Annotated in this window: 104 protein-coding genes (1 of these 104 running past the window's edge); 53 read left to right on the top strand and 51 right to left on the bottom strand. The window is 62.8% G+C overall.

Features of this window, described 5'->3' with window-relative positions:
• Both ASG57_RS11960 and ASG57_RS11955 read right to left on the bottom strand, forming a co-directional pair.
• Positions 1 to 315 carry the 5' portion of a hypothetical protein gene (locus ASG57_RS11960; RefSeq protein ID WP_057196348.1) on the bottom strand. Its footprint begins 234 nt before the window's first position, so the window shows 315 of its 549 coding nt (coding positions 1–315); the start codon lies at positions 313 to 315; its stop codon lies beyond the left edge, outside the window.
• A 61-nt stretch (positions 316 to 376) separates the two neighbouring features.
• Positions 377 to 1,801: a short-chain fatty acyl-CoA regulator family protein gene (locus ASG57_RS11955; RefSeq protein ID WP_057196347.1), complete on the bottom strand. Its 1,425-nt coding sequence runs from the start codon at positions 1,799 to 1,801 to the stop codon at positions 377 to 379.
• A gap of 145 nt (positions 1,802 to 1,946) precedes the next feature.
• Between ASG57_RS11955 and ASG57_RS11950 the strand changes: the two genes are divergently transcribed.
• From ASG57_RS11950 to ASG57_RS11925, 6 genes are read left to right on the top strand one after another with little or no spacing between them, the layout of a single operon-like run.
• Entirely contained in the window at positions 1,947 to 2,375 is a 429-nt protein-coding gene (locus ASG57_RS11950) for an acyl-CoA thioesterase (RefSeq protein WP_057196346.1), read from the top strand.
• On the top strand, positions 2,372 to 3,928 hold the full coding sequence (locus ASG57_RS11945) for an MmgE/PrpD family protein (protein WP_057196345.1): 1,557 nt from the start codon (positions 2,372 to 2,374) through the stop codon (positions 3,926 to 3,928). Before ASG57_RS11950 ends, ASG57_RS11945 begins: the two co-directional genes overlap by 4 nt.
• A gap of 10 nt (positions 3,929 to 3,938) precedes the next feature.
• On the top strand, positions 3,939 to 5,120 hold the full coding sequence (prpC, locus tag ASG57_RS11940; RefSeq protein WP_057196344.1) for a bifunctional 2-methylcitrate synthase/citrate synthase: 1,182 nt from the start codon (positions 3,939 to 3,941) through the stop codon (positions 5,118 to 5,120).
• Positions 5,121 to 5,131: 11 nt separating this feature from the next.
• Positions 5,132 to 6,043: a methylisocitrate lyase gene (gene prpB / locus ASG57_RS11935; protein ID WP_057196343.1), complete on the top strand. Its 912-nt coding sequence runs from the start codon at positions 5,132 to 5,134 to the stop codon at positions 6,041 to 6,043.
• On the top strand, positions 6,033 to 7,097 hold the full coding sequence (locus ASG57_RS11930; protein ID WP_057196342.1) for a Rieske 2Fe-2S domain-containing protein: 1,065 nt from the start codon (positions 6,033 to 6,035) through the stop codon (positions 7,095 to 7,097). The genes prpB and ASG57_RS11930 overlap by 11 nt, the downstream gene beginning before the upstream one ends.
• A gap of 28 nt (positions 7,098 to 7,125) precedes the next feature.
• Entirely contained in the window at positions 7,126 to 7,788 is a 663-nt protein-coding gene (locus ASG57_RS11925) for an epoxyqueuosine reductase QueH (RefSeq protein ID WP_057196341.1), read from the top strand.
• A 40-nt stretch (positions 7,789 to 7,828) separates the two neighbouring features.
• Here ASG57_RS11925 and ASG57_RS11920 read toward each other — a convergent pair whose 3' ends face one another.
• On the bottom strand, positions 7,829 to 8,719 hold the full coding sequence (locus ASG57_RS11920; protein ID WP_057196340.1) for a LysR family transcriptional regulator: 891 nt from the start codon (positions 8,717 to 8,719) through the stop codon (positions 7,829 to 7,831).
• A 139-nt stretch (positions 8,720 to 8,858) separates the two neighbouring features.
• On the opposite strand from ASG57_RS11920, the gene metE reads away from it, so the two are divergent.
• From metE to ASG57_RS11880, 9 genes are all read left to right on the top strand, one after another.
• Entirely contained in the window at positions 8,859 to 11,192 is a 2,334-nt protein-coding gene (gene metE / locus ASG57_RS11915; protein ID WP_057196339.1) for a 5-methyltetrahydropteroyltriglutamate--homocysteine S-methyltransferase, read from the top strand.
• 401 nt (positions 11,193 to 11,593) lie between these two features.
• Positions 11,594 to 11,821, top strand: coding sequence for a tyrosine-type recombinase/integrase (locus tag ASG57_RS39960; protein WP_082528927.1), 228 nt, complete (start codon positions 11,594 to 11,596; stop codon positions 11,819 to 11,821).
• A 159-nt stretch (positions 11,822 to 11,980) separates the two neighbouring features.
• Positions 11,981 to 12,352, top strand: a complete 372-nt coding sequence (locus tag ASG57_RS11910; protein WP_057196338.1) for an ArsR/SmtB family transcription factor — start codon at positions 11,981 to 11,983, stop codon at positions 12,350 to 12,352.
• On the top strand, positions 12,345 to 12,872 hold the full coding sequence (locus tag ASG57_RS11905; protein WP_057196337.1) for an arsenate reductase ArsC: 528 nt from the start codon (positions 12,345 to 12,347) through the stop codon (positions 12,870 to 12,872). Before ASG57_RS11910 ends, ASG57_RS11905 begins: the two co-directional genes overlap by 8 nt.
• An 8-nt stretch (positions 12,873 to 12,880) precedes the next feature.
• Entirely contained in the window at positions 12,881 to 13,306 is a 426-nt protein-coding gene (gene arsC / locus ASG57_RS11900) for an arsenate reductase (glutaredoxin) (RefSeq protein ID WP_057196336.1), read from the top strand.
• 9 nt (positions 13,307 to 13,315) lie between these two features.
• Entirely contained in the window at positions 13,316 to 14,380 is a 1,065-nt protein-coding gene (arsB, locus tag ASG57_RS11895) for an ACR3 family arsenite efflux transporter (RefSeq protein WP_057196335.1), read from the top strand.
• Positions 14,381 to 14,439: 59 nt separating this feature from the next.
• A complete protein-coding gene (locus ASG57_RS11890) occupies positions 14,440 to 14,760 on the top strand; it encodes an ArsR/SmtB family transcription factor (protein ID WP_057196334.1) in 321 nt (106 codons plus the stop codon).
• A gap of 48 nt (positions 14,761 to 14,808) precedes the next feature.
• Positions 14,809 to 16,203, top strand: a complete 1,395-nt coding sequence (locus ASG57_RS11885) for an NAD(P)-binding protein (RefSeq protein WP_057196333.1) — start codon at positions 14,809 to 14,811, stop codon at positions 16,201 to 16,203.
• 17 nt (positions 16,204 to 16,220) lie between these two features.
• Entirely contained in the window at positions 16,221 to 17,447 is a 1,227-nt protein-coding gene (locus ASG57_RS11880) for an MFS transporter (protein ID WP_230646658.1), read from the top strand.
• An 84-nt stretch (positions 17,448 to 17,531) separates the two neighbouring features.
• Here the strand turns inward: ASG57_RS11880 and ASG57_RS11875 are convergent, their stop codons facing one another.
• Positions 17,532 to 19,664, bottom strand: coding sequence for a heavy metal translocating P-type ATPase (locus ASG57_RS11875; RefSeq protein WP_057196332.1), 2,133 nt, complete (start codon positions 19,662 to 19,664; stop codon positions 17,532 to 17,534).
• 66 nt (positions 19,665 to 19,730) lie between these two features.
• On the opposite strand from ASG57_RS11875, the gene ASG57_RS11870 reads away from it, so the two are divergent.
• Positions 19,731 to 20,135, top strand: a complete 405-nt coding sequence (locus ASG57_RS11870; RefSeq protein ID WP_057196331.1) for a MerR family transcriptional regulator — start codon at positions 19,731 to 19,733, stop codon at positions 20,133 to 20,135.
• A 93-nt stretch (positions 20,136 to 20,228) separates the two neighbouring features.
• Here ASG57_RS11870 and ASG57_RS11865 read toward each other — a convergent pair whose 3' ends face one another.
• From ASG57_RS11865 to ASG57_RS11855, 3 genes are read right to left on the bottom strand one after another with little or no spacing between them, the layout of a single operon-like run.
• Positions 20,229 to 23,534, bottom strand: coding sequence for an error-prone DNA polymerase (locus ASG57_RS11865; protein WP_057196330.1), 3,306 nt, complete (start codon positions 23,532 to 23,534; stop codon positions 20,229 to 20,231).
• Positions 23,531 to 25,054 carry a Y-family DNA polymerase gene (locus ASG57_RS11860; RefSeq protein ID WP_057196329.1) on the bottom strand — a complete coding sequence of 508 codons (1,524 nt, stop codon included), beginning with the start codon at positions 25,052 to 25,054 and terminating at the stop codon, positions 23,531 to 23,533. The genes ASG57_RS11865 and ASG57_RS11860 overlap by 4 nt, the downstream gene beginning before the upstream one ends.
• On the bottom strand, positions 24,969 to 25,730 hold the full coding sequence (locus ASG57_RS11855; protein WP_057196328.1) for an ImuA family protein: 762 nt from the start codon (positions 25,728 to 25,730) through the stop codon (positions 24,969 to 24,971). Before ASG57_RS11855 ends, ASG57_RS11860 begins: the two co-directional genes overlap by 86 nt.
• A gap of 229 nt (positions 25,731 to 25,959) precedes the next feature.
• Between ASG57_RS11855 and ASG57_RS11850 the strand changes: the two genes are divergently transcribed.
• The 6 genes from ASG57_RS11850 (at position 25,960) to ASG57_RS11825 (ending at position 29,915) form a co-directional block, all read left to right on the top strand.
• Positions 25,960 to 26,700 carry a DUF6088 family protein gene (locus tag ASG57_RS11850; RefSeq protein WP_057196327.1) on the top strand — a complete coding sequence of 247 codons (741 nt, stop codon included), beginning with the start codon at positions 25,960 to 25,962 and terminating at the stop codon, positions 26,698 to 26,700.
• Positions 26,681 to 27,793 (top strand): nucleotidyl transferase AbiEii/AbiGii toxin family protein, encoded by a 1,113-nt coding sequence (locus tag ASG57_RS11845; RefSeq protein WP_057196326.1) that lies wholly within the window; start codon positions 26,681 to 26,683, stop codon positions 27,791 to 27,793. Before ASG57_RS11850 ends, ASG57_RS11845 begins: the two co-directional genes overlap by 20 nt.
• A complete protein-coding gene (locus ASG57_RS11840; RefSeq protein WP_057196325.1) occupies positions 27,790 to 28,014 on the top strand; it encodes a hypothetical protein in 225 nt (74 codons plus the stop codon). The genes ASG57_RS11845 and ASG57_RS11840 overlap by 4 nt, the downstream gene beginning before the upstream one ends.
• Entirely contained in the window at positions 28,007 to 29,092 is a 1,086-nt protein-coding gene (locus ASG57_RS11835; protein WP_057196324.1) for a hypothetical protein, read from the top strand. Before ASG57_RS11840 ends, ASG57_RS11835 begins: the two co-directional genes overlap by 8 nt.
• Positions 29,093 to 29,110: 18 nt before the next feature.
• Positions 29,111 to 29,398: a TehB family protein gene (locus ASG57_RS11830; protein WP_057196323.1), complete on the top strand. Its 288-nt coding sequence runs from the start codon at positions 29,111 to 29,113 to the stop codon at positions 29,396 to 29,398.
• Positions 29,399 to 29,462: 64 nt separating this feature from the next.
• Entirely contained in the window at positions 29,463 to 29,915 is a 453-nt protein-coding gene (locus tag ASG57_RS11825) for a hypothetical protein (RefSeq protein ID WP_057196322.1), read from the top strand.
• A gap of 3 nt (positions 29,916 to 29,918) precedes the next feature.
• Here the strand turns inward: ASG57_RS11825 and ASG57_RS11820 are convergent, their stop codons facing one another.
• The 7 genes from ASG57_RS11820 to ASG57_RS11790 all read right to left on the bottom strand — a co-directional run bounded on the left by ASG57_RS11820 (position 29,919) and on the right by ASG57_RS11790 (position 35,511).
• Positions 29,919 to 30,404: an RES domain-containing protein gene (locus ASG57_RS11820; RefSeq protein WP_156402643.1), complete on the bottom strand. Its 486-nt coding sequence runs from the start codon at positions 30,402 to 30,404 to the stop codon at positions 29,919 to 29,921.
• Entirely contained in the window at positions 30,358 to 31,845 is a 1,488-nt protein-coding gene (locus ASG57_RS11815; RefSeq protein ID WP_057196320.1) for a replicative DNA helicase, read from the bottom strand. Before ASG57_RS11815 ends, ASG57_RS11820 begins: the two co-directional genes overlap by 47 nt.
• 113 nt (positions 31,846 to 31,958) lie before the next feature.
• Positions 31,959 to 32,297 (bottom strand): ATP dependent DNA ligase, encoded by a 339-nt coding sequence (locus ASG57_RS11810; RefSeq protein ID WP_082528940.1) that lies wholly within the window; start codon positions 32,295 to 32,297, stop codon positions 31,959 to 31,961.
• Positions 32,185 to 33,015, bottom strand: a complete 831-nt coding sequence (gene ligD / locus ASG57_RS11805; RefSeq protein WP_057196318.1) for a non-homologous end-joining DNA ligase — start codon at positions 33,013 to 33,015, stop codon at positions 32,185 to 32,187. Before ligD ends, ASG57_RS11810 begins: the two co-directional genes overlap by 113 nt.
• Positions 33,016 to 33,039: 24 nt before the next feature.
• Positions 33,040 to 33,858 carry a hypothetical protein gene (locus tag ASG57_RS11800; RefSeq protein WP_057196317.1) on the bottom strand — a complete coding sequence of 273 codons (819 nt, stop codon included), beginning with the start codon at positions 33,856 to 33,858 and terminating at the stop codon, positions 33,040 to 33,042.
• A 13-nt stretch (positions 33,859 to 33,871) separates the two neighbouring features.
• On the bottom strand, positions 33,872 to 34,564 hold the full coding sequence (gene scpB, locus ASG57_RS11795) for an SMC-Scp complex subunit ScpB (RefSeq protein WP_057196316.1): 693 nt from the start codon (positions 34,562 to 34,564) through the stop codon (positions 33,872 to 33,874).
• 2 nt (positions 34,565 to 34,566) lie between these two features.
• Entirely contained in the window at positions 34,567 to 35,511 is a 945-nt protein-coding gene (locus ASG57_RS11790) for a DUF1403 family protein (protein ID WP_057196315.1), read from the bottom strand.
• Positions 35,512 to 35,633: 122 nt separating this feature from the next.
• Here ASG57_RS11790 and ASG57_RS11785 point away from each other — a divergent pair, with 122 nt between their 5' ends.
• Together ASG57_RS11785 and ASG57_RS11780 are read left to right on the top strand one after the other, a co-directional pair.
• Complete coding sequence (locus ASG57_RS11785) at positions 35,634 to 36,773, top strand: tyrosine-type recombinase/integrase (protein WP_057196314.1); 1,140 nt, start codon at positions 35,634 to 35,636, stop codon at positions 36,771 to 36,773.
• Positions 36,774 to 36,853: 80 nt separating this feature from the next.
• Entirely contained in the window at positions 36,854 to 37,693 is an 840-nt protein-coding gene (locus ASG57_RS11780; RefSeq protein ID WP_082528939.1) for a protein-L-isoaspartate O-methyltransferase family protein, read from the top strand.
• A gap of 83 nt (positions 37,694 to 37,776) precedes the next feature.
• Here ASG57_RS11780 and repC read toward each other — a convergent pair whose 3' ends face one another.
• The 3 genes from repC to repA form a co-directional block, all read right to left on the bottom strand.
• Positions 37,777 to 39,270 carry a plasmid replication protein RepC gene (repC, locus tag ASG57_RS11775; RefSeq protein ID WP_057196312.1) on the bottom strand — a complete coding sequence of 498 codons (1,494 nt, stop codon included), beginning with the start codon at positions 39,268 to 39,270 and terminating at the stop codon, positions 37,777 to 37,779.
• 329 nt (positions 39,271 to 39,599) lie between these two features.
• The gene (gene repB, locus ASG57_RS11770; RefSeq protein ID WP_057196311.1) at positions 39,600 to 40,625 is read right to left on the bottom strand and encodes a plasmid partitioning protein RepB; all 1,026 of its coding nucleotides are present in this window, start codon (positions 40,623 to 40,625) and stop codon (positions 39,600 to 39,602) included.
• Positions 40,626 to 40,992: 367 nt separating this feature from the next.
• The gene (repA, locus tag ASG57_RS11765; RefSeq protein WP_057196412.1) at positions 40,993 to 42,219 is read right to left on the bottom strand and encodes a plasmid partitioning protein RepA; all 1,227 of its coding nucleotides are present in this window, start codon (positions 42,217 to 42,219) and stop codon (positions 40,993 to 40,995) included.
• A gap of 385 nt (positions 42,220 to 42,604) precedes the next feature.
• Here repA and traI point away from each other — a divergent pair, with 385 nt between their 5' ends.
• Genes traI through trbI form a run of 12 tightly spaced genes read left to right on the top strand, consistent with a single transcriptional unit; the run spans position 42,605 to position 52,730 of the window.
• Positions 42,605 to 43,231 carry an acyl-homoserine-lactone synthase gene (gene traI, locus ASG57_RS11760; protein ID WP_057196411.1) on the top strand — a complete coding sequence of 209 codons (627 nt, stop codon included), beginning with the start codon at positions 42,605 to 42,607 and terminating at the stop codon, positions 43,229 to 43,231.
• 13 nt (positions 43,232 to 43,244) lie between these two features.
• Positions 43,245 to 44,207: a P-type conjugative transfer ATPase TrbB gene (trbB, locus tag ASG57_RS11755; RefSeq protein ID WP_057196310.1), complete on the top strand. Its 963-nt coding sequence runs from the start codon at positions 43,245 to 43,247 to the stop codon at positions 44,205 to 44,207.
• On the top strand, positions 44,197 to 44,556 hold the full coding sequence (locus ASG57_RS11750; RefSeq protein ID WP_057196309.1) for a TrbC/VirB2 family protein: 360 nt from the start codon (positions 44,197 to 44,199) through the stop codon (positions 44,554 to 44,556). Before trbB ends, ASG57_RS11750 begins: the two co-directional genes overlap by 11 nt.
• Complete coding sequence (locus tag ASG57_RS11745; RefSeq protein ID WP_057196308.1) at positions 44,549 to 44,848, top strand: conjugal transfer protein TrbD; 300 nt, start codon at positions 44,549 to 44,551, stop codon at positions 44,846 to 44,848. The genes ASG57_RS11750 and ASG57_RS11745 overlap by 8 nt, the downstream gene beginning before the upstream one ends.
• A gap of 8 nt (positions 44,849 to 44,856) precedes the next feature.
• Complete coding sequence (locus ASG57_RS11740; protein WP_057196307.1) at positions 44,857 to 47,295, top strand: conjugal transfer protein TrbE; 2,439 nt, start codon at positions 44,857 to 44,859, stop codon at positions 47,293 to 47,295.
• Positions 47,270 to 48,073 (top strand): P-type conjugative transfer protein TrbJ, encoded by an 804-nt coding sequence (trbJ, locus tag ASG57_RS11735; protein WP_057196306.1) that lies wholly within the window; start codon positions 47,270 to 47,272, stop codon positions 48,071 to 48,073. Before ASG57_RS11740 ends, trbJ begins: the two co-directional genes overlap by 26 nt.
• A complete protein-coding gene (locus ASG57_RS37670) occupies positions 48,070 to 48,240 on the top strand; it encodes a DUF2749 domain-containing protein (protein ID WP_156402642.1) in 171 nt (56 codons plus the stop codon). Before trbJ ends, ASG57_RS37670 begins: the two co-directional genes overlap by 4 nt.
• 9 nt (positions 48,241 to 48,249) lie before the next feature.
• Positions 48,250 to 49,440, top strand: a complete 1,191-nt coding sequence (gene trbL, locus ASG57_RS11730; RefSeq protein WP_057196305.1) for a P-type conjugative transfer protein TrbL — start codon at positions 48,250 to 48,252, stop codon at positions 49,438 to 49,440.
• 18 nt (positions 49,441 to 49,458) lie between these two features.
• Complete coding sequence (trbF, locus tag ASG57_RS11725; protein WP_057196304.1) at positions 49,459 to 50,121, top strand: conjugal transfer protein TrbF; 663 nt, start codon at positions 49,459 to 49,461, stop codon at positions 50,119 to 50,121.
• 22 nt (positions 50,122 to 50,143) lie between these two features.
• The gene (gene trbG, locus ASG57_RS11720) at positions 50,144 to 50,980 is read left to right on the top strand and encodes a P-type conjugative transfer protein TrbG (protein ID WP_082528924.1); all 837 of its coding nucleotides are present in this window, start codon (positions 50,144 to 50,146) and stop codon (positions 50,978 to 50,980) included.
• A 1-nt stretch (position 50,981) separates the two neighbouring features.
• Positions 50,982 to 51,419, top strand: a complete 438-nt coding sequence (trbH, locus tag ASG57_RS11715; protein WP_057196303.1) for a conjugal transfer protein TrbH — start codon at positions 50,982 to 50,984, stop codon at positions 51,417 to 51,419.
• Positions 51,420 to 51,431: 12 nt separating this feature from the next.
• Complete coding sequence (gene trbI, locus ASG57_RS11710; RefSeq protein ID WP_057196302.1) at positions 51,432 to 52,730, top strand: IncP-type conjugal transfer protein TrbI; 1,299 nt, start codon at positions 51,432 to 51,434, stop codon at positions 52,728 to 52,730.
• Between the two features lie 123 nt (positions 52,731 to 52,853).
• On the opposite strand, the gene ASG57_RS11705 is transcribed toward trbI, so the two are convergent.
• Positions 52,854 to 54,167, bottom strand: a complete 1,314-nt coding sequence (locus tag ASG57_RS11705; protein WP_057196301.1) for an NRAMP family divalent metal transporter — start codon at positions 54,165 to 54,167, stop codon at positions 52,854 to 52,856.
• A gap of 299 nt (positions 54,168 to 54,466) precedes the next feature.
• On the bottom strand, positions 54,467 to 54,658 hold the full coding sequence (locus ASG57_RS37665) for a hypothetical protein (RefSeq protein ID WP_057196300.1): 192 nt from the start codon (positions 54,656 to 54,658) through the stop codon (positions 54,467 to 54,469).
• 136 nt (positions 54,659 to 54,794) lie between these two features.
• On the opposite strand from ASG57_RS37665, the gene ASG57_RS11690 reads away from it, so the two are divergent.
• Entirely contained in the window at positions 54,795 to 55,205 is a 411-nt protein-coding gene (locus ASG57_RS11690) for a MerR family transcriptional regulator (RefSeq protein WP_057196299.1), read from the top strand.
• 144 nt (positions 55,206 to 55,349) lie between these two features.
• Here the strand turns inward: ASG57_RS11690 and ASG57_RS36605 are convergent, their stop codons facing one another.
• The 13 genes from ASG57_RS36605 to ASG57_RS39955 all read right to left on the bottom strand — a co-directional run bounded on the left by ASG57_RS36605 (position 55,350) and on the right by ASG57_RS39955 (position 73,121).
• Complete coding sequence (locus tag ASG57_RS36605) at positions 55,350 to 55,586, bottom strand: PilZ domain-containing protein (RefSeq protein WP_082364133.1); 237 nt, start codon at positions 55,584 to 55,586, stop codon at positions 55,350 to 55,352.
• A 295-nt stretch (positions 55,587 to 55,881) separates the two neighbouring features.
• Positions 55,882 to 57,873: a carbohydrate porin gene (locus tag ASG57_RS11685; RefSeq protein ID WP_057196298.1), complete on the bottom strand. Its 1,992-nt coding sequence runs from the start codon at positions 57,871 to 57,873 to the stop codon at positions 55,882 to 55,884.
• 160 nt (positions 57,874 to 58,033) lie between these two features.
• Positions 58,034 to 59,650: a T6SS phospholipase effector Tle1-like catalytic domain-containing protein gene (locus ASG57_RS11680; protein WP_057196297.1), complete on the bottom strand. Its 1,617-nt coding sequence runs from the start codon at positions 59,648 to 59,650 to the stop codon at positions 58,034 to 58,036.
• Positions 59,651 to 59,794: 144 nt separating this feature from the next.
• Positions 59,795 to 61,021, bottom strand: a complete 1,227-nt coding sequence (locus ASG57_RS11675; RefSeq protein WP_230646654.1) for a tetratricopeptide repeat protein — start codon at positions 61,019 to 61,021, stop codon at positions 59,795 to 59,797.
• A gap of 691 nt (positions 61,022 to 61,712) precedes the next feature.
• Positions 61,713 to 62,648, bottom strand: a complete 936-nt coding sequence (locus ASG57_RS11665; protein WP_057196294.1) for an NAD(P)/FAD-dependent oxidoreductase — start codon at positions 62,646 to 62,648, stop codon at positions 61,713 to 61,715.
• Between the two features lie 52 nt (positions 62,649 to 62,700).
• Positions 62,701 to 63,567: an MBL fold metallo-hydrolase gene (locus ASG57_RS11660; protein ID WP_054164243.1), complete on the bottom strand. Its 867-nt coding sequence runs from the start codon at positions 63,565 to 63,567 to the stop codon at positions 62,701 to 62,703.
• 1,275 nt (positions 63,568 to 64,842) lie between these two features.
• Entirely contained in the window at positions 64,843 to 66,372 is a 1,530-nt protein-coding gene (locus ASG57_RS11655; protein ID WP_057196293.1) for a thymidine phosphorylase family protein, read from the bottom strand.
• Positions 66,369 to 67,727, bottom strand: a complete 1,359-nt coding sequence (locus tag ASG57_RS11650; protein WP_057196292.1) for an MBL fold metallo-hydrolase RNA specificity domain-containing protein — start codon at positions 67,725 to 67,727, stop codon at positions 66,369 to 66,371. Before ASG57_RS11650 ends, ASG57_RS11655 begins: the two co-directional genes overlap by 4 nt.
• 9 nt (positions 67,728 to 67,736) lie before the next feature.
• On the bottom strand, positions 67,737 to 70,106 hold the full coding sequence (locus ASG57_RS11645; protein WP_082528922.1) for a phosphoketolase family protein: 2,370 nt from the start codon (positions 70,104 to 70,106) through the stop codon (positions 67,737 to 67,739).
• 45 nt (positions 70,107 to 70,151) lie between these two features.
• On the bottom strand, positions 70,152 to 71,183 hold the full coding sequence (locus tag ASG57_RS11640; RefSeq protein ID WP_057196291.1) for a ribose-phosphate pyrophosphokinase: 1,032 nt from the start codon (positions 71,181 to 71,183) through the stop codon (positions 70,152 to 70,154).
• 147 nt (positions 71,184 to 71,330) lie between these two features.
• Positions 71,331 to 71,780 (bottom strand): hypothetical protein, encoded by a 450-nt coding sequence (locus tag ASG57_RS39095; protein ID WP_230646655.1) that lies wholly within the window; start codon positions 71,778 to 71,780, stop codon positions 71,331 to 71,333.
• 40 nt (positions 71,781 to 71,820) lie between these two features.
• Positions 71,821 to 72,738 (bottom strand): cation diffusion facilitator family transporter, encoded by a 918-nt coding sequence (locus ASG57_RS11630; RefSeq protein WP_057196290.1) that lies wholly within the window; start codon positions 72,736 to 72,738, stop codon positions 71,821 to 71,823.
• Positions 72,739 to 72,941: 203 nt separating this feature from the next.
• Complete coding sequence (locus tag ASG57_RS39955; RefSeq protein ID WP_373301726.1) at positions 72,942 to 73,121, bottom strand: zinc-ribbon domain-containing protein; 180 nt, start codon at positions 73,119 to 73,121, stop codon at positions 72,942 to 72,944.
• Between the two features lie 517 nt (positions 73,122 to 73,638).
• Here ASG57_RS39955 and ASG57_RS11625 point away from each other — a divergent pair.
• Positions 73,639 to 74,100, top strand: a complete 462-nt coding sequence (locus ASG57_RS11625; RefSeq protein ID WP_054164268.1) for an MgtC/SapB family protein — start codon at positions 73,639 to 73,641, stop codon at positions 74,098 to 74,100.
• Between the two features lie 117 nt (positions 74,101 to 74,217).
• On the opposite strand, the gene ASG57_RS11620 is transcribed toward ASG57_RS11625, so the two are convergent.
• The 3 genes from ASG57_RS11620 to ASG57_RS11605 form a co-directional block, all read right to left on the bottom strand.
• The gene (locus ASG57_RS11620) at positions 74,218 to 74,676 is read right to left on the bottom strand and encodes a ferritin-like domain-containing protein (RefSeq protein ID WP_057196289.1); all 459 of its coding nucleotides are present in this window, start codon (positions 74,674 to 74,676) and stop codon (positions 74,218 to 74,220) included.
• Positions 74,677 to 75,727: 1,051 nt separating this feature from the next.
• Complete coding sequence (locus tag ASG57_RS39950; RefSeq protein WP_418899834.1) at positions 75,728 to 76,051, bottom strand: ClpX C4-type zinc finger protein; 324 nt, start codon at positions 76,049 to 76,051, stop codon at positions 75,728 to 75,730.
• A gap of 164 nt (positions 76,052 to 76,215) precedes the next feature.
• On the bottom strand, positions 76,216 to 78,768 hold the full coding sequence (locus tag ASG57_RS11605) for a heavy metal translocating P-type ATPase (protein ID WP_057196286.1): 2,553 nt from the start codon (positions 78,766 to 78,768) through the stop codon (positions 76,216 to 76,218).
• 395 nt (positions 78,769 to 79,163) lie between these two features.
• Here ASG57_RS11605 and ASG57_RS11600 point away from each other — a divergent pair, with 395 nt between their 5' ends.
• Both ASG57_RS11600 and ASG57_RS11595 read left to right on the top strand, forming a co-directional pair.
• Complete coding sequence (locus ASG57_RS11600; protein ID WP_057196285.1) at positions 79,164 to 80,015, top strand: universal stress protein; 852 nt, start codon at positions 79,164 to 79,166, stop codon at positions 80,013 to 80,015.
• A gap of 61 nt (positions 80,016 to 80,076) precedes the next feature.
• Positions 80,077 to 80,544 carry a hypothetical protein gene (locus tag ASG57_RS11595; RefSeq protein WP_230646656.1) on the top strand — a complete coding sequence of 156 codons (468 nt, stop codon included), beginning with the start codon at positions 80,077 to 80,079 and terminating at the stop codon, positions 80,542 to 80,544.
• Positions 80,545 to 80,614: 70 nt separating this feature from the next.
• Here ASG57_RS11595 and ASG57_RS11590 read toward each other — a convergent pair whose 3' ends face one another.
• From ASG57_RS11590 to ASG57_RS11565, 6 genes are read right to left on the bottom strand one after another with little or no spacing between them, the layout of a single operon-like run.
• A complete protein-coding gene (locus ASG57_RS11590; RefSeq protein WP_057196284.1) occupies positions 80,615 to 81,739 on the bottom strand; it encodes an ABC transporter permease in 1,125 nt (374 codons plus the stop codon).
• Between the two features lie 3 nt (positions 81,740 to 81,742).
• On the bottom strand, positions 81,743 to 84,517 hold the full coding sequence (gene rbbA, locus ASG57_RS11585) for a ribosome-associated ATPase/putative transporter RbbA (protein WP_057196283.1): 2,775 nt from the start codon (positions 84,515 to 84,517) through the stop codon (positions 81,743 to 81,745).
• On the bottom strand, positions 84,514 to 85,581 hold the full coding sequence (locus ASG57_RS11580; RefSeq protein WP_057196406.1) for an HlyD family secretion protein: 1,068 nt from the start codon (positions 85,579 to 85,581) through the stop codon (positions 84,514 to 84,516). The genes rbbA and ASG57_RS11580 overlap by 4 nt, the downstream gene beginning before the upstream one ends.
• A gap of 46 nt (positions 85,582 to 85,627) precedes the next feature.
• Positions 85,628 to 86,818 carry an acetate/propionate family kinase gene (locus ASG57_RS11575; protein WP_057196282.1) on the bottom strand — a complete coding sequence of 397 codons (1,191 nt, stop codon included), beginning with the start codon at positions 86,816 to 86,818 and terminating at the stop codon, positions 85,628 to 85,630.
• Positions 86,815 to 88,233 carry a bifunctional enoyl-CoA hydratase/phosphate acetyltransferase gene (locus tag ASG57_RS11570; protein WP_057196281.1) on the bottom strand — a complete coding sequence of 473 codons (1,419 nt, stop codon included), beginning with the start codon at positions 88,231 to 88,233 and terminating at the stop codon, positions 86,815 to 86,817. The genes ASG57_RS11575 and ASG57_RS11570 overlap by 4 nt, the downstream gene beginning before the upstream one ends.
• A gap of 3 nt (positions 88,234 to 88,236) precedes the next feature.
• Positions 88,237 to 89,994, bottom strand: coding sequence for a PHA/PHB synthase family protein (locus ASG57_RS11565; protein WP_200948551.1), 1,758 nt, complete (start codon positions 89,992 to 89,994; stop codon positions 88,237 to 88,239).
• Between the two features lie 330 nt (positions 89,995 to 90,324).
• Between ASG57_RS11565 and ASG57_RS11560 the strand changes: the two genes are divergently transcribed.
• Positions 90,325 to 90,648: a hypothetical protein gene (locus ASG57_RS11560; RefSeq protein ID WP_057196280.1), complete on the top strand. Its 324-nt coding sequence runs from the start codon at positions 90,325 to 90,327 to the stop codon at positions 90,646 to 90,648.
• 862 nt (positions 90,649 to 91,510) lie between these two features.
• Here ASG57_RS11560 and ASG57_RS11550 read toward each other — a convergent pair.
• Positions 91,511 to 92,713 carry an APC family permease gene (locus ASG57_RS11550; protein WP_162250050.1) on the bottom strand — a complete coding sequence of 401 codons (1,203 nt, stop codon included), beginning with the start codon at positions 92,711 to 92,713 and terminating at the stop codon, positions 91,511 to 91,513.
• A gap of 227 nt (positions 92,714 to 92,940) precedes the next feature.
• Positions 92,941 to 93,744, bottom strand: coding sequence for a universal stress protein (locus tag ASG57_RS11545; protein ID WP_057196277.1), 804 nt, complete (start codon positions 93,742 to 93,744; stop codon positions 92,941 to 92,943).
• A gap of 1,890 nt (positions 93,745 to 95,634) precedes the next feature.
• Here ASG57_RS11545 and ihpA point away from each other — a divergent pair.
• The 5 genes from ihpA (at position 95,635) to ASG57_RS11515 (ending at position 102,449) form a co-directional block, all read left to right on the top strand.
• On the top strand, positions 95,635 to 96,906 hold the full coding sequence (gene ihpA, locus ASG57_RS11535; RefSeq protein ID WP_057196275.1) for a divalent metal ion exporter subunit IhpA: 1,272 nt from the start codon (positions 95,635 to 95,637) through the stop codon (positions 96,904 to 96,906).
• The gene (gene ihpB / locus ASG57_RS11530) at positions 96,903 to 97,877 is read left to right on the top strand and encodes a divalent metal ion exporter adaptor subunit IhpB (protein ID WP_057196274.1); all 975 of its coding nucleotides are present in this window, start codon (positions 96,903 to 96,905) and stop codon (positions 97,875 to 97,877) included. Before ihpA ends, ihpB begins: the two co-directional genes overlap by 4 nt.
• Positions 97,870 to 98,229 carry a P-II family nitrogen regulator gene (locus ASG57_RS11525; RefSeq protein ID WP_057196273.1) on the top strand — a complete coding sequence of 120 codons (360 nt, stop codon included), beginning with the start codon at positions 97,870 to 97,872 and terminating at the stop codon, positions 98,227 to 98,229. The genes ihpB and ASG57_RS11525 overlap by 8 nt, the downstream gene beginning before the upstream one ends.
• Positions 98,226 to 101,447: an efflux RND transporter permease subunit gene (locus ASG57_RS11520; RefSeq protein WP_057196272.1), complete on the top strand. Its 3,222-nt coding sequence runs from the start codon at positions 98,226 to 98,228 to the stop codon at positions 101,445 to 101,447. Before ASG57_RS11525 ends, ASG57_RS11520 begins: the two co-directional genes overlap by 4 nt.
• 288 nt (positions 101,448 to 101,735) lie before the next feature.
• The gene (locus ASG57_RS11515) at positions 101,736 to 102,449 is read left to right on the top strand and encodes an autoinducer binding domain-containing protein (protein WP_057196271.1); all 714 of its coding nucleotides are present in this window, start codon (positions 101,736 to 101,738) and stop codon (positions 102,447 to 102,449) included.
• A gap of 19 nt (positions 102,450 to 102,468) precedes the next feature.
• Here ASG57_RS11515 and ASG57_RS11510 read toward each other — a convergent pair whose 3' ends face one another.
• The 5 genes from ASG57_RS11510 to traA form a co-directional block, all read right to left on the bottom strand.
• Complete coding sequence (locus ASG57_RS11510) at positions 102,469 to 102,783, bottom strand: transcriptional repressor TraM (protein WP_162250049.1); 315 nt, start codon at positions 102,781 to 102,783, stop codon at positions 102,469 to 102,471.
• 494 nt (positions 102,784 to 103,277) lie between these two features.
• Entirely contained in the window at positions 103,278 to 103,901 is a 624-nt protein-coding gene (locus ASG57_RS11505) for a TraH family protein (RefSeq protein ID WP_057196269.1), read from the bottom strand.
• A gap of 10 nt (positions 103,902 to 103,911) precedes the next feature.
• Complete coding sequence (locus ASG57_RS11500; protein WP_057196268.1) at positions 103,912 to 105,048, bottom strand: conjugal transfer protein TraB; 1,137 nt, start codon at positions 105,046 to 105,048, stop codon at positions 103,912 to 103,914.
• Positions 105,049 to 105,067: 19 nt separating this feature from the next.
• A complete protein-coding gene (traF, locus tag ASG57_RS11495; protein ID WP_057196267.1) occupies positions 105,068 to 105,598 on the bottom strand; it encodes a conjugative transfer signal peptidase TraF in 531 nt (176 codons plus the stop codon).
• Positions 105,595 to 108,918 (bottom strand): Ti-type conjugative transfer relaxase TraA, encoded by a 3,324-nt coding sequence (gene traA, locus ASG57_RS11490; protein ID WP_057196266.1) that lies wholly within the window; start codon positions 108,916 to 108,918, stop codon positions 105,595 to 105,597. The genes traF and traA overlap by 4 nt, the downstream gene beginning before the upstream one ends.
• A gap of 250 nt (positions 108,919 to 109,168) precedes the next feature.
• Between traA and traC the strand changes: the two genes are divergently transcribed.
• The 5 genes from traC to ASG57_RS11465 all read left to right on the top strand — a co-directional run bounded on the left by traC (position 109,169) and on the right by ASG57_RS11465 (position 112,671).
• A complete protein-coding gene (traC, locus tag ASG57_RS11485) occupies positions 109,169 to 109,438 on the top strand; it encodes a conjugal transfer protein TraC (protein ID WP_057196265.1) in 270 nt (89 codons plus the stop codon).
• 4 nt (positions 109,439 to 109,442) lie between these two features.
• The gene (gene traD / locus ASG57_RS11480) at positions 109,443 to 109,658 is read left to right on the top strand and encodes a conjugal transfer protein TraD (RefSeq protein WP_057196264.1); all 216 of its coding nucleotides are present in this window, start codon (positions 109,443 to 109,445) and stop codon (positions 109,656 to 109,658) included.
• Positions 109,645 to 111,573, top strand: coding sequence for a Ti-type conjugative transfer system protein TraG (gene traG / locus ASG57_RS11475; protein WP_057196263.1), 1,929 nt, complete (start codon positions 109,645 to 109,647; stop codon positions 111,571 to 111,573). The genes traD and traG overlap by 14 nt, the downstream gene beginning before the upstream one ends.
• Positions 111,574 to 111,672: 99 nt before the next feature.
• Complete coding sequence (locus ASG57_RS11470; protein WP_418899831.1) at positions 111,673 to 112,155, top strand: thermonuclease family protein; 483 nt, start codon at positions 111,673 to 111,675, stop codon at positions 112,153 to 112,155.
• Between the two features lie 105 nt (positions 112,156 to 112,260).
• The gene (locus ASG57_RS11465; RefSeq protein ID WP_057196262.1) at positions 112,261 to 112,671 is read left to right on the top strand and encodes a hypothetical protein; all 411 of its coding nucleotides are present in this window, start codon (positions 112,261 to 112,263) and stop codon (positions 112,669 to 112,671) included.
• A 386-nt stretch (positions 112,672 to 113,057) separates the two neighbouring features.
• Here the strand turns inward: ASG57_RS11465 and ASG57_RS11460 are convergent, their stop codons facing one another.
• Complete coding sequence (locus ASG57_RS11460; protein WP_057196261.1) at positions 113,058 to 113,621, bottom strand: hypothetical protein; 564 nt, start codon at positions 113,619 to 113,621, stop codon at positions 113,058 to 113,060.
• A 434-nt stretch (positions 113,622 to 114,055) separates the two neighbouring features.
• On the opposite strand from ASG57_RS11460, the gene ASG57_RS11455 reads away from it, so the two are divergent.
• Positions 114,056 to 114,301, top strand: coding sequence for a WGR domain-containing protein (locus ASG57_RS11455; RefSeq protein ID WP_054164260.1), 246 nt, complete (start codon positions 114,056 to 114,058; stop codon positions 114,299 to 114,301).
• A 146-nt stretch (positions 114,302 to 114,447) separates the two neighbouring features.
• Positions 114,448 to 114,636: a hypothetical protein gene (locus ASG57_RS11450; protein WP_054164261.1), complete on the top strand. Its 189-nt coding sequence runs from the start codon at positions 114,448 to 114,450 to the stop codon at positions 114,634 to 114,636.
• On the opposite strand, the gene ASG57_RS11445 is transcribed toward ASG57_RS11450, so the two are convergent.
• A complete protein-coding gene (locus tag ASG57_RS11445; RefSeq protein WP_057196260.1) occupies positions 114,637 to 114,906 on the bottom strand; it encodes a DUF4326 domain-containing protein in 270 nt (89 codons plus the stop codon).
• Between the two features lie 66 nt (positions 114,907 to 114,972).
• Complete coding sequence (locus tag ASG57_RS11440) at positions 114,973 to 115,245, bottom strand: DUF736 domain-containing protein (protein WP_057196259.1); 273 nt, start codon at positions 115,243 to 115,245, stop codon at positions 114,973 to 114,975.
• Between the last annotated feature and the right edge of the window lie 98 nt (positions 115,246 to 115,343).

Below are 115,343 nucleotides of genomic sequence, written 5' to 3'. Positions count from 1 at the left end.
GATCTCCAGAATCTCCTCAACGACCTTTGGATAAAGACGCTCCTGCCGGAAGGCATCCAGTGCTTCATCGATGGCGGACAGAAGATCAACGAGATCGATAGTGGCCTGCGGCGGGATCGTGGTCCGGATGCCTTCTTCCTTCGCCGATACCTTGAGCCGGTGCCGTCGCAGCAGGCCCGCAACCCGGCGGCGGGCTTCCCGCGCGCGGCGCGCGGAGCCAAGCGTCAATTCGCGCGGCGGCGTGAAGCTCAATACAATTCCGGCCGCGCCATCATCGATGGTGACATAGCGGCTATGCAGGGCGGCGACGCTCACGCGGTTCTTCCAGCAGCTTCATTCATGAGGGCGCGCACTCTCCCGCCGGGCGTCATCCGGGTCAACTCGCGGCGTAGGGTGCAAAGGCGCTGCGGTTTTCATCGGCGTGAAGGTGGCGGCCCACCGGCGGAAAGGCGCGCTGTGGGCAATTGGTCCTTTCGCAAATCCGGCAACCCGCGCCGATAGGCGTCGCGGCCATGGGGTTGGTGAGATCGAGGCCGTCCGAATAGACGAGACGGCCCGCATGCTGGAGATCGCAGCCGAGCGCAATGGCGAAGGTCTTGCGCGGCGCATGATACCCGCCCTGGCCGTGCGAGACGGCGCGCGCCACCCAGAGATAGGTGCGCTCGTCTGGCATGCGGGCGAGCTGCGTCAGGATGCGGTCCGGCTGCGCGAAGGCTTCATAGACGTTCCAGAGCGGGCAGGTGCCGCCGATGCGCGAGAAGTGAAAATCGGTCGCCGACTGGCGCTTGGAGATGTTGCCCGCGCGATCGACGCGGATGAAGAAAAACGGGACGCCGCGTGCGCCGGGCCGCTGAAGCGTGCTGAGCCGGTGGCACGCCGTCTCGAACCCGACACCGAAAGTCTGGCCGAGAAGATCGATGTCGTAGCGGCATGCTTCCGCCATGTCGCGGAAGGCCGAGTACGGCAACAGCAGCGCCCCCGCGAAATAATTGGCAAGGCCGATGCGCGCGAGGCGGCGGGATTCATCATCGGCAAAAGACCCCGCGGCCACGATGGCATTGATGGTTTCGCTCTGTTCGAGGAAGGCTAGCTGCGTTGCCATCTGGAAGGCTTGCTGGCCGGAGCGCAGGCGCCGTGAAAGACGCAACACGCCCGCGCTTTGATCGAACCTTCGCTGTGCGTCCTGCGATCCATCTTCGGAGGCCGCGACCAGCACACGGACGCCATGGCGCGTGGATAGCCGCGCCATCAACGCGGCGGCCATGTTGCCGGGCGGAAGATTTTCTTCGCGCGCGATGCGCTCGGCTTCTTCATCCAGCTCGGCGATGTAATTGTGTCGCGCATAGAAGAAGTCGCGCACTTCCTCGAACGGCGTCGATACCGCCGAGACGGCACGGTCCTGCCGGTCATCGCCGAGCCGGACCGCGAGCGCCGCCGATTGTTCGATCGCGCGGCGATAACGCCGATGGAGCGACACGAAGGCGCGGCCCACGGCTGGCATGTTGGAAGCAAGCGCCCGCAATTCGGCGGTGACGATCGCTTCGCCGATGACCGGATCGGACAGCGCCTCCTTGAGATCGCCGATCAGCCGCGCCTCGTCGTCTTCCGAGAAGAGCTGCACGTCGATGCCGAATGCGGCATTGAGCTTCAGCAGCACCGGCACCGTAAGGGGCCGCTGGTTGTTCTCGATCTGGTTCAGATAGCTCAGCGACAGGCCGATGGCGGAGGCCAGCGCCTGCTGCGTCATCCCCCGTTCCTCGCGCAGGCGCTTCAGCCGCACGCCCATGAAGGCTTTCTTCATCGGAGCTCCATACCTTCGCAGACTTTGCAAATCTGTCGGAACTGCTTCGCAAAACTCCGCAACTTCAGCCCTTTACGCTGTGTCCGCCTTGCAAATATTGCGAAGGACGGTCGCGAACGCAAGCGGCCAGCGGGAGCACATCAGCATGACGGCCCTCGCGCCGGACACACCTCCGACCAGCGAAACGCGCTTCGTCGAGATGATCTTCCCCGAACAGGCGAACCATTACGGCACGCTGTTCGGCGGAAACGCCCTCAGCCTCATGGGCAAGGCGGCCTTTGTCGCGGCGACGCGCCGCGCGCGGGTGCCCGTCGTCATGGCGCGCTCCGAGAAAGTCGAATTCCACGTTCCGGTGCGCGTCGGCGAGCTCATCGAACTGACCGCGCGCGTCACGCGTGTCGGGCGTTCGTCCATGACCGTCGCGGTCGATGCCATCTCGGAAGAACTCACTACAGGCAAGCGGCGCCTTGCGCTCCGCGGCTCGTTCGAAATGGTCGCGGTGAACGGCACGGGCAATCCCGTGCCCGTCTTGCCGTGGCCGTCCATTCCCACCCCGGAGGAAATCCCGTCGTGAAGCTGCATTCCGTCCGCACGCATAAATCCGCCGACAACCTGCCGCGGGCAGCGCAACTCGCCTGGAAGATCGCCGAGGTCGCGGCCGATCCTGTTCCCGTCAGCCCGGCTGTGATCGAGATGATCGGCAACCGCCTTATCGACAATGCGGCGGTGGCGGCGGCATCCCTGTCGCGGCGGCCGGTGGCAAGCGCACGCGCGCAGGCGAACGCGCATCCGTTCAAACCGGGCGCCACGGTATTCGGCCTGTCACAGCACCGGCGGCTTTCGCCGGAATGGGCGGCCTGGGCCAACGGCGTTGCCGTGCGCGAGCTTGATTTTCACGACACGTATCTCGCGGCGGATTATTCGCATCCCGGCGACAACATCCCGCCCGTGCTGGCGGTTGCGCAGCATTGCGGCCTTGATGGCGCGGCGCTTCTGCGCGGCCTTGCGACCGGCTATGAAATCCAGGTCGATCTCGTGACGGGCATCTGCCTCCACGAACATAAGATCGATCATATCGCGCATCTCGGGCCTTCGGCGGCCGCGGGCATCGGAACGCTTCTGAACTTGCCAACCGAGACGATCTATCAGGCCGTGCAGCAGGCGCTGCATGTCACGACGACGACGCGCCAGTCGCGCAAGGGCCAAATCTCAAGCTGGAAAGCCTATGCGCCCGCCTTTGCAGGCAAGATGGCAATCGAGGCAGTCGATCGCGTCATGCGCGGCGAAGGCGCGCCGTCGCCCGCCTGGGAAGGTGAAGACGGATTCATCGCCTATCTGCTTGGCGGTCCCAAGGTGGAATATCAGGTGCCGCTGCCGGAGAAGGGCGAGCCCAAGCGCGCGATCCTCGACACCTACACCAAGGAGCATTCGGCCGAATACCAGAGCCAGGCGCTGATCGACCTCGCGCGGCGGATGGGGCCCAAGGTCGGCGACCTATCCAGGGTGAAAAGCATCGTCATCCACACAAGCCATCACACCCATTATGTGATCGGCACCGGGGCGAACGATCCGCAGAAGATGGACCCTAAGGCGAGCCGCGAAACGCTCGATCATTCCATCATGTACATCTTCGCCGTCGCGCTCGAGGATGGCGGCTGGCATCACGAGCGCTCGTATGCTTCGGAGCGCGCACAGCGCCCCGGCACCGTCGCGCTCTGGCACAAGGTTTCGACCGTCGAAGATCCCGAATGGACACGGCGCTATCACAGCCACGATCCCAAGGAGAAGGCGTTCGGCGGCAAGGTGGTCGTCACGCTCAACGACGGTTCGGTCATCACCGACGAGATCGCGGTGGCCGATGCGCATCCGCTCGGCGCGCGTCCCTTTGGCCGCGAACAATACATCGCCAAATTCCGCACGCTCGCGGAAGGCATCGTCACGCCGCACGAACAGGATCGTTTCCTTGGCCTGATCGAGCGGCTGCCGAAACTGAAAGCTGACGATCTTGCGGGGCTGACCTTCACGGTCGAGCCGTCGCTGCTTGGCTCGACCAAGGCGACGGGGATTTTCGACTGGCGCGATGAGCACGGCGGCGCAACGCGCGGCCTTTCGGTCGTCGGCGAATAAGGGGGGTACCATGGCTGAACAACTGACCCGCACCAACGCGCCGCCCAAGAAGTCGGTGGCGCTCTCCGGCATCGTCGCCGGGAACACCGCGCTTTGCACGGTTGGCCGTACCGGCAACGACCTGCACTACCGCGGCTATGACATTCTCGATGTTGCCGAGACCTGCACTTTCGAAGAAATCGCGCATCTCCTCGTGCATGGCACGCTGCCGACGGCGGCTGAACTCAGCGCCTATAAGGCAAAGCTCAAGAGCCTGCGCGGCTTGCCGGCTGCCGTGCGCGCCACCTTGGAAGCCCTGCCTGCGGCGGCGCATCCGATGGATGTCATGCGTTCCGGTGTATCCACGCTCGGCTGCGTGTTGCCGGAAGCGCATGACCACAACCATGCCGGCGCGCGCGATATCGCCGATCGCCTGATGGCTTCGCTCGGTTCGATGCTGCTTTACTGGCATCACTTCGCCCATAACGGCCGCCGCATCGAGGTCGAGACTGACGATGACAGCATCGGCGGGCATTTCCTGCATCTCCTTCACGGCACCGCGCCGAGCGAGCCGCATGTGCGGGCGATGCATACCTCGCTCAATCTCTATGCCGAGCATGAGTTCAACGCCTCGACCTTCACCGCGCGCTGCATCGCAGGCACCGGCGCCGATATTTATTCGGCCATCGCGGGCGCGATTGGCGCGCTGCGCGGCCCCAAGCATGGCGGCGCGAATGAGGTCGCCTTCGAGGTGCAGAAGCGATACGCGGGTGCCGATGAAGCCGAAGCCGATATCCGCCGCCGCGTCGCGGCCAAAGAGATCGTGATCGGCTTCGGACATCCCGTTTATACCGTCGCCGATCCGCGCAACCGCATCATCAAGGAGGTCGCACGAAATCTTTCGGTGGAAGTCGGCAGCATGAAGATGTTCGAGATCGCGGACCGGATCGAGGCGGTGATGGCCGAAAGCAAGAAGATGTTCGCCAATCTCGACTGGTTCAGCGCCGTGTCCTACCACATGCTGGGCGTACCGACGGCGATGTTCACGCCGCTGTTCGTCATCGCCCGCACCTCGGGCTGGAGCGCGCATGTGATCGAGCAGCGCCAGGACAACAAGATCATCCGCCCGACCGCCAACTATGTCGGCCCGGAGAACCTTGAGTTCGTGCCGATCGAGAAACGCGGCGTGGCGCCCTCCAAGCGCGCCGCCTGAAAGGAACCGTAATGCCGTATCTCATCGCCGCCGATCTGCCGGCGGAGGCTGCCGGGCAGCGCTTTCGCACCCGCATGGAGCGCGCAGGTATTCTTCAGATACCCGGCACGCATAACGGCATGGCCGCGCTTCAAGCGAAAGCGGCGGGTTTCGAAGCGCTCTATCTTTCAGGCGCGGCGATGACCGCCTCGATGGGCCTGCCGGACCTTGGCATCATCACCGTCGATGAGGTTGCTTTCTTCATCCGGCAGGTCGCACGCGCAAGCGGCCTTCCGGTGCTGGTCGATGGCGACACCGGCTATGGCGAGGCGCTCAACGTCATGCACATGGTCCGCACGTTTGAAGATGCGGGCGCGGCGGCCGTCCATATCGAGGACCAGCTCCTGCCGAAGAAATGCGGCCATCTCAACGACAAGAAGCTCGCCGATACCCATGACATGGCGGCCAAGGTCGCGGCGGCGGCAAAAGCACGGCGGCATCTTTATCTGATCGCCCGAACCGACGCGGCGGCAAGCGAGGGCGTGGACGGCGCGGTTGCGCGCGCGAAGCTCTACATGGAAGCGGGAGCCGATGCGATCTTCCCGGAAGCGCTCACGACGGCCGAGATGTTCAAGGAGTTTGCTGCGCGGATGCCAGGCGTGCCGCTGCTTGCCAACATGACTGAGTTCGGCAAGACGCCGTTCTTCACCGCGAGCGAATTTGAATCCATGGGCTACCGCATGGTGATCTGGCCGGTGTCATCCTTGCGCGTGGCCAACAAGGCGCAACAGAAGCTTTACGCCACGCTGCGCCGGGACGGCAGCGCCAAGACGATGCTCGGCGATATGCAAACCCGCGCCGAGCTTTATGAATTCATTGGCCTGAAAGATTTCGAAGCGCTCGACGCTTCGATCGTGCAAACCATCGTTCCGGATGCTGCGTAATACAGGACAAGAGCCAGCGCCCGATGCGCCGGGCGATCTTCGCGCCATCGGGGCGCATCCCGATCATTGGTATCCCGTCGCATGGTCGCGCGAGGTCAAACCGGGCAAGACCTTCGCTACCAGCTTCGCAGGCGAGCCGATCGTGCTGGTGCGCCCGTCTGCGGGGTCCGTCTTTGCGCTCGAAGACCGTTGCGCCCATCGCCAGGTGCCACTGTCCAAGGGCGTCGTCAACGATTGCACCGTGCGCTGCTGCTATCACGGCTGGAGCTACGATGCGTCCGGCCGATGCGTCGACGTGCCCTATCTCGGCAAGGACAAGCTGCCCAATGGCGTACGGTCTTATCCATGTCATGAGGGCAACGGACTGATTTTTGTGTGGCCGGGCGCGGGATCTCCGAAAGCTCCGCCCGGCACGATCGGCGCCTCCGCGGACCGCGCATATAAGACCCGGCGCTTTGGCAAGATTGTACGTTGTCACTACAGCTTCATGCACGAAAATCTGATGGACATGAACCATCAGTTCCTGCACCGAAGGACGACGGGCAAGGTCGCGCCGCGCTATCGCGGACGGCGCGCGGGCCCCGACTGGTTCGAGGTCGATTTCAGCTTCCGCCGCCCGGATGAGAAGCCGCCGCTTGGCGAGACAGTCATCGTCGGCAGCTTCCGCAGCGCCTCGGCCGACTCCCGCGACCTGATGACGGTCCGGACTGAATATCCTTATCAAACGCTCCGTTTCTGGACGGCAGGCGACAAACCCGTGCTGCATGTCTGGCTCGGCTACACGCCGGTTGACGCCGCGCAACGGTCGAACCGCACATTCATCCTCTTGTCGGTGCGCCGGCCCAAAATACCCGGCCTTCTCGATGTCGCGTGGCCGGTGCTGGCGTGGTTCACCAACCGGGTCTTCGCGGAGGACTGCGCGATCGTCGAGATGGAACAGGCCGCCTATGACAGCCAGGGCGGCGACTGGAATCAGGAGGTGTTTCCGCCTATACGCGAGCTGCGAAAGCTGCTCGCTGCCAATGGACGGCCGCCAGCCCATGAAACGAGCTGATGCCGCCTCGGCTTAGGACGCTTTGGATATGACCGAACGATCGAAACTCCAGCCGCCGGGCGGCCACCGCCGCGTCCTCCTTCATTCCTGCTGCGCGCCGTGTTCCGGCGAAGTGATGGAGGCGATGCTCGCTTCCGCGATCGATTACACGATCTTCTTCTACAACCCGAACATCCATCCGCAGAAAGAGTATCTTCTCCGCAAGGATGAGAACGTGCGCTTCGCCGAAAAGCACGGTGTCGCCTTCATTGACGCCGATTATGATAAGGACAACTGGTTCGCGCGCGCCAAGGGAATGGAGTGGGAGCCCGAGCGCGGGGCGCGCTGTACGATGTGCTTCGATATGCGTTTCGAGCGAACCGCGCTCTACGCCCATGAGAACGGTTTCCCGGTGATGACATCCTCGCTCGGCATCTCGCGCTGGAAAAACATGGCGCAGATCAACGATTGCGGCCAGCGCGCGGCGGGGCGCTACGAGGATTTGAGCTATTGGGATTTCAACTGGCGCAAGGGCGGCGGCGCGCAGCGCATGATCGAAATCAGCAAGCGCGAGGAATTCTATCAGCAGGAGTACTGCGGCTGCGTCTATTCGCTGCGCGACACCAACCAGCACCGGCGCGAACAGGGGCGCCCGCCGATTGAAATCGGCACGCAGTACTACGGTCGCTCAAACGATACAGTCGAATCCTGAAAACCAGACTACTGCGACGTACTGCTTGATCGTCTGCAGTTCAGACCCGCGCCGTTGATTTGGCAATGTCGAGAAAGCCTTGAATGTAGTCGACAGTCTCATCGCCACTGCGCATTCCGATGTGGATGCTTTTGGCTATGCCGCTCTCTCCAAACCGAAGCGCATGCAGCCTCTCGCCGGCTGGCAATTCATGCAGCAGCCAATCAGGGATCGCGCTCACGCCGCGTCCGGTCGCAACCATCTGGAGCATGAGGTCCGAGGTTTCGACCGTTCGATGCCGTTGCGGTAAACAGCCTGCCGGAACCAGGAAACGGGTGAAGACGTCGAGGCGCTCCGGCGCCACCGGATAAGTTATCAGCGTCTCGGAGCTGAGATCAGAGGGTGTTGCCACGGATTTCGCGGCCAGCGGATGATCTGCAGCGACGGCGAGGACGATCTCGTAATCGAAAACCGGCACGTAATTCAGATTGGGTCGCTCAATGGGATCGGGCGTGATCAACAAATCGATTTCGTGGCCCAGTAACGCTGCAATTCCGCCAAAGCGAAACGCCGTCGTCACATCAAGATCCACGCGCGTCCAGCGTCGCAAATAGGGATCGACGACGCGCGTCAACCACTGCTGACACGGATGACATTCCATCCCGACGCGCAGCGCTCCGCGATGACCTTGCGCGAACTCCTGTAAGACGCGCTCAGCATGATCTATCTGCGGCAACACGCGGCCCGCGAGCGCCAGGATATAGCCGCCGGCCTGGGTCAAACGGATTCCGCGCCCCTCCTTCTCCCACAGCGCGACGCCGAAGCGCTCTTCAAAGCGCCGGATGGCATGGCTCACCGCCGATTGGCTGAGACACAGCTTTTCAGCAGCGGCCGTGAGACTGCCGCACCGATCGACCTCACGGACGATGGCCAAATGCTGAAGGTCCAACATTCCATGACGTTATGTCATTGATCTGTGAAAACAAGACATTTTTTGTCATAGGAAAAGACCGCTATGGGTCGTTGCCCAATTTGCCCACGCCGCGCTCCCAACTTTTTCAGCCCGCGCCGGCGCAGCACGGAGAACGACAATGGTGCGGATCGCGAATCTCGGATTTCCCAGAATCGGAGCCCGGCGAGAGCTCAAGAAAGCCACGGAAAATTATTGGAAAGGCGAATGGTCGGCCGAGCAGTTGCTGGCAGCAGGTCGCGAACTGCGCGAGCGCCATTGGGCATTGCAGAAGGAGGCCGGACTCGACGTCATTCCGTCCAACGACTTCTCATTTTACGATCATGTCCTCGACATCAGCGTGATGGTCGGCGCTATCCCGAGCATCTACGGTTGGAAAGGCGGTCCGGTGCCGCTGGACACCTATTTTGCGATGGCGCGCGGCTCGCAAGGCGAGCAGCACGATGAAGCCTGTGCGCATGGCCATCACGGCGAGGGGCACGCGCACGGCGCGCCCGCGCAGGAGATGACCAAGTGGTTCGACACGAACTACCACTACATGGTGCCGGAATTCAGCAAGGACCAGCGCTTCGAATTGTCCTCGCTGAAGGCCGTTGATGAATACCGTGAAGCCAAGGCCCTCGGCTACCAGACCCGTCCCGTGCTGCTCGGCCCCGTCACCTATCTGAAGCTGGGCAAAAGCAAGGACGCGGGTTTCGATGCCCTGTCACTGCTGCCGGGCTTGCTTCCGGTCTATATCGATATGCTGCGCCGTCTTGCGGCGAACGGCGCCGAATGGGTGCAACTCGATGAGCCATGCCTCGTTCTCGATCTCGACGACGCCACCCGCGCTGCCCTGCGTGCAGCCTATGGCCAGATCGCGCACGCGCTGCCGAATCTCAAGATCATGCTCACGACGTATTTCGGAGGGCTCGGCGACAATCTTGACACCGCGCTGTCGCTTCCGGTGGCAGGGTTTCACCTCGATCTCATCCGGGCCCCGGAGCAGCTTGAGGCCATCGCTGCGAAGGCGCCGGAAGGTCTTGTCCTCTCGCTCGGCGTCATCGACGGCCGCAATATCTGGCGCGCCAACCTTCCGGCGCTGCTCGACCGGTTGGAGCCCGTGGTGGCCAAGCGCGGCACGGATCATGTGCAGATCGCGCCATCCTGCTCGCTTCTCCATGTGCCGATCGACGTTTCGCTCGAAACCGATCTCGATGAAGAAGTAAAGAGCTGGCTCGCGTTCTCGGTCCAGAAAATGGCTGAGCTGGCGACACTCGGTGCAGCGCTGGCCAAGGGCCGTGCGTCGGTTAGCGCAGCGCTCGATGCTTCGGCCAAGGCCGCGGCAGCGCGCAAGGCTTCGGCGAAGGTGCATGATCCCAAGGTCGCAGCGCGAATGGCCGCGATCACGCCCGCCATGGCGAAGCGCAAAAGCGGCTTTACCGATCGGGCCAAGGTGCAGCGCGAGCGCTTCGAGCTTCCGGCTTTTCCGACGACGACGATAGGTTCGTTCCCGCAGACCGCCGAAGTCCGCAAGGCGCGCGCGGCGCATGCCAAGGGCGCGATGAGCGATGCGGAATACGAAAAGTTCCTGCGCGAGGAAACCACGTGCGTCATCCGCTGGCAGGAAGAGATCGGCCTCGACGTGCTGGTGCATGGCGAGTTCGAGCGCAACGACATGGTGCAGTATTTTGGCGAGCAGCTTTCCGGCTTCGCTTTCACCAAGCATGCGTGGGTGCAGAGCTACGGGTCGCGCTGCGTCCGCCCGCCGATCCTGTTCGGCGACGTCTCACGACCGAAGCCCATGACCGTCGCTTGGTGGAAATACGCGCAGTCCGAGACGAAGAAGCCGATGAAGGGCATGCTCACCGGTCCGGTGACCATCCTCAACTGGTCCTTCGTGCGCGATGACGTGCCGCGCAGTCTTGCCTGCCGACAGATCGCGCTTGCGATCCGCGATGAGGTCGCGGATCTCGAAAGCGCGGGCGCGGCCATGATCCAGATCGACGAAGCGGCCTTGCGCGAGGGCCTGCCGCTGCGCCGTTCGGAATGGAAAAGCTATCTTGAATGGGCGGTCGAGAGCTTCCGCTTGTGCTCGACGGGCGTCGCGGACGCCACGCAGATTCACACGCATATGTGCTACTCTGAATTCAACGATATCATCGATGCAATCGCGGCAATGGACGCCGATGTCATCTCGATCGAGACGTCGCGCTCCAAGATGGAATTGCTCGATGCGTTCCGGAACTACAAATATCCGAACGAAATCGGGCCCGGCGTGTATGATATCCACTCGCCACGGGTGCCGGAAGTCGAGGAGATGACGAACCTCATGAAGCTCGCGCGGCAGCGACTTGCTGATAGCCAGCTCTGGATCAATCCCGATTGCGGCCTCAAAACCCGCAAATGGGAAGAGGTGCGCCCGGCGTTGGTGAACATGGTCGATGCGGCGCGGCAGATTCGACTCTCGCACTAGTCAGGATCATGCCAGTTTGCATGCCGCGCGCATCGGATCTCATTCAGCCCGTCGACGCTGTTGAGCACCGCTTGCCACTCCCGCAAAGTAATAGATGTATCGGAGATGCTGGGCCTGATCGGCTGAATGCGTTCAGATCCAGCTCTCCGCAAGATTGTCTATTGCTTTTGTTGTCGCGTTCTCACACGAGCCCCACATCGCGTTCGCCGCAGTGGCTCCGATAGCGAGCTCCTCGTCGGCCAGTTGTTCAGGCTGTCTGGCGCAGGAACGAAAGCCATCGCGTTCATCGCGGCGATACGCAATTCGCTCTTCGTTCTACCGCTCGGCCTTGCCGTTCCGATGCTTCCCGTGATTGTCGTCACGCAGGCTCTCGTCGAACTGCTCAGCGATGCGAGAGAACGGTGTGGCTCGTTACGCACGAAGCGGGTTTCACCTCTGTCCTGAGGCATACCGCTGCGATGGAGCTACTGCACGCTGGCGTCGATACGCCCGTGATCTCGCTGCGGCTTGGTCACGAATCGACCCGGTCAATGCAACGATACCTACATGCCCATCTCGCGCTCAGGGAAGCCGTTGGCGCGCGTGGATCCCATGGACGGTCAGTGGGCAGGCCGCCTCAAGGCGGATGACAAATTGCTCGCCTTCGTGAATGACCTCTGACGCCTGCTTGGTGCTGCGGCCGGGCCGATTGAATGATCTGGCTCGGCGCACCTCGACCCGACGGCGAACATACGGAAGACCTTCCCATCGGGCTGGACTCCCGCTAATATGTCGATTAGTCTCGACACATGGAATCAGAGCAAGCCATCCTCGCCTTTGCGGCGCTCGCCCAGCCGACCCGCCTCAACGTCTTCCGGCTCCTCATGGAGCACGAACCTGACGGACTGCCTGCCGGGGAGATCGCCCGGCATATGGCCGCGCCGCACAACACCATGTCCACGCATCTGGCGATCCTCACCCGCGCCGGATTGATCGAGGCCGAACGCCAAAGCCGCTCGATCATCTACCGCGCGAAGCTCGATGCCGTGCGTACGCTTACCGGGTTTCTGGTCAAGGATTGCTGCGGCGGCCGTCCGGAGATCTGTGCTCCGCTGATCGCAGACCTCGCTCCCTGCTGTCCGCCAAATAAGAGTGCTGCCAAGGAGACCGTCTGTGACTAACCGAATCTATAATGTGCTCTTCCTCTGTACCGGCAATTCCGCCCGTTCGATCCTGGCCGAGAGCGTGCTTACCAAGGACGGCAGCGGGCGCTTCCGCGCATTCTCCGCCGGCAGCCAGCCAAAGGGCGTCGTCAATGCCTTCGCGCTGAAGGTGCTGCGCAGCTTCGACTATCCGGCCGAGGGTTTCCGGTCGAAGAGCTGGGAAGAGTTCGCCAGGCCCGATGCGCCGGTGATGGATTTCGTGTTCACCGTCTGCGACAACGCCGCCGGCGAATCCTGTCCGGTCTGGCCGGGCCAGCCCATGACGGCGCATTGGGGAATCGAGGACCCCGCCGCGGTCGAGGGACCGGACATCCAGAAGGAGGCCGCTTTCGTAGCCGCCTTCCGCTATCTCAAAAACCGGATTTCCGTCTTTGCGGCGCTGCCGATCGCCAGCCTCGACCGCATGACGCTCGGCTCCAAGCTCGTCGAGATCGGCCAGTTGCAGGGCGCGACCAAGCCACGTCCGAGCGCGGCATGAGGGCGGTCATGGACGTCATCATCTATCACAACCCCGATTGCGGCACGTCGCGCAACACGCTGGCGATGATCCGCAATGCCGGCATCGAGCCGCATGTCATCGAGTATTTGAAGACGCCGCCCACACGGGCGCTGCTCAAGCAGCTCATCGCGCGCATGGACATCTCCGTCCGCGCCCTGTTGCGCGAGAAGGGCACGCCCTATGCGGAGTTGGACCTTGGCAATGCAAAGCTGACCGACGATCAGCTTCTCGACGCCATGATGGCGCATTCCATCCTCATCAACCGCCCGATCGTCGTGAGCCCGCAGGGCGTGAAGCTCTGCCGGCCTTCCGAAGAAGTGCTCGCGCTCATACCGCCGCAGCAAGGTGAGTTCATCAAGGAAGACGGCGAGCGCGTGGTGGACGAACACGGCCGTCGCGTGGCGACGGCGTGAGGAACGAGCATGTCCACCTTTGAACGTTACCTCACCCTGTGGGTCGCGCTGTGCATCGTGGCCGGCATTGCGCTCGGCCACTTTATGCCGGGCGTGTTCCACGCCATCGGCGCTGCCGAGATTGCCAAGGTCAACCTGCCGGTTGCGGCGCTGATCTGGCTGATGATCGTGCCGATGCTGGTGAAGATCGACTTCGCCGCACTCGGTCAGGTCAGGGAACACTGGCGCGGCATCAGCGTGACGCTGTTCGTCAACTGGGCCGTGAAGCCGTTCTCGATGGCGGCGCTCGGTTGGCTGTTCATCGGCTATCTGTTCCGGCCCTACCTGCCGGCCGACCAGATCGACAGCTATATCGCCGGTCTCATCATCCTCGCAGCCGCACCCTGCACCGCGATGGTGTTCGTCTGGTCGAATCTCACCAAGGGGGAGCCGCATTTCACGTTGAGCCAGGTCGCGCTCAATGACACGATCATGGTGTTCGCCTTCGCGCCGATCGTCGGCTTGCTGCTCGGCCTCTCGTCCATCATCGTGCCGTGGGATACGCTGGTTCTCTCCGTCGCGCTCTACATCGTCGTGCCGGTGATCGCCGCGCAACTGCTGCGGCGCCGATTGCTTGCGACAGGCGGCGAGCCGGCCTTGAAGCGGTTTCTGGACCGGCTCCAGCCGCTGTCACTGGTCGCACTTCTCGCCACCCTCGTTCTTCTGTTCGGCTTTCAGGGCGAACAGATTCTGGCGCAGCCGCTCATCATCGCGCTGCTGGCGGTGCCGATCCTGATCCAGGTCTATTTCAACTCCGGGCTCGCTTACCTGCTCAACCGCATCTCGGGTGAGCAACATTGCGTTGCCGGCCCATCTGCCTTGATCGGAGCCTCCAACTTCTTCGAGTTGGCGGTCGCCGCCGCCATCAGCCTGTTCGGCTTTCAATCGGGCGCCGCGCTCGCCACCGTCGTCGGGGTGCTGATCGAGGTGCCGGTGATGCTCTCCGTCGTCTGGATCGTGAACCGCTCCAAGGGCTGGTATGAGGGCGGACGCGCTGGCGAGCGGATCGCGGAAGAGACTGGTCCAGGGCACTAATTCGACTATCATGGAAATAACTGTTGACCTCGCAAGGATAGGCGGGTTAGCTTATTTCCATGAATCTCGAAAGAGCAGCAAAACAGCTCGAAGCGATCGGCAACCCGACCCGTCTTCGAGTCTATCGAGCCCTCGTCCGGGCCGGGAATAACGGGCTGCCGGTCGGTCGCCTGCAAACGAAGCTCGGCATTCCGGCATCGACGCTCTCCCATCACTTGCAGCGGCTGGTCGCGACGGGACTTGTGACGCAGGAACGTCAGGCCACCACGTTGATCTGCCGCGCCAGCTACCCGGCGATGAACGGCCTCATCGGCTTCCTCGCCGACGAATGCTGCGCCGATGCCGGCTGCGTTGCGAGCGAGGAGGAAGCGGTCGTCTGACGGCCTCTCGTTTTGTGCATTATTTCGGTAATCCCGGAAGGATAGAATATGCAGCATCCCTCCCAAGCGACGCTTCCCGTGGCCGTCATCGGCGGCGGTCCCGTCGGTCTTGCCGCCGCGGCCCATCTGGTCGAGCGAGGCGTGCCGGTGAGGCTCTACGAAGCCGGCGCCACCGTCGGCGCCAATATTCGCGACTGGGAACATGTCCGCGTGTTCACGCCGTGGCGCTATTGTGTGGATGCGGCATCTGTCGCTCTCCTGGAACGCCAGGGGTGGAAGCAGCCCTCCGCCGATGCGTTTCCGACCGGCGGCGAGATCGTGCGCGACTATCTCGAACCGCTTGCGGCAACACCCGCGCTTGCCGACATCATCGAGACCGGCGCGCGCGTTGTCGCAATCTCGCGGCTCGGCATTGATAAGGTCGTCAGCCACAGCCGCGAAGAGCGGCCTTTCGTGCTGGCGGTAGAGACGGCAGCCGGCATGCGGCGCGATCTTGCCCGCGCGGTGATCGACGCCTCCGGCACATGGGCAACTCCGAACCCGCTCGGCGCAAGCGGCGTGCCCGCCGACGGCGAGGCCACGTTTGCGGATCGCATTGCCTATGGCATCCCCGACGTGCTCGGCCGGGACCGGCGCCTCTATGCCGGGCAGACGACATTGGTGGTCGGGGCCGGTCATTCTGCGGCCAACGCGCTGCTCGATCTCGCGCGGTTGTCGGACGCTGACCCGGCTACGACGGCAATCTGGTCGACACGCAGCACCAACCTCGCGCGCATCTATGGCGGCGGCGATGCTGACCAGTTGCCGGCGCGCGGCGAGCTTGGGGCGCAGACACGGGCATTGGTGGAGAACGGCCGCGTGTCGCTCTTTGCGGGTTTCACGATCATCCGCATCCGCGAGGCAGACGGCCGGATCATGATCGACGGCGAGACGGCGGCGGGTCCGCGCAGCATCGGCCCGGTCAATCGGATCATTGCTGCGACAGGCCAGCGTCCAGACCTCTCGCTGACGCGCGAACTGCGGCTCGATCTCGATCCATTGCTCGAAAGCACCAAGGCGCTCGGCCCGCTGATCGACCCGAATGAGCATTCCTGCGGATCGGTCCCGCCGCACGGGCATCGCGAACTCGCCCATGTCGAGCGAGGCTTCTACACCGTCGGCATCAAGAGCTACGGCCGCGCGCCGACCTTCCTGCTGCTGACGGGCTACGAGCAGGTGCGCTCCGTCGCCGCCGCGCTCGCCGGCGACATGGCGGCCGCCGACAATGTCCAACTCGTGCTTCCCGAGACGGGCGTTTGCAACACGTCCTTCTCCGTGGAGGGCAGCGCGGCGGCCGCATGCTGCGGCGGGCCCGCACCGGACAGGGCCGACGCCTGTTGCGTTGCCGACGCCGTGGCGAAGGACGAGGGCAAGAAGGGATGCGGCTGCGGCGTTGCCGCGTAAGCGTCCCTGTGGCGGAGGTGCTTACCTCGACCTATCGGCCGCCAAGGCTTCTTGTGGTCATTCCCGTCCTCGGTGTGACACAGATTCTGGCGTGGGGCTCTTCCTACTATCTGCTGGCGGTGCTGGCGCAGCCGATCGCGGCCGATACCGGCTGGTCGCTGGCATGGATCGTCGGCGGGCTCTCTCTCGGCCTCCTGGTCGCCGGGATCGTGTCGCCGCGCGTCGGGGACAGTATCCAGCGGCTTGGCGGGCGCGCTGTACTTGCGACCAGCGCTGTGTTTCTCGCGCTGGGACTGACGGGTCTCGCGCTCTCGCCCAATCTGCCGGCCTACATCTTCTCGTGGCTCCTGCTCGGCATCGGAATGGGCGCCGGCCTCTACGACGCCGCGTTCGCGACCTTGGGCCGCCTGTATGGAGAGCGGGCGCGAACGGCGATCACAACGCTGACCCTGTTTGGCGGCTTTGCCAGCACTGTTTGCTGGCCGCTGTCAGCCCTGTTCGTATCGCAGTTCGGCTGGCGCAATGCCTGCCTGATCTATGCGGGCATCCATCTCGCCGTGCTCCTGCCGCTCTATATCTTTGCAATGCCGAGGGAGCCGAAGCGCGAGTTGATCCGGAGCGCAAAGGTTGGCGACCATGATGGCGATGCTGTTGCTCACCCGCGGCCGGCGGGGTCGACGTCCCTGTTCGTCCTGATTACGCTCACCATCACCATCAGCTCGATGATCTCCGCATTGCTCTCCGTGCATTTGCTGATGATCCTTCAGGCCCGTGACATCGCTCTTGCGGCGGCCGTCGCGCTCGGTGCGATCGTCGGGCCCTCGCAGGTCGGGGCGCGCGCGATCGAGATGACGATCAGCCGGTTTCATCATCCGATCTGGACCAAGTTCGCATCGACGGTGTTCGTGGCGGCCGGCATTGGGCTTCTCTGGGTGGGCATTCCAGTCGTTGCGGCCGCACTCATCTTCTATGGTACGGGCATCGGCATCGAGTCGATCGCGCGAGGCACGCTGCCGCTCGCCGTCTTCGGAGGAGACCGTTACGCTTCGATCATGGGCCGCATCGCAATGCCGAGCCTCATCATGCAGGCCGCATCTCCTTCTTTGGGCGCAGTGCTGATCGACAGCTTTGGAGCAGACGCAACCCTCGCTATCCTCTTCACCATCGCGCTTGCCAACGTCGCGCTTGTTGCTTCGCTCTACGCGCGCCTCAGCCACGACCGGTACGGGAGCAAGGACCTGTAAGAAGCATTATGCTGGTCGCTACAGACGCATCGCAATTAAGATGGGAATGGCAAGCGCCGCCGGCGTCGTTTCTCTGACGACGCTTCATTGCTTCGAAGAGCCATAGGCCAGGAGCCGCAGCGCGTTGGCGGTGACGAGAACGGTCGCGCCGGTGTCGGCCAGAATCGCCATCCAAAGCGTCGTCACGCCGAACAGCGTGGTGACGAGGAACACGGCCTTCAGGCCGAGTGCGATGGTTATGTTTTGCCGGATGTTGCCGAGCGTCGCCTGAGAGAGCGCGACGAGGCCGGCGACACCCTCTACGCGGTCCCTGAGCAGGGCCGCATCGGCGGTTTCCAGCGCCACATCGGTGCCCCCGCCCATCGACACGCCGACAGAGGCCGCCGCGAGTGCTGGGGCGTCGTTGATCCCGTCACCGACCATCGCGACAGGTCCGGATTCCTTCAGTCGGCCGATCTCGGCGAGCTTGGCATCGGGAAGAAGCTCGCCCTTGGCTTCGAGGCCGAGGCTTGATGCAATAGCGCTTGCGGTGCGCTGATTGTCGCCCGACAGCATCAGCACCCTGACGCCGCGTTCCTTCAGTCGCCGAATGCCTTCAGCGGCATCGTCGCGCGGTTCGTCGCGCAGCGCGATCAGTCCTTCGATGGCCTTGCCTGTCATCAGCACGACAACCGTCTTGCCCTTGGCTTCAAGCGCAAGGATGCGGTCGCGCACATCGGCCGGTATTTCGGTTCCTTCGGCGGCATGGCGCGGCGAGCCGACCGAGGCAAAGCCGGACTTGAGCCGCGCCGTTACCGCCTTGCCGGGCACGGCAATGCCGCCGCCGAAGACCTGCGGAAGCTCCAGCGCGCGCTCCTGCGCGGCTTCGACAATCGCGATACCGAGCGGATGGCTGACATTGCGCTCGACGGCCGCTGCCCTGGCGAGTACGTCGTCCTCCGACCCGGACAGCGCGATCACGTCCGTCACCTTGGGATGGCCGCGCGTCAGCGTGCCGGTCTTGTCGAAGGCGACGGTCACGACCTTGCCGAGCGTCTCAAGCGCCGCGCCGCCCTTAATGAGCAGACCCTGACGCGCGCCTGCGGCAAGGCCGGATGCGATCGCCGCGGGCGTGGAGATGACCAGCGCGCAGGGACAGGCGATCAGCAGCGTGGCGAGACCGCGATAGATCCATGTCATCCAGTCGGCGCCGAAGGCCAGCGGCGGAACGACGATGATGAGCGCCGCTACGATCATCGCGCCCGGCGTGTAGTATTTCGAGAAGCGGTCGATCATGCGCGCGGTTGGCGCCTTCGATTCCTGCGCCTCCTCGACCATGTGGATGATGCGCGCGATCGTGTTGTCGGCCGCGACACGGGTGATCCTGACCCGCAGCTCGCCATTGGCGTTGATCGAGCCGGCAAAGACCTTGGCGCCCGGCTCCTTCAGGATCGGCACGGATTCGCCCGTCACCGGGGCTTCGTTGACCTCCGACGAGCCGTCCTCGACCACGCCGTCGGATGGTACCCGGTCGCCCGGCCGCACCACGACGCGATCGTCGATCGCAAGCGCCTCCACGGGCACGCTTTCGGTCTGGCCCAACGGGTCGAGCCGGAACGCGGTGCGGGGAACAAGGTCGATCAGCGCCTCGATGCCGGCGCGCGCCCGCCCGGCCGCGACCGTCTCCAGAAGCTCGCCGACGGCGAACAGGAAGATGACCACCGCGGCCTCTTCGGTCTCACCGATCGCGACGGCACCGAGCGCTGCGACCGTCATCAGCGTCTCGATGGAAAAAGGCGAGCCTTCCAACGCCCCGGCAACCGCACGGCGGGCAAAGGGCACGACGCTGACCAGCGCCGCGCCCGCGTAGAGCCATGTATCCCACGCGGGCAGGAAGAAGCTCGCGACGAAGGCGGTGGCGAACAGCGCGCCGGTCATGAACACCAGCCGCGCCTTCATTCCCCGCCACCAAGGGTCCCTTGCGCGCTTTGTCGGCAGAGCGGTTTGGGTTCCCGGCGCCGAGCCGGCCGGCTGGTAGCCCAGCGTCCTGATCTTCTCCTCGATCGTGCGTTGAGAAGTTCTGTCCTGATCGACGTTCAGCGCCAGCGTTCCGGCCGCGTAGCTGACATTGATGTCGCTGACGCCGGGCAGCCGCTCCATCGCGGCCTCGATTTTCAGCGCGCAGGCTGCGCAGTCCATGCCTTCGATCTGCAGCTTGAGCGGGCTCGCGGCAGCCATCGTGTCACCTCGACTCTGATGAAGTGACGCCTTACCTATTCCCTGTAGTCACTACAGGCTCAAGCGATGGACGAGAAAATTCTGACGATCGGACAATTGGCTCGCGAAACCGGCACCAAGGTTGAGACAGTTCGATTTTACGAGAAATCCGGACTGTTGCCCGCTCCGGCTCGGACCAGCGGGAACTACCGCTCCTACGACAGGGGGCATTTTAACCGGCTGAGTTTCATTCGCAGGGCGCGCGATCTCGGCTTCTCGCTGGATCAGATTCGCGCACTGCTCACGCTGTCGGATGATCGCAACCAGTCCTGTGTGGCGATCGACGCGATCGCCAAGGAACATCGCGCCGAAGTCGTGCGCAAGATCGCCGACTTGCGTTCGCTTAAGAAGGAACTCGATCGAATGATTGATCAGTGCGGCTGCGGGGTCGTCGCCGATTGCCGCATCATTGAATCGCTTTCCCCTCGCTAGGTCCTTTGTGACCAGGTGAAGTGGATGGGATTTTCTCCCATGCCTGTTGCTGCAGGAAAGGACGAAACACTATGCCGAGCCGAAGAGTCCGATCTATCGAAAGTCTCGCGGTTTGGGGAGCTTCATCGGCATAGTGTCGGACTCGGGATAAGATCCCTTATGCCGAGATCGGCATAAAGGATCCACGATGTTCTTCGGCCGTGGGCCCTTCGGCACGCTGCGAGGATCGGGCGTCGGGCTGCCGTGGTGGAGCTCATCGCCGCGGCCATGCGGGAGCGGGAAGGCGTCGTCGCGCTCGCCAACGCTGGCCAGTTCGCCGGACAGATCGGACAGATGACGCGCGACGAGATGCACCACCTCCCCTTCCCGCTGAATCCGCCCACGGACCGAAAGCAAGCCGGCCGAAAGCACGACGCGCCGGTATTGCTCGAAGACCTGGGGCCAGATGACGAGATTGGCGATACCGCTCTCATCCTCGATCGTGATGAACATCACGCCTTTGGCCGATCCGGGCATCTGCCTCACCAGAACGAGGCCGGCGGCTTCGAGCCAGCGGCCGTCGCGCGCCGCCATCGCCTCGGTGCAGGTGACGATCCGCCGGCGCGCGAGGTCAGCGCGCAGGAACGACAGCGGATGCGCGCGCAGCGTCAGGCCGACATGGCCATAGTCCTCGACCACCTCGCCGCCGGCTTTCATGGGGCGCAGCGCGACGGCCGGCTCGTGGATCTCCGGCACGGTCCTCGCTTCGCGCGAAGCGGCGGCCGCGAAGAGCGGCAGCGGTTCGTCGCGCAGCGCCTTGATCGCCCACATCGCATCGCGCCGTGGAAGACCGAAAGCCGGACGAAACGCATCGGCGTCGGCAAGGTGAACGAGCGCGGCGGCCGGCACGGCGGCGCGGCGCCATAGATCGTCGACCGACGAGAACGGCCGATCGCCGCGGGCGGCGATGATCTGCGCGGCGTCGCCATTGGCCAGGCTGCGCACCATGCGCATGCCGAGTCTGACTGCGAAGCGGTCCTCATCCTCGGTCGGCTCCAGGGTGCAATCCCATCGGGATCGGTTGACGTCGACGGGGCGCACCTCGACGCCGTGATCGCGCGCATCGCGAACGATTTGCGCCGGCGCATAGAATCCCATCGGCTGGGCATTGAGCAGGGCCGCGCAGAAGACATCCGCGTGATGGCATTTCATCCAGGAAGAGGCATAGGCCAGCAACGCGAACGAAGCGGCATGGCTTTCAGGAAAGCCATAGCTGCCGAAGCCCTTGAGCTGCGAGAACGTCTTCTCGGCAAAGTCGCGGGCGTAGCCGTTGTCGATCATACCGTTGACGAGCTTGTCCTTGAAAGCCGAGACGCCGCCCGTGTGTTTGAACGTCGCCATGCTCCGGCGGAGCTGGTCGGCCTCGCCGGGCGAGAAGCCGGCCGCCGTGATCGCAATGCGCATCGCCTGTTCCTGAAACAGCGGCACGCCGAGCGTCTTACCCAGCACTGCCTCGAGCTCGGGCGTCGGATAGACGACGTCCTCCTTGCCCTCGCGTCGGCGCAAATACGGATGCACCATGTCGCCCTGGATCGGTCCTGGCCGCACGATCGCGACTTCGATGACGAGGTCGTAAAAGGTGCGCGGCTTGAGCCGCGGCAACATGCTCATCTGCGCCCGGCTCTCGATCTGGAACACGCCGAGCGTGTCGGCGCGCCGGATCATCGCGTAGGTGCGCGGGTCCTCGGCGGGAATGGTCGCGAGATCGAGCGCGACGCCTTTGTGCTCCGACAAGAGATCGAAGGCGCGTTTCATGCAGGACAACATGCCGAGCGCGAGACAATCCATCTTCATCATGCGCAAGGCGTCGACATCGTCTTTGTCCCACTCAACGACTTGCCGTCCAGCCATCGCCGCGGGCTCGATCGGCACGAGATCGTCGAGCCTCTCGCGCGTCAGAACGAAACCGCCAGGATGCTGGCTGAGATGGCGCGGCGTGCCGATCAGCGCGCGCGCCAGCTCGAGCGCGAGGCGCAGGCGCCGGTCGCCGAGATTCATGTTGAGGTCGGCGGCGTGCTTGTCCTCGATGCCGGTCCGTGACCAGCCCCAGACTTGGCCGGACAGCATCTTGATTGTGTCTTCGGTCAGGCCCAGCGCCTTGCCGACATCCCGCAGCGCCCCTTTCGACCTGTAGCGGATCACAGTCGAACACAGAGCCGCCCGGTCGCGGCCATAGGTCTCATAGACCCACTGGATAACCTCCTCCCTCCGCTCATGCTCGAAATCGACGTCGATGTCGGGAGGCTCCTTGCGTTCGACGCTGACGAAGCGCTCGAACAGCAGGTCGTTGCGATCCGGGTCGATGGATGTGATGCCGAGCACGTAGCAGACGGCGGAATTGGTGGCCGAACCGCGCCCCTGACATAAGATTCCCTTCGATCGTGCGAAGCGGACGATCGCGTTGACGGTGAGAAAATACGGGGCGTAATCGAGCGTGCGGATCAGCGCGAGCTCATGCGCGAGGATCTTGCGCACCCTGTCGGGCACGCCCTCAGGATAGCGCTCCGCGGCGCTTTCCCATGTGAACTTCACCAGCGCCTCCTGCGGCGTGAGGTCCGGCTTGCTGCGCTCTTCCGGATATTGGTACTCGAGCTCCGAGAGCAAGAAGGTGCAGCGCTTTGCGATCCCGACTGTGCGCGCAAGCGCTTCCGGGTAGCGCGCAAACAGGCGGTGCATCTCTTCGGGTGGTTTGAGAAAACGATCCGCGTGCCGCTCACGCCTGAAGCCGAGGGCGTCGATCGTCACGTTGTGGCGGATGGCGGTGACGACATCCTGCATGACGCGACGCCGAGGTTCGTGAAACAGCACGTCATTGGTCACGACGGTCTCGACGCGCAGCGACGCCGCGAGGTTCGCCAGCTCGTGCAGCCTGAGCTGGTCGTTCGGCCTGCGGCGCAGCGTCAATGCGAGGTAGCCGCGATCGCCGAACGCCTCGCGCAGGCGGCGCAGCCGTTCGGCGCAGGGCGCGTCGGCGTCATCCGGGAGAAGGATGGCGATCAGGCCCTCGCCATAGGCGACGACATCGCGCCACTCGAGATGGCACTTCGCCTTGCCGGCGCGGCGCTTGCCTTCCGACAGCAGGCGGCACAGCCGCGCATAGGCGGCGCGATCGGTCGGATAGGCCAGCAACGAGAAGCCGTCAGCGAGGTCGAGGCGGCAGCCAACGACGAGGCGCACGCCCGTCACCTTGGCGGCTTCATGCGCCCGGACGATGCCGGCCAGGGAATTGCGGTCGACAATGCCGAGCGCCTCGATGCCGAGCATGGCCGCCTGCGCGAACAGTTCTTCGGCGCTGCTCGCTCCCCGCAGAAACGAGAAGTGCGACGTCGCCTGCAGCTCGACATAGCGCGGGCCGCTCATGCGAAGATTCCGTGCAAGTACCAGCGCTGTGAGCCGGTCTCGCCGTGCTCGCCGTCGCCGGCGCGGAAAATCCAGAACCGCTCGCCTCCGTCGTCTTCGACGCGGAAGTAGTCGCGCACGGCGTCGAGTTCGGCGTCACTGCGCCACCATTCCTCGAAAATCCGCTCGGGCCCGTCGGCGCGCCGCACGCGCCGGCGCACACCCCGCCAGACGAATGTCACGGGCGGATGATCGGGCAACAGCGCCACGGTCTCGATCGGCTCGGGCGATGCGAGGAGCCTCACCGGCCGCGGCCACGATCCCGACCAAGAGGCACCGGCGTCGGGCGATGCCGGCGCCGCGCGCGCGACCGATCGTTCCGGCACGTCGCTCTGAACCGGCACGATGCGATAGAGTCGTTCGCCGCCGATGCGATTGGACAGGGTGTCGATCAGGTCGCTGATGTCCGCCTCCGGCGGGGAGGCGAGATCGGAGATGATCTGCTTCGCGTCCAAGGGCTCGGCGATCGTCGCGGCAAGCCGCATGAGCTCGATGCCGAAGCCGGGATCAATGGTCTCGATCTTTTCGGCGAGGAGCCGCGTCAGCCGCTTGGCGTCGCGCACGGGCAAGGCCGTCCCGACGCGGACCGCCACCATTCGCGCATCGACACGGTGACAGAGAAGGTCGAGGCCCCGCGCGCCCTGCCCGCGCGCCTCGAGCAGGATGCAAAGCTCGCTCACCAGCTTGGCGATGTAGCGGGCGATCGTCTCGGCCGCCGAGATCGGTTCCGCGAACTGCCGCCGCACCTCGGCGATCTCGGCGGGACGGATCGGGTCGATCGGCTCGCTGACACGGCACATCGCCTGGTCGAGGCGGCGGCCGATGTCAGAGCCGAAGCGCAGCGCGAGCGGCGCCCGCGGGGTGCGCTCGAGATCGCCGATCCGGTCGAGGCCGAGCCGGCGCAGGCTGTCGACGGTCGTGGACTGCAGCCGCAAGGCGGCAATCGGCAGGGACATGATCGCCGCGGCGCTCTCGCCGGCGGGAACGACAAGCGTCGGCCGCGCGGCGAAGCGCGCGAGCGCATGCGCCGCGCCCCAGGTGTCGGCCATCGCCGCGCGTGGGGACAGGCCGGCGGCTTTCAGGCGCGCCACCATGTCGGCGAGCATGGCGGTCTCGCCGCCGTGAAGATGGGTGGCGCCGGCCGCCTCGATGACGAGGCCGTCGGGCGGGTCAGCCGCGACAATCGGCGAATAGCGGCGCAGCGCCCAGAGCGCGAGCCGTTCGAGCGCGGCGAAGTCCGCGTCCGGCTCGGCGTCGCGCATGACGAGATCCCTCACCAGCGCCTGCGCCTTGCTGGCGGCCATGCCGACGCGCAGGCCGGCGCGCTGCGCGGCCGCATCGGCGGCCAGGATCTCACGTCGGCGGCCCTCGCGGCCGACAAGAACGATCGGCGTCTCAGGCGGAGGCGCGGCGTCGCCCAACATCCTTCGCACCCTGTCCGTCGGCCAGGCTGGAAGGAAGAGCGAGACGACCCTGGTCATCACACGCCTCCACAACGAAATCCGCACATTCTCCGGCGCGCGATCGGATGAGCTCGAGAAGCCAGCGCGGCCGCCCGACGCCGGGGACCGGCAGCGGCGCCGACGGCAGAGCCGACACGCGCCATCGCGTCGTTGCCGCCGTCGGCATCCCGAAATCTGCCGCCTCGGTCTGACGTCGCCACCGCCGGATCGCGAGGCCGAGCGTGCCGGAGGCCTCGGCCGCGAGCTGGAGCCGGCGCGAGGCGGTCATGGAGAGACGCGACACTTCGGCGACGACGGCGCCCAATCCGGGATGCCGCAACCCCTCCTCGAAATAGGCGAGCAGGGATTTCTCGTCGCCGCACTCGACATAGACGACGCGGCCAGGCGCGAGACCGGCCTGGGCGAGCGCCGGCGCGAACAGGTCGGGCCGGGTCACGCACCACAGCACCTTGCCGCCGCTGCGCGCCGCAATGCCGGCGGCGAACAGGGCGGCGGCCGCGCCGTCCACGGCGCCGTTGCCGCCGCCGGCGACCTCATGCAGTGCGCCGCGCAGCAACCCTCCTTCCGGAAGAACCCGGTCGATCGCCGGCACGCCGAAGGGCAGGACCGCGCGCTGATGCGCGGTCCTGCCCTCAAGCCGGGCGATGCGTGCCCGGAGCTCGGACACGACTGATCGGGGGGCGGACGTACTCATGTCCTTTGCAACGCTCTCCGCATTGGGTATGTTCTATGTTTGTTCTCGTCACCCTGGAGAGTCAATCGGACTCATTAGATTCGGCCTGCGGAGGGGTCATCCGGAGGAAGAAAGAGGGCGAGACGGGTTCCACTGACCAAAGTTTGAGTAGAAATTTTGGTCAGTGCGCGTATCAGATTGCTACTGACCAATTTTTATATATAATCTTTGGCCAGAAACGAGCGGCTCCATGCCAGACCCGACGTCGGACACCCTCGACCGCATCCATGCCCGGATCGCCCAGGCGGCGCCGGCCGGGGTGTGGTCGCGCGCCGATTTCCTCGACATCGGGACGCCGAACGCCGTCGAGAAGGCGCTGCAGCGGCTGACCCTGCGCGGCGACATCCGCCGGCCCTATCGCGGCCTCTACGACAAGCCCGGCGTCAGCAAGCTGACCGGCAAGATGGTGTTTCCGCCGCGGGCCTCGTTCATCGACGCGATCGTCCGGCGCGACAAGCTGCGCGTCCTCGTCGACGGCATGACCGCCGCGAACGATCTCGGCCTGACGACGGCCGTCCCGGCGCGCTCGACGATCTACGCCGACACCTATCCCCGGACGATCGAGATCGAGGCGAGCGTCGGCGATCCGAAGGCGACCAGGCCGGTCATCTACAAGCTCGACTTCAAACGCGTCGCGGCGAAGACGGCGTTCTGGGCCGGGCGGCCGGCCATGCGCGTCGTCCAGGCGCTGACATGGTTTCGGGATGAGAAGGCGAGCCTCGACGCCGCCGTAAACGGCATCGTTCGCCATCTCGCGCGCGATCCGAACCGCGACAAGGTCGCGGACGATCTGCGCGAGAACATCCACGCGGTCCCGGCCTGGATGTATCCGCTGATCGAGACAATCACGCGCCGGCTTGCTGAAGATCACAGCGAGAATGCGCCGGACATCGACCGCGCGAAGGACGATCATGCAGAAGACGTTCATTGAAGTCCTGCGATCGAGCGTCGACGACCGCCGCGCTCTCTTCGAGACGGTCGCCGCGCATCTCGAAACGCAGGCGCAGAACGTCGAGAAGGACCTCTATGTCTGCTGGGTGCTCGACTTCCTGTTCAACCGGCGCGGAGACGATCCGATCGGTCTCTACTTCAAGGGCGGTACGAGCCTCAGCAAGGCATATGGACTGATCCGCAGGTTCTCAGAAGACATCGACATCGGCATCTACAAGGCCGATCTGCACGTCCCGCTCGAAGCCGACATCGCCGCCCTGCCCTCCATCAACCAGCAGCAGCGCGCGCTCGCCGAGAAGGTCGACGAGGCGGCGCGTCAATACATCTCCGGTCCGCTGAAGGAGCGGCTCGCGAAGGAGATCGCGGCCGTCGAGGAAGCGATCGAGCAGCCGGGACATTTCACGCTCGGCTTCGGTTTCGACAATTATCGCAACAAGGACGCGCTCGACATTCTGGTTGTCAGCTACAAGAGCGTCTTCGATTCCGCGCAGAACTATGTGCAGGCCGCGGTCCGCATCGAGGGCGGCGCGCGCCCCGATCCGGAGCCGGCAGAGCCACGCGAGATCGTCCCCTACATCGCCGACGAAATGCCGGAAGGCATGGACCTCACGGTACGCAACGTGATGACGGTCAAACCCGAGCGCACCTTCTGGGAGAAGGTGCTGATCCTGCATGCAATGACGGAGATGACGGAGAAGCGGCGTGAGGAGGCCAATCCCGAACGGCCCGTGCCTGATCTCAATCGGTACTCACGTCATTACTACGACGTCCATCAGATCTGGTCGCATCCGGACTATGGTGTCGCGACCGCGTCTCTACGCGATCTCGCCGAAGCCTGCCGACAGCACAAGGAACTTATGTTTCGCGCGCCGGATCACCGATACGACCGCGCCGTGCCGGGCAGCTATCGCCTCGTCCCGACGCCAGGCATGCGAGCCAAGCTCGCGGCCGATTATCAGCGTATGACGGAGATGATCTTCGGCACGCCGCCGGCCTTCGCCGACGTGATCGCCAGCATCGAAGCGCTCGAACATCATCTCAACCCGGCGGATGCCGGGCCGAGTGAGGCATGACGAACGCGCCGACCGGCTTCGGCGGCCTTGAGACCGTGCATCGGCTTGCCGGCGCCGGCGTTCGGATCGGTAAGCGCCTCGCCGTCATCGACTTCGGCCGCATCAAGCTGCGCGGCGCCCTCGCATGGTGGATCTGGGGCCTGGCCCACATCCACTTCCTGATCGGCGGAGCCGGGCAAGGACCCGGCGGGGCCAAAATGATAAGGTGGCCACATGGCTGAGATTTCGGAGTACGGACCTGCCAGGCTGCCTGATCGCGCTTCTGTCGAGGCGATTCTGGCGCGTCTTCCGGCGGGCGCCGACGAGACCGCTTTGGCGCGGGCATTGAGCGAGGCCTTCCCAGGGTTTTTGTTCTTGGCCGCGAGCGTTGACGACCCGTATTGGCGGGACACGCGCTCGGTGCTGGCCGCCGACGGAACACATATCGCTGAGTATGGGCCCTGGATGGAAGCCGAGCTTGCGAAGGACAATGGAGACATCGCAACGGTCTGGCGACGGTTGCAGGACACTGATCTCCAGATCTCGGAATGGCACGGCAACAGCGTTTACGCCTTCGCGCCGACAGGATCGGGCGCGGCTGACTATGTGCAGGTTGCGCTCGGTCGTGAGACCGAATGGTGTGCGGGTCCAATCGTCAACCCATCACGCCGGCCTTGGGGCAAAGAGGAACTGCTCGATCCGTCATGGATCACTCACGACGAAATGTCAGACGACAAGGTGCTTGCTGGTCCGCTTTACAGGCTGAATCGCGCCAGCAGCGTCGTGTATGTCCGTACTTTTCTCGCGCGCTGCGCGCGTCTCGAACGCGACAAGCGGGAGGCGCGACGGCCGGAATTAGAGCGGAGCGCGTGGGTCAGCTCCGACGGCACGCGGACGCCGTTTCTCGACTTGCAGCCCAACTACTTCGATTTCACGCCGCGAGAGGTCCGCTTCTTTCAGGACTGGGAGCAGTCGAGCGCGCGGGCGAGCCGCGTTTACGAGCATTGGGCGCTCGACATCAGGGATTACGAACACAAGGGTGAACGCGAGGTCGCGTTCATCCCCCGTCCACTGCGTCTGCCGGACGAGCGCCTGGAGGCGGGCGATTCATCCGTCCACATGCTCATGGATCGCATCGAGGCGATCGACCGGGAGATGGGCCTGCCGTTCGCGTGGTTTTTCCTGATGACGCATGGCAACAAAGTCTCTCCCGAAGTCGGCGAGACGATCGCGCAAGGCCTACGCGAGGCGCGCGTGCGCCTGCCGGATCATGATGCGAAGGTGCTGCTGCGTTGGGCCGACGAGCGATATGGCTTCTAGCGTCGGGATCATGCTGCCATGAATGACCTTCCTGCAGACGTCGAAGCCTATAGCCGCTCTCCGGAGTTCGATCAGGACACCCTGCCGGCGGCGCTTCGGAAACAACACAGCACGAAGGCGGGGACATGGGCATTAATCCACGTTCTCGAAGGCAAGCTGACCTATCGGATTTACGAGCCGCCGAGCGAGACAGTGCTCGAGCCGGGAAAGCCCGGCGTCGTCCGGCCGGAGCAATTGCACGACGTTGCGCCAGCGAGCACGCCGATGCGCATGTATGTCGAGTTCTACGCCGCGAGAAAAGGCTGATCGACGCCTGCGATGCCAAGCTCGCATGCTACGATTCATCTGATTCGGCTTTTGGGCCTTAGCTATGGCGAGCGACCTCACGTTCTTCCAGACCGTGATCAACGACATCGTCTTTCGAGGCGAACTGGGGAGCGCCGGCCCGCTTATCAGCGCCCGGCCGATCGGGAAGCCGCAACGTCATACGGCGCTCCTCGGCTCGTCGGCCATTTTCTATCAACAAAGGCGAGCTAACGCCGAATCCGAAGGCTGGTGGATTTGCGACGGTGCACCCCCATCAGAACGCATACTTCTCGCGGGCTTTTCACGAGGCGATTTGCAGCGGCTTTCTCGCCGCTTTGGTCTCCCGGTGCGGCCAGATGAGCCGCCGCCATTCCCGCACTTTCTGAAATCTGCGTCTTTCAGCGGGTTGAAGTCCTGGGTTACGTCGCATCCAAAGAAGGCGGCGAACTGGGGACACTGCTTCAGCGAGTTGGATTGGTATGCAGAGGTGCTTCGTCAAACGCGCCGCGCTGCATGATCGTCAGTCGCGATCGTCATCCTCCAGCACCTCAATATGCAACGCGCGCGGATCGGTTGGCAGTGACGCTAAGCGGATGGGCGCTGTGACCGGAGCGTTGACTACGAGCTTCTCCGCAACAGCGCGATCGTAGACGGCAACGCATTCGCGATTGGTAATTCGCGACATATACACGATGCCGCCCGCTGACGTCTGATCGTAAAGCTGCTGACTTAACGTGCGGCCGGCTTGATGGGCGCGGCCGCGGACGGCGTCAGTCGGCGCGCCTAAGAGGCTTGCGCCCTCGTGCCGTAGGTCGATCAACGAGAGAGGGCCGGGGTTGTTCACGGCAAAGACCGAGTAGCCGCGAAGCTCGTGCGCAAACAATTCTCGCCGCGCCCTGCCCTGGAAACGATCGCGCACAATCCGCTCGGCGATAGCGGTGCGGACGGCGTCGTGGCGCTTAGGACCCCTGAAATGGAACTCTGTTCGCGTGAACAAGATCAGCAAATCGGGTGAATTCACCCTGAAACGACAGATTCACGGTGCCCGTCGAGCCATGCCGCTGCTTTCCGATAATGATCTCAGCCTTTCCACGCGATACCTCAAGGTCCCCCTGCCATTTCAGATGAGCCTCGGTACCGGGCGTCGGCTCGCGATTCTTGAGGTAGTATTCTTCACGAAAGACAAACAGCACAACGTCGGCATCTTGCTCTATCGAACCGGATTCGCGCAGGTCGGACAGTTGCGGTCGTTTTTCCTCCCGGTTCTCGACGTTTCGCGACAGTTGCGACAAGGCGACGATGGGGACGTTAAGCTCCTTGGCGAGCGCCTTCAGGCCGGTTGTGATCTCCGCCACCTCCTGCACGCGGTTTTGCGCAGCGCGTTTCGTCGTACCTTGCATGAGTTGGATATAATCGACGACGATCAGATCGAGGTCACGCTGTCGCTTGAGACGTCGCGCGCGAGCAGCCACTTGACCGATTGTGAGAGCGCCAGTCTGGTCGATAAAGAGTGGTATCCGTCGAATCTCCTGCCGTCGCTGAAGCAATGCATCGAAGTCGTTCTCCGATATCTCGCCGCGTCGGATGCTGGAAGACGAGATCTCCGACTGCTCCGCGATGATGCGCGTCGCTAGCTGCTCCGATGACATTTCCAGCGAGAAGAAAGCGACAATGCCGCCGGAACGGGCTTGCACAGAACCGGCGCTGATGTCGGACGGCTCATATGCTCGGGCGACGTTGTAGGCGATGTTCGTCGCGAGCGACGTCTTGCCCATGCCGGGCCGACCAGCAATGATGATGAGGTCCGATGGTTGGAGCCCTCCCATTTTTGCATCGAGGTCTTTGAGACCTGTCGGCAGGCCGGAGAGTTTTCCGTCACATTGGTAGGCGAGCGCGGCTTTGTCGATCGCTTGTGTCAGAGCCTCGTCGAACGTTTCGAACCCGCTGCCGAACCGGCCTGTTTCCGCGACCTCGTACAGTCGCTGCTCCGCATGCTCGATCTGCTCGCGTGGTTCGGAGTCAACGGCTGAATTGAACGCCGCGTCGCGCATATCGTCCGCGATGTTGATCAACTCGCGGCGGATCGCCAAATCGTAGATGGTGCGACCATAATCTGCTGCATTGATGACGGTCGTGGCTTCGGCCGCCAGACGCGCAAGATACTGCGAGAGCGACAAGCCGCCGATATCCAGGTCGGAAGGAAGAAAGCTCTTAACTGTGATAGGGCTCGCGATTTTGTTCGCTTCAACCAAGCCAGCCATCACATCGAAGATCGCACGATGCAGCGGCTCAAAGAAGTGATCGGATTTCAAGAAGTCCGACACGCGATAGAACGCATCGTTGTTGATGAAAACCGCGCCAAGCAGCGCTTGCTCGGCTTCGATGTTGTGCGGCATCGCCGGGAGCGACGTCCGGATCGCTTCAAGCCTCGTCGCTGCTTCTGCCATCGTTCACCTTGTCCCGAGCGTTCCGCTCTCTGGGATGTCTCATCCGAGAATCGGTGTCGTCCGGAAGATTAGCGTTTTCGCCCACAGGGCAGCCAGCCGGGGCGTGACTAGGGCTACGAGAAATCAGCTCTTGCAGAATGGCGCGAATCGCGCGTGCTGATCAGGGTGTGAGGCGCTGCCCGTTTGACTTGCCGCGCCGGCTTGTCTTCTCGCTCGCCCTGGTAGGAAACCTGGCGCAACAGGCCATCTTCCGTCCATGTGAGATACGTCACCTCGACCACGAGTTCCGGCTTGACCCAATGGACGCGGGAGAGCTCCAGCGGCGTGCCGAAGCGGCTCTCACGCGGCGGAGGAACATCGAGCGGCATGCGCGCTCTTTTTAGAGGCGCGAGCCGCCGAGCCAATCGTTTGAGCTCGGCGACCGTGATCCCCGTGCCGGCCCCGGCCGGCATATCGCAGGCTTCCATTCTCGGTGTAGTAGCCGAGAAGAAGTGAGCCAATGTGCGGCCGGCTTCCTGTTGGATCGGTCCATCCGACGACGACGAATTCTTTGCGGTTGAGACATTTCGACTTGACCCAGAGACCGCGATCGCCCGGCGCATGTGCTCGGTCGACGCGCTTGGATACGACGCCCTCGAGCGTCATCCGGCAGGCGTGTTCGTAAAATTCGGGGCCGCCTCCAACGATGTGGTCGCTGAACAGAAGTCCTGGCCGTTGCGTCGCGAGGAGAGTTTGCAGGCGCGTCTTGCGCTCGATGAGCGGCCGGCGCGCTATGCTTTCGCCGTTCAGAAACAGAAGATCGAACGCGAAGTAGACGAGCTCACCCGTTCGGCCCTCGTCCATCGCGGCCTGCAGCCGGCTGAAGGATGTCACGCCATCCGACCGGACCGCGCAGAGCTCCCCGTCAAGATAAGCGTTTTGCAGAGGCAGCGCGCGAAGCGCCGAGATTGTCGTCCGGTAGCGATGGCTCCAGTCGAGTCCCGTCCGGGTCAGAAGCCGGATATCAGCGCCGTCGATGCGTGCATGCATGCGGTATCCGTCCAACTTGATCTCGTGAAGCCACGCCGAGCCGTCGGGTGCATGCTCGACGAGGCGCGTGAGCTGCGGCTTGATCCAGTTGGGCGGCCGGCCGATAGCGGGATCGTCGGTCTTATTCGCTTTAGGCGACATTCCACCTCCCCTGCCCCGGCCGGCTCACCGGGGATCGCCAACCTCGGCCCAGTAGAGGCGGTCCTGCTCCGCCTTCAACTCTTCGAGTGTCACAGGGATCGGATCGAGATCGACATTGTACATCGGCAACGGCCAATGCCGGTACAACGCGTCGACATGATTCTGTGTGGCAGATTCGTTTGGCAGACCCTCCGCAATCAACCGCGCCAAGAGTTCCTGCGTCAGGCGCTCCGCATCCTGCAACGTCTCCGTCTCCTGAAACTCAAGCTGCCCCCAGACCTCAGACGCGGCCTTAAGCCCCGCGAGCGCGAACATGCCGCATACCGCCATCGCGTCGATAACCCGCACGACAGCGGGCATGTGCGCTGGGAAGCCGGTTGGCTGGACGACGGGCGCATTCCAGACCGGCGTGCCATCCTCGTAGGCCTCGACGTCGGCGTAGAGTTTGCTCTCGCGTCGATAGAGGGTGGAGTTCGGCACGATGAATTCGCCCATGTTGCCCTCGAGATCATGGACTTTGCGCAACGGCTCGACCGATTTCCGAAGATCCGCGACATTGGAGAACCACCACTCCGCGAGCTGGGCGACGATCAGCCGCTCGTGGTGGCCGTAGAACCAGCGGAGCAATTTGTTGAGCTTGCCGGCGATCCGCTTCTCGGGACAGCGCACGGCATCGAGCAGGATGAGTATCTTCGCCGCTTCTTCTTTGGCGAATCCCTCAAGCACCTCCGCCTCCCGCGGTTTCTCTCGCAGCTCCGCGGAGGCCGACCAGAACCCCATCGAGCTGGCGTGGATGATCGGAAGCCCTTCGGCGATGAACGAAAGCCGATCAGCCGCCGACATCTGGCAAATGCGGCTAGCCTGTCTCTGTCCTACCTGCAGCTTCTTCGTCATCGTCCCGATCTTCGTCATCTTCCGGAAGGGGGTCCGGGAACTCCCCGGCGAGGAGCTTCTCCTTGCTGAGGAGGCCGGCGTCCTCGAGCATTTCCATGTCGGGCAAATCGCGCAACGTGTTGAATCCGAAGTGCGACAGGAAGCCGTTGGTGGTGACATAGGTGTAGGGCGCGCCGGGCTGGGGCGCGCGCGGGCCGGAGGCGATGAATCCGAGACCGCGCAGGTGGCCGATCAGGTCGCGGCTGACCTCCTTTCCGAAGAACTGGCCGAGCTCGCCGCGGGTGATCGGCTGGTAATAGGCGATGCACATCAGGATCAGGCTCTCGGCTTGCGAGAGCGGGCGGACCTGGTCGCCCAGCCCGGTCGCGGTCCGGATCGCCGTGGCGAACACCTTGCGGGTGCGGTGCTGCCAGCCGCCGGCGACGGCGACGAGCTCATAGGGACGCCCGCGCAACTCATCGCGGATGTCGTCGATGATCAGGTCGATGTTGCATTCGCGACCGACGACGCGAGAGAGAGCCTCGCGCGTCACCGGCTCGGGCGACGCGAAGATCACGGCCTCGACCCGACCCATCCATTCGCGCCAGCGCATCTCCGCCGGCAGGTCGGCCAGCTCAGTGTCGAGACCTTCCTTGGCTCGTGCGCGCCGGCCCATCGTCAGAGCCCGTAGAGTCGGAAGGTCGGACGACCGGTGAGCTCGCGCACCGCGCCGAGCGAGACCAGGCGCTCGAACAGGCGTCGGCTGGAGCGGTCGCTCGCCGATTTGCCCTGCTCGGCGGGCTGGGCATCCTCGCTCATCAGTACGGAGACGGTGAGGTCGGCGTCCCGGCCGCGCAGCGTCGGCGCGACCGCGAGCAGATGTGCCGCCCGGCGGGCGAGATCGTTGTAGAGGTCGATCGCCGTGACGGCCGCCGTCGCATAGGCCGTGCAGAGCGCGCTCATGAACACGGTCTCGCCCTCGAGATGCTGCGGCGCCTTGCGCAGCGCACCGCGTGACAGATGCGCCGCGAGCAGCGGCACCGGCGCCGGCCAGCGGAGCTGGTGGGCGAGGACCGCGTCGGCGAGCCACAGCGGCAGCAGCCCCTCGTCCGGAAGGACACGTCCGCTCGCCGCGATGATCTCCGCCGCGGCGAGCACCGGCATGGCGTGCGCCCGCTTGGTGTGGCGGCCGGCGAGCTCGACGATCTCGATCGGCAGCGAGTTGAGGGCATGGCCGAGCGAGGGCGCCACGGCCCAGATCCACTCCTTCTCGTCACTCGTCGCCCGTTCGCCGAGCCGGCGCCAGGCGTCGAGAATGCGGCCGCCCGGACCCGGGTCGTCGCCCGGCTTGCGCAAGTACCAGTGGTCGCGCAGCGTCGCCTCGTCCTCGGTGCGCCCGCCCTGGCGCGCGAGCGCCGCCGCACAGGAGAGCGCGAGGCGCTGCCGCCACAAGAGGCCCAGCTTGTGCTCATCGCGGGCGATCGGATGCAGCGCCGCCAGCGCTGCGCCGGCGTAAAACACGGCTTCCGTGACGGTGTCGGGCGGAGCACGCCGCCGCAGCCAGGATGGCGCCGGCGCGAACGTCGGCGGGGGCTCGGGGAGGATTCGCGCGCGTGGGGCCATGTCGGAGCATGATACAGCGCGGCGCTTATGGCAACGGATTTCGTATCAAACCGCCGCGCATGTCGACAAATAACTACGTCCGATAATCTTGCATTATCGGACGTTTCCTACATTATAGCGAAATGAGCCCTGACGCCCCGCGCGACCCCGCATTCGACACCCAGGACGGCCCTGCGCCGCCGGAGAGCCCGGCGGCGGATGTCGGTTCGTCGACCGGAGAGACGCCGGCCGAGGCGCCGGGCGGCCTCCCCTCCCCTGTTCCGGGCGCCACCACGGGCCTGCCGCGGCATCTCGAGCCGCTCGCCGACCGGGCGCGCGACTACATCAAGGCGTCCAGCGCCGAGAACACCCGCCGCGCCTATGGGGCGGACTGGCGGCATTACACGGCCTGGTGCCGGCGGCAGGCCCTCGACCCCCTCCCCCCGGACGTCCAGACCCTCGGGCTCTACATCACCGCCTGCGCCGCCGGGAAGGCCGGGCCGAAGCCTGACGCGGTCTTGACGATCGAGCGGCGGCTGTCGGCGCTGAGCTGGCACTTCCGCCAGCGCGGCCTCGCCTTCGACCGCCAGGACCGCCATGTCGCGACCGTTCTGGCGGGCATCCGCCGCACCCACGGCCGCCCGCCCGTCAAGAAGGAGGCCGTCCTGCCAGAGGACGTGATCGCCATGCTCGAGACGTTCGATCGCGGCAGCCTGCGCGGCCTGCGCGACCGCGCCATGCTGCTGGTCGGCTTCGCCGGCGGACTGCGCCGCTCCGAGGTGGTCGGCCTCGATGTCGGGCCGGAGCAGACCGAAGACGGCAGCGGCTGGATCGAGATCCTCAAGGACGGCATGGTCGTCACCCTGCGCGGCAAGACCGGCTGGCGCGAGGTCGAGATCGGCCGCGGCTCCTCCGACGCCACCTGCCCCGTCGTCGCCCTGCAGACCTGGCTGAAGCTGGCCCGGATCGGTCACGGACCGTTGTTCCGCCGGGTCCGCGAGGGCGGAAAAGACGTCGGGCCGGACCGGCTGACCGACAAGCAGGTGGCGCGGCTGGTCAAGGCCGCCGCCCTCGCCGCCGGCGTGCGCGCCGATCTGCCCGAAGGCGACCGGAAGGGGAAGTTCGCGGGTCATTCCCTGCGCGCCGGCCTCGCCTCCTCTGCCGAGGTCGACGAACGCTACGTCCAGAAGCAGCTCGGCCACGCCACGGCGGAGCAGACCCGCGGCTATCAGCGTCGCCGCGACCGATTCCGGGTCAATCTGACGAAGGCTGCCGGCCTGTGACATTTCTCCCCTCCCCGCCCTTGGACCAAAACTTCTCCGCCGACGAACTGGCGATCGTGCGCCGCGCCTATGCCCGCCAGATGCTGGCGCTGCTCGGCGTCGAGGATGGTCGCATCGAGGCAGCGTTCGCCGCCGTCCCACGCGAAAGATTCCTCGGCGACCCGCCCTGGACGATCCTTTCGCCATTTGGCGGGTATCGATCGCTTGCCTCGGCCGATCCGGTCGTCACCTATCAGGATATCCTGTTCGCACTCGACCCGGCACGCGGCGTGAACAACGGCAGCCCGTCGTTGCATGCCAAGCTGTTTCAGGCTCTGGCTGTCAAAGCAGGCGACCGCATCGTCCATGTCGGCGCCGGCACCGGCTACTACAGCGCGATTTTGAGCGAGCTCGTTGGTCCGACAGGTCAGGTCACGGCGATCGAGTTCGATGCGACGCTGGCCGATCAGGCGGCTCGCGCCCTTGCGGATCGTCCGAACGTCACGGTGATTTGCGGCGACGGCGCGGCTTGGCCTCAGGCGCCCGCGAACGGCGTCTACGTCAATTTTGGCGTGATCCGCCCGGCCGATCGCTGGATCGAAAATCTCGCGCCAGGGGGACGACTGGTGTTCTGGCTCGGAGGTCCTGGCCCTCAACGAGAGGGCATGGGAGGCCGCCACAGCAACGGTGGCGCGGCATTGGCTGTCGAGCGACAGCCAAAAGGGTATGCGGTTCACCCCGTCAGTACGGCGCATTTTGTCTGTGCCGAAGGCGATCTCGCCGTCGGCGACGAAGCCGAAGCGGAGGCCCTGGCCAAGGCGTTTTCCGATGGCGGTCTCGACAAGGTGCGAAGCCTGATCTGGAAACGCCCTGCCGTGCCCGATCGATGCTGGTTCGCCGGTGCCGACTGGGCGCTCAGCACCGACGAAATCGCAGACTAAGCGTCGCCGCCCGGGAGCGCGCCGAGGCGTCCCGCAGAAGAATTCGCTGGCCATTCCCTGCATGCCGGCCTCTGACGCTGGCATCAATTCATCCTCCATTTCCGGCAGAACCCAGCGAACACACGCTCGATGTTCGGGGCCGTCAGGTCGATGCTTTTCTCCGTCGCCCAGCGCCTGAACGCATTGGCGACGCTATCGACGTCCGGAGTCGGTTTTGGCGCATGCTCGCGAACAATCGCCGCCCACGGTCCGTAACTAATCGAGCCGTGCGCCGGGAAGGTCTCCGTGACGATCGCTGCCGGTGCATGTGCCGCGCTTTCTGGTTCGCCGGCCTTTGCGAGGGCGAACAACGAGCGGCTGAGATGCAGTTCGCCGTCCCTTCCCCGCTGGACGAGCCGCCGCAAATAGGCGCCCGGTTTGGCCACGGCGCCGGTGTTCGAACGTTGAACCGTGATCGCGAGCGCTGAAGCGGCAAGATCAGGCCCGAGGATCGCCTGAGCCTCCTGCAAGACCTGCGGGTTGATGCCAGCGGCGGCGCAGAGCACGTGGCCGGAGGCCCGGAATTCCCGCCAATTGGCGAAGGCGTCTGGCGCATAGTCGCAAACAGCCGGACAGGCGGCCTGCACCAGCGGCAGCGAGATCATCTGGGCGTCGTCTTTAAGCATGTCGGCCGCCGATCTCGACGGTTGCAGGGACGTGGCGACTTCGTCAGACTTCTTTTCGGTTGAAAGGCCGAAGGCCGCTAAGGGATTGAGTTGTCGCGCGTTAGCGCGACTCGATTCATTCTTACTAGATTCAGAATGTGAAGGTTCGGCTGTAGTTTGTACGGGCCGAAATTTCGATACCGTGGCGTTGAAATTTCTATCCTCAAATCCTTTGCCATAGAGGCCCTCGACCTCTTCCCGCAGCACGTCCAGCGCCTCGACTTGCGTCCGCAGGTCGTCGAGATCAACCGCGCGGTGCTCCCGCAGAACATCGAGCCGGGCCTGGAGCGGGCCCCACGGTCCGGCAAGGCGCTGCTCGACGGCGCTGATGATCAGCGACTGGATCTCCTTGCGCAGGACCGTGCGCCGATACGACAGGCGCCGCCGTTCGCGAGCCTCATAGTCCGCGGCCTCCGCCAGGTCGTGCAGCTCTGCGAACCGTGTCGCGATCGGCGACAGGTCGATGCCATAGGCCTCCACGATGTTGCCCTCGGCGTCACGGCGGCCGCGGCGCTGATAAGTCGGATGGTCGCTGTAGGAGACCAGGCCCGCCTCCACGAGGCCTTTCAGGTGGTGCTTCATGGTGGAGACGCTGAGGCCCAGGCTCCGCGCGAGTCGGGCATTGGACGGCCAGATGATGGGCGGCTGGCCGGGCGTGCGCCAGTCAGCCGGCTTCGACGCCCCGAAGAGCTGGTCGATCAGCGCGAGTTTGGCGGCTTTCAGTCCCATCGCGGCCGCCGCGCGCTTGGCGACCTGAAGCGCGGCCGTGCGCGTCACGGCGGGCACCTTTCCCTCCCGGTAGGTGCGCGCAAATTTTTCCGCGCTAAGGGTCTCCGGCGAGGATCTGCGGAGGCCGGCTGCATGCGCGTTCATGACAACCTCCCCTGCTCTTGCCAGCGGAGGTCGTCGCGACGATCGGATGTCGCATCGATCGTTTGGGCACACTTCATCGTTCGCCGTCCATCGGACGTCGTTAGAGAGTTCGAAACCATGTCCTTGCCTCGCTAAGGCAAAGAAAATCCGCTCGCCGGAACGGCGATTAGTCCCGAAGGACTCTTGACGGCGATTCGTGGAAGTGCGATTCTCTTAGTTGCCAAACTTTGAGAAGGGGCTTCCGGGACGCCGTTTCGGGGGCCTTTTCTTTTGCCTGGTGTTATGGGTTGACGTGATTGACCGGCGCTGACGCGGAACGCGCATGCTGGTCAGGTCTTGTCGTCTGTGCGGCCCTCCTCTTTCTGATTAGCGAATTCGCGATAAAGCTCGTCCAAGCGGTCCTCGAGAAAGGCCGCAAACTCTGGAACGTGCTTTTCCTCGAACAAGATTGTTGTGCGGCCGTTGGCGCGCTCGATGCGCGCGGCCTTCTTGCCATTCGGGTTGTGCCAAACGCTGACGGTGCCGCGCCGTCGCGCAGGCGCAGCGCGCAAAGCCTCGAACACCATCGCAAAGCGCGCATCGCTGTCGGCGTCTTGGAATTCCGGTCGCTCGAGCACCTGCCCCGCGGCGACCTGCGCCGCCGGCTTCTCCAGCCTCTCGGCCAGCGCCGCCCAGCGCGGACGGCCGGCCTTGGGCGCTGGACCGATCGCCTCGATGAGCGTCACGGGGATCATCCGTGCGATGCTGATGTAGCGGCTGAGATCTGCCTTATCGGTCGATAGCGCGGCCATGATGGTTGAGCGGTCGTGACCGGCATCTTCGAGACGGCGGGCGTAAAGCGCTTTTTCGATCCAGGACAGGTCCGCGCGCGGACCGTTCTCAAGGCCCTGCGCTATGACGAGCTCCTCATCGGTCAACTCAAGCACCAGCGCCTTGACCTTGGCGCCGAGGTTGGCTGCACCTCGCAGGCGTCGGCGTCCGTAGGCGATCTGATAGCGGCCAGCCGTCGTCGGGTGTGGCCGCACGAGAATTGGCACTTTCTGGCCGTGGGCGCGCATGCTTTCGACCAAAGCGTCAAACTTCGGGTCTTTGGGCGTCGGAAGGCGATCGGCGATGGCCGATCCATCGACGAGGCCAGGTTCGATTTCGATGACCGTGGTTCCGGCCTTGATCAGGTCGCGGAGCTCGTTCGCTGCTTTTGCGTCGTCGGCCATGACGCTGAGGACCGAGCTGACCGCGGAGACGGCACCGGAGCGGACCGGCTCGTGCCCAGCCCGGCGCGCCGGCGCATCAGCGCGGTTGGGAGCTCCCAACTTGCTCGTGAAGAGGTTGTTGAGGACGTCCTTTCGGCTCATAGCGCCCTCCGTGCGGCTGGCATCGTCACGCTCGATTGGCGGCATGGAACGGTCCGTTGGGAGCTCCCAACCGAGGCGTCGCGCGTGGCGAGACGCCCGCTCAGGCGAGGGCCGGTTAACCATTCCGTCTTGCCACGGCGCGGCCTCGGGAAGTGCGCCGCGGTGGCAAGTTGGGAGCTCCCAACTGAGGCCGCGGCAAGCCCCCTCGACACAGCGCGCAGCGCCACGCGCCGTGATCGCACGCCGGCTGTCCGCTGTCCCTGGCGCGATTGTCGGCTGCCGCATCGACCCGTTCGCGCGATGAGTTGGGAGCTCCCAACCAGAGCGCGGCGGAGGCTCCGAATCGAACGACAGTGGCGAAATAACCTCAACATTTCGCGCGCCCCCAAGCCGTTCGGATCAGCCCTTCGACCTCCCCATTGACGGCGTCGAGCGCCTCGATCGCACGATCATACGTTGACCGCGTCATGCTCTCACGGCCGATCTCGTAGAGTGTCTGCTTCGAAAGTCCGGCGTCCGATATCGCGGTCGATTTGAGCATCGGGTTGGTGAGCACATGGTCGCCGAACAGGTTCCGGAGCAACGCCGCGACCTTGGTCTGCGGCCCGTCCTGCGGCTCAAATCGAGTCAGCAAATAACGCATGAAGTCATACTTGAGGACGGCACCGCTTTTCTTGAGCTCTGTCAGGAGCGCCTCGGTCATCAGCAGAAACTGGCTCATCGAGGCGACATCGAGCATCTGCGGATGGACGGTGATCAGCATGCCTGTGGCGGCGCACAGGCCGGTCAAGGTCAGAAAGCCGAGCTGCGGCGGGCAGTCCATCACCACCACATCGTAGCGATCAGCGACCTCATCGAACGCGCGTGCCACGCGCGAAAAGAACAGCCGCCCTTCCGTTCTGTCCTCGGCGGTGAGGGCGAGGGGGGTCGTGTGCTCGAACTCCATCAGTTCGAGGTTGCCCGGCACCAGGTCCACGCCTTCGAAGTAGGTTGGCAGAATCACGTCGCTGAGGGGCCGGCGATCCGCGTCGTATCTGATCGCCGCATAAAGCGTCTCGTTCTTCGCGACGTCGGCTTCCGGCAGTACGCCGAACAGCGCGGACATGCTTGCCTGGGGATCGAGATCGACCGCGAGCGTGCGATATCCGTGCAGTCCGAGGTATTGGGCGAGGTGCGCGGCCGTTGTCGTTTTACCGGAGCCGCCCTTGAAGTTCGCGACCGCGATGACTTGAAGGTGGTCACGATCGGAGCGACGGGGCACGAAGGCCGTGGCGTCCTTGCCGCGCATCGTCTCTGCGAGGCGCTGCCGGACTTCATTGATTTGTCCGAGCGTATAGAGACGCCGCCCGTTGCTCGCCGTCTCCGGGGTCGGGCCTTCGCCGGCCAGGCTCATCTTTCGGAGCGTCGAATCGGATATGCCGATCAGGCGACCTGCTTCGCCTGACGTGAAGCGCCGTAGGGTTTTCTTCGATGTCGGCGGGAACAGCGCATCGCTCATCGCCTGGATCTGCGAACTGAGCAAACTTGCATGCTCGCCGATGGTCTGGTCGACGGTCGGCGTTTCAGATTCAGATCGGCTTGGCGCGTTGAGCACGGGCAGAACCTTCGTCACGGAAAAATCGCCGTTTCGGCCATTCTTCCGTGAAGCTACCCGTGAAACCGATTCTGGCAAGAACTTATTGGTTAACGAGATCCTAACGTCCTCGCGCTCGGTATGCTGGAAATTCTTCGCAAGTCATCTTTTGCGTTGATGTGGAAATAGTTTAGCGCGTTCACGTCGCGTCGGCCGCGCTGCCAAAGGCCCTGTCGGAATCGACGGGTTCGCAACGCCGCTTCCGACGATTGAACACGCCGCTTCGTCGGCACCCAGCGTTCACTCCCGCGACTCAGCTCACCGCCGCCTGTCGGATTCGACGGTCTGACACGCCGAAACCCGCGTGTTCGTCTCGCTGTCTGCAACCAAAACGGCGGGAGGCGAGATGCGGGCGATTGCGGTGAGGCCAGAAGACCGGGGGACGTTCGGCGATCAGATCGCCGACATGCACCGCCTGAGGGCGAGGGTGTTCGGCGGACGGCTGGGTTGGGACGTCGAGATCGAGGACGGGGTGGAGACCGATGGTTTCGATCGACTGAACCCGGTCTACATCCTCGCGGTCGCCGAGCGGGGGCCGGTGCTGGGGTGCGCCCGGCTCCTGCCGGCGACCGGGCCGACCATGCTGGCCGACGCCTTCCCGCAGCTCCTGGCCGGCGGGCGGCTCGAAGCCCATCCCCGGATGATCGAAAGCTCGCGCTTCTGTGTCGACACCGGCGCCGTCGAGGCAGTGACGGCGCGCGGCCTGCACCGCGCCACGCTGACGTTGTTCGCGGCGATCATCGAATGGTCGATGGGGGCGGGCTACCGGGAGATCGTTACCGCGACCGATGTGCGGTTTGAGCGGCTGCTGAACCGGGCGCGCTGGCCGATGCGGCGCCTCGGCGAGCCCCGTGTGATCGGCGAGACGCTGAGCGTCGCCGGCGCACTGCCGGCCGATGATGCCAGCTTCGCGACCGTGCGACCGCCGGGCTACCGATCCGACCTTGGCGGCCTCCGCCGGTCGGCGGCGTAGAGGGAGGCGTTCCGTGCAACTGCGCTCCCATCCGCGCCTCGTCCGTAAGCTGCAGGAGGCGCTGGGCGACACGATCTGCACGGCGCTCGACGATCCGAACGTCGTCGAAGTGATGTGCAATCCTGATGGCCACCTGTTCGTCGAGCGGCTGGGGCAGGGGATCGCCCGCGTCGGCCAGATGAGCAACGCCGCGGCCGAGATCATCATCGGCAGTGTCGCGCATGCCCTCAACTCTGAGGTCGACGACGAACGTCCGATCGTGTCCGGCGAGCTGCCGATCGGCGCTCACCGCTTCGAAGGACTGTTGCCTCCGGTCGTGTCCGGACCGGCCTTTGCGATCCGCCGGCGCGCCTCGCAAGTGATCCCGCTCGCCGCTTATGTGCGCGACCGGATCATGACGGAGCCGCAGGCGCGCATGATCCGCAACGCCGTGACGTCACGGATGAACATTGTCATCTCCGGCGGCACCGGCTCCGGCAAGACGACGCTCACCAACGCGGTCATCGCTGAGATGGTCGCCTCCGCGCCCGACCATCGCATCGTCATCCTCGAGGACACGGCCGAGCTGCAATGCGTCGCCGACAATGCGGTCGCCCTGCATACGACCGACACCATCGACATGGGCCGCCTGTTGAAGTCGACGATGCGGCTGCGACCGGATCGCATCGTCGTCGGCGAGGTCCGCGATGGTGCCGCGCTCACCCTTCTGAAAGCGTGGAACACCGGCCACCCGGGCGGCATCACCACGATCCACGCGAATTCAGCGCAATCGGCGCTCACGCGCCTCGAGCAGCTCACGGCGGAAGCGAGCCAACAACCGATGCAGGCGGTCATCGGCGAAGCTGTCGACCTCATCGTCTCGATCGAGAAGACCGCGCGCGGCCGCGTCGTGCGCGACATTCTTCATGTCGAGGGCTTCGCGCGCGGCGAATATCGAATCCAATCATGCCGGGAGGAGGAGCAACGTGTCGCTTGAACGTCGCCTTGGGCTTGGTCTCGTCGCATGCGCTGCGTTGGTCATTGCTGCGCAACCCGCATTGGCGGGCGGGGGAGGGGGCCTGCCGTGGGAAGGTCCGCTGCAACAGATCCAGCAATCGATCACGGGCCCGGTCGCGGGCTTCATTGCGTTGGCGGCCGTCGCGGTCGCCGGCGGCATGCTGATCTTCGGCGGTGAGCTGAACGATTTCGCGCGGCGGCTCATGTACGTCGTGCTGGTCGCCGGCATCCTGCTCGGCGCAACACAGATTGTCGGCTTGTTCGGCGCATCCGGCGCATCGATCGGCACCGTCGAGGCCAGCGAGCAGGAGGAGCTGCCGCATGGCTGAGGTGTTCTCTAATCTTCATCACTCAAGAATCCATCGCGCGCTGTCACGTCCGAGTCTCTTGCTCGGCGCCGACCGCGAACTGGTGCTGATGACTGGGCTTGCCGCCGTCATTCTGATTTTCGTCGTGCTGACCTGGTTCTCGGTCTTGCTGGGACTTCTCGTGTGGAGCGGCATCGTCGGCATCCTGCGCATGATGGCGAAGGCCGACCCGATGATGCGGCACGTCTATCTGCGGCACATCCGCTACCAGCCGCAGTATCGGCCGACGTCAACGCCCTGGCGCAAGTATTGAGGTCGGCGATGGTGGCGTTGCGCGACTTTCGACATACCGGCCCGTCCTTCGCGGACCTGCTGCCATATGCCGGCCTGGTCGCGCCAGGTGTCGTCCTGCTCAAGGACGGCTCGCTCATGGCGGGCTGGTACTTCGCGGGACCTGACAGCGAAAGCTCGACCGATGTGGAGCGCAACGAGGTCTCGCGGCTGATCAACGCGGTGCTCGCGCGTCTCGGCTCGGGATGGATGATTCAGGTCGAAGCCGTGCGCGTGCCGGCGCTGGCCTATCCCGCGCGCGAGGATTGCCACTTTCCCGATCCGGTGACGCGGGCGATCGACAATGAGCGCCGCCGGCGCTTCGAAGCCAACGCCGGGCACTTCGAGAGCGAGCATGCGCTGATCCTGACCTATCGGCCGTCCGAACGGCGCAAGTCGGGCTTGTCGCGCTATGTCTATTCCGATGACGAAAGCCGCTCGACGTCCTTCGCCGATAAGACGCTCGAGACCTTCCTGACGTCGATCCGCGAGGTCGAGCAGTATCTCGGCAACGTGCTGTCGATCCGGCGCATGCAGACGCAGGAGGTCGAGGACGAGGGCAGCGTGCGCCGCGCGCGCTATGACGAGCTGTTTCAGTTTGTGCGCTTCTGCATTACCGGCGAGAACCATCCGATCCGGCTTCCCGAGATTCCGATGTATCTCGATTTCGTGGTGACTGCCGAATTCCACCACGGCCTGTCGCCGATGGTCGACGATCGCTATCTCGCCGTCATCGGCATCGATGGGTTTCCGGCGGAGAGCTGGCCGGGCATCCTCAACGCGCTCGACCTCATGCCGCTGACTTACCGCTGGTCGAGCCGCTTCATGTTTCTGGACGACCAGGAGGCGCGCACGCGGCTCGAGCGCACGCGCAAGAAGTGGCAGCAAAAGGTGCGGCCATTCTTCGATCAGCTCTTTCAGACACAAAGCCGATCGATCGATCAGGACGCCGTCTTGATGGTCGCTGAAACCGAGGACGCGATCGGCCAGGCATCGTCCGGCCTTGTGGCTTATGGATATTACACGCCGGTCGTCGTCATCTTCGACAGCGAGGCGCGGCGCCTGCGCGAGAAGGCCGAGGCGGTACGACGCCTCATCCAGGCGGAGGGCTTCGGCGCGCGCATCGAGACCTTGAACGCGACGGAAGCCTTCCTCGGCTCGCTGCCGGGCAATTGGTACGCCAACATCCGCGAGCCGCTCATCAGCACGCGCAACCTCGCGGACTTGATCCCGCTCAACGCCGTCTGGTCCGGCAGCCCAACCGCGCCCTGTCCGTTCTATCCGCCGGGCGCACCGCCGCTGATGCAGGTCGCCTCCGGCTCGACCCCTTTCCGGCTGAACCTCCATGTCGACGATGTCGGTCATACGCTGGTGTTCGGTCCGACAGGGTCGGGCAAGTCGACCCTTCTCGCGCTGATCGCCGCGCAGTTTCGGCGCTATGCGGGCGCACAGCTCTTCTGCTTCGACAAGGGCCGGTCGATGTTTCCGCTGACGGTCGCGGCCGGCGGCGATCACTACGATGTCGGGGCAGGGGAGGGGCTATCGTTTTGTCCCCTCGCCGAGCTCGAGGACGATACGGATCGCGCTTGGGCGTCAGAGTGGATCGAAACGCTGGTGGCGCTGCAAGGTGTGAAGGTCACGCCGGATCATCGCAATGCAATTTCACGGCAGATCGCATTGATGGCGAATGCGCGCGGCCGCTCGCTATCGGATTTCGTGTCGGGCGTTCAGCTTCGCGAGATCAAGGACGCGCTGCATTCCTACACGGTTGATGGACCGATGGGTCATCTGCTCGACGCCGAGCAGGACGGCCTGTTGATGTCGGAGTTTCAGACTTTCGAGATCGAGCAGCTCATGAACATGGGCGAGCGCAATCTCGTGCCGGTCCTGCTTTATCTCTTCCGCCGCATCGAGAAGCGCCTGACCGGCGCGCCGAGCCTCATTATCCTCGATGAGGCATGGCTGATGCTCGGGCATCCGACATTCCGCGACAAGATCAGGGAGTGGCTGAAAGTCTTGCGCAAGGCGAATTGCGCGGTCGTGCTGGCCACGCAATCGATCTCCGACGCTGAGCGCTCGGGCATCATCGACGTCCTCAAGGAATCCTGCCCGACGAAGATCTGCTTGCCCAACGGCGGGGCGCGCGAGACCGGCACGCGCGAGTTCTACGAACGAATTGGGTTCAACGAACGGCAGGTGGAAATCGTCGCGACCGCGATCCCCAAGCGCGAATACTACGTCGTCTCGCCAGTCGGCCGCCGTCTCTTCGACATGGCCCTCGGGGCGATCACGCTCGCGTTCGTGGGGGCGACCGGAAAGGACGATCTCGCACGGATCGGTGAACTTCGTCAGGCGCATGGGCCCGACTGGCCGGTGCGCTGGCTGCAAGCAAGGGGAGTGGTCGATGCCGACACGCACTTGTCAGCGTAGCCCCGCAATCATCGCGGTATTGTCTTGCGTCATCGCGGCGACGCCCGCTGCGGCCGGTGGCGGCGGCGCGATCGGAGGCGGCGCAACCGAATGGACGCAGCTCCTCAACAATTCCGAGTTGATCGCGGTGGTCGGCAAATCGACCGAGCAGATCAACAATCAGATCACGCAAATCACGCAGCTTGCGCAACAGATTCAGAACCAGCTCAAGATCTACGAGAATATGCTGCAGAACACCGCGCAGCTTCCGCAGCATATTTGGGGGCAGGTCGAGCAAGACCTGAACCAGTTGCGCAACCTCGTTGGCCAGGGGCAGGGCATCGCCTTCTCGATGGGCAATGCCGATGACGTCCTGAAGCAGCGATTCAAGAGCTACGCCGACTTTAAGACCAACCTGCCGACGGGTTCGACCTTCTCGTCGACCTGGCAGGGCTGGTCGACAACGAACCGCGACACCATCGGCGCAAGCCTGAAGGCGGCAGGCCTGACGTCCGATCAGTTCACTTCGGAGGAAGCGACGATGGGACAGCTTCGCGGCATGTCGCAGAGCGCCGATGGCCAGATGAAGGCGCTCCAGGTGGGGCATCAGATCGCCGCCCAGCAAGTCGCCCAGATGCAGAAGCTGCGCGGCCTGTTCTCGCAACAGGTGACGATGATGGGGACCTGGTTTCAATCGCAGCAGGCCAAGGACGATCTCGCGCAGGCCCGGCGCGATCAGTTTTTCACATCGACCGCGCCGTCGACCTCCGGCGGCCAGACGATGGAGCCGCGCTGGTGAGACCGCTTCACATCGTTGTCATTGTCGCGATCGTCGTGCTCGCCGGCGGCGGCGTCTGGTTTGGCCTCGGTCCATCGTCGAGCCAGAAGCCGTCCCGGTTCTTTGAGACCAAGCCGGACTACGACACGAGCGGCGGACAGCCGATGCGTCCACGCTGGAAGGAGTAGGACGCGATCATGCCGACACCGAATCGCCTCCTGCTGACGATCGCCGCACTGCTTCTGGTCGCGTCGCCGGCGCTGGCGCAAGACGGGAGCTTGCTGACGAATCTGGAAAACGAGGTGGTCACGGCCGCGAAGGGATGGGAAACCACGATCCTGCAGGCAGCGCGTTCGCTGTTCTGGATTCTTGCCGGCATCGAGATCGGCATCGCGGCAGTTTGGCTTGGGCTGCAGGCAGCCTCGCTCGATACTTGGTTTAGCGAGCTCGTGCGACGCATTCTGTTCATCGGCCTGTTCGCTTTCATCCTCGAGCAGGGACCGGCGTTCGCCAAGGCCGTGGTCGACAGCCTGTTTCAGATCGGTGCCGGCGGCGGGGGCGCATCGCCCGCCAACGTGTTCAATGCCGGCCTGAAGGTCGCTTCGGCGCTGTCGTCGAAGGCACAGTTCGGATTGTTTCAGGACAATGCGCTGGCGATCGCGGCGGTGTTCGCCATGATTGTCGTCGTCGTCGCCTTCGCGCTGGTCGCGGCGATCTTCGTGGCGGTGATGGTGGAGATGTATGTCGGCCTGCTTGCCGGCATGATCATGCTCGGACTTGGCGGATCGTCGTTCACCAAGGATTTTGCGGTCCGCTATCTCATCTATGCGTTTTCTGTCGGCATGAAGCTGATGGCGCTGGTGATGATCGCACGCATCGGCTCAGAGGTTCTGGTCAACCTCGCGAATTCGCCGTCGACCGGCGACCAGTTCCTGTCGACGCTCGCGATCGCCGGCATCTCCGTCGTGGTGTTCATGATCGCGATGTACGTGCCGAACATCATTCAAGGCGTGGTGCAGGGCGCGTCGGTTTCGAGTGGCATGGAGGCGATACGAGCCGGCAGCCAGGCGGCCGCATTCGCCGCAGGCGCGGGCTCGATGGCGGCCGGCGCCGCATCGCTTGGCGCAGGCGCGGCCCGGATGGGAGCGGCGAGCTATTCCGACGCGCGTACAGGCGGCGCCTCGTTCGGGGCGGCAGCGCTCAGGGGCATGAGCGACGCGATCGGCGCAGCCGGCGGCGCGCTGTCGTCCGCGGCGCGCGACAAAGCAATCGGCGTTCCGGGGACGTGGGGTGCGTCGACGCTGGGGCTTGCCAACGCGAAGCTCGATGAACGCAGAAACAGGTCGCAATCGGGGCAACGCAACAACAATGCCGATGAACGCCAATAGGGGCGGCGAGGGTGGGGGATGGCGAGGCAGACGACACCGGAGAATCCATATCTCGCGGCACGGCAGGAATGGAATGAGCGCTACGGCTCCTATGTGAAGGCCGCGGCCGCTTGGCGCATCGTCGGCATCACCGGGATGGCGTTGGCGGTGATCGCGACGTCTTACGCGCTCTATCAGAGCACGCAGGTCAAGCTCGTCCCGTACATCATAGAAGTGGACAAGCTCGGCAGCGCTGTCACCGCGGGCTTTCCGCAGCAGATCGAATATGCCGACGCGCGCGTCGTGCGGGCGACGCTGGCGGGCTTCGTCAGCAATTTCAGGTCGGTCTCACCCGACACCGCGGTCCAGAAGCAATATATCGACCGGACTTATGCGCTGCTGCGCACCGCAGATCCTGCGACCGAGAAGGTCAACGCCTGGTTTCGTGCGAACTCGCCCTTCAACAAGGCGCGGACGGCGACCGTCTCCATCGAGGTCAGCAACGTCGTCGCGCTCTCAAACCAGAGCTACCAGATCGACTGGGCCGAGATCGAGCGCGATCGTCGCGGCAAGGAGCTCTCGACGCGCCGCTTTCGCGGTGTCGCGACCGTGGTGCTGACGCCGCCCCAGGACGAGCAGACCATCCGTCTCAATCCCATTGGTCTTTACCTGCGCGACTTCGACTGGACGGCGCAATTGTGAAAAGGCTGCGGAGTAAACAGTCATGACATCGAGCCGATCCGGACTGCCCCTCATCGCCATCGCGTTTGCGGCTGCATTTACAACTGTCATGATCGATCATGCCGTCGCGCAGCGGCTGAACCGGAATGAGGCGAAGGGCACGCATCTGTCGGGACGCTGGCGGGCCGCGCCAGGCCTGGTGACGCACGGGCCGGACGGCAAAGTGATCTTTCTCTATGGCGAGATCCAGCCGTCCATCGTGTGTTCGCCATTGCAGGTGTGCGATATCGAGCTTCAGCCGGGAGAGGTTGTGCGGGACGTCCTCGTCGGTGACACCGTGAGGTGGAAGGTCGAGCCGGCGACGTCGGGCGCACCGGGCGGGCAGGCGATTCACCTGATCGTCAAGCCGTCAGAACCCGGCCTCGTGACCTCGATGGTCGTCACCACGTCGCGGCGCACTTATCACCTCCAGCTCAAATCGCACGCGACGCAATACATGGCGCGGGTCGCTTTCGAATATCCTGAGGGCGTTGGTGCGCGGATGGCGGACATCAACGCGCGCCTCGAGGCGAGCACGATCCCCGGCGCCGACGTCCCGGCCGAGCAACTCAACTTCGCCTACTACGTGAGCGGCAATGCGAGCTGGCGGCCGACGCGCGTCTACTCTGACGGGCAGAAGACCTACATCCAGTTTCCGTCATCGCTTGCCGGCGCGGACGCGCCCGTGCTCTTCGCGATCTCGGGCGGCGAGAACCGCATCGTCAACTATCGCATGAAAGGCTCGATGATGATCGTCGACTTTCATATCGATGAAGCGGTGCTCGTCTCCGGCGTCGGATGGTGGACTCAGGAGAAAATTACGATCCGGCGGGGAGGATGACATGATCACGCGTCGAGTCTTCCCCGTTGGTCTGTTCGCGCTGCTGCTCGGAGCGTGCAGCACGCTCGGCCGACCAGGCCTTGTCGCCAGCTCGTCGCGTGTCGAGCTGTCGCCGGCGGCTGCAAGCGCGATTGCCGGCGATATGGTCAGCCGCCTCGCCGAGCATGTCGGCCCGGCGACCGGGACCATCATCCTGAAATCCGACGGCTCGCCGTTTGGCCAAGCGCTCGAGGCGGCGCTGCGCGGGTGGGGCTACGCGGTCGCGACCGATCAGCGAACCGATCGGAAGGCGATCGCTCTTGCGTATGTCGTCGACAATCTCGATGGCACGATCCTCGCGCGACTGTCGACGCAGCAACTCGATCTCGGCCGCGCCTATACGGTGACGGCCTCGGGCGCGAAGCCGACGAGTCCCGTGTCGGTAATGCAACGCGGTTAGCGGAGGACGGTGATGGCGCAGTCGCTTGATCTCAATGCCGGCGGACCCGCGCCGAAGATCCGTCGTCTTAACCGCCTGCCGGTCATCGCTGCGATCGTGTTTGTCGTGTTGTTCTTTGGCGTGATCCTCTATGGGCTCACGACGCGCGGATTGTATTTCCGCGGCGATCGCGGTTCCGACGGTTCGCCATCGAGTCCCGCCTCGACCTACGCCGATGCGATGAAGCGCAATGTGCCAGACGGCATCATCGAGGACCCGACGCCGGCGCAAGTCTTCCAGCCCGCGCCTCCGCCGGCGCCCGAGCGACCGGCGGCGAACCCGTTCACCCCCGCTCCGCAGCCGGTGCGCGAGGGGCCGGCGGTCGAATCCGAGGAGGCCTGGCGCGCCCGCATCGAGCGCGAGCAGCGTGAGCAGTATCTGCGCGAGCAACACCGACAGCGCATGGCGCGCATTCAGGCGCACAGTACCGCTTATGATTCACCGCTTGGCGTGAACCTCGCCAAGTTGCAGACCGCGACGCCCGCCGGGGCACAACAACAGCAACAACGGCCGGGAGCCGCGAGCCTGCTTGGCAATGGGGGCGCGGCCGATCTTTACGCGGCCGCGCTCCGCGCCGGTTTGACCGGGCAGCCCATCGACCCGAACGGGCAGACATCGAAAGAGAGCTTCTTCAACAGCGACCTCACCAAGCTCGGCTATCTGCCCAACTCCGTGGTGCCGCAACGATCGCCGTTCGAACTCAAGCGCGGCTCGGTCATTCCGGCGACTCTTATCACCGGCATCAATGCCGACCTTCCCGGGCGCATCACAGCGCAGGTGTCTCAAAACGTGTACGATAGCGCGACCGGCCATCGCCTGCTCATCCCACAGGGGACGCGACTGCTCGGGCGCTACGACAGCAAGGTCTCCTTCGGCCAGTCGCGCGTGCTCGTCGTGTGGACCGACATCATCCTGCCGAACGGCTCGACCTTGCAGATCAGCGGCATGGCCGGCACGGATGCGCAGGGCTATGGCGGCTTCAGCGACAAGGTCGACCGCAAACTGCTGCAGACCTTCGGCTCTGCGATCCTGATCGCCTTGATCGGCGCCGGCACGGAGATGGCGATCCCGCGCGATCGTAATTCGTTCGGAATGCAGAACACCGCCGAATATGCGGCCCGGCGATCGTTTGCAGAAACTTTCGGACGCATGGCCGAGCGCACGATCTCGCGCAACATGGACGTACAGCCGACTTTGGAAATCCGCCCTGGATACAAGTTCAATGTCCTTGTCGACCAGGACATGGTGTTTCCGGGGGACTATCGCCGATAGACATGATGCAAATCTCTTAACTGTTATGCTGCAGTACATGCGAAACGGCCGGCGATTCTGGCTCCGGTGCTCGGTACGGCCCTTCGCTATGACATCGCCGCTCGGTGGACGGCGAGCAACTACTTAGAACGAGGTTGCCGCCATCGCCGCCACAGCCGCCGCCATGATGGCCGTCGCGCACCAGCCCAGCGCTTTAAGTCGCCCCCTCACTGTGAATTCACCCATGATTTTCGTCTGAGCTGACATCAGCATCATCATGACCATTACCGGGACCGCTACCACGCCGTTGATCACCGCGGTCCAGTACAGTGCCTTGATCGGATTGATCGGCGTGAAATTAAGTGTCATGCCAACCAGCGTCGCAACAGTGATCGTTATGTAGAACGCTTTGGCTTCAAGGGGCTGACGCGCCAGACCGACTGGCCACTTTCGCGCTTCGCCAACCGCATAGGCCGCCGAGCCAGCCAGCACCGGTATCGCGAGCAAACCCGTCCCAATCACACCGAGAGCAAAGACCAATTCGGCCAGGGGGCCGGCGATCGGGCGGAGCGCCTCGGCAGCCTGCGCCGACGTCTCGACATCCTTGACACCTGCGACGTTCAGCGTTGCTGCGGTCGTGATCATGATCGCGAGGGCAATGAAGTTGGAGATGCCCATGCCGGCGATCGTATCAAGCTCGATCCTAGCAAGCGCCGCCGGTGCTTGCTGTGGTGCGCGCGTGAGCGGCCGTCGCTTCGGCAGCTCGCGGACGTCTTCCGCTTCCTGAGAAGCCTGCCAGAAGAACAGGTACGGGCTGATGGTGGTTCCGAAGACCGCAACCAGCGTGGTCAGATACTCTTCGCTCCACGTAATGTCCGGTACCACAAGCCGGTATAGCGCTTCGCCCCAGGACACTTGGACCATGAACATCGTCGCGACGTAGACCAGCAGGATCAAAGCCAGCCACTTCAAAACGGCGACGTAGCGCGTGTATTGCATGAAGATTTGCAGCGCGGTGGAGATCACAGCGAACAGAAGAACGTATACAATTTGGGGCCCACCAATGATCAGGCGCGTGGCATCCGCCATGGCGCCAAGATCCGCGCCGATATTGATGGAATTTGCGATCAGCAGCGGAATGACGATGCTCAGAAGGACGTAACTCGGGTAGTGTTGACGGAGGAGCCCTGCGATACCGCGGCCGGTAGTTCTGCCCATCCTGGCGCTAATCATCTGAACAGCGGTCATCAGGGGGAACGTCAAAAGAAGCGTCCAAGATAAACCGTAACCGAACTGAGCGCCCGCTTGGCTATAGGTCGCGATGCCGCTGGGGTCGTCGTCCGAAGCTCCTGTAATGAGGCCAGGCCCAAGAACTTTCAGCAGGCGTGGTTTGCTAGTCCCGACAACCGGACTCTGGTGCTCTGTTTCAGGGTCTAAAGTCTCCGGCGCTTCGCTCAAGCGGTATTCCTGACCGTCGGTGATACTTTCGCAGCGCCGCTCATCGCTCGCGCCTCAGGTACATAACCAATAGCAAAACCCCGAGCACGCAAAGCACCGGGCCTATGAAATTCACAGCGATGCTGTCCGGGAAAATTCGCTTGAGCACGAGGACCAAGTTCGTCGCGGCCAGTGGGACAGCGATTAGGCCGCCGACCAGAAATGCAGTTCTCGATCTTCTGGAACTCATCAGTTGATGTCGGGCGCGCCGAGAAAACCGTGGAGGGCGAGTCCGCCCTCCACGGTGGGGTTGAAAAGGGCTATCGCTTGTCCGATCCGCCCTTGTCGCGATGGCCATGCTGATCGACGTCACCCGGCTTGTGGCCCGGATGGTCGTGATGCTGGCCAGGGACTTCCTTCTGGCCTGCCTTATCGCGATGGCCGTGCTGATCGACGTCGCCCGGTTTGTGGCCCGGATGATCGTGATGCTGACCGGGTTTTTCCTGGGGCATGTGGCTACTCCCTTGAACCAAAAGCACGCACCTTTCGTGCAATACCTCGTTCGGCCATCGAGGCCTTTCGGTCCTTGCTTGTCACCGAGAAAGGAGCTTACATCCTCAAGTCACTTGAGGAGCAAGGCTGAATCTGATGAAGGACGAGCTGTCCATCGGCAGGGTTGCGGAGATGGTGCGGATGAACGTGCCGACGATCAGGTACTATGAGGAGATCGGCCTCGTCCCCACCCCACCGCGAACTGAACAAAACCGACGAGTCTACAAAGAAGCGGACGTCCGGCGCCTCAAGTTCATTCGCCACGCCAAGGAACTCGGGTTCGATCTGGATTCAATCCGGCAGCTTCTGGCCCTTGCGGGTTTACCGGAGGAGCCTTGCGAAGAGGCCGATCAGATTGCGCGTGCTCATCTTGCTGATGTCGAGCACAAGATAGCACGATTGACGGCGCTGCGAAAGGAACTACGCGCAATGGTCGAAAGTAGCGATCATGGCAGGATCAGGGAATGCCGTGTTATTGAAGTCCTTTCACGGTTTGGAAATCAGTGACCGCGGCGTTCGGAAAAATAACCTCTATTACCCGGACGGGTGTGATAGCTGACGGGCTTGCACGCGCGTCAAGCGATCTCGCAATCCTTTTCGCCGTGGCAAAAGCATGCACCGGTTGAGATGGCAAAGTGAGCGGATTGCCGGCTATTGAAATTCAACACCCAATCGATTCTGCTTCGCCCAGATGATGCGGCACCGCATGCGCATGTCATCCACTGGCACGACAAGCACAAACTCTACCGGAATGCCAACGGGACTTTCGACGTCAAGCATCGCGCCAACCGAACTGACATTGCGTACGAGGCAATCAATGGCTGATGCCCCAAATTGAATTGATCCTTTCTTCAGGACACGCCGCCGCGGATTTTTACGTCGTTCCATCTGGCCGCTCTTCGGTTGGGTTTGTTGCTGAATGTGTCCGTCCCGCGCGTAGCGCCCGTTACCATCTACCACAAAATTTTTGGCTCGCGACGTGGTCGGTCAAGAAGCGGTTTCGGATTTCCAACAGCTCTGCGGTCCTTGCAGGGTCGTTAAGATAAAAGTGCCCGATCTGACCTTACCTAAAGTGATGTCGACTGACGGAGTGAAAGCTAACCGGAGCAGCTTGGAATCGACGCGCCTTCAATTCCGCGGCGAGCAAGCGTGACCCGGCGATGCGCCCGCCCCAAAGCACGCGTCAGAACTGCGTGCGCATCCGAATGCCAAAGATCGAAGCCGGGCCGCGATCGCGGTTGTAGGCAGGGTTCGTAACAAGCTGATAGTTCAAAGTCGCACGCCACGACCAGATTGGGAGGCTGTAATAGGTCTCTATAATCTTTTCCAGACCGGCGTTCGGCAGGCGCCCGTCGCCGACAAGAATACCGAGACCGCCGGCGTCAAGATATGCCTGGCGGGCACTCGAGATGCCGTTGACGACGCCGGCCAGCCCGAACGTATCGTTCGGCCTGTTCCAGGAGGAACCGGTCAGCGAAAGCCCGGCAGCGAACGTCGAGTCAATATCGGAGAATTCGTAAGCTTCCTTTGACCCATCAGCGAGGCCCGCGCGAGCGAACACACCAAGGTCAGCCGTGATTTCCTGTTCCAGGTTCACACCGATGCCAGCTCGGCTTTGGTATCGCCTGACCAGAGCGACATCAGCGGGCATTCCCGTTGCCCGCGCCAGCGTTACGGCCTCGTCCAAGCGCCCCATGCGGCCACGCGACAAAAACGCCGTGACCGCAACCTTCCCCTTCTTGCCCCAGATCTCATGCCGATGTTCGATCTCGCCGACCCATTGAAACTGAGAGAAGCTGGGATCCAATTCGGTGCTGTTGGGGACGCGGGAGAGATCGAAAATCCCGCCGCGGAATGTCCAGTCACCTTTGTACCATTCAACTGCGGCGCCATAGGTGAAGCCCCAGGCGTCGGCGGCGTAATCGAAGGTGCCGGTGTCAACGACCGACCAATTCATGAAATCCTTGCGCGGATCATGAGCATATTTGTTGGTGTCGAACACGTCGGTGACCGCAAATTTCCCAAGGGTCAGGATCAGTCGATCCGACGTCTGGCTCCCCGCGAACTGGTTGATGTCGGCGTCGATCTTTTTCGTCTCTCCTCCCAGATCGAAGGTCTGACGGAAGAACGCGCGCGGGATGCGCGCGTAGGGAACCGCCGCTCCGACCTTGTAGGCCTCGCCACTTGGAAAGCCGGCCACACCGACGGTCGAACTCAAGCCAAACCCCTGATCGATCTCGGGGTTGATCCAGACCTCTCCGCCTGACCAGGGGCGAAATCCAGCATACAGCGTCACATCCCAAGTCTGTCGGGTCTGGTTGGGGATGAGACTGTTTGTGCCGATATAGGGCGACCGAAACGGTGCTGCGTATTGTTGGAGGTAGGTAGTCTGTCCGTGCAGAGCGAACCGATCAGTTTCGAACGGTGTCAAGCCATCCTGTAGACCCCGCTGTCCCTCCTTGCCAAAGCGGTAATTGACGCCGAGGCGGGCGGTCTGAACCGCGAGGTCCGATGACAGGCGCTGCGCGGTTCCACCGAACCCAATCTCTTTCCCTCCGAAGTTTGTGGAGAGATATTCAAACCGGGCGGACCAGTTGTTCGATAGCGCGAGTTCGGCGCCCACGCCCCACACCGTTCCAAGTCGCGTGGTCTTGGTTGTGTCTTCTGGAGCATCGACCGGCCCGAGCTGCGCCTCATCATAGCTCCATGCGAGGCCGCCCGTCGCATAGAACAGCCAGGAGCCCGGCGCATATCCCACACGTGCCCGCAGCGTTCCAGATGTCAGCACGGTTTGCGTAAGCGTTTGCGAACCCTGAACGCCCGTCGTTGTGGCAATTCCGGAAACCGTATTTGGAAAGGAAATGTCGGCCTCAAGGCCGACGACCATGCGCGAAGGCAGCATGTAGTTGTATCCGCCACCCAACCCTAACGCATACGATCCCGTCCCCTTGAAAGCATCGATTGGATTGGTCAAGTCGATCGCGCCCGAGGATGGCGGCATCCCGGGCCCGACCAAGGAAAAGTTTGAATGTCCGCTCGCGTAGGCGAAATGACTGCCAACGAAAGGCCCGGTCCAATCGACAGGAGTATTTGCGCTGACCTTGCCAAGGTCAGCCGACTGCCCCTCGACGGCCGAGCTTGCCGCCAGGACCATCGCCAGAAAAGCCTTTCTCATCGCACCTACGCCCGCCCATTTGACCGGTATTCGGCACGACATTTGGGTGTTGGCAACAGCTAAGTTTTTGCAGGTGTCACGTCAGCGTCACGAAGGGTGTGAAAACTCCGACCAATGGATTTCGCGTCGGAAAAACGCATTCGAGAGCGTCCCGCGAACATCAGGCCTTCGAGTCGGAGCGATCGAGAGATGCGGCAGGACTTCGGTGCAGATGAGCCGGGGATTCCGCGCTCGTCAGCGGCTGGTAATACTGCTTAAAGCTTTCATGATTTTTCAGCGCGTCCGGGCGGTACGCGCCAACGCCCGCACACTGCCTAACCTCCGGCAAGTCAAACCGCGCCCGGACAGTCGCGTGCACCGGTGCTTTGGGATTGATCTCCCGGATTTCAAAGTCCCAGTTCTTGGCGCCGACGAGAGTCTGCAGCCACGGCCATTTTGGCAAGCTGGCAGCGTAACTATCCAGGGTGTCGCGCATGCTGGCAATCTCGCAATGCTGCACACCGTCGGCCCGAGGAAACAGGTTTAGCGCGGGGCCAGAATCCCCGGTGTTCGGCATTTTGACGCCGTCGACGTAGATCGGGCCGGTGATGAGGCCGTCGGGGACGGAAATCGCTTGTTCGCACATCCAGGAGAGCGCGATATCCGACAGCCGCGATTCCGGTTCCGGATAAGACCCGCCGATGTCGGAGTGGTTGCCCGCAAACCAAAGCTGGATAATGCGATCAAAACCAGGCGTGGCAGGGTGCGCCCCCGGTTCGGTGCCGCCCCAGCCGACCCGGGCGAAGTCCTTACGCGCTTCATCGATCGCATTCGCCGATCGCGCAAACCGAACGTGCTTGCTGAGGAGGCGGTCGAAGTTCTTTCCCGTCCATTCCGCAATGTGCGAACGAGGCGGGTCTCCCTTGTTTGGGAAATCGTAAATCGTCTTACGATTAGTCGTGCGCTGCTTATTCAAGAACCATAGGACGGCACCCAACATCGCCAGATGGGTGACGAACCACGCCGGGACGATAAATCCCCAAAGCAGGCCTGCTCCCGAGACAATGGCTGCTACTACACCGACAACCGCGGCAGGGACAAGGGAAGCTATAAACGCAGCAACCGCAACGCCGAGGGTCAAGCCCAGTTGGATCATGCGACGCCTGGGGCCGCTTGCTCCAAGTGCTGCGACGGTGTCGAACACCCCGATGAAATAGGCGGCGGCATTCGAGTTTGCTCCATCGCCAGACCCGTATTTGAGTTGAAATCGCCGCGCCAGTTCCAGTCTCTCCGCCTCAAACTGCTCGCGCGGGTGGCCTGCGCCGTGTTCGAGGACCGTATCGACCGCTTCCCAGGCGACGTCCCTCACAACCTTCCGAAAGCGTAGCAGAGGACCTGCGGGCGTCGTCGTCGGGACGCCGCACAGCATCAGCAAGTTGGCGACGCTGCGGACCGTGTAGGCTCCACGGCTGAAGCCAAACAGAAATATCCGGTCGCCGTCCTCATAGTGGTTGAGGATGAATTCGTAGCAATCAGCGATATTGCGTTTGATCCCATCGCCAGCAACAGATCCCAGCATCTTCTGGACAAATCGCAAGGGAGCGATGAAAGCGGTGGCACCGATATCGGTTCCCAAGCCGGCATCATAGAAGACGACCTGCTTGGCCGAGTCGACAGCCGTATCCGCGTGGTTACGTGAGACCCTGTACATCTTGTAGATGTTGCTGATGCGTTGCTCCGGACGGGCGCCACCGTCCTGCCCAGTACCATCAGAATAAATGACGATGTTTTTGCTCATGCCCTTGTCCCGGAACCGACTTTCGCATTCACGCTTGGAGCCTGCCGATCAAGGCTAAGGGGCCTAATCAATTATGCGCAAAATTGTCGGCGCGCGTCTGCTCTGCGCGCCCTGTCAATGATTGGAGCACAGCTGAGTCGCCCATCATTTAGAAAGTAAATTAAGCTCGGCCAATGCTGCGCTGTAAACGACGTCATACAGTTTGCACCCTGCCACTACGCTTTTGAGACGTTCGCGCGCTTGATCGACTTGTCCGGCATGAACAATGGACTCGCTCAAGAAGAACTCAGCTTCGCACGCGCGCTTGGCTTGATCCTGGCCAGACCCGATACGGGATGCCGCCTGAACTTGCCCCGAATCGACCGCATCCAGATAATACTCGAGCATCGGCGCCGGCCACATGTCTCGCCTGACTTTTGCAGCGTTCTCGGTCAGCTCGGCGCGGTCATTTTCTCCACCGTGCACGCGAGCGATGTGGAGCCAGATCATCGCATATGGATTGGACGGCCGCAGACGCACCGCGGTTTTGAAATCCTCGACACTCGCCGTATTATCCCCGGCAAACAATCGGGCGCGTCCTCGACCGAGATAATAGGCTGGGTCTCCGGGAGCAAGTTGGAGCGCCTGATCGAAATCGGCGAGCGCCGCAGTAAGATTTCTTACTGTCAAATTTGCATTGGCCCGATTTGCCCAAAAGCTCGCGTCCCCCGGCCTCAGGCGGATCGCCGCGCCGAAATCTGCGATCGCCTTCTCAAAGTTTCCCAGCATCAGATGCACCGCGCCTCTGTTGCCGATTGCATCCGCAAACGTCGGCTGCAGTGAGATTGCCTGGTCGTAATCGGAAAGTGCTCTTTGTAGATCGCCTTTCGTCAGAAAGGCGGCAGCGCGGTTGTAATAAGCTTCTGCATAACTCGGCTGAAGGCGAACAGCCTCATCATAGTTTTCGATCGCTCGATCCAGATCGCCTTTTCTTTCGTAAGCGCCCGCAAGGTTGTTGAAAATCATCGGATCCCTGGGACTTAGTCGGCGCGCGCTAAGAAAGTCGTCGATGGCGCGATCGTATTCGCGCTCGAATGTCCAAATCAGGCCCCGGTAGATGTAGGAATTGGGAAAGTTCGGCAAAAGCGCTATTGCAGTGTCGAAATCGGATAACGCTTTGTCGCGAATTCCCATGCCCTCGTAACATACACCTCGGCTGTAGACGAGGAAGCCGCGGCGCTCACTATCGAAATTACCCTGACGAATTGCCTCGCTAAAAAGCTGAATGGCTTGCACGCAATCGCGACGCTGCTTCGCCGCAAAACCAGCCTGTGCCAAATCGAGTGCGTCTGCCTTCGCCAAAGGTATTACAGACAAAGTAATGAGCGTCACGAAAAGTCCGAACACCAACGGTGGGGCCGATTGTTTGGAAAGCGCCCTGAGCATAAAAGCGACTGCCCCTAAATATAGCGAGATGTCCAAATATTAGCACACTTAGGCGCCAAATGCTCACGTTAAGGACATGCTGGCACCCCATGGTCGCAGTCGACCTGCTGGGAAGATGCGATCAGAGCCCCGCTGGGCAATTCTCTGATGTTGCGCTCATCTTCGGCCTCGGTATCAAGGAACGCTACCTTTTTAAGGGCGATCGGGCGTTGCCTTTGCACAGCACGCTCGTGAACCGCCATTTCACGCTGTATCACTCCTTTGATCGCCCACCCCCGGTGACGGGAGAATGTGACCATCACCGGTGCACAATATCACCTCATCCATTGCCCACACAACAGCGCAAGCCTGGCCAAACTGCCTGCACCGTCGCGCGGTCCGACACATTTACAACTGACTTTGCCAGCGAGTTAATGTCCTCCGTATCGGCACAGTCCCAATGCCCTGCTTTGCGCTGATGGAAGACCCACACAGCGCGGCTGTTTCACTTCCGTCATGAAACGCACGAGAACCGCCATCAGTCCAGATTGAATACGACAAAGAGATGAGGTGCGATGCACTGCGGCTCTGGACAGGCAGCTCAAGCGCTTCGAAGGTTTTGTCTCTGCTGCCATTCTCGACTTCACAGCCCGATTTACTACTGGCGCGTTAAGCCGTCTAGATTGCGCAGATCGTTGTGCAGCGTCGTGGCGGCGATTGCCGCGTGGCCCATCGCGACGCTGATCTGATCGAGCGCGAAGACGATGTCGCCTGCGGCGTAGATGCCGCCTCGGCTAGTGCGTTGCTTTTGATCGACCGCGATACAGCACCCATCCGCCATGTCGAGACAGAGCGCCTGGGCAAGATGGTCGTTCGCTTCGGAACCAAGCGCCGGATAGATGGTGTCGAAGCTGAGCTGCGAGCCGTCGCGAAAGTGAACTATCGCGCGACTACCGGTGCAATCGAGGCGCAAGGGCGGTCGTTCTTCCACGCGGATACCGTGGCGTTCGAGAAGGGCGCGGTCGTCGGAGCTGATATCGACTGCACCCGCCGAGAGTATGGTAATGTCTTCGGAATATGTTCGCAGGAACAAGGCTTCAGCGACGCCCCTCGCATCGGCGCCGATAACACCGATAGCCTTGTCCCCGGCCTCGAAGCCGTCGCAGACCGGACAATAGCGCAGCAGACCGCGCTCCAGCGCAGACCGATGCATAGCGGGATCGAGGTCCGGGCGCCGGTTGTTGGTGCCGGTTGCCAAAAGAATGGTTCGCGCTTCGAGCGCGATGTTGTTACCACACGCCAGAAAGCTGCCGTCCCGCTCCTCGATCGTCTCGATACGGCCCCGCAGCAATCCGGCACCGTAGAGCTCCGCCTGAGCGCGCATACGACTCAACAGCTCCTTGCCGCTAATTCCGTCGGGAAAGCCGGCATGGTTGTGTGAACGGGGTATCCAGAGTGCGCGGCTGTCGCCGTCGTCCACTACGGTGACGCGTCGCCGGTACCGCGCCAGATAGATCGCAGCAGTCAGGCCCGCAGGGCCCCCTCCAACAACGAGGCAATCGAGCGGACGGCCAGTTGACAGGATTTCATCCATCACGGTGTCCCGTGTATTTGGGGCGGTGGAAGCCACGCTCGGGCGGTGGCGGCTAGAGAGCACTGACCGGAACATCAAGCGGCATCGGCAGAATGACCCGCCCGTTACTTGCGGGCTCCGGGAAGCGCCCAGCCGCGATGTTGAGCGGCAAGGATGCGAGCAGGAGCGCTGGCATTTCGAGCCCGGCATCGCGCTCCTGCCGCAGAGCGATGAACTCCGCTTCGGTCCGCCCCTTGCCGACATGAATATTTTCGGCCCGCTGCGCGCCCACTGTGGTTGCCCAGGCGGGCGGGCGGCTGCCCTCCGCGCCGTAATCATGGCAAACGAACAAGCGTGTCTCTTCGGGCTGATCGAGGATACGACGGATCGAAGAATGGAGCATGCGGGCGTCGCCGCGATGGAAGTCGCAGCGCGCCGTTCCGCTATCGGGCATGAAGAGCGTGTCGCCCAGAAAAATCGTGTCGGCGATGCGATAGCTCAAATGGTCGATCGTGTGCCCCGGCGTCGCCCAAACCTCGATCGTCTCTTCGCCAAACCCCAGGCTGTCGCCTTCATCCAACAGACGGTCGAACGGACGTGCATGCGTTTGCGGCAGGGCATAGACTTGGCGAATAACTTCGGCGACCTCCACAACGCGCTTGCCGATTGCCAGTCGGCCGCCGAGCGTTTCACGCAAGGCCAGGGCGCCGGAGATGTGATCGTGATGAACATGGGTCTCCAGAAGCCATTCCAGTGACAACTTCTCGGCCCTTATGAAATCCACGATACGGTCAACGGGAGCGCGGCTGGTACGTCCCGACTTTGGATCTAGATCGAACACTGGATCGATGACAACACAAGAACCGGACGCAGCGCATGTGACAACATGCGTTGCGGTGCCACTGCGCTGATCGTAAAAGGTCTGGACACTGATAGTCATTGCCACCTATCCGTTATGGGTTCACGACTTGACCTGCGTCACCGCGATAAGCTTGGCCTCAAGGGCGCCCGCCGGAAATTTCATGCACACCGCGTTTTGGGACCGACCCGTGTAACGTAATCTCTGTCGCCAGTTAATAGTCCTCGCAGCAGAATGTTTCGAACATAATCCAACGAATTTACCACACCAAGTTGTCCTCAAACTTGTCTCGCGCTTACCAAAGAGATTGGTAGAGCTTCACGGAGGGGTCTCGCTCGTATGGCGATGGATGATGCGCACTGCCCGGGTAGTCGCCAGTCACCGTCGTGACGGTGGCGCGCTTCGACTTCATCCCGCAGGGCTGCGGTGATGCCACCATGACGCACTGATGCCCAGGCGAAGCGGCCAAGGTAGCGTTGATCGAGGAATTAATCCGGCGTCTCACGGGCTCGATGTCTTACGATGCCCCTGTATAGCAGCTGGGCTATTCGCCAGCCTAGACTAGATTCCCGCCCGGTGACGAGACGGGTTCGGGATTGCCGCCGTACAAAGTTGCGAATGACGGACAAGAGCGAATCGCCAATGACGGACGGTGCCCAACTTGACCACCTTCGGTGGGCGGCCATCGACGACATCATCACGTAGAGAATCTTCAAGCCATCGGAGCAGAACGGGTTTGGCACCATTGTCTCATGCTGAAGACGATGGCTGCGTCGTCGCCTACCTCATCAGGCATGGCTAGCAAATGTGTGGCGAGCACGCGGTAGGCTTGATGGGGAAGAGCTTAGCAAACAAGTTCGATCATGTTCTGTATGATCTTCGACAAGCAAGGACAAGTCGGCAGGGCGAGGGTGAGCGGCAGCGCACCAGATGGCCCGTCGAGCCCTGCCATTCCAGCGCTGTTAGACAACGAAGATAAGCCGGCTCCGGCGCAACTAAGATCCGCCGAACCGTTCCCTTGCAGTCTGACGCAACACGTCAAGCTTATCTGTGATCTTTGCCCAACTGACCTTTCGATGGCGGAGGGTGTCGACTATTTCGCAAGGTGGTCGCGGTGCGCCTCGGCCGTGGCGTTGAGCGATCCAGGAGCAGCGAGCAGACGGTGAGTAGGCCATATCGCAGTGTCGAAATCCTTTGGCAATGTCGCTTGGCCCCACATGAAAAGTTGGCAGGCCTCCACATCGTAAAACCCTGTGTATGCTGCAAAATATCCTGTAAATTGGAAACGGAGTTATTGCTTTGAGCGCGGTCCCAGGTAAGCCCAGACGATCCGACTCAACCGCCAGCAGGGAGCCTTTAAGACCCGACTATCATAATATCGCCAGCACGTGCCGCATAGTCGAGCGCGTAGGCGAGCTCGCCGGGTGTCTCGGCGTGGACATGAAAGAGCGGCTGTCCGCGGTCGACGTCGTCGCCAAGCCGCACCTCCATGAAGACGCCGGCAGCCTTGGCGCCGGGCGCGCCAGCGAGCTTGGCAAGCCGCGCTAGTTTGCGATTGTCGATATGAACGATTCGGCCTGCGCGCGGCGCAACCAATGGATAGACGTGGCGCGCCTGCGGCGGAGTGCGCAGTCCGCCCTGCGCCTCACAGATGGCTTCGAACTTCTTCCACGCTGCGCCGCCGGCAAGCGTCGAGAGCGCCAGCGCTGCGCCGCTTCCCTGGCTGGCCTTGCCGCCAATTTCCAGCGCCGCGCCCGCCAGCGTGACAGCCCGCTGGCGCAGGTCATCGGGCGCGTCGGATTTGTTATGCAAAACGGAGAGCACATCGAAGGCTTCGAGCGCCGGACCGATGCCACGGCCGACGGGCTGCGAGCCATCGGTTTGAAGGCATCTGGCGGCAAGGTTAAAGCGCGCAGCCACTGCGGTCATGCGCTCGGCAAGGCGGTCAGCGACGTCTTTACCGCGCACCTTCGCGGTTGCGCCGACCGGGATATCGATGACCACGTGTGTCGAGCCTGCAGCGATCTTCTTCGAGAGGACGGACGCAATCAACTGACCTTCAGTATCGATATCCAGTTCGCGCTCCACCCGCACGAAGATATCGTCGGCCGGGCTGAGGTGGACCGCACCGCCCCAGGCAATGCAGCCCCCTTCCGCCTCCACCACGCGCCGGAGAGTCGCGATGTCGAGATCGACAGGCGCCAAGGTTTCCATCATATCGGCCGTACCGGCCGGCGAGGTGATCGCGCGCGAGGAGGTCTTGGGCATGACTAGGCCGTTCGCGGCCACGATCGCCACGACAATCGGCGTGGTGCGGTTGCCGGGAAGCCCGCCGATGCAGTGTTTATCGACCACGATCGCGGCATCCCAGCGCAGGCGGTCGCCGACATTCACCATTGCCCTCGTCAGACTAACCGTTTCCTCTTCGTCCAGCGGCAGCGCGGCGCTCGCGGTCAGGAAGGCGGCGAGGTGCACGTCGGTGTAGCGGCCGGCGACAACATCCCTCACGATCTCCGAGAAGGCGGTCGTATCCAGACGATTGCCATAGATACGCCGCCGCACATCAGCGAGCGAATCCATTGCGGGTGGATGGGAGACCCTGACCTCGTCGCCTTCCGCGACGCCAAGAAGGTCCCAGGCAGTTTCCGACAGCCCGATCTCATCGAGAGCCAACATAGATTCGCCTTCGATCTGAAAAAGAGTCGCCTGGACCTGGCGCCTGCCATTGGCCACGAGAACCTGAGAGCGCGAAGCAAATCCCTCGGCCCGGCAGACGTGACAGTCGGCACGCATGACTACGATCGCCTGGTGCTGGCTATGCAGCCGGAGGCGGCGTACACGGTGCCTTGGTTGATCGGCACGAGCAGTGCTATCTGTCGTCGTCATAGATCGAAGATCTGGTTCTGACGTGGCACAGCGGCATCCCACCCAAGTTCGCGATCAATCCGCACCCGCAGCGCTTCGGCGGCGTCGGCCTCGCCATGGACGATGAAGACGCGAGACGGAGCGCGGCGGAAGCCGGAGAGCCAGCGCATCAGCTCGTCGGCATCGGCATGTGCCGACAGCATCGACAGGTCATCGACTTCCGCCCGAACCGGGATCCATTGGCCATGGATCCTGATGTCGCGCGCGCCCTGAAGCATAGCCCGTCCTCGCGTTCCAGCAGCCTGGAACCCCGAGAACAGGATCGTGTGCTTGGGATCGGTCGCGAAGGCTTTGAGATGATGGAGGACGCGACCTCCCGTCGCCATCCCGCTCGCCGATACCACCACCTTGGGCCAGGGGCTGGTCGAAATCGCCTTGGAGCTTTCCACATCGCGCGTGTAGGTGGCGATGCGGCAGATCGCGTCGCATTCACTCGAAGACAGTTGGTGATCGTCGTGGTGGGCGTGGAGCAGGCCAGTCGCTTCGATCGCCATCGGGCTGTCCAGATAGATCGGGACGCTCGGAAGGCGGCCGGCGGTTTGCAGGCGCCACAGATGATAGAGTAGCGACTGTGCCCGTCCGACCGCGAAGGCCGGGATGACCACTGTGCCACCGCGCTTGATGGTGCGCTCGATGACATTGCCAAGCGCTTCGGTGGGATCCGTCACATCGTGGGTACGATTTCCGTAGGTCGATTCAACGACGACGTAATCTGCTTCGGCGATAGCGGCTGGGTCTGGAAAGATTGGATCGCCGTAGCGACCGAGGTCCCCTGAAAAAGCAATGCGGCGGCCGCCCCATTCGATCTCGGCGCTGGCGGCTCCGAGGATGTGGCCGGCGTAGCGAAACCTCACGGTCGCACCACCTGGGAGCGTCGTGACCGTGTTGAAAGGAACAAGCGAAAAGAATTCCATGGCGCGTTCGGCATCACGCGCGCCGTACAGCGGCAGCGCCGGCTTGTGTTTGGAGAACCCTTTCCGATTGGCGTACTCAGCGTCCTTCTCGTTGAGGTAGCCGCTGTCCTTGAGGATGAGCTCTGCGACATCGCGTGTCGCCGCGGTCGCGTAGATGCGGCCACGAAAGCCGTCACGCACGAGCTTGGGTAAGTCGCCCGAGTGATCGAGATGAGCATGGGTCAAGACGACGGCATCGATGCTCGACGGCGCGACCGGCAACGGTTCCCAGTTCAGCTCGCGAAGGTTCTTGAGGCCTTGAAATAGACCGCAATCAATCAAGATGCGCTTGCCGCCGTTGGTGAGGAGATGTTTGGAGCCGGTGACAGTGCCGGCGCCGCCGAGAGAGGTCAGAGTCAACATTGCGAACTTTCAGAATGTGAAGGCGGCCAAATCCGCCGGATCGCCGCGTCCGTCGAGCGCGCCTTGCTCGGTCGAGGAGAGAATCTCGTCACGCTTCCAGCCGCCGAGAGTGCCCGCAGCGTCCACCAGATGCGCCCAGCTGCAGCGGTTGGCGAACAGCATGCTGGCAACGTCCAACGTACCACCCCGGCTGATATAGCCGCGCGCGACAGTCCTTTGGGGGCCGGAGTCGATCCGCCGCAACAGGCCGAGCATTGGTTCCGGTCTCGTGTGAGACGCGATGACTCGCAGCAGCCCGGCCGGGAACAGCGCTGCAATATCCTCCTCGCTGGCTGTGAAGGCGGCTTCGATGGAATCGCGGGGGATTCGGAATCGGCCTGGCTCCGAGAGAGCGGTTACGAGAACGCGGCGGCCGCGCGCCTTGAGGCGATGTGCTGCCTTGAGCACCTCCTCGAGCTGGTAGGCGCCGATGGCGACGAGTTGCAACTCGGCGCCGTCGCGCTTGCCTTCGATGTGAGCGGCTCCGTCGGCAATGAACTTGAGCGCAGCCTCGCCACCGAGGCGATGCGGCATGTCGCGCTTCGACACGATAAGGCAAGCCACCTGTCCGCGGCCTTGATAGACGGCTCGCAGGGCGGCCATAGCGCTATTGGTGTCTACGGGAAACAGCACGCGCGCCGTGTCGGACATCTCACCGAGCAGCGCCTCGCCAATGGTCGGATCCTGATGCGACTGCTCGTTCTTGGAATTCTCCCAGGTGTGGGACGTGACGACGAGCGGGACGGATATCCAGCCCGGCTCCTGGCCGACCTCACGCTGGCGACGAGCGAAGACGATCTCCTGACGCAGCCCGCCCAGCATCTTCATGGCGAAAGCCTCATAGCTGACGATCAGGTTGACGCCTCCTTTGTTGGCAAGCGCTGCGCCTGCAACCGCTTCCTCGTTGAGCGCGGTGATGACCGCCCCATCCACGGCATCGGCGACGTTGGGCTCTGAAACGTTCACCCGGTGGCGCAGCCTGTCGAGGGTTGCACCCATATGGTTTGAGCGCAGCTCGTCGGGGTTGCCGACACGGGGCCGTAGGCCGGGGTTCGCATCGATGAGGCGGACGAACCAGCGGTCGATAGCGTGCATCGCGCAGTCGGGCGGACTGCCGGCCGCGGTCCAATCAGGTTCGGGGAGCACTGGGGCCGCAGGTCGCCGCAGCGCGAGGGGGTGCCGGCTTTCGGGCGCGCGGCCCTGCTTGCCATGGACGGCGATCGCTGCGGCGGCTTGCTCAATCTCGTCCGGCGGCACGAACAGCGCGCGGGCCGCATCGTTGAAGGCAGTCCTTGCTGCTTTGTCCTGTGCGGGATTGCCGCCAAGCGGCAGATTGTGCGCGGCATTCGTGCCCGCGCCTGGAAAGCCGAACCCTTTGACGGTTTCGGCGATCACATAAGGAACAGGCGCCGGATAGGAATGCGCCGCATCCGCGGCGAAACTCTGGAGTCGGCGCTCGGCTTCCAGGATGGCCCATGCGAAGGCGGCTGGATCGCGGCCGTCGACGATGAAGGGATCAAAGCCGTTGAGCTTGAGATGATCGGCGAGCCATGTGGCGCCGCCCTGCTGCACGATCTGGACACGCTCTTCGATACGCCGCCCGTTGAGAACCATGACCGGGATAACATGGCCCGAATCTTCCGCGCGCCACCAGCGAGGCGTCCAGTCCGAACCGCGCTGTTCCTCGAAGGCGCCGTCGCTCAGGAACGCCACGAGGCTTTCGCCGGGGAGCGGCATGTGCACGTACTGTACTTCGGCGAAGCCGAGATAACCGCCCTCTGAGATCGCGCCGGCGGTATTCGGTCCGGCGTGGCTGCCCAGCGGCACAGCAGGAGCGCCGTCGGGGCCGATCTTGTATGAGTAGAAGTCAACGGCGAGCTGCGACAATCCCTTCTCGCTACGATCATAGCGACCCGCCTGCGCTGGCGAGACATCGCCGGTAAGGGCGTTGACGGCCTCGATCGCGGCAACACAATGGCCTTGGCCCATCAGCCAGGAACGCGTCGTCGCTGAAATCGCGTTGGCCGTCAGATAGCCGACAAAAGCCGGAACCATGTTGAGGGAGCCGCCCGTATGTCCTTCCGGCGTGGCCTTGAACGCGTCCGCCGGCAGAGGCGCGCCCGAGAGATCGACGCGCTTGGCGTAGGTCATGTGGACCACGGTCCACATGGCGGCGGAGGCAAGGCGGTCGGCGGCCGCCAGCAGCCGATAGAGCATTTGCGGGTCGATGCGGCCTGACGCAGCCAGCGCCCGTACGCGCTCGACCGTCTCTTCGCGATGGACAATCGGTCCATGCCCCTTGCGCCAAATATTGAACATCTCGGAATCTGTGCCGCTCATGCTACTTCACCGCCTTTTTGGATCTGGTTTCGGGAGGCGGCACTTTCACCGCGCCCCGCTTGTCCAGGATGGCGGGTCGCTCGCGGGAAAGGAATCGAGACCGGCCCGCTCCACCTCATCCAGAGGCTCGGGCGGACGCCGGTGCCGGACGAGGTCTGCCGACGATGGAGCGCTCGATCCGAGCGCGTTCGCAACCAGCGGCGCAAGGCCGATGGCATTGCTCTCATGAGGAACAGAATCTGTCGAAACGATCCGGCTGCAAAGCGGCGCAAGGCGCTGGAAAGAATCTTCGGCAAAAATGCCATGCACAACGACCACCACGGGTCGCGCAAAGCCTTGAAGCGGAAGTTTGCGAGCGGCTTCGATCAGCGTGCGGCCGGACGAGGCGATGTCGTCGACCAGCACCGGCTGCCGGCCGCGCCATCTGGACAGATCGGGCAATTCGACGTCGACATTGCGATCGCCATGCCGGATCTTGCGCAGCACCGCGTGTGGGGCGCCAATGCGTGCGGCGATAGCCGATACCCATTGCCCGCTCTCTTCGTCGGGACCGACGAGAAGAGGATTGTTGACTTCCGCGGCAATCCAATCCGCCAGAAGTGGCGCCGCATGCATCGTATCCGTCGGGATCGTGTAGAGCGCCGAAAGAGTCGAATATCGGTGCAGATGCGGATCGACGGTGACCAGCCGGTCGAAGCTCGACGAGACGAGCCGCGCGAAGCTCTTCGACGTCACCGCCTCACCCGACTGAAAACGGCGGTCCTGCCGCATATACGCGAGATAAGGCGCGATCAGAGTGACCTCTCGCGCGCCAAGCGCCCGCGCGGCATCTGCCGCGAAGATAAGGCGCAAGAAGCCATCATCGGGCCTTGCGAGGGTGCAGACCAGATCGACCGCCTGACCTGAAACGTCAGACAGGATACGGACGTAGGACTCGCCATCCGGAAATTGCCGGGTTTCTATGGGGCCGAGCTCCCAATGCCCGGCTGCTGCCAGATGCTGCCCAAAGGCTTCGTTGCCCGGCAGGGAAAGGATCAGTCGAGGAGCAGATCCCGGATTGTCTTGTTTTTCTGTCATCCTTCCTCGACTCTAGAATTTGCCGAAACTGGGTGATGGCTACCCCAATGATGCCGCCGGTCGCTCATTTCCGACAGGGGAATTACCACAAGACAATGGTTCAAGATTTGACCGGGATCATCCAGAGCGCGGCCAGAGCGATAATACTTAATGTCGGCGTCTGCCGAATGCTCCAGCCAGACGCCCAAGCATCCTTGGCAAGAGGACGATCAACAGCGCTCCCAGCAACCAAATCACCACGGCCGCCGGTTTCAGGATGATCCTGAGCAAAGCGACGGCTTGCTCGACCAGACCGCTGGATTTCAGGCTGTCGATCGCGACGCCGACCTCTTTGCCGACGCCTATCGCACTTCCGGCGTCCTTGCCCGCTTGCAACACGGCGCTGCCGCTGGTCGCAAGCCACGACAGGATGATATCGAGTGCGACATATCCAACATAGACAACGACCGTCCATGCAAGGAGGCCGAAGATGACGACAGCCCACGAGATCGGCGCTCGCGGCGGAGTATCATTCGAGTAACCGGACCTGGGCGCCGGGTATCGATTTGACCCAGGACCCTTTCGGAAAACACGCTCATTCCAATGGTCGTTGCCCACGTCGTCCTCACTCGTTCACTGCGGCAAACTTCTCGACGAATCAAAACGGCTGCTTCGCTTCGGCTCCCTGAAGCGCTTCGTCCTCGATCTGGATCGTCACATGTGTCAGGCCAAAGCCAGTCTTCAGCGCCTTCTGGGCTGCGGCCAGTATCGTCCGCGCTGAGGCGGTATCAGTCACGACAAGGTGGCCGCTCATCGCATCGGCGCCGGACGTGATGGTCCAGACATGGAGATCACGAACGGCAAGGACGCCCGGAATCTCGAGAAGCCTCCTTTCAAGCAAGGCTATGTCGATTTCCGGCGGCGTGCCCTCCATGAGAATATGGATCGCTTGCTTGAGCAGGATCCACGTGCGCGGGACAATGAACAGCCCGATGCCGGCGCCGATGATCGGATCGACTAGTTGCCAGCCGGTCAGAACCACCACGATTGCAGCCACAATGACGCCGAGCGAACCGAGCATGTCCGCCAGCACCTCGAAGTAGGCGCCTTTGACGTTGAGGCTCTCCGCCGAGCCGGCGGAGAGCATTTTCATGCTGATCAGGTTGACGATAAGACCGGCGACCGCGACAACCAGCATCGGACCGCCGATGATCTCCGGCGGACTGAGAAATCGCTGATAGGCCTCGTAGAGGATATATACAGTCAGAAGGAGGAGAACCACGGCGTTGGTGAGCGCCGATAACACCTCCATGCGGACATATCCAAAGGTATTCTGTGGTGTCCGCGGCCGTTCGGCGAACCGGATCGCGATCAAAGCCAATGCCAGGCCGCCAGCATCCGTGAGCATGTGGGCTGCGTCAGCGAGGAGAGCGAGGCTGCCGGTCCACAAGCCGCCAATGACCTCGACAACCATAAAAGTGGTGGTGAGGGTCAGCGCAATGTACAGCCTGCGCTTATGACGCCCCGCTGCTGTCGCGGTAGATACTGGGTCGCTCGCTGAAACCCCTGCGGCCATATAACCCTCTTGCGCCTAGCATTCAGTCGTTGGGACGGCGCGCCTCAAGCATCAGCTCTTGCTTGTACAGCCTCGGGCACGGATGCAGATTCTTTTCTACGATCACTCTCATCCCAACCGGGGCATAACGCCGCTCTCCTGAGAACGCACGAAGCCGTCAGCCTAACATGTTCACCGATCGGACGTCGGCGCGAAGACAGGATTCACTTTCCCTCAGGATTTGCTCCGGCCACCGCCGTACCGCAAGAGCGGCAAAATTTAGAGTTGGCTGGAATTGACGCATTGCACTTCGAACACGCCGCCTCGGACGATCCGAAGCGCTGGCCACAATTGGCGCAAAAACGGCTGTCCGGCGCGTTGTCAGAGCGACAGCTGGGACACACAAGCACCCGCTGTTGCGCGGGCGGCGGCGATTGATCCCAGTCCGGATTCTGCTGATTGCCCCAAGGCGCACCACGATCGGGCCCTCGGCCGTACCGGTCTCCGTGGCCGCCTCCATGATGACCGCCTCCATGGCCGCCGCCATACCTCCGGCCAAACAGACGGTCGAGAAAATGCGAACCCACAGCAACCTCCTACGAGTAAAAGTCTGCCAACATGAAATAAGGCGCCTGTCCAATCTTGACAACCGCCGAGAACCGGTCCCGCCGCCATGTGTTCGGGCTCCGCAATTGAAAGTCAATTGCAAACCCCGGGATTTTTTAGCTAGAATCTCGCATTAATTTTGTAACATTCCGCTCGCTCTGAACGAATGGAGACTTTCTGGCCGAGCGGTAGCCAATCATCGACTGGGGCGGAAGAGGCTGGGCACGGAAAATCTCTTCGTCGTGTAACAGAGTAACAGGAACCCCTGCACGAGCACTATTGTTCTGGATGTCCGTTGGCGAGTGGGAGATGACGATGAGATTTGCAGCCTTGAATTGGGTGGAAATGGGCTCCCACTTGGTCGATTTGGCTATCGCCTACATTTTGGCATTGCCGATTGGATGGGAGCGCGAAAGTCAGGAGCGCAGCGCTGGTCTACGAACCTTTCCGCTCGTCGCGATTGCCGCATGCGGTTTTGTGCTCGTCGCGATCCGCGTCTTGGGCGAGACCTCGATGGGTCAAGCTCGGATTCTCGAAGGTCTGATTACGGGAATAGGATTCATTGGCGGAGGTGCCATCCTGAAGCGCGGAGACCATACGTCCGGCACAGCCACAGCGGCCAGCTTGTGGGCAACAGGGGCGCTCGGGGGAGCTGTTGGCTACGGTCTCTATGATATTGCCCTGATCCTCAGCATTGTGACCTTCGCAACTCTCCGCTCTCTTGCCCCTCTGAAAAGCATGATCCAGCCCTCAACACCCAACGATGGCAAAAGCTAATATTTGAGGCGCGCGTCCACGCCAGAAATCGTCATTTCGACAAAATAATCAACACATTGGGCGGCGGACAGACCTCGCACTTAAATCCTTCGGCGTGCGTGCACCTCGCACGCGATGCTAGTTGGTCAAATCTGGCGCGTCTTCGCCCAGAGCGGTGGCAAGATCAATCAAATGGTCTTGCTCATCGAGCAAGATCTCGCGGATGTGCTCGGCGATAGCGAATTCGCCCAATGTTTCACACTGACGGATCCGCTCGCGATAGTTCTTGATTGTGTCGATCTCGTTCTGAAGATCTGCCCGCAATATCTTCTCCGCGCTATCGGATACTTCGATGGGTTTTGGAATCGTCGTTGGTGTAGCGCCGAGATAATCAATTTGCCGAGATATCGTCAGCGCGTGTCTAAGCTCTTCCGCGGCGTGCTTTTGTAGCTGATCCGCAATGCTCATATACTCAGCACCCTTGAGCACTTGCGAATAGACAACGTACGCGATGATCGCTTGGTATTCGCGAGCCAAGTCTTCGTTCAGCAGCGCCGCCAGCTTCTCGCGTGTAATCGAAGGTCTGTTGTCTGCCATTTACCCGCCCAATGTGCGTTATTCGGCATAGACAACGCTGCGGTGTTATTTGGGTTCCTTTCGAAATAAGCCCGGTTACAAAGATGTGCGAGAGACACCCCATGAATCGCGCGAGTTTGCCAGAAACGCTTTGATCGAGAGAGGTACAGCTAACAGGGCAGCTTTTTTTGCAGTAATCGCTGATTGCGCCTGCTTATTATTATTTTCAGCGTTACATTTCCACGCCCGTCCGAGCCAAAAGTAGAGCCTGCGGATTTGCGGATTGTCCAAGTTCGCGCGCAGCGCCACTACGATTAGAGGGTGATCAGCTCGACCAGACTTTCGATGTCTGACGATTCGCCTTCTCAAGGCACGAGCCGGCAAAGCTAATGATGCCCGTGGTGCTGCAAATGACCCCCGAAATTATGTCCACTGGAAAGGTGCCCACCTAAATGGTGACCGTAATAGCCACCTAAATGGTGACCATAATAGAGCGGCACATAGACGGGATAGGAGTACGCGGCGTACGGATAAGAGCCGATCGGGTATCCCCTGTAGCCACGATATGCGTAATGCCGATGTCGGTGGCGGTGTTTGCGGGAATGAACTTGTTGGAATAGGTCCCCTCCGATGGACGCACTCGGCGCCAGAGATTTAGGAGCGGCGCCGGGCAAAGCGCTCGCCGCATTGGAATACAAGAGGCACGCCGAGGCCGCGCTGATCCCGATTATGAGAAGTTTCCGCATCATCACCTCCTTTAGGTATCGTACAATCAAAGACTCTTGCGCAGCTCCGAAGGTACGACGCTTGACATCGCGGCTTATGCCCGACGTCAGAGACAGCAAATAAGCTTTTTTCATGCCGCCTCCGACCACAAACGAAACGAGCCACGGCAGTAAGGAAAACGGCAATCTTCGCATTGGGTTCCAACCACAATTATGCGTGGATCCCCAACAGTTCGCTCAGCCGAAGGCTGAGGGCGGCCGGGAAATCCGGGCAAGTACCGCGCGGAGCCTTGATCGCCGCCCCTCGCGGAATCTCCCTAAGCCGACTATTGCCCGCCGAACCGTTCCTACGCAGTTTGGCAGGACACGCCGAGGGGCTCTGCAATCTTTGCCGAGCTTACCTCTCGATGGCGGAGCGTGTCGACGATCTTCGCGAGATGCTCGCGATGCGCCTCTGCTGTGGCGTGGAGGGGTCCAAGGGCCGCGACGAAACGATCAGTCGGCCACGTCGCCGGATCAAAATCCCGCGGCAGTGCAGCAGTGCCGGACATGAAAAGTCGGCCCGCTTCGACGCAAGCGTCGCAAATATGGACGCCGCCCGGCCCCGCGGCCAGCTTAGCGACCTCGCGTTCCGATTTCCCGCAGAATGAACAGCATAGCTTGCGCCGCACGATGAGCCCTCCTGTCAGGACATCCCTGACTGTAAGGGATGTCCTGACAAGATCCAAGGCTCAGTCGTTCCATCACGGCTGGAATAGCCTTCGTATCTTTCGCCGACTCCCGTATCCGCCCATATTGCCCGGGCGGCTCCTCCGGTGGGGAATACGCCGAGCTGCTATTGTCTCCTGTCGCGATACGCGAGTAGCCGCAGCGCGTTGACGACGACCACGAGCGTCGAACCCTCATGCACCGCGACTGCCGCACCGATGCTGAGCCCCAGGATCGTCGCGGGCACCAGGAGCACGACTACGCCGAGGCTGATGAACACGTTCTGCAAGATGATCCCGCGGGTATGGCGGCTGAGGCCCACAGCAAAGGGCAGGTGACTGAGATCGTCGGCCATCAGCGCGACGTCCGCGGTCTCCAGAGCGACGTCGGAGCCGGCCGCGCCCATCGCGATGCCAACCGTGGCGCTCGCCATTGCCGGCGCGTCATTCACGCCGTCGCCGACCATGGCGACCTTCTGCTCGGCGCTCAGCTTCTTGATCGCCTCAACCTTGTCCTCCGGCATCAGATCGCCCCAGGCCTCGTCGAGCCCGACATCCTTGGCGATAGCGTCGGCGACCTTCTGGTGGTCGCCGGAGATCATGATCATCCGCTTGATGCCGAGCGTGTGCAGCTCGGCCAGCGCCTTGCGCGCGGCGGCGCGTGGCGTATCCATCAAGCCTATCGCACCTAGTTCCTTGTCGCCGTAGCGCACGACCATCGTGGTGCGGCCGCCGTCGCGCAGTTTCGCAATGGCGGCTACCATGGCCTCGCCCAGCGGCGCGATGCCGTCGGCGCCGAACATCTCGGCCTTGCCGATCCAGACCGGTTTGCCCTCCAGCGTTGCGGTCACCCCGCGTCCGGTGAGGCTCTTGAGATCCTGCGCCTCCGCGACGTCGCGTCCACCCAACCGCTCACGGCCGTCGCGCGCGATCGCCTCCGCAAGCGGATGGTCGCTGAGTTGCTCGACGGCCACGGCGACCCTAAGCAGTTCGTCTTCCGAAACACCCTCGGCCGGGACGATGTCGGTGATGCGCGGACGGCCCTCCGTCAGCGTGCCGGTCTTGTCGAACGCGATCGCGCTCAGCGAGCCGAGATTTTCCAGTGGGGCACCGCCTTTTACGAGAACGCCGCCCCGCGCCGCTCGCGCCACGCCCGACAGCACTGCGCTCGGCGTGGCGATCGCCAGTGCGCAGGGACTGGCCGCCACCAGCACCGCCATGGCGCGATAAAAGCTGGCGCTGAACGGCTCATCGATCACCATCCAGGCGAACAGCAGAATGACGGCGAGCGCCAGCACCGCCGGCACAAAAATGCGCTCGAACTTATCGGTGAAACGCTGGGTCGGTGATTTCTGAGTCTCGGCCTCGCTCACCATCTGCACGACCTTGGCGAGCGCGGTTTCCGTCGAAAGACGCGTCACCTCGATCTCGATCGCACCCGCGCCGTTAATGGTCCCGGCAAACACGCGCGACGACGCCTCCACGGCGTTGGGCTTGGCACGCGCCCTCGTAACGTCCTCGACCGGCCGCTTATCGACCGGGATGCTCTCGCCGGTCACCGGCGCCTGGTTGACGCTCGACTCGCCCTTGACCAAAAATCCATCGGCGGGCAGCCGCTCATTTGGACGCACGACAACCACGTCACCGACCACGAGGTCCTCTACGGGGACCTCGCGCGTCTCGCCGTCGCGGCGCACCGTGGCCGTCCGAGGAGCCAATTCGGCGAGCGCTTCAATCGCCTGCTTGGCCCGCCCCATCGCATAGTGCTCGAGCGCGTGGCCGAGGCTGAACAAGAACAACAGCAACGCGCCTTCCGCAAAGGCGCCAAGCGCCGCGGCGCCCGCCGCCGCGACCAGCATCAGCGTGTCGATCTCGAACTTCCTGAGGCGCAGATTGTCGATCGCTTCGCGCAGCGTATAGAACCCGCCGAAGAAATAGGCGGCGATATAGCAGGCGGTCGGCAGCCAGGAGGGAGCCGTTGGCAGGAGCTTCTCGATCGCGACGCCAACGCCAAGTAGAGCGCCACAGGTGAGCGAGAAGATCAGTTCGGTGTTGGGCCCGAGAAGGCCCCCATGCGCATGATCGTGATCTTTTTCGCCCCTGCCGCCCTTGTCTTCGCCGTGATCGTGGCCGGCATGATCGGGACCGGCATGATTATGGCCCCCATGCTCGTCAGCCGCCTCGTCCTTCCCGGAACGCCGCGGCTCCGGCGCAGGCGCCCGGGCGACGACCTGCTCACGCACCGTGACACCCATTTTGGCGAGCGCATCGCGGACGGCCTTCTCAGACCCCTGGCTCCGGTCAAATTCAACACGCACCACCCCGCCGGCGCTCGCTTGCGCCTCCAGTACGCCCGGCACTGTACGCAGACCATCGGCAACCGTGCGTGCCCGGCGCTGGTGGGCGATCCCTTCGACCTGCCACAGCAGATGGCCGAACCGTTCGCTGATCGTGGCACCGGCGCTCGCCGCGAGCTCGCGGATCCGCGGTAGTGGTATGATCTCCGGGTCGTAGTGCACGCAAAGCTGGGCCGGCTCGCCCGGGCCGGTGCCCCGCACGTGCACCTCCTCGACGCCCGCGCGCCCGCCGATCTCCGAGGTGAGCCGCGCGACGCAGGCATCGTCGGCGTCCGGCACGTCAGGCAGCAGGATCGGAATATCCAGACGAAGTTTTTCGGTCATCTCACACCTCTTTGCCTCAAGCCACTGACGACGATGGGAGAGCGCTGCCAGCCTGTGCTGGCCGCTTCCTCATCATTTCTCCGAGATGGAGACGGGGCTGACCGGACTGTTCTCACGATTGCATAAATGCCGCGATAGTCCAATCTTCGTATAGCCTCAATGGTAGAAACGCTTTTCGTTCTGACGCCCGCAGCGCATGCCAAGATCACCGCAATGTTCGCCGCTCCTCTTCCGGTTGAGCGGACCGGCAATCGGTCGGATCGGGCGATCCTTGGTGCAATGAATAGCTAGATTAATGTTTGTTCTCTCGGCCAGATTGTTGAGCGAGATCAACCCCTGCAAGCGCAAGATGCGATAACAATTGGCTGAGCCAACGCGGAGAAAACGGAGAACAGATGGCCTTCAAAGACTTGCTGATGGTCCTGACGACCTACCCGGATCCAACGCCGGTCGCGGAGCTTGCCCAAGGCGTCGACTTCGCCGCAGCCATCGGCGCCAAGATTTCGGCCGTTGCCTGCGAAGTTGAATTTCGAATTCCAGGAAGCGTTGTCGGTAACCTATTGAATGTTCCCGCATTGGCCGCCGCTGAGAGCAGGAAGAGTTCGACGAATGCGCTAGCGCTCTTAACCACATTCCAGCAGGCCGCTGAGAAGCGGGAGGTATTTCACGAGCGGCGATCGGAGACTTGCCTGATCTCAGAAGTTGCGGACGTATTGGTCGAACACGCACGCCTTCGCGATTTGACGATCGTCCCCGTAGGAGAGGGTGATTATGTCGATGTCGGCGATTGGTACGTTGAACAGATCGTATTCGGATCGGGACGCCCTACACTTATCACCCCGAAACCAGCCAGTCATCGCGGTGCGCTCACATTGAACACTGCGGTGGTGGCTTGGGATTTCAGCCGACCTGCAGCGAGGGCGATTGCCGACGCAATTCCGATACTGGCAATGGCCAAACGGGTGTACGTCGTGACGGTCACCGGCGACAAGGCAATCAATACCAGGCGTTCTGGCGCAGAACTCGCAAAGCATCTGGCGATTCATGGTGTCGAGGTCACATTGGATACGACCAATGCCGCCGGTCGAAGCATCGGCGACACACTCGATTCGTATGTTGCCTCACGCGAGGCCGACCTTCTCGTTATGGGAGCATACGGACACTCTCGCATTCGAGATTTCATCCTCGGCGGGGCAACAAAAAGCATGCTCGCGCGGCCGCCGCTTCCGATCTTTCTGTCGCATTGATTGCGAGCACGAACGGCTTTCTCAGGGCTGCGCGATGATACGCCTGCAAACCGACATACAAGTGCCCGGCTTGAACAGCCGTGAAGTGACCGACTTCATGCTGAACTGCGACGACGCCAGCTATCAAGCCTGGTGGCCCGGGGTTCACTTGCGATTTCACACTGTGCGCAAGGTCGCAGGCGATGTCGGCAACCTGATTTACATGGATGAATATGTCGGTCGTTTCCGCCTGAAATTCCATGCGGTTGTGACCGCCTCGATTCCAGGCAAGGAGATCACCTGGCAGTTCGTCAGGGGCGTGCGGCTCCCCGGAAGACTCATCCTGGGCCTCGAAGACGAAGCGGACGGCGTGGCGATCTCTCACGTGGTCGAGGCCGGATTTCGCGGTCCGGGCCGCATATTCGATGCGGTCTTGCGCTTTTGGTTCACGCCCGAATTCGCGGATGCGCTGGACGAGCACGTGCGCACCGAATTTCCGAAGCTACGGGACTTGCTGCGTTCGCGGGGCTCTGGGGCCGCCAAGGCGTAGCGCAAAGGCGATCCGCCGCTTTTTGCGTTCGTGCGTCGGCTGGGCCTTGGATGGTGTTTGCTCTGCTTTTTTATCGTCCACGGGATCGCAAGGACTTCCGGAACCGCCACAGCGACAGCAGGAAGAAGGCAAGGCCGATCGCGAATAGGTTTAGCAATTGAGGCCAGACCGCACCGAGTCCCGCGCCCCGGAACAGGATCGACTGCGACAGGGACACGAAATGCGTGTCGGGCGCGGCCATCATGACCGCGCGGACAGCACTTGGCATGCTCTCCGCGGGCGTCAATCCGCCGGCGAGGACCTGCAGCGGAAACAGCACCATCAGCAGCAGCAGGCCAAACTGGGGCATGGATCCCGCGATCGTCGCAAGGAGGATGCCCAGCGACGCGGTCGCAAATAGCTGGAAGACCAGGCCCAGCATGAGCAGCCACAGCGAGCCGGCAACCGGAATCGCAAGCCAAGTCTGTACCACGACGGTGAGCGCGAACAGAGCTGCCAAGAACACCGCGAGCGCCACCGGCCAGATCTTTGCCAGCATGATCTCGATCGGCGTCACCGGCATGACCAGGAGATGCTCGATCGTGCCGCGCTCACGCTCGCGAATGAGCGCCGCGCCGGCCAGAATGACCGACAGGAGCGAGACGTTGTTGATGACTTCCATCATCGCGCTGAACCAGCCGGCATTGAGCTCGGGGTTGAAACGCGCGCGCAACACCAAATCGACCGGCGCCGCTTCTGCCGCACGATAGTGCCGTGCGAATTCGGTGACCTCGGCCGAAACGATCGCCCGCACATAGCCGGCGCCGGTGAACGCCTGAGTCATGCGGGTCGCGTCGACGTTGAACTGGATCGCCGGCTCGCTGCCGGCCAAAACGTCGCGTTCGAAATTGGGCGGGATCACGAGCGCGAAAGTGTCGATGCCTGCATCCATGCGCTGGTTCATTTCGGGGAGCGAAATGACCTTGGGGGCGCTGAAATAGGGACGATAAAAGGCCGACGCGATCCGCGCCGACAGCGACGAGACGTCCTCGTCGACGATCGAGATCGGCGCGTTGTTGAGATAGAGCGGAACCGCCGTCGCCGCGACGTAGATCTGCAAGGAGAAGGCGTAGGCAATCAGTGCCAGCAGAGCGGGATTGCGAACGAGGCTCCATAACTCCTTGACGCCCAGCCGCCAGATGTTCGAGGCACGCATGGCTCAGCGCGCCTGCTTCTTGAGAAAAAGCACGCTCAGGCCGATCAGGACCGGACCCGCGGCCAAAAGCGGCACCAGGGATGACCGGAGTTCGGCAAACCCCAGCGCCTTGGAGAAGGCGCCGCGCGCGATGGTGACGAAGTGGGTCGCCGGGTTGACCGCGCCGATGAGGACGGCCGAACCTTCCATGGAGGCGACCGGATCGATCATGCCGGAATACTTGACCGCCAGCAGCATGGTCGCGAGCGTGGTGAGGAAGATCGCCGCGATCTGGCTGTTCATAAAACTCGAGATGAACAGTCCGAGCGCGGTCGTCGCGATGACATAGAACAGCCCGCCGGCGATGAAGGCGGCAAGGTTTCCGGTGAAGGGAACGCCTTGCACGAAGATGCCGAACGCCGTCAGCGTGACGAGATTCATCATCGCCAGGCCGACATAGGGCAATTGCTTGCCGAGCAGAAATTCCAGCCGGGAGACGGGCGTGACGTAGAAATTGACGATCGAGCCGAGGTCTTTCTCCCGGACGATGCTGAGCGTCGCGAGCATCGCGGGAATGAGCAGGAGAAGCATGGCGATGACCGCCGGCACAATGGCCTTGCGGCTCTCCACGTTCGGATTGTAGCGGAAGCGGGTTTCAAGCTGGAAGTCGCCCGCCAGCGCCCGGGGACCGAGCTTCTCGCGCATCGCCTGCGCCATCCAGTTGGCATGGACGCCTTCGACATAGGCGCGCGCGGTCTCGGCGCGCGACGGCATGGCGCCGTCGATCCACGCGCCGATCTGCACCGGACGGCCACGCTCCGCGTCGCGCGCAAAGCCCGGCGGAATCTCGATGGCAAGGCTGAGCTCGCCGCTGCGCATGCGGCGATCCAGGTCCGCGTAATCGGCGATGGGCGGACGTTCCGTGAAATAGCGCGAGCCCGCGATATCGAGATCATAGCTCCGGCTGATCGTGGTCTGATCGTGGTCAAGAACCGCATAAGGCAGGTTCTCGACGTCCATGCTGAACCCGTACCCGATCACGAAAAGCAGAAGAAGGCTGCCGATGAAGGCGAAGGAGGCGCGGATCGGATCACGACGCAGTTCAAGAGTCTCGCGTCGGGCGTAGCTCATCATGCGCCGGACGTCGAAGAAACGCCGCGTGCTCGCATTGGGATTCGCGCCGGCATGCGACCGAGCAGCGTCGGACGTCGCCGGTGCGGTGACAGCCTGGCCGCCGCCCGCTTCCTGCAAGTGGCCGATGACGGCTTCTTCGAGATTTGCCGCGCCACGCGCTTCCACGATCGCGGCAGGCGTATCGCTGACGAGCACCTTGCCCGCATGCATCAGGGAGATGCGATCGCAGCGTTCCGCCTCGTTCATGAAATGTGTGGAGATGAAGATGGTGACGCCGTCCTGGCGCGACAGATCGACGAAGCTCTGCCACAGCGCATCGCGCGCGACCGGATCGACGCCCGAGGTCGGCTCGTCGAGGATCAATATTTCCGGGGCATGGATCGTCGCCACGGCCAGCGAGAGCCGCTGCGTGACGCCGAGCGGCAAGGCATCCGGCAGGCCGTCCATGATCTCGGTTAAGTCGAAACGCGTCGCCATCGCGTCGACGCGGGACGGGATGTCGGCAGCAGGCAATTCGAATAGCTGGGCGTGCAGTTCCAGATTTTGCCGCACGGTGAGTTCGGAATAGAGCGAGAAGAACTGCGACATGTAGCCGACGCGCCGGCGCGTCCCGAGATCTTGCGGATCGAGTTCACGACCGAACAACCGGGCCGTGCCGCCGCTCGCGGGCAGCAGGCCGGCCAGCATCTTCATGGTGGTAGTCTTGCCGCAACCGTTCGAGCCGAGAAACCCGAAAATCTCCCCGCGCGGAATGCGAAAACTGACATGGTCGACAGCGGTGAAGTCTCCGAACCGGGCGGTGAGACCCTCGGCCTCAATCGCCGGCTCCTTGCCGTTGTCCTCTGGCCGCGGCGGAATCACCACCGCGCGATGCTGCTTACGCCTCTCGTCCGGCATCAACGCGATGAAGGCGGCGTCCAGCGACGACGTCCGGGTCTGGGCCTGAAGCTCGGCGGGGCTGCCGGCGGCGAGCACGCGCCCGGCATCCATGGCCACCAGCCAGTCGAACCCGGCCGCCTCCGCCATATAAGCCGTCGCGACGATCACGCTCATTTCCAGCCGCTCGGCCCTGATGCCGGCGATCAGATCCCAGAACTGGCGACGCGCCAGCGGATCGACGCCGGTGGTCGGCTCGTCGAGGATCAGAAGGTCGGGATCGTGGATCAGCGCGCAGCAGAGGCCCAGCTTCTGCTTCATGCCGCCGGAGAGCTTGCCGACGGCTCTGTCCCGAAACGGACCGAGGCCGGTGCTGACGAGCAGGTCATGGATGCGCCGCTCGCGCTCCGCCTTGGCGTGCCCGAACAGTCGCCCGAAGAAGTCAATGTTCTCGAACACTGAAAGCGTCGGATAAAGGTTCTTGCCGAGTCCCTGCGGCATATAGGCGATGCGAGGACCAACCCCGTTGCGCTCGCGCGCGCTGGACATATTCGCGCCGAGCGCCTCGACATAACCCTGCTGCACCTTGCGGGCGCCGGCGATCAGCGACAGCAATGTCGATTTGCCGACGCCGTCAGGCCCAATCAGGCCAAGCATGCGCCCGGTCGGAAAGTCGAGCGTGATATCGTCGAGCGCGCGCTTCTTTTTGAAGACATGGCTGACTCCTCGCAGCCGAGCAGCAAGCACAGCCGGCTCTAACGTGCGCTGTTCCTGCTCATGCGAGATCATTCCAACACTCTTTGCGGAAGGGTCTCCGGCCATTGCGCCGCCGGATTGAGCTTCACATACGCCACTCCCGGCAAGCCCGGCTTGACGTACTCGGAATATTTCTTGAGCAAGTCGCGTGCGATCCGCACGCGGACACGGAACATCAGGCCTTGCCGTTGTTCCGCTGTCTCGACCGTCTTCGGCGTGAACTGCGCGATGTCGGACAGGAAGGACACCGTCGCGGGTATCGCCACGTCCGGCGCCGTATCAAGCACGATGCGAGCCTCCGCACCGAGCGAGAGGCGGCCGGCCTGGGCGGTCGGCAGGAAGAAGGTCATGTAGACGTCGTTGAGGTCGATCAGGTTGAGCACCCGGCCGCCAGCGGCGATCACTTCGCCCGGCTGCGCCACGCGGTATTGCACCCGTCCATCGCGTGGAGACCGAAGGGCACTGTCGTTGACGTCGACCTGAATACGCTCGATCGTGGCTTCGGCCGCTTCGATGTTGGCTTCGGCATCGACGATCTTAGCCCGCGCCGAAGCGATGCTCGCCTCGGCTGCAGCGACTTGCGCACGCGCGGCGTCACGTGCGGCCGTCGCTCCTTCCCTCCGGGCTCGGTCGTCATCGAGCGTCTGAAGCGACACGGCATTGCGTTCCGCCAACTGCTCCGACCGCTCCAGCCGGCGTTGCGCGGCGTCGAGCTCGGTCGCCCGCTGTGCGAGAACCGCCTGCGCCGCGGAGCGCTCGGCTTCGCGCTGTGAAACTCCGCTCTGCGCCGCCTGCTTGGCAATCTGGCTTCGCTGCAGAAGGGCGCGTGCCTCCCGCAACTGGGCCTGGAGCGGAAGCGTATCCATGTGAACGAGTATCTGTCCGGAAGTGACGACATCGCCTTCCTGAACGAGGATTTCCCTGATCCTCCCCGACGAACGGGCCGCGATGTCGATCGCGACCGCCTCCATGCGACCGTTCCCGCTCGCAATTCCGGCCGGCAATTCGCTCTTGGTCAGCTGCTGCGTCAGATACCAACCGCCGACGCCTGCTGCGACGGCGATGGCAATCCAGAGCCACGGCTTTCCTGTGAACATCTTGCTCATTCCGGCCATTTCTTCCTGGCCTGATCGGTGAACGGCCTCATGAAGGATCTTTCCTAATGACCTGGAGTGTGTGAAGGGCGATCATGCGCTCTTCATCGGTGGGTATGACGAGGATTGCTACGGGGCTGTCGGGCGTCGATATCCGCAGAGCGCTGTCGCGATTGGTCGCCTCGTCGATCCGAAGGCCAGCCCAAGCGAGCCGGCCGCAGATCCGGTGGCGCACATCGGCGTGGTTCTCGCCGATGCCGGCGGTGAACACGAAGGCGTCGAGTCCGCTGAGCGAGGCGATGAGGCCGCCCGCCTCACGCGCTGCCCTCCAGCAGAAAAGTTCGATCGCTTCCTCGGCCTCGGGGCCGCCACTAGCCGATAATGTGCGCATGTCACTGGAGATTCCAGACACGCCCAGCAGCCCCGACTTCCGGTAGAGGAGATCCTCGATATCCGCCGGAGACATTCCGAGCTGCGTCTGCAAATGAAGCACAACGCCGGGATCGATGGCGCCACAGCGTGTTCCCATCATCAGTCCGTCGAGCGCGGTGAAGCCCATGGTGGAGTCGATGCTTTTGCCGGCGTGCATGGCGCACAGGCTGGCGCCATTGCCGAGATGCGCCGCGATCACCCGGCCGGCAGCAAGCACGGGATCGATCTCACTCAGACGCCGGGCGATATACTCGTAGGACAGACCATGGAATCCGTACCGCCGGACGCCCTGCTCATGGAAAGCGCGCGGGAGGGGCAAGCGCGCGGCGACCGCCGGCTTGTCGTGGTGGAACGCTGTATCGAAGCACGCCACCTGCAGCAATTTCGGCCGGAGCTGTGCGATCGCCCGGATGGCGGCGAGATTGTGCGGCTGGTGCAGCGGCGCGAGCGGGTTGAGCTTTTCCAGTGCATCAAGGACTGCGTCGTCGACGAGACGCGGTGCGGCGAACTCGGTCCCGCCGTGCACGACACGGTGGCCAATCGCGATCACCTCGCGGTCGCCCAGATGTTCCGCCGCCCAGGCGGAGATGTCCTTGAGCAGTTCGGCGTGGGTCAGCGATGCGCCGTCCGGCCAGACACGCTCCAGCAGGATATCGCCGTCGGCCGAGCGAACCCGGAGGCTGGGCGCGATGCCGATTCGCTCGACCTTGCCGCCGGCCGACAGCGCGGGGTTGTTGGCTCCGTCGAGCGTGAACAGTGCAAACTTGATGCTCGATGAGCCGGAATTGAGACTGATGATGGCTTTCATGCGCTGGCCGGCAATCCTGGGGCCGCCTTGGTCGCCGTGCGCGCCATCAGCACGGCGACCGCGCAGGAGGCCAGACGCGTACGCAGGCTGTCGGCGCGGCTGGTGAGGATGATGGGGACCCGCGCCCCCAGCACAATGCCGGCAGCATCCGCATCGCCGAGAAAGGTCAGCTGCTTCGCGAGCATGTTCCCAGCCTCGAGATTAGGCACGACAAGAATGTCGGCCCGGCCGGCGACGGGAGAGACGATACCCTTCTCCTTTGCGGCTGCCGCGCTGATCGCGTTGTCGAAGGCGAGCGGGCCATCGAGAATGCCACCGGTGATCTGCCCGCGATCCGCCATCTTGCAGAGCGCGGCTGCGTCCAGGGTCGACTCCATCGCTGGATTGATGGTCTCGACGGCGGAGAGAATGGCCACTTTCGGCTCCTCCACGCCGAGCACATGGGCAAGGTCGATGGCGTTTCGAATGATGTCGGCCTTTTCCTCCAGCGTCGGAGCGATGTTGATCGCGGCGTCGGTGATGATAAGCGATACCGGATGGTCCGGCACGTCCATCACATAGGCATGACTGATCCTGCGTTCGGTGCGAAGACCGGTGGCGGTAGCGATCACCGCGCCCATCAGCTCATCGGTATGAAGCGATCCCTTCATCAGCAGCCGTGCTTCGCCGGCGCGCACCAGCGCGACCGCCTTCTCCGCCGCGTCGTGGCTGTGGGCTGCCAGCACGATGCGCAGCGCAGCGATGTCTTTGCCGGCCTCTTCCGCAGCCTTCCTGATCTTCGCGTCAGGCCCGACCAGGATCGGCGTGATCAGGCCGGCCTCCGCCGCCTCCACCGCAGCCGTGATGGCCGCGGCGCTGCACGGGTGCGCGACGGCGGTCACCACCGCTTCGCCCCCCGTCGTCTTCTCCATCAGAAGGCGATAGCCACGATGCTCGGCCAGATGGACATCCGGCAGCACGATGCGGGGACGACGCACCTTGTCCTTCGGCGCCCTCACCTCCGCGCGCCCGGAGATCACTTCGTCGCCGTTCTGGTTGACGCAGCGGCAGTCCAACACGATGACGCTTTGCTCGGCCCGTTTCTCGGCCACGGTCACGCTCGCGGTGATCGCGTCTCCCAAGCCCACCGGCCGGATGAAGCGCAGCGACTGGCTGAGATAGACAGCGCCAGCCCCCGGCAGTTCGGTGCCGAGCACCGCGGATATCAGGCCGCCGCCCCACATGCCATGGGCGATCACGCGGCGGAATATGTCAGTCGCCGCGAAGTCGGCGTCGAGATGGGCCGGATTGACATCGCCGGAGACGAGCGCGAACAGCTTGATATCCTCCTCGCGGAGCGTCCGGGTCATGCTGGCTGTGTCGCCGACCCGGATTTCATCGAATGTCCGGTTCTCGATCATCCCATCATCGGCCATCGCTCAACGCTCCAGCACATAGAGGCCGGGCGCGTCGGCGATGATCGGATGGTTCTTGTCGGGCGCGCCCATCGGCGGCGGCGCTACGGCGGCGCCGGAATGACGCTTGAGCCAGTCGCCCCAGGCCGGCCACCAGCTTCCTTCGAAGCGTTGCGCCCTGACGAGCCATTCATCGGGATCGAGCGCCGGCCCGTCCGCTTCGCGGCGAAGCAGGCGGTAGGAACGCCGCGGCCGGCCCGGCTCCGACACGATGCCGGCGTTGTGGCCGCCGCTGGTCAACACGAACTCGATTTCGCCACAGGTCAGGCGATGGATCTTGTGGACCGATCGCCAGGGCGCGACGTGATCGCGTTCCGTGCCAACGACGAACATCGGCTTGCGCATCGCGGAGAGGCTTATCACGCGCCCGTCGACCTTGTAGCGGCCCTCAGCCAGATCGTCCTCGAGGAACAGTTGCCGCAGATACTGGCTGTGCATCGCATAGGGCATCCGCGTGCCGTCGGCGTTCCAGGCCATCAGGTCGGTCATCGGCTCCCGCTCGCCCATCAGATAGGTGGTGAGCACGCGCGACCAGACGAGATCGTTGGAGCGCAGGATCTGGAACGCGCCGCCCATCTGGTTGCTGTCCAGATAGCCCCGGCTCCACATCATGCTTTCCAGGAGGTTCAATTGTCCCTGATCGATGAACAGGCCCAACTCGCCGGGTTCACAGAATTCGGTCTGGGCGGCGAGCAGGGTCACGCTGGCGAGCCGATCGTCACCATCGCGCGCCATCGCCGCGGCGGCGATCGATAGCAGCGTCCCACCCAGGCAATAGCCCACCGAATGGATGGACGCGGTACCGGTGATCGCGCCGATGGCGTCGAGCGCGGCCATCGGCCCGAGCCGGCGATAGTCCTCCATGTCGAGGTCGCGGTCGGCGCTGCCCGGATTGCGCCACGAGATCATGAAGACCGTGAAACCCTGTGCGGTTAGCCAGTTGACCAGCGAGTTCGCGGGCGAAAGGTCGAGGATGTAGTATTTCATGATCCAGGCCGGGACGATCAGCACCGGCTCAGGCCGGACCGTATCGGTCGTCGGCCCATACTGGATCAGTTCCATCAGACGGTTGCGGTAGACGACTTTGCCCTTGGCCGTTGCGACGGTTTCTCCGACCCGAAATGCTTCCGTTCCAATCGGCGGCTGATCGCGGACCAGCCGCCCCATGTCCTCCATGAAGTTACGCATCCCGTCGATCAAGCATTGCCCGCCTGTCTCCAGGATGCGCCGCTGGAGGACCGGATTGGTGGCGAGAAAGTTTGTGGGCGCCGCCATGTCCAGCCATTGCCGCACGGTGAACGCCACCATGTCCTCATGATGTTTGGTAACGCCCGCGACACCGGTCGTCGCCGCGTGCCAGAATTGCTGGTTCAGCAAGAAGGCTTGCGAGATGAGATTGAACGGCGGTGCGGTCCAGGCCGCGTCGGCAAAGCGGCGGTCTTGCGGCAGCGGCTCGATCGCACGCTCGGCGTCCTTCTTCGTCGCGCTCCGCGCGGCGTAGTCGGCCAAACGGAGGCATTTGCGCATTGCTTTCGCGCCGAGCTGCAACTGCTTGCCCGGCGAAGCGGCGAGATGCAGGCCCCAGTCGGAGAAAGCCTGCGCCAATGTCGCGGGAGAAAGCCCGAAGGTCGTTTGCGCGAGGACCGCTGCCGCCGCCCGATCCAGCATCTCTGACAATCCGTCCAACGGATCGGGCCGCGTCTGTGGGTTGATCTCCGGCATTCGTGTTCTTCCTTACAATTCTACAAGCTGAGCCAGAGAATATAGAGATCGACGCAAATCGGGGGCAGCGGCAACCGAGAGCAGCGTGCCTCGACCTTGGCATTAGCGCAGAGACAAAAGACGATTTGTCATAATACCATCTAGAATCTGTCCTACGAATCATTCTGGTTCGTGCACCTTCCGAATGCGGTTAGCCTGCCGCTCGAGGACAACACAACAAGAGCACGATAAGCGGGTTGGCTTGATCTCGCTCAATGTCGACTGGTCCATTTTGGATTAACAGAGTAATAGACGCTGGTTTGACATGTGTCTCAGAAGAGGAGGCTGCCAATGACTTATCCGTTGGAGCAGATGATCGGCATTTCGCATGCCAACACACAGTTGGTGCGGAAGCTTGCTGATATAGGCTACTCTAATTGGGAAGAGCACGTCCGGATGGGCGGCCGGTTCACGAGCGCGTTTGCCGATCAATTTAAGGGCCTGACACCCGGCACAATACCAACGCTAAAGAGCGAGACGGTTTCGGGCCTCTTTGATGATTTTGTACAAAAACGCACGGCGGCCTTTGCCGACACGAAGGCGGCCTGGGATGAGTGGCGATCTTGCTGCGCCGAGGTCATGTCAAAACCCACCGGCGTCGAAAGATCCGGTTGACAAGATGCCGCAGTAGTTCGTCCTAAACTCAGCACCGGCAAATCGGACAAGATTCGCCGTTCGCGATTGGCACATCGCCCGTCAATCGTATAGCGGTTTTGACACTCGTTTGCGACCGAGTTCTCCGGGCGCTCGATCTCGGCCGGCAGACCGTCACTCTCTTTTATCCATTGCGGTATTCCCGCTTCTCCAGGCGAATTACGGAACGCGCGTCGCATCAGTAATGATCCATCGACGCTTGCAGTCCAGAATGAAAGCCGGGAAGACTTGCTAGGATTACCAATGACACGCGCTGACCCTCTTGCCGCCGTTCACCGCGACGTTCAAACCTCGGCGCAGGCCGTGCGCGATGACGACCTTGTCCCAAAGGGTGCTTTCGGCAGATCGTTGTGACGCCGGCAAGGGCGAGATTCTCCACGTCGTCCGCTACGCAAGGTCGGTCGTCGCGAAATGATTCGGATCGAGCGCCGGCTTCGTACCAGACTCGCGCCGGACGGCCGGTCGCACATAGGCGCCACCGCGTGAGTGATCGCTCATCGTGGTCGACCGCAATGGCCAATGCCGTGCAGTGTTGGCGACCGATACCGCCGCGCCGGTGGCGGCGCTGGTAAAGGAGTTGATCATCCACAATGCAGAACCCGAAGCGGACGCGCTCAATCGCCTTGCGCTTTGGGACCTGCGATATGCGTCGATCACCGCAGCAGATCCGCACGTGGGCATTGTCATCGATGGATCGGGCACGACGCATCTGCACTGCGGCGAAGACGCGGTGCTTGCTGAGATCATGCAACGGCTGAACCAAAAATGGCAGCCTCCATTTTGGTATTTTGAGCTCCCTCGTTATCGACCTGTCCGCTTCTCTTTATGCAAAAAGGTTTGCGAAGATCAGGGCTACAGCCGAAGCTGCCGCGACTGGCGGAACCCAGCGAGCAACGGCAAAAGCGCGTTCGCCAGTAGGTCGAGTGTTCTGAATGCGCCAAAGCGCCAGATCGACGAGCACGAAAATGCCAAGCGTCAGCGTGTTGGCAAAGCCGACTAGCTGTTTGAACGGGATCAACACAGATGCAGCCAGCACGATGGCGCCGGCCAGCGCGGTGGCCACGATCGGCGTGCGGGTTCGCGGATTGACCTGCTCAAGAAACGCAGGAAGCTGGCGCCGACGCGCCATACCATAGAATAGGCGGGCCAGCATCATAATCTCGACCAGGACGCCGTTGGCTATGGCGAGCGACCCAACCGCTGCAAAAAGCGATGCGTGCGATCCCTGGAACAGGCCGATCAATGGACTTTCACCACCGCGATCTGCGAGGACAAGTGCTGCAGACACAGCGATATAGAGCAGCGTACTGACGACAATCGCACCGACGATCGCATATGGAATCGTGCGGCGCGGTTCTTTGGCCTCTTCGGCCATGTTGACCAGGCTTTCGAATCCGATGAAGGCAAAGAACGCGATGAAAGAGCCCCCGACGACACCCTGCCATCCGGCAACGCTGGATGGCAGCATACCTTCGACATTCAAGTCGGGCGCGGTCAGAAATCCCACCCACGTGGCTACGGCGATGCCCAGAATTTCGAGCACGCCGATCGCAGCGGACAGGCTGGCGCTTTCCCGCACACCGAGCATCGCGAGCATCGTGAAGCCTACCACCAGCAGCGTGGTCAACGCCGTGGCAGACAACCCGATGAGCTTGGAAAGATAGGAAACGGAGCCGCTTGCGATTGAGGCCGCTGCAATTGCAATCGCGACCGTCAACGCCAGCGCCGTCAACTGCGCCAGTCGGTTGGAGCCGAAGCCGTGCATGACGTAGGCTGCCGCGCCCGACGCCTCGGGGAACCGGCTTGCGAGTTCCGCGTAGCAAAGGCCGGTTAGTCCGGCAACTATTCCTGCAAGCAAAAAAGAGAGTGGCGTCGCATCGCCAGCCCGGTCGATAACCGACGCAATTGCGACATAGATTCCAGCCCCGACGATAACCGCGAGTCCATAGAAGAGCAACGTTAAAAGCGTAAGCGAGCGTCTCAGGGAAAGATGCGTGCCCGCTGGCCCAATCGCTGACGAATTCATTGTCAATCCACACTGTGAGCGACCATCTCTACGGCGGCCTGACATTGCCGCCGCACGCACGTGCGGAGCACGTGTGTTGATTACCGCCGCTCTTGCTTTAAGACGCAGGCTCTCCCGGGTGGCGCCATAGTCTGATCTCTGCAACCGTTACGCATCCGTGGAAGCATGGGCCGGATACAAGAATTAGATAAGCTACATGCGTGGTGCTGCCGCCGCCCTAATAGACCTCAATGGGACATAAACCAGGATATCTCTGCATTCTTGAGCATACTTGCGGTCACCCCGCCAAGAACGCGCTCAGTCAATGGGCCACGGCTATAGGCGCCTGTAACGATGAGTTGTGCGCCTTCGTGCTGCGCTTCCTTAAGCAGACTCAAACACACGTCCCCCGTCGTGTCCGATATATGCCAAGGACGCGCCTTGACCGCATGCAGTTGCAGATGCGCCGTAACCGCCTCGAGCCGTTCTGCTGCAAGCTCATCACCAACTCCGATGACTGCGACACTGTCCGCGCGCTTAAGTATGGGTAGGGCGTCATGGACAGCGCGGCAGGCGTGTGGTGAGTCTTTCCACGCCACCACAACGTTTGAGAAGCCAGGGTTTCGCGGCGCTCGTCCCAAGCGAAGAACCGGAGCCCCGGAGCCAAGGGCGACGTGAGCCGGGTTCGCCAATACACAAGCTTCTTCCTCAGCCGAATCGGTGATCAGCAGGTCTGCGGTCAAGAGGCGCGCTTGCATCGCAAGGGTCGGCTCGCCTATCCCGGATTGCCAGCCCGTTTCCTCATTCTTTGCAAACACCTCATCAAACACGCTTCGGCTCGCTTTAAGCGCACGTTCCATCAGTATGGTCTGCTCTTGATCTCGGAATGTATTATGAACCAAAACATCTCCGATCGAGGTTCGCGGCCAAGCATAAGATGCTGCTGACAACTTGGCGCTAAACATCTTAGTCATGTCACGGGCAAATTCTAACGTTCGATGCAGGTCGGCCCGCGGACTAGCATCAACGACTATGTCACGATAATTAGTCATATTCAGCACTCCTTCAGTGTCGGCTCCAGTCTACGCCCGTAGCCGCTCAGATTGGTCATGGCTTCCAAGCGTAGCTGCAAAAGCCCGAGCCGACGATAGCCTTTATTTCATCGTCGATATCGCAGCCTTGCCGGTGCGACGTTCGTGATCACGTGACATTCCTCTCTGACTGAATCAACAGACGATAATTTTTTTGCTATCCTGGACGTTAGATGCATTGATCTGCGTCAAGTCTGCTTAGCCGATCGGCGCCAATAGCTCGTACCTTTCGGTAGTCGATTTCGTATCACGCATCTGCTCAGATCTTGAGTATCAGCCCGGTGTTCGGATTTGCTCGACAGGACTGGGCCGTCGCGGCCGATACAAAAATTAGAGAAGCTACATGCGTGGTGCTGCCGCCTTTCTCGGAAAACAACACTCTCTCAGATTTAAGAAGGGGTTCATGGCGAAAAGCAGCGTGGCGGAGTTGGAGGCCCGTCGTCGCCGCTGCGCAGTGCGGTTCTATGCAAGAGCGATTGCCGGAGTCCCGCTGCGTGCCGTCTCCAGCGAACGCGGCCAGCCTCACTTCGCCAACCGGACGACACGGTTGTAGAGCGTCTTCTTCGGCCCGGAGACATCCGCGCAATCCGCTCAGCGCGCGCCACAGCGCAAGGCGTGTACGATTCCGCTCAACACCTGTCGCATCAACATGCTTCATCCCAAGGACATCTGTCGGCAACAACAGCTCGACCCGAGCCCATTTCGGATCCGAAAGCCAGAACAATCAGAGGTCCCATTGCCTCCCAAATCAGAGGCAATGAATCACGATCAACACCACTGGGAATTCCGGCTCTCGGATATGCAGGGCTCGGGCCCGCGGACTTTTCTGGTCGCGGGGCGCATAGCGGCTGGCGACAGCGTTGGCGATTGGCCGAAGGGAGCGTCATTCGCATCCTGTCGGAAGCATCCTTGCCGGTGGTATGTGACGGCGCCGTCATGCAGGAAGACGTGGCGCGCCGACGCAGAACGGCGCTATCATCCTCTCGCGTGGGTATGGTCGAACTCGACGCGCACAAGCATGCCCGCGCTCGCTTCCGCTACCAGTACGCCCGGCAGCGCACGTAGACGATCGGCGACCACCAACCTCCGACTTGAGCCGCGCGATGCAGGCGTCATCGGCGTCCGGCACACCAGGCAGCAGGATCGGTATGTCCAGACGAAGTTTTCAGTCCCTGCGCGTCCTTGTGGAACTCCAGAAGTTGCCCCAACTCAAGGCCGCATCATCAATGGCAGCGGTCCGTGATCTCTGCACCACAATTCGCGCTTGGAGAATGCTCCTCGACACTGCGCGATGTTCCTGGCATCGAGCGGAACCGCTATAGCTCACGACGGCATGCCAAAGTAGTTGGCAGATGTTACAATGTTCCTGATCGACGTCCGATACTCTGTCGTGTAATGGTAGCTTTGAAACTGATGAAGTGCTTATTTTGCGAAATCGAGGCACAATTTTCGAGACGTGCTGCCCGCGCATTCGACGTGCGTTTGTTGTCGTATTCTTGATCGCAGCTTACCTTTTGTCAGGTCCCCTGCATACGTTTTATGATGACGATGTGGTCAATTCGCCTGGCTCTGGCTTCGTGACAGTGGGTTCTTTTGATGAGGACTCCGGGCAGTCCGGCAAGACCGTTATCGTCAGTCGGCATTGTCATGGCTGCTTCTCTGCATCGATCCCGAATCCCCTTTTAGCAGCCTCCATGTTCACCCGGCCGATGCCAGCGAATTGGCCGTATTGGACAATCCTTACGTCGGGGCTGTTCCGGGGCGTCGACCTACCGCCGCCAAAATCTCTATCCTGAATTGACCGGCCGGCGCACTTGCGCCCAAATTCCGTCATTCGTCAGGTAGGTTCTCATGTTCTTGAAGATCGGCATGCGCCTTGCATGCGCGATTGCGTTGCTCGCGAGCCCCGCGCTGGTGAGTCTGTCGCATTCGCAACCGCTCACGTTGCGGACCGCGCTTTCCCGAGCGCTTTTGGCAAGTCCTCGTCTGACGGCCGCTGAACGCGATGTTGGCATAGCAACTGGCCAGCGCATCCAAGCGGGCGTGCTGATTAATCCTGAAGTGTCATACGAGCAGGACAATTCTTTTGGATCAGGGCCTTACCGTGGGACGAAATCCGCCGAGAGCACCTTGCAGATCAGTCAGCTTTTCGAGCTGTTCGGTAAGCGCGCAGCACGGATTGCTGCGGGCCGGGCGGGCGTCGAAAATGCTGCGATCCAAAGACAGGCTGTCCGGCTGGAGGTGCTCTCAGAGACTGCCATCGCTTTCCTAACCATCCTTGGACTGCAGCATCGGATCGCGATCCTCGACGAACAGGTGGTAGCACTCAATCGGCTGACCCCCCTTTTGCAACGTCGGCTTGATGCAGGGGCCTCATCGCCGGCCGAGACTGGGCGCGCCGAAGTCGCGGCAGCCCTTGTGAAGGTCGAGCGCGAGCGGGCTGCCGCATTGCTCGACAGTGCGCGGCGCGAGTTGGCTGTGCTGATGGGCGATACCTTCCCGAAATTCAGGGCTGTATCGGGCCGGCTGGAGGCGACGGGGCGGCCGCCCAGTTTCCAGACAGTCGTCAAAGCCATCGACGCCAATCCGCAGTTGGTCCGGTGGACGGCCGTTTACGCGCAGCGCAATGCGGAACTCCTCATAGCTCGGCTGAAACCCTATCCGGATGTGCGAGTAGCCGCCGGATGGCGCCACTATAACGATACGAACGATAACGCCGTCCGCCTTACCCTTTCCGTGCCGATCCCGCTCTTCGACCAGAACCAAGGCAATATTCTTTCCGCACAAGAGAACCTCGCGAAGGCGCGAGCCGAGCGGGAAGCCAACCGCAACACGCTGATCACCATTGCCGGGCGCGCTTACGACTCCCTTCAGGGCTCGCTGCGCGAGCTGTCAATTTTGCGCTCGATCGCAATTCCAAAGTCGCGTCAAGCATCAGACGTAATTTTGGACGGATATGGCCAAGGCCGCTTTTCGCTTCTGGAGGTGCTTGATGCACAGGCGAGCTTCACGCAGGCGAAGTTGCGAGAGCAGGAAGCATTGCAGAACTTCCACGTCGCGATCGCAACCATCGAGGGATTGGTTGGCAACCCATTCTCACTCTCACGGGGGAGCGCACCATGAGGAAACTCGGCATTTTCGCGGTAGTTGCCGGCCTCGTCGCAGTGGCCGCCGTCGGCTATCGCATGATGGCGACAGACGGTCCGCGGCCTCCGGCCGGCCAAGCGGAAAAGAAGGGAGAAGCAAACGACACACAAGTCGAAAAGGACGAACATGCCGCTGATAGAGTCATCATGAGCGATGAACGGGTCGCCGCCGCAAAAATTGTGCTCTTGAAAGTGCAGCCTGCGACGTTGAGCAATACGCTGCTGCTTAACGGCGTCATTCGCGCCAATCAGGAGACGCTGGTGCAGGTGACGCCCCGGTTTCCTGGCGTCGTTCGCAAGCTTCAAAAACGAATCGGCGATCAAGCGCGAAAGGACGACCTGATGGCGACAATCGAAAGCAATCAGAGTCTGACGTCCTACGAGCTCAAAGCGCCGATCGACGGAACAGTCATCGATCGACAGGTTTCGCTTGGCGAATACGCATCAGAACAGAAGCCTGCGTTCATATTGGCGGATTTGTCTGCGGTATGGGTTGACCTGTCCGTTTACGTACAGGATCTCAATCGGGTGCGCGTAGGAGACGAACTGACTATCGACCTCGGCGACGGAGGCGCTCCGGTCAGTTCACGTATTTCCTATGTATCCCCCGTAGGAAGCAGCGATACTCAAAGTGCGATCGCTCGTGCTGTCGTTGCCAATCCCGATGGACGTTTGCGGCCAGGACTCTTCGTTCGTGGAAGCGTCATTCTCAGCAGCCGGCGAGTGTCGGCTGCCATCAAAGCCAATGCCCTGCAGACAATGGAAAACAAGACCGTTGTTTTCGTTCGAGAGGGCAACAAGTTGGAGGCTCGCCCGGTCGAGGTGGGAGAGCAAGACAGAGACTATGTTGAGATCACCAAGGGGCTGTCCGTCGGAGAAGTCTATGCCGCCGAAAACAGCTTTGTGGTGAAGGCAGAGATTGGCAAATCCGAGGCTGAACATGAATGAAGAACCGAATGTGCTCATCACCGCTTTCATCAAGCCGAACATGGAAGGTCATGTCGTGAAAGCCCTGCATGATCTGCCGGAATTTCCCGGGTTCACGATCGATCGCATTCGAGGACAGGGCCGCGGACGCGGTGCCGGCGGTCAATTCCATGCGACCGAATACAACTTCTCCTATCAGGAGCACCTGCAAATGCAGATTGTCTGCCGAGAGGCGATTTCCGGCGAGATTTGCAGCCGGATTGCGCGAGCTGCATGGACTGGCAGCAAGGGCGACGGCATCATCTTTACGCAGGTCGTCAAGAATTTCTTGCGCATCCGGACAGATGGAAAGCAAGGAGGAGCACCGGAATGATCGATGCAATCCTCAGCTTCTCCATCAAGCAACGATGGCTGGTCCTGATCGCGGTGATTGGGGTCGCGGCGTTTGGCGGCTGGAATTTCACCAGACTACCCATCGATGCCGTGCCTGACATCACGAACGTCCAAGTTCAGATCAATACTCAGGCGCCCGGCTATTCGCCACTGGAAACAGAGCAGCGCATCACCTATCCGATCGAAACAGCGATGGGTGGTCTACCCAAGCTCGACTATACCCGTTCGCTGTCGCGGTATGGACTGAGCCAAGTCACGGTCATCTTCAAGGACGGCACCGACATCTACTTCGCCAGGCAATTGGTCAATGAACGCATCCAACAGGTTAAGGACCAACTTCCCGCGGGCGTTGAAATGGCGATGGGACCGATTTCGACCGGTCTTGGCGAGATTTATATGTACACGGTGGAGGCTCGGCCGGGAGCAAAACGTACGGATGGCGAGCAATACAGCCCGAGTGATTTGAGAACGATCCAGGATTGGATCATCAAGCCGCAACTTCGGCTGACGCCGGGTGTTGTCGAGGTCAATACAATCGGCGGATTTGAAAAGCAGTTTCACGTGCTTCCAGATCCTGCCCGACTGATGGCCTACAAGCTCAGCTTCCGAGACATCATGACGGCGCTCGCCAACAACAACAACAACGTTGGCGCCGGCTATATCGAACGCAATGGCGAACAATACCTCGTTCGAACGCCTGCTCAGGTGGCAAACCTCGGTCAGATTCGCAACATCATCATCGGAGCTCGTAGTGGCAATCCGATACGCGTGCGCGACGTCGCCGAGGTCCGAGAAGGAACAGACCTACGAACCGGTGCCGCCACCATCAATGGCAAAGAGACGGTCGTCGGTACCACAATGCTATTAATCGGGGAGAACAGCCGAACCGTTGCGCAGAGCGTTTCGAAGAAGCTCAGCGAGATAGGCAAGTCCTTACCGGAAGGGGTGGTTACCAAAACCGTCTACGACCGCACGCGGCTTGTTGATGCAACGATCGAAACCGTTCAGCGCAACCTGATGGAGGGTGCGCTGCTTGTCATCATCATATTGTTTCTCCTATTGGGAAATATCAAAGCTGCGATCGTCACGGCCTGCGTTATTCCGCTGGCGATGTTGTTCACCATCACAGGGATGGTAGAGAACAAAGTCAGCGCCAACCTGATGAGTCTTGGCGCAATTGACTTCGGTATTATTATTGATGGCGCTGTGATCATCGTCGAGAACTGCCTGCGCGTTCTTGCGGAGGAGCAACACAGACATGGGCGATTGCTGACGGCGGGCGAGCGTTTTGAGACGATCCTCAGCGCATCGCGCGAGGTCATCAAGCCAAGCTTATTCGGCACCATGATCATTGCCGTGGTGTATCTTCCTGTCCTCACGCTGACCGGTGTGGAGGGAAAGATGTTCACGCCAATGGCGCTCACCGTGCTGATGGCGCTCCTTGGTGCAGCCCTTTTCTCCATGACGTTCGTTCCGGCGGCGGTGGCTTTGCTCGTCACCGGCAAAGTCTCGGAAAAAGAGAATATTCTTATGCGGGGGGCGAAGCGCGTTTACGTTCCTCTCCTTACGCTGTCCATTCGCTTTCGCAAGAGTGTCGCGGTTGGAGCCGTCGCTATCATTGCGGTCAGTGCGTTCGCCACAACGCGGATGGGCGGAGAGTTCATTCCAAGCTTGGATGAAGGCGACGTGGCGCTCGCAGCCATCCGGATTCCTGGCACGAGTCTTACGCAATCGATCGAGATGCAAAGGACTCTTGAAGACCGGATCAAGCAGGTTGCAGAAGTGAAAGACTTTTTCGCACGTACTGGCACTGCTGAAGTTGCGACCGATCCGATGCCACCGTCCATCTCGGATGGCTATGTCATGTTGAAACCGCGTGAGGAATGGCCTGATCCAAAAAAATCCAAGGCGACCGTGGTCGAAGAGATCCAGAAGGCCGCTGAGGAGATTGCCGGCAGCCAATACGAAATTTTGCAGCCAATTCAGCTTCGCTTCAATGAGTTGCTTTCGGGTGTACGCAGCGACATCGGCATAAAGATATTCGGGGATGATCTCGATACCCTTTTAAAGCTCGCACGGGATGTTCAGTCGGCGATCGAGCCGATGAGAGGGATTGCGGATCTCAAGACCGAGCAAGTTTCGGGCCTTCCCGTGTTGACTGTAACACTCGATTACGAAGCGCTGTCTCGGTACGGTCTCAGCGCGAATGATGTCCAAAGCCTGGTTGAGATCGCTGTCGGCGGCAAGGCAGTCGGGAAGGTGTACGAGGGAGACCGAAGGTTCGACATCGTTGTCCGCCTGCCAGAACAAATGCGCGGAGACATCAATACGATTCGAACACTTCCTATACCTCTGCCGCCGCTCGATGATACGCAGACAGCGACGAGGACCTCGTGGACCGCCTCACCACTCGCGCGAATGCGATATATTCCCTTGTCATCCGTCGCGAAAGTCGAAGCTGCCCCGGGCCCCAATCAGATCAGTCGCGAAAATGGTAAGCGTCGGATTGTTGTGACCGCCAACGTTCGCGAAAGGGATTTGGGATCGTTCGTCGAGGACGCGCAACGCCTGGTCAATGAGAAGGTCAAACTGCCCCCCGGATATTGGATAACGTGGGGGGGACAGTTTGAGCAACTGGTTTCCGCCACCCAGCGACTGACCATCGTTGTTCCGGTCGCCTTGCTGTTGGTCTTCCTGCTGTTGTTGATGAGTCTCGGTTCGGTCGCCGATGCCCTGCTGGTCTTCAGCGGAGTGCCTTTAGCCCTGACCGGCGGGATAGCAGCCCTACTACTGCGGGGCATTCCCCTCTCGATCAGCGCCGGTGTTGGTTTCATCGCACTGTCCGGTGTTGCGGTGCTCAATGGACTCGTCATTATCGCCTTCATCGAACGTTTGCGCGAGGAGGGCAAGCCTGTCCTAGACGCGGTGCGCGAAGGTGCCGTGACGCGGCTGCGCCCAGTGCTCATGACGGCGCTTGTCGCATCTCTCGGATTCGTGCCGATGGCGATCGCAACGGGGGCGGGAGCTGAAGTTCAGCGTCCCCTTGCAACGGTCGTTATCGGTGGAATCATCTCCTCGACAATACTGACGCTTCTTGTTCTACCAGCGCTTTATGTACTCTTTCGGAAAGATTCTTTGCCGACTTCTCATGGTGAGAGCGCTGATGATGTCGGCCAGGCGAGCCCCGGCATGAGGTGATCGGAATGATTTTGGAACGGGGAGATCGTGCCGATGACGTTGATCGCAGGTTTTTGGCCGGAACCGGCGGTAAAGCGCTGATAGTAAACTCGCTCGCTGGGGAAATGCTTGAGGAGCCCTTTATTCGCGGTGCGCTGTGCTCGAGGTTCGGCTTGACATGAATAACATGGATATCAGCTGAGCCTCGAAAAGGCGGCTGAATAAGAAAGGCCGAGGACCGGTCAGGGCTATCAGCGACGCAGGAGAGCGACGTCAGATCAACCAACAAGAGAGGGAGATCGCAGAGGAATGAAGCGCGTCCAGACTCTTGATGGGGCGTTCAACGACCTCATGGAAGCGAGTGGTCTCGCACAAGACGAGCGAGCCATCAATCAAGCGCTCCGCAACTTCACGGCCGCGGTCGGATTTGATCGCTTTGCCTACCTCAATGTCCGTGCGGGCGACGCCCGCGCTCTCTCCAACTATCCCGCCGATTGGCAGCACACGTATCTTGACAACAACTACGCCGCCATCGATCCGGTCGTCACCATCGCCAAACGGACGATGCAGCCATTCGTTTGGTCACGCGAAGAAAACGCAGGCAACGTGCCGGAAACGGTGCGCTTCTTTGGCGAAGCCGCCGACTTTGGCATCCGTAGCGGCGTTTCGATCCCGGTGCGCGGCGGCTTCGGCCGGACGGCGTTGTTGACGCTTGCAACCGACAGGCCGAGCGCTGACGCCGAGGTCCGCAACTCGATCCATGCGATCACGGCGGTGGCGTTTGTGCATGTTCACCTCAATCGGCTTGTCCGTGCGCCACATAGCACGATGGTCGTGCTGACACCTCGTCAGTCGCTTTGCCTGTCTTGGGCGTCCATGGGAAAGACCATGGACGAGATTGCCGAGTTGCTCGGCATCTCCGAGCGTGCGGTGCGCTTCTATGTCAAAGGCGCGCGCGACAGGCTCAACGCAACCAATACTACACACGCTGTCCGACTCGCCGTCGAACAGGGTCTGATCTAACTGCCAACCGAGCCTGCGCTTAAGTGGACGGCACACTCGGAATGAAACCGAGCCGTTCAATCAGGGTTGCAAGCACCATCTGTCGTGCTCGCGCTGCAAGCATCAGCCTCGTGTAGTCACTATAAAGTTCGGCTACCGTCTCTAAGTTAGCAGCTTGTGCGCTCTTCCAAGAATCGAAAGCTGCTTCGGCTTTTGCAAGCGACTCACGATGCTCAAGAATCGCGTCGATTGTCAGGCTCTCAATTTGGGTTGATGAAAGTGGCGCGATTAGATTCGCCATTGTCGTCGCCACGTCGACGTTGTTGTGCTGGCCGCCGTCGTCCTCTGTCGTCACCATAACCTTCAGTCGGTAGGTCCGCGGTGCGCCCCCGCTGACGTCAATCCCGTAAGCCCAAGCCGGGGGTTAGAAAACCGCACTCAAACGGTCCCTGTGACCTTTAGTGCCGAGGCACCTGGACATACGTCGCAGGCCCCCGGCCGTTGGCCAGAGGATCCCGGTGCCGTAGCGGTCGGCACCAACCGTTGAGTGCGGGGTTTCTATGCCCCAGACAGCGCGTACTGTCTGGAGGGGTTATAAGCGGGCAAGGCGAGTGACGCTAGCTGAGGCGCGCACGCACGCCGACTTTTCAGCAGTAGAATTTGCCCAACGGGTGCAGCGCTGGCGCAACGCTCTGCGGGGTTGCATTTTGCGTCGGTGCGCGAAATTCTTCAGGCAAGAGATGATGGGGCTAAATTGGTCGCCGTCACATTGACAGCGCAAGATAGATTCGTGGCGAACCCTTCGGCGCTGCCTTGCGACGACCTTAAGCCCCCGCTCTAGGCGGCGTCTCAGTCATCCACTTTGCTTCTTTGCTTATTATTCAACTTCGCACCACCGATTCCCGACAGGTCGATGCGAATTCCCGCGCGGTTCGGATCGATCTCCGGCGCCGGCTGCTCGGTAGCAGGCTTTGCAGTCGGTCCGCGCGGAGCGCCGTCGTCAGCCCGCCGCGGCGCGGCCGCCGTCGAACCGGGATCGGGCGCCGAGAACACGGCAACGTCCTCGAACGTCCCGGTCCGCCACGCGATGATGGCGTCCTCGAATGCGTTGTCGTTTTCGACGCCATACCATTTCACGACGATGCGATAGACCTTCGCGAACAGCGCCGTGCCCATGCGGATGTTCTTGCAAGGATCGACCAGGTCGGCTGTGAGCTGCGAGGCGTCCGTCACGCCGACGCCGGCCGGATATTGCGTGATGCCGACGCGCACGACGGCCTGGCCGACATAGCGGCGCACGAGCTCGAGCGCTTCGTCCGGCGATTTCGGCGGCGGTACGAGCACCACGCGCCCTCCGGCGCGTACCGTCATAGCAAAACGATCGGCCGACCCCGCCGTGGCGATGAACTTCTCGACGATCGCAGGCTTGAGCCCGGGATCGGCGCATTGCTGGATCAAGGCTGCATCGACCATCACTGTCTCCTCACAGATTGAACGCCATCACGAGCGGCACGCCGAACAGCCGCGCCCAGGCTTCGGCGCTTGCGCGTTGAATCCCGACGATGGATGTGCCGGCGGTCCACCATCCGTTGCCGGTCGCGACGATCATGTCGGGCGCATGCAGCATCGACTGCAGCACCGGCCAGACCAGAAGTTGCTCGTAGCAAATCAGCGGCGCGATCCGCCGGCCTTGCGACGTCACGATCGGATTGGCGAGGAAATGCGCTCGCGCGCTGTCGCCCTCGCCGATCCACGACAGCCACGGCTGCCACATCGACACCGGCACGGGCATTCGTTCTCGATAGAGGACGCGCGCCTGCCCTGCGGCAATCTCGACCAGGACATTGTCGTAACCGTGCCGATCAACCACGGCGGCGCCGGCGATCACGACAACGCGCGTCGTGCGCAACGCGTCCATCCAGACTTGCGAGACAGTCGGGGTCCATAAGCCCAGCGCGCTCTCCGGCAAGACGACGACGCGGGCGCCCGCCTCGTGTGCGCGCTGCACATGCGCCAGCAAGTCGCGATGCTGCTCGAGGTCGGTTGCGCGGCCGAGCGATGCGCCCATCGTGGTGTCGACACCGCGCCAGCCCTCCGGTCCGGACGGCGGCGCCCATCCTGCGGCGGACCACAGCCACGCGCCTATGACCGCGACCGCCGCAACCGGCCACAGCCTGGTCGTGAGCGCGAGCATGACCATCGCGGTCGCCCCCAGGCCCAACCACCCCCATCCCGGAAACAGCACGCCGGCCGCGGTCAGCGGATGCGCCCAGCCGACGATCCCGAGCGGCAGCACCGCCATCAGGAGGCTCGCCAGCGCAAACCGCCCGGCCCGGCCCCATCCCGGCCGAACGGACCATAGAAGGCCGTGGACGGCGACGAAGGCAAGGCAGGCCCCGATCCAGAGCGCCCCGCCCAAGGCGATTCCTGGCCCATAGAAGGTCATCACGCCTTGAGGCAGGCCCCGCGAGGCGGCCAGGAAATACGCCGCCGAGACCGCGGTCGCGATCATGCGCGTCGGCGCGGCCGCCCAGAGCGCGGGGAAGGCCAACGCGAGAGGCAGCGCCAAGGCGACGCCGCTCCAGCCGATCGCTCCGGCCGCGGCCGCTCCGGCGATCAATGCCGCCTCGTGCAGCCCATCACGGATCGAACGTGGCGACCGGCCGGGCGAGCCCGAGAAGCCCTGCGTCGGGGAGTGGCCCGAAGTAGCGTGAGTCATATGAGCCTGCGTAGTCGGAGTGGAGATAGAGGCGTCCCGGCGGAACAACGCCGCCCGCATAGGCGGCAAGCGCCCTGCCCTCGGCGTCGACCAGGCGGATGCGGGAATGGGCGAGCGTGCGACCGTCGATCGTGACCGATCGACCGACCGCGACATGCGCGCCGGCCATGGCGGCGACCGTCTTGATGAGTGGTCCGGCGCCGCCCGGGCAGAGACCAGCGCGCAGGTAGCCGCGTTTGAGCCCAAGCGTCAGTCCGGGCCCCGCCGGCATGCAGATAAAGATGAGGTCGCCAACCTTGATCGGCGCGACGGCCCGCTCGATGCGCCAGAGACCAAGCGGATAGCTCGGGGTCGCATTCAAGCGGAAGCCGCCCGCCCAGCCGAGGACCGCGATGCCGGCGACGGCGGCTGCGCCAAGTCCCAGCACTGAGATGACAGGCCGCGGTCTCATTTCATGGTCATCCCGCGGCTCTGGGCTTGGCGCTGAACCTGGCGCTCGGTCTCGACCTTGTTCGGCGCTTGAGCTGCTTGCTTCTGCTGCGCGGCGAGTTGCTGTCCTGCGCGCAGCATCGGCCATGCAGCCGCGAGCGCGGGTCGCTCGCTTTCCCGCAAGCCGGCGGCCGCAGCATCGAAGGCTGCGCCCTTCGGCTCTTTCGCGCGATTGGACAGGAACGCGCCGTCCCCGAAGCGCTCCGCCACGGCCTTGTTGAACCCTTCGATCTCCGCCGCCACCATCTTGTTGGAGAGAGCGAACGCGAGCGCGTTCGGCAGATCGTTGCGGTCGATGGCGTCGCGAACCCGCTCCAGAACCAGCGTTGCGGCGGGCGAGAGCGCCGGCACGTCGACGGTGACACGCAGCCGCAGCGCACACTCCTCGGTTTCGTACTTGCGCAACGCCTCCGCGCGCAGCCGCGCATAGCGCTCGATCTCGCGGCCGAGCGTGGCGACATTGGCTTCGGCCTCTTTCCGCTCCTTGGTGGCGGCTTTCCCTGCGAGCACGCCCTTCGCGCCGCGCAGATCGCCGAAGGTGGCAGGCTCGGCCCCGAGGCGGTCGAGTGTCGCCTTGCGTGTTGCGGAATCGTGCAACACGGCATCGAAGTTCATGGCCTTGAAGGCGGTCTCCGGCTTCGCGAACACGAGCGCGAAACGGCTCGACATTTCCTGCCACTGCTTCCTGCAGGCCGGATCGGCGACGATCTTGTCCTCGACCGACTCGGCGACGGATTTCGGCCATGTGGTAACACCGGGCAGCATGGACGCGGCCTCCTTCTTGCGGCTGGTGGGCGGAACATGACGAGGGTCGAAAAGGCCGAGACGGGCGCCGACGGCCCGCAGGCGCGCGGCCACATCATCGAGCCGCTGCTTCTGACGCCGCGCCCAGCGCACGCGGTCGGACACGAGGGTTCGGGCGACGCGCATCACATGCAGGCCGCGGTTGGCGGCGAAGCGAAGCGCGTCGCGATAGAGGCCGCCACGCTCGTAGTCGAGCGTCGTCTCCTTGGCGTTGCGCTGGGACAGGATGGGGATCAGGCCGCCGGCTTTGCCGAACGATCGGCGGCCGTAATAGAGCGCAACATCCTCACGGTGTCGGGTCAACGCCACATAGGCGAGATGCCGGTCGAGCGACAAGCTCGCCAGCACCTTCACGCGGTCGACGGTCGCGCCTTGCGCCTTGTGAATCGTGGTGGCGTAGCCGTGGTCGACATTGCGGTAGAAACGCTGATCAACCTCGACGCGCCGGCGGTGACTGCCCTCCCCGACTTCGGCCGTGAACCGGCCCGCCGCCGCCTCGACCACGCGTCCGATCATGCCGTTCTTGACGCCGAGCGACCCCTCGTTGCGCAGGAACACGATCTGATCCCCAGCCGCGAACCGGCGCTCTCCGTCCTCGGTGCGGAAGGCGTGCCCAGCGCCGACGAGACCCCGCGATACGAGCCTGTCGCGGGCCAGGTCATTGAGCGCGCGCACATCACGGCGCAGATGCGCCAAGATCAAGGTCGACTTCGCCGGATCGTAGTCGCGGCTCCAATCGTCGATCAGCGCCGACACGGCCTGCGCCTTCAACTCAGAGCCCATGACGTGGCCGTGATGGCGATACGCTGCGAGCGCTTTTCCGACCCGGCCGCGGGCAAGATCGAGCGAGGCGTCACGCATCCATTGCGTGTTCTGGCGATAGATCGTCTCGAGCTCGGCATAGCCGATGCGCTCGACCAGGGCGCGGTAGGCGGCGCCGGCCTCGATCGGCTGGAGCTGCTCGGCGTCGCCGACCAGGATCAGCTTGGCGCCGGCGCGCGACACCGCCTCGACGAAGGTCGCCATCTGGCGTGATGCGACCATACCTGCCTCGTCGAGAACGAAGACCGTGCGGTTGTCGAGGATCGACCGGCCCTTTCCCCAGGCAAGCTCCCATGACGCCAATGTGCGCGAGGCGATCCCCGCTTCTTTCTCCAGACCCTCGGCCGCCTTGCCCGCCAATGTGCCACCGACAACCCGATAGCCGGCGGCCTCCCAGACCTCGCGCGCGGCCCGCATCATCGTGGTCTTGCCAGCGCCGGCGCGCCCGACCACGGCCGCCGCGCGGCCGGGAGCGGTCACATGCTCGATCGCCGACCGCTGCTCGGCCGAGAGCATGGCGTGACGATCAAGAACGGCGTTGCGGATCTGATCGCGCACGCCGAACGTGTCCGCGCCGGCAAGCCCGATCGCGCGCCTGGCCATCTCGGATTCGATGCGGATCAGCTCGCATGTCGTGTAGCGTGCCGGCGTTCTGGCGCCGCTCGCAAAGTCGATCCCCTCGTGCTCGAGGCGGACAGCATCCGGGCTTTGCAGGATGCGCGCGAGCAGTACCCCGAACGCGGCGGGGTCGTCGACATAGCGATGCAGCACCTTGGCGACGTCGCGCTCATCGAACACGCTCTTCTCGCGCGATACGATGTCGAGGATGATCTCCGGGCGACGCAGCACGCGCTCGGCCGAGACCTGCCGCTGCTCCTCGAACAACCGCAGGCGATCGAGGTTTGGTCCGCGTCCCTGCCGCTTCGCCTTGCGCTCGATCGCCTTTGCCGCGACCCCGACATGGGTCGTCGGCACGATGTCGATTCCACGCTCGGCATAGGATCGGCCATCCACGCGCACGTCGAGGCCCGCGAGCGCGAGATGATGGTTCTGCAGATCGATCCATCCCTGGCGAACCGCCAGAAACTCATTCTTGTCGCCGGCCCAGAGCTTGTAGACGATCTTGCCGGCCCGGTTGCGCAGCGGCGCTCCGTCCGCGCCCAATACGGCCACGCGCTTCGGACCGAATCCATCCTCGGTGAGCGCGCGCAGACTCGTCATCAGATGGACATGCGGATTGCCCGGATCGTCGTGATAGGCCCATTCCGCCACGATCCCTGCGGGCAGGATGTGCTCGGCCACGAACTGGCGCATGAGCGCGATGTTCTGCGCGGTCGTCAGCTCGATCGGCAGCGCGATGATGTACTCCTTGGAGAGCTGCGCATCCGAGCGCTTCTCGAAGCCCTCAATCTTGTTCCAGAACGCCTCCGATGCCTGCGCTACGGAACGGTCCGCCACCATCGCCCGCGCCCATTGCGGCGCGTCCGCCGGCAGCAGGAATTCCTCATGCACCATGTTGCGCTTGGCCGTGTAATCGACGGTGCGGCCCTCGGCCTCGAAGGTCATCTTCGCGCAGTGGCGATACGCGGCCGCCAGCACAGCGCTGCGGCCATCGGCGCGGCTGATGAGCTGGGGTGTGAAGTGCGTGATGGCCAAGGCGGCGGTCCTGCGAGAATGACGACACGGCTCGTCCGCAGGGATCGGCGTCGTCCTTCCGGCTGAGCAGACCTACGTCGCGCCAGCGACGTATTACTGCGCCCTTGGAGCCGACCCTTCGGATCGGCGGGATGATCCCCCAAAGTGTCGGCTTCGCCGACCTGTCGTTTCCGACGGGGTGCGCTTCGCGCATCCCCGGTCAATTCTCCCTCGCGCGTACCGCGCGCCAGCAGGAGGATGACCAACCGGAATGAAAAAGCCGTCCCGACAGATTCGAGAGGAAATCGCCCGCCTGCAGGACCAGCTCAAGGCCGCCGAGACGCGCGAAGCGGAGCGGATCGGCCGGGTGGCCCTGAAGGCCGGCCTCGGCGATCTGGAGATCGACGAGGCGGACCTGCTGACCGCCTTCGAAGAGGTGAAGGCGCGATTTCGCAAGGCCGGCGCCGCGCCGCGATCCGCGCGCGGGTCGGGTTCGCCCGAGCCGCCTGGCGCGGGTGCGGGCGCGTCTTCTGAGGCTTGAGCGCGTGGACAGAACCCGCCGCAGCGACGACAGGAAGAAGGACACGCGCGAGAAGATTCAGCTCGGCGGGCTGATCGTGAAGGCGGGACTGCGTTACGAGAAGCGCGCGCTGTTGCTCGGCATGCTGATCGACGCCGCAGAGCGGGCGCGAGCGAGCGAAGCGGAGCGCGAGCGGTTCGCGGCGATCGGCACGAAGGCCTTCAGCGATGAACGCGAATAAGGTGGCGCTGACGATCGTGCCCGCCGCGCTGATGATCGGCGCGATGATCGCGCTGCGCGGTCATGAGCAATGGTTCGCGAGCTTCGCAAAGACGCCGCAGGCGGCGCTGTTGCTGGGGCGGACCGGTATCGCCCTGCCCTATCTCGGCGCGGCCGCAATCGGCGTCATCACCCTGTTCGCCTGCGCCGGCGCGCTCGCCGTGCGCTCAGCCGGCTGGGGCGTCCTCGCCGGCGCGACGACTGTCGTCGGCTTCGCCGCATGGTCAGAAGGGAGCCGGCTGTTCGCCCTCGCCGGCCGCGTGCGCGACGGATCGGTTCTTGCTTATGCGGACCCCGCCACGCTGATGGGGTCGTTCGCCGCGCTCGCATGCGGTTTGTTCGCATTGCGCGTCGCGCTGGCCGGCAATGCCGCGTTCGCGGCGGCAGCGCCGCGGCGGGTGTCAGGCCAGCGCGCGATTCACGGCGACGCGCAATGGATGAGCGTTGCCGAGGCGGCGCGGCTGTTTCCGGAAGGCGGCGGCATCGTCATCGGCGAACGCTATCGTGTCGACAGGGATTCCGTCGGCGATCGCGCGTTCCGCGCCGGCGAGCCCGAAAGCTGGGGCGCGGGCGGCCGCGCGCCGCTCCTGTGCTTCGATGCGTCGTGGGGCTCGACCCACGGCATCGTGTTCGCCGGCTCTGGTGGCTTCAAGACGACGTCGGTGACGATCCCGACCGCGCTCAAATGGGGCGGCGGCCTGGTCGCGCTCGATCCATCCAACGAGGTCGCGCCGATGGTGATCGACCATCGCAAGCGCGCCGGCCGCACCGTCTTCGTGCTCGATCCAAAGACGCCGGAGACCGGCTTCAACGCGCTCGACTGGATCGGCCGGTTCGGCGCGACGAAAGAGGAGGACATCGCCTCGGTCGCGTCGTGGATCATGACCGACGTGGCGCGCACCCACTCCGTGCGCGACGACTTCTTCAGGGCGTCGGCGCTGCAATTGCTGACCGCGCTGATCGCCGATGTCTGCCTGTCAGGTCATACGGAACAGAAGGATCAGCACCTGCGCCGCGTGCGAGCAAACCTGTCCGAGCCCGAGCCGAAGCTGCGCGAGCGGCTGCAGGCGATCTACGATCATTCGGGCTCGGACTTCGTAAAGGAGAATGTCGCATCCTTCGTCAACATGACGCCCGAGACCTTCAGCGGCGTGTACGCGAATGCGGTGAAAGAAACGCACTGGCTCTCGTATGAGAACTATGCGGCGCTGGTGTCCGGCGCGAGCTTCTCGACCGACGAGCTGGCGGCCGGCACAATGGACGTGTTCATCAATCTGGACTTGAAGACGCTGGAGAACCATCCGGGGTTGGCGCGCCTCATCATCGGCTCGTTGATGAACGCGATCTATAACCGCGCGGGCGAGGTGGCCGGCCGCACGCTGTTCCTGCTCGATGAAGTGGCGCGGCTCGGGTTCCTGCGCGTGCTCGAGACCGCGCGTGACGCCGGACGCAAATATGGCATCACGCTGTTGATGCTGTTCCAGTCGATCGGCCAGATGCGCGAGGTCTATGGCGGCCGCGACGCGGCATCGAAGTGGTTCGAGTCGGCGTCCTGGATGTCGTTCAGCGCGATCAACGATCCCGAGACCGCCGAATACATCTCGCGCCGCTGCGGCGACACCACGGTCGAGGTCAGCCAGATCAGCCGCAGTTCGCAGGCCTCCGGTTCGTCGCGGACACGCTCGCGGCTGCTGTCGCGGCGGCCGCTGATCCTGCCGCACGAGATCACGCAGATGCGCGGCGACGAGCAGATCGTGTTCACGGCCGGCAACCCGCCGCTGCGGTGCGGGCGAGCGATCTATTTCCGGCGCAAGGACATGACGGCCTGCGTCGCCAGCAACAGGTTCGCGCCCACGGGCGGGCGGCGATCGGCATAATCGCACATCAGGCGAATCAACGGATGCGAAGGGTGCGGACGTGACGGGACGGGAGGAACAGCGCAGGTGAGGATCGGCGGACCTGGCAGAGGATCAACAGTGTATGACGCCGGCACGCGGCTTGTGATTGCGGCGTTGGTGGTCGCCGGCATCACGGCGTGGATGTTTCATTCTCGCGACGGCAGTCTGTCGGAAGCGCCGGTGACGCGCGGCGCGACGTCCGAACAGACGGTGGCCGTCACGTTCTCGATCTGCGGCGCCGGCCGGCGAACCGATTGCGTCGTCGACGGCGATACGTTCTGGTTCCGCGGCGAGAAAATCCGGATCGCCGACATCGATACGCCCGAGCTGAGCCCGCCGCGCTGCCAGCGCGAGGCCGAGCTTGGCGAGGCGGCGCAGCGGCGGTTGCAGGCGCTGCTGAATGCGGGCCCGTTCACGCTCGTCGCCGCCACGCGCGACCAGGATCAATATGGTCGCAAGCTCCGTACGGTCTCACGCGGCGGCCGCTCCCTCGGTGACGTGCTCGTGGCGGAAGGGCTCGCCCGACGCTGGAACGGTCCGCGCGGAAGCTGGTGCCAGTGACGGACGCATCCCCGATCTGCGTTGGCGGCCGCGCGGCGCAGGCCAGAATTTCGCTATCCCAATCTGACCCGCGCTGTGGCATTTTCGGCCTGATCAGAGGGCGCTATGCCGAACCAGATTCCGCTCGACCCCGTGTTGCCGAAGGCCTTCGACGCGACTCCGAACGAGTCGCGCAGCAAGGCGCAGCTTGATGCGTGGTGGGACCATCCCTTCGGCATTACATTGCCGGATGGCCGCATCGAGGTCCGGTGCCTGAATGGCGGCGCTTGGGACAGGTCGACACATTTCGGCATTGCCGAAAGCTACGAGGCAGCGTGCGCGCTCGGCGAAGCCAAGCAAGCCGAATGGGTGCGACTCCGCGCCCGCCCGACCCTCTCTCTCGACGCGGGTCAGGTCATGGTCGTGCGGATGCCACAGCGGCCGGACGAAGAGCCGCAGCAGCTCGCCACGTTCCGCTCCACGGAGGAGGCGAGCGCCTTTATAAGCGCCAACTACCACGAAGCGCCACCACCATAGTTGCGGCTCGCGGCGAGGATGCCGGCCGAGCCGGCGCTCGTCTTCCGAGAGGATCGTCACCCAAAGGGCGGAGACCGCGCAGCGGGCTCCGAGAGCGAAGCGAATAGAGCCGTCCGCCGAAGGCGGCTCGCCCGAATCCCTTTCTTCATGGCGCACCATCACACGGCCTTGAGAGATCACGAGGACGAAGCGGTCACGCAACATCGGCTCGATCTCACGGTTGAGACCCGGCATCCGGAGAAAGAAGACTCGCCATCCAGCGCCTGCCGCCGACGCGATCGCGGCGAGTTGCTGATCGTCAGCGGCGCCAGCCGGTCGATCCGGCTGGCGCCGCTTCCGGACAAGGCAAAGACCAGAGGCGGCTTGAGCCGCCTCTGGTCTGGATGTCAGTCCGTGTCGGCGCCCCAGAGCGGGTTGCTCTCAGGATCTTCGACATGGCCCTCGTCGCGCGGCGGCGTGTCGTCCGGTGCGTCATAGACGATGCGGGAGGCGGAGAAGCTGACGCCGGTCTCCGCGGTGATCTCGTCGATGATGCGGCGCAGTCCGCAGAGCTCGGCGTCGCTCACGTCGCGCAGCCACGGGCCGTCGTCGTCGTAGAAGCACCAGCGCTTGGCTCGCACATCGAAGACCTCGCGCGTCGCCCAGTCGATCCAGAGGTCGTCGAGAAGCGGCCCCGGCTCGCCCGCCAGCCAGCGGTGGGCGAACTCCTCCGTGATGCAGTAGAGGTCAAAGACAGAATTCCGGTAGCGGTCAGAGCTTTCATCGAGAAGCAGATTGCGCTCGGCCGCCAGGCCGTCGCGCATCAGTGCGATCAAATCTTCGAGCTTGGCGATGAGGCGATCGTGGGCGGTGCGGGCGACGCCGTTGTCGCATCCGAGACGATTGGCGAGGACAACGACCTTGAAGCCCGAGAACTGCGTGAACAGCGTGAGATGGTCGAGATCAGACATGATGTATCTCCTTTCGATCTGACGAAAGGAGGCCGCACCGTAGCCGCGAGGGGTCAGGGAGCGCGGAGCGACCGGCGGAGCCGGCGAGCGGGGGAGCCGATTTTCTGACGACGCCCGCTTGGGCGGCGGCTGAAAATTGGGGGGACCGCGATGTCCTTGACGCCGCAGCGGCGGGTGCAAAATAGAAAGTCAGAGAGAGAAAGAGGTAGGGCACGGCGCTCGCAGCGGGGCCGCGAGAGGATCGTCACCCGAATGGGCGGAGACCGCGCAGCGGGCTCCGTGAGCGAAGCGAATAGAGCCGTCCGCCGAAGGCGGCTCGCCCAATACTTCATGCCAAGCGCATCGGGGTTCCATCATGATTTTGAATCACTGGCGGCCGATCGATTCGATCTCCTGATTGGACATCATGATGGTGACGGAGCGAGACTCGGCAGATGATCGAGGACCGCTCCACACCCACGCTGCTTCGCCGGATTGATCCTTCGCGCAACATGGCGCGGTTCTATGCCCTCAGCATCGAGCCGTCGCTGTTCGGCGCCGCTGCGCTGGTCCGGGAATGGGGCCGGATCGGCGCCCGCGGCCGGCGGCGGATCGAACTCTTTGGGCGCAGAGAGGAAGCGGAAGCGGCATTCAATCGGATCGAAAGCCGCAAGCGCCGCCGCGGCTACGTCGATCGGTGACGTGAGTGGTCGGTTCGCGCTCAGAGGCCATGTCTCCATGTCCCGCATGGATGTCGGTCAGAAGAATCCCATCAGCCAGCGATTGACATCAATCGCGCGGTGAGCGTCCTTTCAGCAATGTGGTCTGGCAAAGGAGACGCTGCGATATGCCGACGATTCAGCTTTCTGCCACGCCCAAAGGCAACGGCTATCAGGCGACCGTGACATTCCCCGACGGCGTCTCGATCAGTTCGCAGGAAACCTATCCGACGATCGCGGAAGCCCTCACCGCCGCGGCGCGCAAGCTGCTCGACATGCCCGAGCGTTTGGCGACGCTCGATCGAACAGGCGCGTGATCAGCGCCTGTTGGCGAGGTCGATCAGCTCGTCGCCGTGGCATGCGAGCGGCGCGCAACAGCAGACGAGATCGCGGACGCGCAGCTCGTCGAGCGCGTTCATCAGCGCGGGCTGCGCGACGATCCACGCGCGATACTTCGCGATGACCTCGGCGCGCGAGCCGTCGCGCCCGATGACGAACGGGTTGCCCCATTTGCTCGGGCGCCCGATGTAGACCCGCGTCGCGCTCGCGTGCTTGCCGACCTGTCGCGCGTTCAAGACCTTGCACATGATCGTTCTCCTTTCCGCTCACGAGCGAAGGCCCCGCCGCGCGGCGGGGCCTTCTTGCGTGACCGCTCAGTCGCGGTTCGGGCGGGACCAGATGAGCGAGTGGCCTTCCTCGCCTTCCACCTCGACCAGCGTGGCGTAGATGGGCGCTGCGAAGCTCGGGTCGTCGAGCTTGACCGAGAGATAGTCGCGGCTCGACTCCTGGGACTTCTTCTTCCACGCGGCGCCGAACTCGATGGTGCCCGCGAAGATCCGGAAGTCCGGGGCCTTCTCCGAGGTGCGCTCGGCGGCGACGATCTTCGCCTTGACGGTGCCGAGGGCGAGGGTCTTGACGGTGCCCACGAAGCCGTTTTAGGTCAGTTGGCAACCGTCTTTCTGAAATGAAGCGGTTGATCCGATAGCGACATTTTCTGAAGGACACTTCTACAGTGTCCTGTTGT

This window comes from Bradyrhizobium sp. Leaf396 (assembly GCF_001424605.1).
GTDB classification, from domain to species: Bacteria; Pseudomonadota; Alphaproteobacteria; order Rhizobiales; family Xanthobacteraceae; genus Bradyrhizobium; species Bradyrhizobium japonicum_C.
The sequence above is the reverse complement of the archived record's forward strand: the minus strand, read 5'-3'. Positions and strand labels throughout refer to the sequence as shown.

Excerpts from the sequence above, each read along its gene's own strand:
- ASG57_RS11955 (WP_057196347.1), bottom strand. The coding sequence starts at position 1,801 with ATGAAGAAAGCCTTCATGGGCGTGCGGCTGAAGCGCCTGCGCGAGGAA.
- ASG57_RS11950 (WP_057196346.1), top strand. The coding sequence starts at position 1,947 with ATGACGGCCCTCGCGCCGGACACACCTCCGACCAGCGAAACGCGCTTC.
- prpC (WP_057196344.1), top strand. The coding sequence starts at position 3,939 with ATGGCTGAACAACTGACCCGCACCAACGCGCCGCCCAAGAAGTCGGTG.
- prpB (WP_057196343.1), top strand. The coding sequence starts at position 5,132 with ATGCCGTATCTCATCGCCGCCGATCTGCCGGCGGAGGCTGCCGGGCAG.
- ASG57_RS11930 (WP_057196342.1), top strand. The coding sequence starts at position 6,033 with ATGCTGCGTAATACAGGACAAGAGCCAGCGCCCGATGCGCCGGGCGAT.
- ASG57_RS11925 (WP_057196341.1), top strand. The coding sequence starts at position 7,126 with ATGACCGAACGATCGAAACTCCAGCCGCCGGGCGGCCACCGCCGCGTC.
- ASG57_RS11920 (WP_057196340.1), bottom strand. The coding sequence starts at position 8,719 with ATGTTGGACCTTCAGCATTTGGCCATCGTCCGTGAGGTCGATCGGTGC.
- metE (WP_057196339.1), top strand. The coding sequence starts at position 8,859 with ATGGTGCGGATCGCGAATCTCGGATTTCCCAGAATCGGAGCCCGGCGA.
- ASG57_RS11910 (WP_057196338.1), top strand. The coding sequence starts at position 11,981 with ATGGAATCAGAGCAAGCCATCCTCGCCTTTGCGGCGCTCGCCCAGCCG.
- arsC (WP_057196336.1), top strand. The coding sequence starts at position 12,881 with ATGGACGTCATCATCTATCACAACCCCGATTGCGGCACGTCGCGCAAC.
- arsB (WP_057196335.1), top strand. The coding sequence starts at position 13,316 with ATGTCCACCTTTGAACGTTACCTCACCCTGTGGGTCGCGCTGTGCATC.
- ASG57_RS11890 (WP_057196334.1), top strand. The coding sequence starts at position 14,440 with ATGAATCTCGAAAGAGCAGCAAAACAGCTCGAAGCGATCGGCAACCCG.
- ASG57_RS11885 (WP_057196333.1), top strand. The coding sequence starts at position 14,809 with ATGCAGCATCCCTCCCAAGCGACGCTTCCCGTGGCCGTCATCGGCGGC.
- ASG57_RS11875 (WP_057196332.1), bottom strand. The coding sequence starts at position 19,664 with ATGGCTGCCGCGAGCCCGCTCAAGCTGCAGATCGAAGGCATGGACTGC.
- ASG57_RS11870 (WP_057196331.1), top strand. The coding sequence starts at position 19,731 with ATGGACGAGAAAATTCTGACGATCGGACAATTGGCTCGCGAAACCGGC.
- ASG57_RS11865 (WP_057196330.1), bottom strand. The coding sequence starts at position 23,534 with ATGAGCGGCCCGCGCTATGTCGAGCTGCAGGCGACGTCGCACTTCTCG.
- ASG57_RS11860 (WP_057196329.1), bottom strand. The coding sequence starts at position 25,054 with ATGACCAGGGTCGTCTCGCTCTTCCTTCCAGCCTGGCCGACGGACAGG.
- ASG57_RS11855 (WP_057196328.1), bottom strand. The coding sequence starts at position 25,730 with ATGAGTACGTCCGCCCCCCGATCAGTCGTGTCCGAGCTCCGGGCACGC.
- ASG57_RS11850 (WP_057196327.1), top strand. The coding sequence starts at position 25,960 with ATGCCAGACCCGACGTCGGACACCCTCGACCGCATCCATGCCCGGATC.
- ASG57_RS11845 (WP_057196326.1), top strand. The coding sequence starts at position 26,681 with ATGCAGAAGACGTTCATTGAAGTCCTGCGATCGAGCGTCGACGACCGC.
- ASG57_RS11840 (WP_057196325.1), top strand. The coding sequence starts at position 27,790 with ATGACGAACGCGCCGACCGGCTTCGGCGGCCTTGAGACCGTGCATCGG.
- ASG57_RS11835 (WP_057196324.1), top strand. The coding sequence starts at position 28,007 with ATGGCTGAGATTTCGGAGTACGGACCTGCCAGGCTGCCTGATCGCGCT.
- ASG57_RS11830 (WP_057196323.1), top strand. The coding sequence starts at position 29,111 with ATGAATGACCTTCCTGCAGACGTCGAAGCCTATAGCCGCTCTCCGGAG.
- ASG57_RS11825 (WP_057196322.1), top strand. The coding sequence starts at position 29,463 with ATGGCGAGCGACCTCACGTTCTTCCAGACCGTGATCAACGACATCGTC.
- ASG57_RS11815 (WP_057196320.1), bottom strand. The coding sequence starts at position 31,845 with ATGGCAGAAGCAGCGACGAGGCTTGAAGCGATCCGGACGTCGCTCCCG.
- ASG57_RS11810 (WP_082528940.1), bottom strand. The coding sequence starts at position 32,297 with ATGCCGGCCGGGGCCGGCACGGGGATCACGGTCGCCGAGCTCAAACGA.
- ligD (WP_057196318.1), bottom strand. The coding sequence starts at position 33,015 with ATGTCGCCTAAAGCGAATAAGACCGACGATCCCGCTATCGGCCGGCCG.
- ASG57_RS11800 (WP_057196317.1), bottom strand. The coding sequence starts at position 33,858 with ATGTCGGCGGCTGATCGGCTTTCGTTCATCGCCGAAGGGCTTCCGATC.
- scpB (WP_057196316.1), bottom strand. The coding sequence starts at position 34,564 with ATGGGCCGGCGCGCACGAGCCAAGGAAGGTCTCGACACTGAGCTGGCC.
- ASG57_RS11790 (WP_057196315.1), bottom strand. The coding sequence starts at position 35,511 with ATGGCCCCACGCGCGCGAATCCTCCCCGAGCCCCCGCCGACGTTCGCG.
- ASG57_RS11785 (WP_057196314.1), top strand. The coding sequence starts at position 35,634 with ATGAGCCCTGACGCCCCGCGCGACCCCGCATTCGACACCCAGGACGGC.
- ASG57_RS11780 (WP_082528939.1), top strand. The coding sequence starts at position 36,854 with ATGCTGGCGCTGCTCGGCGTCGAGGATGGTCGCATCGAGGCAGCGTTC.
- repC (WP_057196312.1), bottom strand. The coding sequence starts at position 39,270 with ATGAACGCGCATGCAGCCGGCCTCCGCAGATCCTCGCCGGAGACCCTT.
- repB (WP_057196311.1), bottom strand. The coding sequence starts at position 40,625 with ATGAGCCGAAAGGACGTCCTCAACAACCTCTTCACGAGCAAGTTGGGA.
- traI (WP_057196411.1), top strand. The coding sequence starts at position 42,605 with ATGCGGGCGATTGCGGTGAGGCCAGAAGACCGGGGGACGTTCGGCGAT.
- ASG57_RS11745 (WP_057196308.1), top strand. The coding sequence starts at position 44,549 with ATGGCTGAGGTGTTCTCTAATCTTCATCACTCAAGAATCCATCGCGCG.
- ASG57_RS11740 (WP_057196307.1), top strand. The coding sequence starts at position 44,857 with ATGGTGGCGTTGCGCGACTTTCGACATACCGGCCCGTCCTTCGCGGAC.
- trbJ (WP_057196306.1), top strand. The coding sequence starts at position 47,270 with ATGCCGACACGCACTTGTCAGCGTAGCCCCGCAATCATCGCGGTATTG.
- trbL (WP_057196305.1), top strand. The coding sequence starts at position 48,250 with ATGCCGACACCGAATCGCCTCCTGCTGACGATCGCCGCACTGCTTCTG.
- trbF (WP_057196304.1), top strand. The coding sequence starts at position 49,459 with ATGGCGAGGCAGACGACACCGGAGAATCCATATCTCGCGGCACGGCAG.
- trbG (WP_082528924.1), top strand. The coding sequence starts at position 50,144 with ATGACATCGAGCCGATCCGGACTGCCCCTCATCGCCATCGCGTTTGCG.
- trbH (WP_057196303.1), top strand. The coding sequence starts at position 50,982 with ATGATCACGCGTCGAGTCTTCCCCGTTGGTCTGTTCGCGCTGCTGCTC.
- trbI (WP_057196302.1), top strand. The coding sequence starts at position 51,432 with ATGGCGCAGTCGCTTGATCTCAATGCCGGCGGACCCGCGCCGAAGATC.
- ASG57_RS37665 (WP_057196300.1), bottom strand. The coding sequence starts at position 54,658 with ATGCCCCAGGAAAAACCCGGTCAGCATCACGATCATCCGGGCCACAAA.
- ASG57_RS11690 (WP_057196299.1), top strand. The coding sequence starts at position 54,795 with ATGAAGGACGAGCTGTCCATCGGCAGGGTTGCGGAGATGGTGCGGATG.
- ASG57_RS36605 (WP_082364133.1), bottom strand. The coding sequence starts at position 55,586 with ATGGAACGACGTAAAAATCCGCGGCGGCGTGTCCTGAAGAAAGGATCA.
- ASG57_RS11685 (WP_057196298.1), bottom strand. The coding sequence starts at position 57,873 with ATGAGAAAGGCTTTTCTGGCGATGGTCCTGGCGGCAAGCTCGGCCGTC.
- ASG57_RS11680 (WP_057196297.1), bottom strand. The coding sequence starts at position 59,650 with ATGAGCAAAAACATCGTCATTTATTCTGATGGTACTGGGCAGGACGGT.
- ASG57_RS11665 (WP_057196294.1), bottom strand. The coding sequence starts at position 62,648 with ATGGATGAAATCCTGTCAACTGGCCGTCCGCTCGATTGCCTCGTTGTT.
- ASG57_RS11660 (WP_054164243.1), bottom strand. The coding sequence starts at position 63,567 with ATGACTATCAGTGTCCAGACCTTTTACGATCAGCGCAGTGGCACCGCA.
- ASG57_RS11655 (WP_057196293.1), bottom strand. The coding sequence starts at position 66,372 with ATGACGACGACAGATAGCACTGCTCGTGCCGATCAACCAAGGCACCGT.
- ASG57_RS11650 (WP_057196292.1), bottom strand. The coding sequence starts at position 67,727 with ATGTTGACTCTGACCTCTCTCGGCGGCGCCGGCACTGTCACCGGCTCC.
- ASG57_RS11645 (WP_082528922.1), bottom strand. The coding sequence starts at position 70,106 with ATGAGCGGCACAGATTCCGAGATGTTCAATATTTGGCGCAAGGGGCAT.
- ASG57_RS11640 (WP_057196291.1), bottom strand. The coding sequence starts at position 71,183 with ATGACAGAAAAACAAGACAATCCGGGATCTGCTCCTCGACTGATCCTT.
- ASG57_RS11630 (WP_057196290.1), bottom strand. The coding sequence starts at position 72,738 with ATGGCCGCAGGGGTTTCAGCGAGCGACCCAGTATCTACCGCGACAGCA.
- ASG57_RS11625 (WP_054164268.1), top strand. The coding sequence starts at position 73,639 with ATGAGATTTGCAGCCTTGAATTGGGTGGAAATGGGCTCCCACTTGGTC.
- ASG57_RS11620 (WP_057196289.1), bottom strand. The coding sequence starts at position 74,676 with ATGGCAGACAACAGACCTTCGATTACACGCGAGAAGCTGGCGGCGCTG.
- ASG57_RS11605 (WP_057196286.1), bottom strand. The coding sequence starts at position 78,768 with ATGACCGAAAAACTTCGTCTGGATATTCCGATCCTGCTGCCTGACGTG.
- ASG57_RS11600 (WP_057196285.1), top strand. The coding sequence starts at position 79,164 with ATGGCCTTCAAAGACTTGCTGATGGTCCTGACGACCTACCCGGATCCA.
- ASG57_RS11590 (WP_057196284.1), bottom strand. The coding sequence starts at position 81,739 with ATGCGTGCCTCGAACATCTGGCGGCTGGGCGTCAAGGAGTTATGGAGC.
- rbbA (WP_057196283.1), bottom strand. The coding sequence starts at position 84,517 with ATGATCTCGCATGAGCAGGAACAGCGCACGTTAGAGCCGGCTGTGCTT.
- ASG57_RS11580 (WP_057196406.1), bottom strand. The coding sequence starts at position 85,581 with ATGTTCACAGGAAAGCCGTGGCTCTGGATTGCCATCGCCGTCGCAGCA.
- ASG57_RS11575 (WP_057196282.1), bottom strand. The coding sequence starts at position 86,818 with ATGAAAGCCATCATCAGTCTCAATTCCGGCTCATCGAGCATCAAGTTT.
- ASG57_RS11570 (WP_057196281.1), bottom strand. The coding sequence starts at position 88,233 with ATGGCCGATGATGGGATGATCGAGAACCGGACATTCGATGAAATCCGG.
- ASG57_RS11565 (WP_200948551.1), bottom strand. The coding sequence starts at position 89,994 with ATGCCGGAGATCAACCCACAGACGCGGCCCGATCCGTTGGACGGATTG.
- ASG57_RS11560 (WP_057196280.1), top strand. The coding sequence starts at position 90,325 with ATGACTTATCCGTTGGAGCAGATGATCGGCATTTCGCATGCCAACACA.
- ASG57_RS11550 (WP_162250050.1), bottom strand. The coding sequence starts at position 92,713 with ATGAATTCGTCAGCGATTGGGCCAGCGGGCACGCATCTTTCCCTGAGA.
- ASG57_RS11545 (WP_057196277.1), bottom strand. The coding sequence starts at position 93,744 with ATGACTAATTATCGTGACATAGTCGTTGATGCTAGTCCGCGGGCCGAC.
- ihpA (WP_057196275.1), top strand. The coding sequence starts at position 95,635 with ATGTTCTTGAAGATCGGCATGCGCCTTGCATGCGCGATTGCGTTGCTC.
- ihpB (WP_057196274.1), top strand. The coding sequence starts at position 96,903 with ATGAGGAAACTCGGCATTTTCGCGGTAGTTGCCGGCCTCGTCGCAGTG.
- ASG57_RS11525 (WP_057196273.1), top strand. The coding sequence starts at position 97,870 with ATGAATGAAGAACCGAATGTGCTCATCACCGCTTTCATCAAGCCGAAC.
- ASG57_RS11520 (WP_057196272.1), top strand. The coding sequence starts at position 98,226 with ATGATCGATGCAATCCTCAGCTTCTCCATCAAGCAACGATGGCTGGTC.
- ASG57_RS11515 (WP_057196271.1), top strand. The coding sequence starts at position 101,736 with ATGAAGCGCGTCCAGACTCTTGATGGGGCGTTCAACGACCTCATGGAA.
- ASG57_RS11505 (WP_057196269.1), bottom strand. The coding sequence starts at position 103,901 with ATGGTCGATGCAGCCTTGATCCAGCAATGCGCCGATCCCGGGCTCAAG.
- traF (WP_057196267.1), bottom strand. The coding sequence starts at position 105,598 with ATGAGACCGCGGCCTGTCATCTCAGTGCTGGGACTTGGCGCAGCCGCC.
- traC (WP_057196265.1), top strand. The coding sequence starts at position 109,169 with ATGAAAAAGCCGTCCCGACAGATTCGAGAGGAAATCGCCCGCCTGCAG.
- traG (WP_057196263.1), top strand. The coding sequence starts at position 109,645 with ATGAACGCGAATAAGGTGGCGCTGACGATCGTGCCCGCCGCGCTGATG.
- ASG57_RS11465 (WP_057196262.1), top strand. The coding sequence starts at position 112,261 with ATGCCGAACCAGATTCCGCTCGACCCCGTGTTGCCGAAGGCCTTCGAC.
- ASG57_RS11460 (WP_057196261.1), bottom strand. The coding sequence starts at position 113,621 with ATGTCTGATCTCGACCATCTCACGCTGTTCACGCAGTTCTCGGGCTTC.
- ASG57_RS11455 (WP_054164260.1), top strand. The coding sequence starts at position 114,056 with ATGATCGAGGACCGCTCCACACCCACGCTGCTTCGCCGGATTGATCCT.
- ASG57_RS11450 (WP_054164261.1), top strand. The coding sequence starts at position 114,448 with ATGCCGACGATTCAGCTTTCTGCCACGCCCAAAGGCAACGGCTATCAG.
- ASG57_RS11445 (WP_057196260.1), bottom strand. The coding sequence starts at position 114,906 with ATGTGCAAGGTCTTGAACGCGCGACAGGTCGGCAAGCACGCGAGCGCG.